The sequence below is a fragment of the Acidovorax sp. GW823-FHT01C06 genome (assembly GCF_058798375.1).
Genome location: NZ_JBXAKN010000011.1, coordinates 1 through 111,146 on the forward strand (window position 1 = coordinate 1; position 111,146 = coordinate 111,146).

General features: G+C 68.5%; 99 protein-coding genes, 1 tRNA gene and 1 riboswitch (1 of these 101 running past the window's edge). Of the genes, 38 read left to right on the forward strand and 62 right to left on the reverse strand.

All coding sequences use genetic code 11. The annotated features are described in order from the left end of the window. Window positions 1-161: 161 nt before the first annotated feature. The 5 genes from AC1RCS_RS20200 to AC1RCS_RS20220 all read left to right on the forward strand — a co-directional run bounded on the left by AC1RCS_RS20200 (window position 162) and on the right by AC1RCS_RS20220 (window position 9,074). Complete coding sequence (locus AC1RCS_RS20200) at window positions 162-2,678, forward strand: putative bifunctional diguanylate cyclase/phosphodiesterase (protein ID WP_218293652.1); 2,517 nt, start codon at window positions 162-164, stop codon at window positions 2,676-2,678. A 75-nt stretch (window positions 2,679-2,753) separates the two neighbouring features. Further along, window positions 2,754-3,968 carry an FAD-dependent monooxygenase gene (locus AC1RCS_RS20205; protein WP_218293653.1) on the forward strand — a complete coding sequence of 405 codons (1,215 nt, stop codon included), beginning with the start codon at window positions 2,754-2,756 and terminating at the stop codon, window positions 3,966-3,968. A gap of 236 nt (window positions 3,969-4,204) precedes the next feature. Further along, window positions 4,205-6,127, forward strand: a complete 1,923-nt coding sequence (locus AC1RCS_RS20210) for a PrkA family serine protein kinase (RefSeq protein WP_218293654.1) — start codon at window positions 4,205-4,207, stop codon at window positions 6,125-6,127. Window positions 6,128-6,183: 56 nt separating this feature from the next. After that, complete coding sequence (locus AC1RCS_RS20215) at window positions 6,184-7,449, forward strand: YeaH/YhbH family protein (protein WP_492245830.1); 1,266 nt, start codon at window positions 6,184-6,186, stop codon at window positions 7,447-7,449. Then, entirely contained in the window at window positions 7,446-9,074 is a 1,629-nt protein-coding gene (locus AC1RCS_RS20220; protein WP_218293656.1) for a SpoVR family protein, read from the forward strand. The genes AC1RCS_RS20215 and AC1RCS_RS20220 overlap by 4 nt, the downstream gene beginning before the upstream one ends. Window positions 9,075-9,232: 158 nt before the next feature. Here the strand turns inward: AC1RCS_RS20220 and AC1RCS_RS20225 are convergent, their stop codons facing one another. Further along, window positions 9,233-9,595: a MerR family transcriptional regulator gene (locus AC1RCS_RS20225; RefSeq protein WP_218341873.1), complete on the reverse strand. Its 363-nt coding sequence runs from the start codon at window positions 9,593-9,595 to the stop codon at window positions 9,233-9,235. Continuing rightward, a complete protein-coding gene (locus tag AC1RCS_RS20230; RefSeq protein WP_492245829.1) occupies window positions 9,582-10,442 on the reverse strand; it encodes an ornithine carbamoyltransferase in 861 nt (286 codons plus the stop codon). The genes AC1RCS_RS20225 and AC1RCS_RS20230 overlap by 14 nt, the downstream gene beginning before the upstream one ends. A gap of 86 nt (window positions 10,443-10,528) precedes the next feature. Between AC1RCS_RS20230 and AC1RCS_RS20235 the strand changes: the two genes are divergently transcribed. After that, a complete protein-coding gene (locus AC1RCS_RS20235) occupies window positions 10,529-11,020 on the forward strand; it encodes a hypothetical protein (RefSeq protein ID WP_492245828.1) in 492 nt (163 codons plus the stop codon). Here the strand turns inward: AC1RCS_RS20235 and AC1RCS_RS20240 are convergent. Continuing rightward, window positions 10,986-12,179 carry an MFS transporter gene (locus tag AC1RCS_RS20240; RefSeq protein WP_218294418.1) on the reverse strand — a complete coding sequence of 398 codons (1,194 nt, stop codon included), beginning with the start codon at window positions 12,177-12,179 and terminating at the stop codon, window positions 10,986-10,988. The two genes, AC1RCS_RS20235 and AC1RCS_RS20240, sit on opposite strands and share 35 nt — an antisense overlap. A gap of 647 nt (window positions 12,180-12,826) precedes the next feature. Here AC1RCS_RS20240 and AC1RCS_RS20245 point away from each other — a divergent pair. Then, on the forward strand, window positions 12,827-13,192 hold the full coding sequence (locus AC1RCS_RS20245; protein ID WP_218293660.1) for an MliC family protein: 366 nt from the start codon (window positions 12,827-12,829) through the stop codon (window positions 13,190-13,192). A 345-nt stretch (window positions 13,193-13,537) separates the two neighbouring features. Here AC1RCS_RS20245 and AC1RCS_RS20250 read toward each other — a convergent pair whose 3' ends face one another. Further along, window positions 13,538-14,041 carry a hypothetical protein gene (locus tag AC1RCS_RS20250; RefSeq protein WP_369641783.1) on the reverse strand — a complete coding sequence of 168 codons (504 nt, stop codon included), beginning with the start codon at window positions 14,039-14,041 and terminating at the stop codon, window positions 13,538-13,540. Continuing rightward, complete coding sequence (locus AC1RCS_RS20255; protein ID WP_492245827.1) at window positions 14,025-14,864, reverse strand: DUF6502 family protein; 840 nt, start codon at window positions 14,862-14,864, stop codon at window positions 14,025-14,027. Before AC1RCS_RS20255 ends, AC1RCS_RS20250 begins: the two co-directional genes overlap by 17 nt. A 152-nt stretch (window positions 14,865-15,016) precedes the next feature. On the opposite strand from AC1RCS_RS20255, the gene AC1RCS_RS20260 reads away from it, so the two are divergent. Beyond that, window positions 15,017-17,044 (forward strand): beta-propeller domain-containing protein, encoded by a 2,028-nt coding sequence (locus AC1RCS_RS20260; protein WP_492245826.1) that lies wholly within the window; start codon window positions 15,017-15,019, stop codon window positions 17,042-17,044. 192 nt (window positions 17,045-17,236) lie between these two features. On the opposite strand, the gene kynA is transcribed toward AC1RCS_RS20260, so the two are convergent. From kynA to AC1RCS_RS20285, 5 genes are all read right to left on the reverse strand, one after another. Next, complete coding sequence (gene kynA / locus AC1RCS_RS20265; RefSeq protein WP_492245825.1) at window positions 17,237-18,130, reverse strand: tryptophan 2,3-dioxygenase; 894 nt, start codon at window positions 18,128-18,130, stop codon at window positions 17,237-17,239. Between the two features lie 18 nt (window positions 18,131-18,148). Then, on the reverse strand, window positions 18,149-19,459 hold the full coding sequence (gene kynU, locus AC1RCS_RS20270; RefSeq protein ID WP_492245824.1) for a kynureninase: 1,311 nt from the start codon (window positions 19,457-19,459) through the stop codon (window positions 18,149-18,151). Between the two features lie 92 nt (window positions 19,460-19,551). Further along, entirely contained in the window at window positions 19,552-20,211 is a 660-nt protein-coding gene (kynB, locus tag AC1RCS_RS20275; RefSeq protein WP_492245823.1) for an arylformamidase, read from the reverse strand. Window positions 20,212-20,459: 248 nt separating this feature from the next. Further along, window positions 20,460-21,890, reverse strand: coding sequence for a sensor histidine kinase (locus AC1RCS_RS20280; RefSeq protein WP_492245822.1), 1,431 nt, complete (start codon window positions 21,888-21,890; stop codon window positions 20,460-20,462). Continuing rightward, a complete protein-coding gene (locus tag AC1RCS_RS20285) occupies window positions 21,887-22,543 on the reverse strand; it encodes a response regulator (RefSeq protein WP_492245821.1) in 657 nt (218 codons plus the stop codon). Before AC1RCS_RS20285 ends, AC1RCS_RS20280 begins: the two co-directional genes overlap by 4 nt. Before the next feature lie 134 nt (window positions 22,544-22,677). Between AC1RCS_RS20285 and AC1RCS_RS20290 the strand changes: the two genes are divergently transcribed. After that, on the forward strand, window positions 22,678-24,645 hold the full coding sequence (locus AC1RCS_RS20290) for a S9 family peptidase (protein WP_492245820.1): 1,968 nt from the start codon (window positions 22,678-22,680) through the stop codon (window positions 24,643-24,645). Continuing rightward, window positions 24,633-25,001: a copper-binding protein gene (locus AC1RCS_RS20295; protein ID WP_492255490.1), complete on the forward strand. Its 369-nt coding sequence runs from the start codon at window positions 24,633-24,635 to the stop codon at window positions 24,999-25,001. The genes AC1RCS_RS20290 and AC1RCS_RS20295 overlap by 13 nt, the downstream gene beginning before the upstream one ends. Window positions 25,002-25,008: 7 nt before the next feature. On the opposite strand, the gene AC1RCS_RS20300 is transcribed toward AC1RCS_RS20295, so the two are convergent. From AC1RCS_RS20300 to AC1RCS_RS20310, 3 genes are all read right to left on the reverse strand, one after another. Beyond that, complete coding sequence (locus AC1RCS_RS20300) at window positions 25,009-25,689, reverse strand: HD domain-containing protein (RefSeq protein ID WP_492245818.1); 681 nt, start codon at window positions 25,687-25,689, stop codon at window positions 25,009-25,011. A gap of 175 nt (window positions 25,690-25,864) precedes the next feature. After that, window positions 25,865-26,785 (reverse strand): ornithine carbamoyltransferase, encoded by a 921-nt coding sequence (gene argF, locus AC1RCS_RS20305; RefSeq protein WP_369641792.1) that lies wholly within the window; start codon window positions 26,783-26,785, stop codon window positions 25,865-25,867. Between the two features lie 23 nt (window positions 26,786-26,808). Next, on the reverse strand, window positions 26,809-28,005 hold the full coding sequence (locus tag AC1RCS_RS20310; RefSeq protein WP_492245817.1) for an aspartate aminotransferase family protein: 1,197 nt from the start codon (window positions 28,003-28,005) through the stop codon (window positions 26,809-26,811). Window positions 28,006-28,274: 269 nt separating this feature from the next. On the opposite strand from AC1RCS_RS20310, the gene AC1RCS_RS20315 reads away from it, so the two are divergent. Next, window positions 28,275-28,607 carry a DUF3579 domain-containing protein gene (locus AC1RCS_RS20315; RefSeq protein ID WP_218341861.1) on the forward strand — a complete coding sequence of 111 codons (333 nt, stop codon included), beginning with the start codon at window positions 28,275-28,277 and terminating at the stop codon, window positions 28,605-28,607. A 96-nt stretch (window positions 28,608-28,703) separates the two neighbouring features. Here AC1RCS_RS20315 and AC1RCS_RS20320 read toward each other — a convergent pair whose 3' ends face one another. Both AC1RCS_RS20320 and rpsT read right to left on the reverse strand, forming a co-directional pair. Beyond that, window positions 28,704-29,897, reverse strand: coding sequence for an AAA family ATPase (locus AC1RCS_RS20320; RefSeq protein WP_218341860.1), 1,194 nt, complete (start codon window positions 29,895-29,897; stop codon window positions 28,704-28,706). Between the two features lie 187 nt (window positions 29,898-30,084). After that, complete coding sequence (rpsT, locus tag AC1RCS_RS20325) at window positions 30,085-30,384, reverse strand: 30S ribosomal protein S20 (RefSeq protein ID WP_218293677.1); 300 nt, start codon at window positions 30,382-30,384, stop codon at window positions 30,085-30,087. Window positions 30,385-30,595: 211 nt separating this feature from the next. Here rpsT and murJ point away from each other — a divergent pair, with 211 nt between their 5' ends. After that, on the forward strand, window positions 30,596-32,161 hold the full coding sequence (gene murJ, locus AC1RCS_RS20330; protein ID WP_218293678.1) for a murein biosynthesis integral membrane protein MurJ: 1,566 nt from the start codon (window positions 30,596-30,598) through the stop codon (window positions 32,159-32,161). Window positions 32,162-32,245: 84 nt separating this feature from the next. Next, window positions 32,246-33,088, forward strand: coding sequence for a SirB1 family protein (locus tag AC1RCS_RS20335; RefSeq protein ID WP_218293679.1), 843 nt, complete (start codon window positions 32,246-32,248; stop codon window positions 33,086-33,088). Here the strand turns inward: AC1RCS_RS20335 and AC1RCS_RS20340 are convergent. Then, window positions 33,085-33,954 carry a plasmid replication/partition related protein gene (locus AC1RCS_RS20340; RefSeq protein ID WP_492245816.1) on the reverse strand — a complete coding sequence of 290 codons (870 nt, stop codon included), beginning with the start codon at window positions 33,952-33,954 and terminating at the stop codon, window positions 33,085-33,087. The two genes, AC1RCS_RS20335 and AC1RCS_RS20340, sit on opposite strands and share 4 nt — an antisense overlap. A 61-nt stretch (window positions 33,955-34,015) precedes the next feature. Further along, entirely contained in the window at window positions 34,016-35,065 is a 1,050-nt protein-coding gene (locus tag AC1RCS_RS20345) for a transporter (RefSeq protein ID WP_218293681.1), read from the reverse strand. A 169-nt stretch (window positions 35,066-35,234) separates the two neighbouring features. Between AC1RCS_RS20345 and ppk2 the strand changes: the two genes are divergently transcribed. After that, a complete protein-coding gene (gene ppk2 / locus AC1RCS_RS20350; protein WP_218341856.1) occupies window positions 35,235-36,149 on the forward strand; it encodes a polyphosphate kinase 2 in 915 nt (304 codons plus the stop codon). A gap of 253 nt (window positions 36,150-36,402) precedes the next feature. Here the strand turns inward: ppk2 and AC1RCS_RS20355 are convergent, their stop codons facing one another. From AC1RCS_RS20355 to AC1RCS_RS20365, 3 genes are all read right to left on the reverse strand, one after another. Next, on the reverse strand, window positions 36,403-37,401 hold the full coding sequence (locus AC1RCS_RS20355; RefSeq protein ID WP_218293683.1) for a GlxA family transcriptional regulator: 999 nt from the start codon (window positions 37,399-37,401) through the stop codon (window positions 36,403-36,405). 116 nt (window positions 37,402-37,517) lie between these two features. Beyond that, the gene (locus AC1RCS_RS20360; protein WP_218341854.1) at window positions 37,518-38,147 is read right to left on the reverse strand and encodes a DJ-1/PfpI family protein; all 630 of its coding nucleotides are present in this window, start codon (window positions 38,145-38,147) and stop codon (window positions 37,518-37,520) included. Continuing rightward, complete coding sequence (locus AC1RCS_RS20365) at window positions 38,144-38,944, reverse strand: carbon-nitrogen hydrolase family protein (protein WP_492245815.1); 801 nt, start codon at window positions 38,942-38,944, stop codon at window positions 38,144-38,146. The genes AC1RCS_RS20360 and AC1RCS_RS20365 overlap by 4 nt, the downstream gene beginning before the upstream one ends. 444 nt (window positions 38,945-39,388) lie before the next feature. On the opposite strand from AC1RCS_RS20365, the gene AC1RCS_RS20370 reads away from it, so the two are divergent. Further along, on the forward strand, window positions 39,389-40,510 hold the full coding sequence (locus tag AC1RCS_RS20370; protein WP_218293686.1) for an extracellular catalytic domain type 1 short-chain-length polyhydroxyalkanoate depolymerase: 1,122 nt from the start codon (window positions 39,389-39,391) through the stop codon (window positions 40,508-40,510). 129 nt (window positions 40,511-40,639) lie between these two features. Here the strand turns inward: AC1RCS_RS20370 and AC1RCS_RS20375 are convergent, their stop codons facing one another. The 4 genes from AC1RCS_RS20375 to AC1RCS_RS20390 all read right to left on the reverse strand — a co-directional run bounded on the left by AC1RCS_RS20375 (window position 40,640) and on the right by AC1RCS_RS20390 (window position 45,951). Continuing rightward, the gene (locus AC1RCS_RS20375) at window positions 40,640-42,244 is read right to left on the reverse strand and encodes a methyl-accepting chemotaxis protein (protein WP_218293687.1); all 1,605 of its coding nucleotides are present in this window, start codon (window positions 42,242-42,244) and stop codon (window positions 40,640-40,642) included. A gap of 217 nt (window positions 42,245-42,461) precedes the next feature. After that, complete coding sequence (locus AC1RCS_RS20380; protein WP_492245814.1) at window positions 42,462-43,568, reverse strand: AI-2E family transporter; 1,107 nt, start codon at window positions 43,566-43,568, stop codon at window positions 42,462-42,464. 41 nt (window positions 43,569-43,609) lie between these two features. Further along, window positions 43,610-44,653, reverse strand: coding sequence for a phosphoribosylformylglycinamidine cyclo-ligase (gene purM / locus AC1RCS_RS20385; protein ID WP_492245813.1), 1,044 nt, complete (start codon window positions 44,651-44,653; stop codon window positions 43,610-43,612). 77 nt (window positions 44,654-44,730) lie between these two features. Beyond that, window positions 44,731-45,951: an MFS transporter gene (locus tag AC1RCS_RS20390; RefSeq protein ID WP_369641802.1), complete on the reverse strand. Its 1,221-nt coding sequence runs from the start codon at window positions 45,949-45,951 to the stop codon at window positions 44,731-44,733. Between the two features lie 269 nt (window positions 45,952-46,220). On the opposite strand from AC1RCS_RS20390, the gene hda reads away from it, so the two are divergent. From hda to folK, 4 genes are all read left to right on the forward strand, one after another. Then, the gene (gene hda / locus AC1RCS_RS20395) at window positions 46,221-46,919 is read left to right on the forward strand and encodes a DnaA regulatory inactivator Hda (protein ID WP_218293690.1); all 699 of its coding nucleotides are present in this window, start codon (window positions 46,221-46,223) and stop codon (window positions 46,917-46,919) included. 37 nt (window positions 46,920-46,956) lie between these two features. Beyond that, window positions 46,957-47,667, forward strand: a complete 711-nt coding sequence (locus AC1RCS_RS20400) for a histidinol-phosphatase (RefSeq protein WP_492245812.1) — start codon at window positions 46,957-46,959, stop codon at window positions 47,665-47,667. Between the two features lie 42 nt (window positions 47,668-47,709). After that, window positions 47,710-49,317, forward strand: a complete 1,608-nt coding sequence (gene pcnB / locus AC1RCS_RS20405) for a polynucleotide adenylyltransferase PcnB (protein ID WP_218293692.1) — start codon at window positions 47,710-47,712, stop codon at window positions 49,315-49,317. A gap of 75 nt (window positions 49,318-49,392) precedes the next feature. Then, window positions 49,393-49,923 carry a 2-amino-4-hydroxy-6-hydroxymethyldihydropteridine diphosphokinase gene (folK, locus tag AC1RCS_RS20410; RefSeq protein WP_492245811.1) on the forward strand — a complete coding sequence of 177 codons (531 nt, stop codon included), beginning with the start codon at window positions 49,393-49,395 and terminating at the stop codon, window positions 49,921-49,923. A 111-nt stretch (window positions 49,924-50,034) separates the two neighbouring features. On the opposite strand, the gene AC1RCS_RS20415 is transcribed toward folK, so the two are convergent. After that, window positions 50,035-50,673, reverse strand: a complete 639-nt coding sequence (locus AC1RCS_RS20415; protein WP_492245810.1) for a cysteine hydrolase family protein — start codon at window positions 50,671-50,673, stop codon at window positions 50,035-50,037. A 122-nt stretch (window positions 50,674-50,795) separates the two neighbouring features. On the opposite strand from AC1RCS_RS20415, the gene AC1RCS_RS20420 reads away from it, so the two are divergent. Continuing rightward, a complete protein-coding gene (locus AC1RCS_RS20420; RefSeq protein ID WP_492245809.1) occupies window positions 50,796-51,797 on the forward strand; it encodes a GlxA family transcriptional regulator in 1,002 nt (333 codons plus the stop codon). 130 nt (window positions 51,798-51,927) lie between these two features. On the opposite strand, the gene AC1RCS_RS20425 is transcribed toward AC1RCS_RS20420, so the two are convergent. Further along, a complete protein-coding gene (locus AC1RCS_RS20425) occupies window positions 51,928-52,749 on the reverse strand; it encodes an ankyrin repeat domain-containing protein (RefSeq protein WP_492245808.1) in 822 nt (273 codons plus the stop codon). 314 nt (window positions 52,750-53,063) lie between these two features. Between AC1RCS_RS20425 and AC1RCS_RS20430 the strand changes: the two genes are divergently transcribed. Together AC1RCS_RS20430 and AC1RCS_RS20435 are read left to right on the forward strand one after the other, a co-directional pair. Continuing rightward, window positions 53,064-54,446: a hypothetical protein gene (locus AC1RCS_RS20430; protein WP_492245834.1), complete on the forward strand. Its 1,383-nt coding sequence runs from the start codon at window positions 53,064-53,066 to the stop codon at window positions 54,444-54,446. A gap of 40 nt (window positions 54,447-54,486) precedes the next feature. Continuing rightward, a complete protein-coding gene (locus AC1RCS_RS20435; protein WP_492245807.1) occupies window positions 54,487-55,632 on the forward strand; it encodes a hypothetical protein in 1,146 nt (381 codons plus the stop codon). A 155-nt stretch (window positions 55,633-55,787) separates the two neighbouring features. Here the strand turns inward: AC1RCS_RS20435 and AC1RCS_RS20440 are convergent, their stop codons facing one another. The 4 genes from AC1RCS_RS20440 to AC1RCS_RS20455 form a co-directional block, all read right to left on the reverse strand. Then, a complete protein-coding gene (locus AC1RCS_RS20440; protein WP_369641807.1) occupies window positions 55,788-56,765 on the reverse strand; it encodes a Bug family tripartite tricarboxylate transporter substrate binding protein in 978 nt (325 codons plus the stop codon). A 58-nt stretch (window positions 56,766-56,823) separates the two neighbouring features. Continuing rightward, window positions 56,824-57,501, reverse strand: coding sequence for a response regulator transcription factor (locus AC1RCS_RS20445; RefSeq protein WP_492245806.1), 678 nt, complete (start codon window positions 57,499-57,501; stop codon window positions 56,824-56,826). Continuing rightward, entirely contained in the window at window positions 57,498-59,618 is a 2,121-nt protein-coding gene (locus AC1RCS_RS20450; RefSeq protein ID WP_218294422.1) for an ATP-binding protein, read from the reverse strand. The genes AC1RCS_RS20445 and AC1RCS_RS20450 overlap by 4 nt, the downstream gene beginning before the upstream one ends. Before the next feature lie 121 nt (window positions 59,619-59,739). Continuing rightward, window positions 59,740-60,804, reverse strand: a complete 1,065-nt coding sequence (locus AC1RCS_RS20455) for a CDP-6-deoxy-delta-3,4-glucoseen reductase (RefSeq protein WP_218293698.1) — start codon at window positions 60,802-60,804, stop codon at window positions 59,740-59,742. A 101-nt stretch (window positions 60,805-60,905) separates the two neighbouring features. Between AC1RCS_RS20455 and AC1RCS_RS20460 the strand changes: the two genes are divergently transcribed. Continuing rightward, window positions 60,906-61,865, forward strand: a complete 960-nt coding sequence (locus tag AC1RCS_RS20460; protein ID WP_492245805.1) for an SDR family oxidoreductase — start codon at window positions 60,906-60,908, stop codon at window positions 61,863-61,865. Window positions 61,866-61,905: 40 nt separating this feature from the next. On the opposite strand, the gene AC1RCS_RS20465 is transcribed toward AC1RCS_RS20460, so the two are convergent. From AC1RCS_RS20465 to AC1RCS_RS20495, 7 genes are all read right to left on the reverse strand, one after another. Beyond that, the gene (locus tag AC1RCS_RS20465) at window positions 61,906-62,631 is read right to left on the reverse strand and encodes a DUF4124 domain-containing protein (RefSeq protein ID WP_492245833.1); all 726 of its coding nucleotides are present in this window, start codon (window positions 62,629-62,631) and stop codon (window positions 61,906-61,908) included. 53 nt (window positions 62,632-62,684) lie between these two features. After that, complete coding sequence (locus AC1RCS_RS20470) at window positions 62,685-63,221, reverse strand: hypothetical protein (RefSeq protein ID WP_255594515.1); 537 nt, start codon at window positions 63,219-63,221, stop codon at window positions 62,685-62,687. A 326-nt stretch (window positions 63,222-63,547) separates the two neighbouring features. Then, window positions 63,548-64,507: a chemotaxis protein gene (locus tag AC1RCS_RS20475; RefSeq protein WP_218293700.1), complete on the reverse strand. Its 960-nt coding sequence runs from the start codon at window positions 64,505-64,507 to the stop codon at window positions 63,548-63,550. 154 nt (window positions 64,508-64,661) lie between these two features. After that, window positions 64,662-64,967: an antibiotic biosynthesis monooxygenase family protein gene (locus AC1RCS_RS20480; RefSeq protein ID WP_369641812.1), complete on the reverse strand. Its 306-nt coding sequence runs from the start codon at window positions 64,965-64,967 to the stop codon at window positions 64,662-64,664. A gap of 73 nt (window positions 64,968-65,040) precedes the next feature. Continuing rightward, window positions 65,041-65,907 carry a LysR family transcriptional regulator gene (locus AC1RCS_RS20485; protein ID WP_218293703.1) on the reverse strand — a complete coding sequence of 289 codons (867 nt, stop codon included), beginning with the start codon at window positions 65,905-65,907 and terminating at the stop codon, window positions 65,041-65,043. 26 nt (window positions 65,908-65,933) lie between these two features. Further along, window positions 65,934-66,338: a nuclear transport factor 2-like protein gene (locus AC1RCS_RS20490; protein ID WP_218341706.1), complete on the reverse strand. Its 405-nt coding sequence runs from the start codon at window positions 66,336-66,338 to the stop codon at window positions 65,934-65,936. A gap of 303 nt (window positions 66,339-66,641) precedes the next feature. After that, window positions 66,642-67,544, reverse strand: a complete 903-nt coding sequence (locus AC1RCS_RS20495) for a LysR family transcriptional regulator (RefSeq protein ID WP_218293705.1) — start codon at window positions 67,542-67,544, stop codon at window positions 66,642-66,644. 120 nt (window positions 67,545-67,664) lie between these two features. Here AC1RCS_RS20495 and AC1RCS_RS20500 point away from each other — a divergent pair, with 120 nt between their 5' ends. Both AC1RCS_RS20500 and AC1RCS_RS20505 read left to right on the forward strand, forming a co-directional pair. After that, on the forward strand, window positions 67,665-68,306 hold the full coding sequence (locus tag AC1RCS_RS20500) for an NAD(P)-dependent oxidoreductase (RefSeq protein WP_492245804.1): 642 nt from the start codon (window positions 67,665-67,667) through the stop codon (window positions 68,304-68,306). A 392-nt stretch (window positions 68,307-68,698) separates the two neighbouring features. Further along, the gene (locus AC1RCS_RS20505) at window positions 68,699-69,235 is read left to right on the forward strand and encodes an acyloxyacyl hydrolase (protein WP_492255487.1); all 537 of its coding nucleotides are present in this window, start codon (window positions 68,699-68,701) and stop codon (window positions 69,233-69,235) included. A gap of 159 nt (window positions 69,236-69,394) precedes the next feature. On the opposite strand, the gene AC1RCS_RS20510 is transcribed toward AC1RCS_RS20505, so the two are convergent. The 7 genes from AC1RCS_RS20510 to AC1RCS_RS20540 all read right to left on the reverse strand — a co-directional run bounded on the left by AC1RCS_RS20510 (window position 69,395) and on the right by AC1RCS_RS20540 (window position 77,334). After that, window positions 69,395-70,258: a fumarylacetoacetate hydrolase family protein gene (locus tag AC1RCS_RS20510; RefSeq protein WP_492245802.1), complete on the reverse strand. Its 864-nt coding sequence runs from the start codon at window positions 70,256-70,258 to the stop codon at window positions 69,395-69,397. A gap of 59 nt (window positions 70,259-70,317) precedes the next feature. Continuing rightward, entirely contained in the window at window positions 70,318-71,073 is a 756-nt protein-coding gene (locus AC1RCS_RS20515; RefSeq protein WP_492245801.1) for an SDR family oxidoreductase, read from the reverse strand. Between the two features lie 55 nt (window positions 71,074-71,128). After that, complete coding sequence (locus AC1RCS_RS20520) at window positions 71,129-72,409, reverse strand: TRAP transporter large permease (RefSeq protein WP_218293712.1); 1,281 nt, start codon at window positions 72,407-72,409, stop codon at window positions 71,129-71,131. A 56-nt stretch (window positions 72,410-72,465) separates the two neighbouring features. Continuing rightward, window positions 72,466-73,065 carry a TRAP transporter small permease gene (locus AC1RCS_RS20525; RefSeq protein ID WP_492245800.1) on the reverse strand — a complete coding sequence of 200 codons (600 nt, stop codon included), beginning with the start codon at window positions 73,063-73,065 and terminating at the stop codon, window positions 72,466-72,468. Window positions 73,066-73,115: 50 nt separating this feature from the next. Further along, a complete protein-coding gene (locus AC1RCS_RS20530) occupies window positions 73,116-74,339 on the reverse strand; it encodes a fumarylacetoacetate hydrolase family protein (protein ID WP_492245799.1) in 1,224 nt (407 codons plus the stop codon). A gap of 57 nt (window positions 74,340-74,396) precedes the next feature. Next, entirely contained in the window at window positions 74,397-76,178 is a 1,782-nt protein-coding gene (locus tag AC1RCS_RS20535) for an IlvD/Edd family dehydratase (protein WP_492245798.1), read from the reverse strand. A 148-nt stretch (window positions 76,179-76,326) separates the two neighbouring features. Beyond that, window positions 76,327-77,334 (reverse strand): TRAP transporter substrate-binding protein, encoded by a 1,008-nt coding sequence (locus AC1RCS_RS20540; RefSeq protein ID WP_492245797.1) that lies wholly within the window; start codon window positions 77,332-77,334, stop codon window positions 76,327-76,329. A 215-nt stretch (window positions 77,335-77,549) separates the two neighbouring features. Between AC1RCS_RS20540 and AC1RCS_RS20545 the strand changes: the two genes are divergently transcribed. The 3 genes from AC1RCS_RS20545 (at window position 77,550) to AC1RCS_RS20555 (ending at window position 80,079) form a co-directional block, all read left to right on the forward strand. Then, window positions 77,550-78,482, forward strand: coding sequence for a LysR family transcriptional regulator (locus AC1RCS_RS20545; RefSeq protein WP_218294425.1), 933 nt, complete (start codon window positions 77,550-77,552; stop codon window positions 78,480-78,482). Between the two features lie 121 nt (window positions 78,483-78,603). Further along, window positions 78,604-79,077: a hypothetical protein gene (locus tag AC1RCS_RS20550; protein WP_218341697.1), complete on the forward strand. Its 474-nt coding sequence runs from the start codon at window positions 78,604-78,606 to the stop codon at window positions 79,075-79,077. Window positions 79,078-79,166: 89 nt separating this feature from the next. Then, window positions 79,167-79,347, forward strand: a riboswitch (FMN riboswitch). Between the two features lie 201 nt (window positions 79,348-79,548). Then, on the forward strand, window positions 79,549-80,079 hold the full coding sequence (locus AC1RCS_RS20555) for a 6,7-dimethyl-8-ribityllumazine synthase (RefSeq protein WP_218293719.1): 531 nt from the start codon (window positions 79,549-79,551) through the stop codon (window positions 80,077-80,079). 159 nt (window positions 80,080-80,238) lie between these two features. On the opposite strand, the gene AC1RCS_RS20560 is transcribed toward AC1RCS_RS20555, so the two are convergent. Next, window positions 80,239-81,816: a methyl-accepting chemotaxis protein gene (locus AC1RCS_RS20560; protein ID WP_492245796.1), complete on the reverse strand. Its 1,578-nt coding sequence runs from the start codon at window positions 81,814-81,816 to the stop codon at window positions 80,239-80,241. 352 nt (window positions 81,817-82,168) lie between these two features. On the opposite strand from AC1RCS_RS20560, the gene AC1RCS_RS20565 reads away from it, so the two are divergent. Then, window positions 82,169-83,836 (forward strand): ankyrin repeat domain-containing protein, encoded by a 1,668-nt coding sequence (locus AC1RCS_RS20565; protein WP_492245795.1) that lies wholly within the window; start codon window positions 82,169-82,171, stop codon window positions 83,834-83,836. A gap of 77 nt (window positions 83,837-83,913) precedes the next feature. Here AC1RCS_RS20565 and AC1RCS_RS20570 read toward each other — a convergent pair whose 3' ends face one another. Together AC1RCS_RS20570 and AC1RCS_RS20575 are read right to left on the reverse strand one after the other, a co-directional pair. Further along, entirely contained in the window at window positions 83,914-85,182 is a 1,269-nt protein-coding gene (locus AC1RCS_RS20570; RefSeq protein ID WP_218341694.1) for a CaiB/BaiF CoA transferase family protein, read from the reverse strand. A 177-nt stretch (window positions 85,183-85,359) separates the two neighbouring features. Further along, window positions 85,360-86,565: an acyl-CoA dehydrogenase gene (locus AC1RCS_RS20575; protein ID WP_218293724.1), complete on the reverse strand. Its 1,206-nt coding sequence runs from the start codon at window positions 86,563-86,565 to the stop codon at window positions 85,360-85,362. A gap of 180 nt (window positions 86,566-86,745) precedes the next feature. Here AC1RCS_RS20575 and AC1RCS_RS20580 point away from each other — a divergent pair, with 180 nt between their 5' ends. Beyond that, on the forward strand, window positions 86,746-87,678 hold the full coding sequence (locus AC1RCS_RS20580; protein WP_492245794.1) for a LysR family transcriptional regulator: 933 nt from the start codon (window positions 86,746-86,748) through the stop codon (window positions 87,676-87,678). A gap of 174 nt (window positions 87,679-87,852) precedes the next feature. Then, window positions 87,853-88,074, forward strand: a complete 222-nt coding sequence (locus tag AC1RCS_RS20585) for a hypothetical protein (RefSeq protein WP_492245793.1) — start codon at window positions 87,853-87,855, stop codon at window positions 88,072-88,074. 151 nt (window positions 88,075-88,225) lie between these two features. On the opposite strand, the gene AC1RCS_RS20590 is transcribed toward AC1RCS_RS20585, so the two are convergent. The 3 genes from AC1RCS_RS20590 to AC1RCS_RS20600 form a co-directional block, all read right to left on the reverse strand. After that, complete coding sequence (locus AC1RCS_RS20590) at window positions 88,226-89,194, reverse strand: tripartite tricarboxylate transporter substrate-binding protein (RefSeq protein ID WP_218341692.1); 969 nt, start codon at window positions 89,192-89,194, stop codon at window positions 88,226-88,228. A 115-nt stretch (window positions 89,195-89,309) separates the two neighbouring features. Then, window positions 89,310-90,173: an NAD(P)-dependent oxidoreductase gene (locus AC1RCS_RS20595; protein WP_492245792.1), complete on the reverse strand. Its 864-nt coding sequence runs from the start codon at window positions 90,171-90,173 to the stop codon at window positions 89,310-89,312. 14 nt (window positions 90,174-90,187) lie between these two features. After that, the gene (locus tag AC1RCS_RS20600; protein WP_218293731.1) at window positions 90,188-90,586 is read right to left on the reverse strand and encodes a carboxymuconolactone decarboxylase family protein; all 399 of its coding nucleotides are present in this window, start codon (window positions 90,584-90,586) and stop codon (window positions 90,188-90,190) included. Window positions 90,587-90,772: 186 nt separating this feature from the next. Here AC1RCS_RS20600 and AC1RCS_RS20605 point away from each other — a divergent pair, with 186 nt between their 5' ends. Then, entirely contained in the window at window positions 90,773-91,462 is a 690-nt protein-coding gene (locus AC1RCS_RS20605; protein WP_492245791.1) for a GntR family transcriptional regulator, read from the forward strand. A 24-nt stretch (window positions 91,463-91,486) separates the two neighbouring features. Here AC1RCS_RS20605 and AC1RCS_RS20610 read toward each other — a convergent pair whose 3' ends face one another. Continuing rightward, window positions 91,487-91,774 carry a GNAT family N-acetyltransferase gene (locus tag AC1RCS_RS20610; protein WP_492245790.1) on the reverse strand — a complete coding sequence of 96 codons (288 nt, stop codon included), beginning with the start codon at window positions 91,772-91,774 and terminating at the stop codon, window positions 91,487-91,489. A gap of 105 nt (window positions 91,775-91,879) precedes the next feature. Here AC1RCS_RS20610 and AC1RCS_RS20615 point away from each other — a divergent pair, with 105 nt between their 5' ends. Then, complete coding sequence (locus AC1RCS_RS20615; protein WP_492245789.1) at window positions 91,880-93,235, forward strand: MATE family efflux transporter; 1,356 nt, start codon at window positions 91,880-91,882, stop codon at window positions 93,233-93,235. Between the two features lie 464 nt (window positions 93,236-93,699). Here the strand turns inward: AC1RCS_RS20615 and AC1RCS_RS20620 are convergent, their stop codons facing one another. The 3 genes from AC1RCS_RS20620 to AC1RCS_RS20630 form a co-directional block, all read right to left on the reverse strand. Then, window positions 93,700-93,927 (reverse strand): hypothetical protein, encoded by a 228-nt coding sequence (locus tag AC1RCS_RS20620; RefSeq protein ID WP_492245788.1) that lies wholly within the window; start codon window positions 93,925-93,927, stop codon window positions 93,700-93,702. Window positions 93,928-94,227: 300 nt separating this feature from the next. Continuing rightward, window positions 94,228-94,923 (reverse strand): hypothetical protein, encoded by a 696-nt coding sequence (locus AC1RCS_RS20625; RefSeq protein WP_492255486.1) that lies wholly within the window; start codon window positions 94,921-94,923, stop codon window positions 94,228-94,230. Window positions 94,924-95,790: 867 nt separating this feature from the next. After that, window positions 95,791-95,875, reverse strand: a tRNA-Leu gene (locus tag AC1RCS_RS20630). Window positions 95,876-95,915: 40 nt separating this feature from the next. Here AC1RCS_RS20630 and cysM point away from each other — a divergent pair. The 3 genes from cysM to AC1RCS_RS20645 all read left to right on the forward strand — a co-directional run bounded on the left by cysM (window position 95,916) and on the right by AC1RCS_RS20645 (window position 97,722). Further along, window positions 95,916-96,818 carry a cysteine synthase CysM gene (gene cysM / locus AC1RCS_RS20635; protein WP_218293734.1) on the forward strand — a complete coding sequence of 301 codons (903 nt, stop codon included), beginning with the start codon at window positions 95,916-95,918 and terminating at the stop codon, window positions 96,816-96,818. A gap of 101 nt (window positions 96,819-96,919) precedes the next feature. Continuing rightward, window positions 96,920-97,486 carry an NUDIX domain-containing protein gene (locus tag AC1RCS_RS20640; protein ID WP_218293736.1) on the forward strand — a complete coding sequence of 189 codons (567 nt, stop codon included), beginning with the start codon at window positions 96,920-96,922 and terminating at the stop codon, window positions 97,484-97,486. Between the two features lie 8 nt (window positions 97,487-97,494). After that, the gene (locus AC1RCS_RS20645) at window positions 97,495-97,722 is read left to right on the forward strand and encodes a sulfurtransferase TusA family protein (protein ID WP_218293737.1); all 228 of its coding nucleotides are present in this window, start codon (window positions 97,495-97,497) and stop codon (window positions 97,720-97,722) included. Between the two features lie 258 nt (window positions 97,723-97,980). On the opposite strand, the gene galU is transcribed toward AC1RCS_RS20645, so the two are convergent. After that, entirely contained in the window at window positions 97,981-98,868 is an 888-nt protein-coding gene (gene galU / locus AC1RCS_RS20650; protein ID WP_218293738.1) for a UTP--glucose-1-phosphate uridylyltransferase GalU, read from the reverse strand. A 92-nt stretch (window positions 98,869-98,960) separates the two neighbouring features. Continuing rightward, window positions 98,961-101,858 carry a valine--tRNA ligase gene (locus tag AC1RCS_RS20655; protein WP_492245786.1) on the reverse strand — a complete coding sequence of 966 codons (2,898 nt, stop codon included), beginning with the start codon at window positions 101,856-101,858 and terminating at the stop codon, window positions 98,961-98,963. Window positions 101,859-102,133: 275 nt separating this feature from the next. Here AC1RCS_RS20655 and AC1RCS_RS20660 point away from each other — a divergent pair, with 275 nt between their 5' ends. After that, on the forward strand, window positions 102,134-103,990 hold the full coding sequence (locus AC1RCS_RS20660; protein ID WP_492245785.1) for a M48 family metallopeptidase: 1,857 nt from the start codon (window positions 102,134-102,136) through the stop codon (window positions 103,988-103,990). Between the two features lie 149 nt (window positions 103,991-104,139). Here AC1RCS_RS20660 and AC1RCS_RS20665 read toward each other — a convergent pair whose 3' ends face one another. Then, entirely contained in the window at window positions 104,140-104,760 is a 621-nt protein-coding gene (locus AC1RCS_RS20665; protein ID WP_492245784.1) for a VOC family protein, read from the reverse strand. 212 nt (window positions 104,761-104,972) lie between these two features. Here AC1RCS_RS20665 and AC1RCS_RS20670 point away from each other — a divergent pair, with 212 nt between their 5' ends. Next, complete coding sequence (locus AC1RCS_RS20670) at window positions 104,973-106,745, forward strand: ATP-binding cassette domain-containing protein (RefSeq protein ID WP_492245783.1); 1,773 nt, start codon at window positions 104,973-104,975, stop codon at window positions 106,743-106,745. 125 nt (window positions 106,746-106,870) lie between these two features. On the opposite strand, the gene AC1RCS_RS20675 is transcribed toward AC1RCS_RS20670, so the two are convergent. The 5 genes from AC1RCS_RS20675 to AC1RCS_RS20695 all read right to left on the reverse strand — a co-directional run. Further along, window positions 106,871-107,449 carry a YceI family protein gene (locus AC1RCS_RS20675; protein ID WP_218293746.1) on the reverse strand — a complete coding sequence of 193 codons (579 nt, stop codon included), beginning with the start codon at window positions 107,447-107,449 and terminating at the stop codon, window positions 106,871-106,873. Between the two features lie 211 nt (window positions 107,450-107,660). Continuing rightward, a complete protein-coding gene (locus tag AC1RCS_RS20680; protein WP_218294427.1) occupies window positions 107,661-108,236 on the reverse strand; it encodes a YceI family protein in 576 nt (191 codons plus the stop codon). A 178-nt stretch (window positions 108,237-108,414) separates the two neighbouring features. Further along, window positions 108,415-108,996 carry a cytochrome b gene (locus AC1RCS_RS20685; protein WP_218341682.1) on the reverse strand — a complete coding sequence of 194 codons (582 nt, stop codon included), beginning with the start codon at window positions 108,994-108,996 and terminating at the stop codon, window positions 108,415-108,417. Window positions 108,997-109,356: 360 nt separating this feature from the next. Further along, window positions 109,357-110,634, reverse strand: coding sequence for a heme biosynthesis HemY N-terminal domain-containing protein (locus AC1RCS_RS20690; protein ID WP_218293748.1), 1,278 nt, complete (start codon window positions 110,632-110,634; stop codon window positions 109,357-109,359). 163 nt (window positions 110,635-110,797) lie between these two features. After that, window positions 110,798-111,146, reverse strand: the end of a protein-coding gene (locus AC1RCS_RS20695; protein ID WP_218293749.1) for a uroporphyrinogen-III C-methyltransferase. It continues 785 nt past the right edge of the window; 349 of the gene's 1,134 nt are visible here — the last part of the coding sequence; its start codon lies off the right edge, out of view; it ends in the stop codon at window positions 110,798-110,800.

Below are 111,146 nucleotides of genomic sequence, written 5' to 3' on the forward strand. Positions count from 1 at the left end.
GTGGAGACGACGGGGCAGCTGTCGTTCCTGCGGCTGCATGGCTGCGAGGGGTTCCAGGGGTTTCTTTTCGGGCGGCCGGTGCCCATCGACGTATTTGTGCGCGAGCACCAGCTGGGCCTGTTCGCGCAGCCCGTGGTGGCCGTGGCCGAGGGGCGCAAGCCATGACCGCCGGGCCAGGCATCCTCTGGGTGGACAGCGACACGCAGCATGCCGCGGTGGCGCGGCGCCTGATCGCCGCGCACCACCCGGGCTGGCGCGTGGTCAACAGCCCCACGCCGGACACCGCGCGGGCGCCGCTGGCCTCGCAGGCCTGGGATGCCGTGGTGCTGTGCCTCAAGCCCTCGGTGCAGGATCTGCCCGGCGTGCTGGAGCTGTGCGCCGGGCGCCCCGTGCTCATGTGCATCGACGCCCACCAGGAGGCCCTGGCCGCGCGCGCGTTCCGCTGCGGACTGGGCGACTACATGGTGCGCGACGCCGATGGCGTGGCCCACCTGGGCGAGCTGCTGCACCGGCTGGCCGCGCTGCTGCACAGGACCCAGGGGCAGAGCCAGCCCGTGCGCATGGTGGACGCCCGCATCTGGCAGGATGCGCTGACCCTGCTGCAGGAGCAGCGCGCCACGCTGCAGGTCACGCTTGCCAGCATGAGCCAGGGCATCTTCAAGACCGCGCCGGATGGGAGCATCACCGTCTACAACCAGCGCGTGCTCGAGCTGCTGGACCTGCCCGAATCCCTGATGGCCACGCGGCCCACCCTGGCCGACCTGACCCGCATCCAGGCCGAGCGGGGCGACTTTGGCGAAGGCCATCGCCTCGTGGACCGGCGCGGGCATGCCTACGTGGCGGGGGGCGCGGTCGCCGCCGCCCCGTCGGTCTACTGGCGCACCACGCGCGATGGCCGTACCTTCGAGGTGCGCACCACCGAGCTGCCCGACGGCGGCCTGGTGCGCACCTTCGCCGATGTGAGCGACTACGTGCGCGTGGAGAACGAGCTGCGCGAGAGCGAGGCCCGCTTTCGCTCGCTGAGCGACCTGTCGTCCGACTGGTACTGGGAGCACGACGCCGAAGGCCGCTTCGTGCAGCTGGCGGGCGATCTGAGCGTCAATGGCATCCCCCTGTCCAACGTGATGGGCCGCACCCGCTGGGAGATCGGCGCGCTCAACATGACCGAGGCCGACTGGGCGGCGCACCGCGCGGTGCTGCAGGCCCGGCAGCCGTTTCGCGACCTGGAGCTGCAGCGCCACCGGCCCGATGGCAGCATGCACTGGATCTCGGTCAGCGGGGTGCCCGTGTTCGATGCCCAGGGCGCGCTGTGGGGCTACCGGGGCGTGGGCCGCGACATCACCGAGCGCAAGGAGGTCGAAAGCCAGATCGAGCGCCTGGCGTTCTACGACATGCTCACCGGCCTGCCCAACCGCCGCATGCTGGTGGACCGCCTGCAGCGCGCGATGGCGGTGGTCGCCCGGTCGGGTGCGCAGGGCGCGCTGCTGTTCATCGATCTGGACAACTTCAAGGACCTCAACGACACCCTGGGCCATGACACGGGCGACCAGCTGCTGCTGCAGGTGGCCCAGCGCCTGAAGGGCTGCGTGCGCGAGGCCGACACCGTGTCGCGCTTTGGCGGCGATGAGTTCGTGGTGCTGGTGGAAGGCCTGAGCGCCGACGGCCCCCATGCCAGCGCCGAGGCCGCCCTGGTGGCCAGCCACATCGCCACCACGCTGGGCAAGCCCTACGCGCTGGGCGAGACCAGCCACCACAGCACGCCCAGCATCGGCATCGCGCTGTTTGGTCAGCAGACCTGCAGCGTGGACGAACTGCTCAAGCACGCCGACCTGGCCATGTACCAGGCCAAGGCCGCGGGGCGCAACACCCAGCGCTTCTTCGACCCCGACATGCAGGCCGCCGTCAGCAACCGCTCGGCGCTGGAAGCCGACCTGCGCCGGGGCCTGCAGGAAAAAGAACTGGTGCTGTATTTCCAGCCCGTGGTGGACGGCAAGGGCCGCCTGCAGGGCGCGGAGGCCCTGGTGCGCTGGAAGCACCCGCGGCGCGGTCTCGTATCACCGGCCGAGTTCATTCCGCTGGCCGAACAGACGGGGCTGATCCTGCCGCTCGGGCACTGGGTGCTCGAAGCCGCCTGCGCGCAGCTCGTGGCCTGGTCGCGCAGCTCGCTCACGCGCCAGTTCTTTCTGTCGGTGAACGTGAGCGTGCGGCAGTTCCGCCAGCCCGATTTCGTCGAGCAGATGCTGGGGATCCTGCACAAGAGCGGCGCCAACCCCGAGCGCCTGAAGCTGGAACTGACCGAAAGCCTGCTGCTGGCGGATGTGGAGGACGTGATCTCGCGCATGGAATACCTGCGGCGCTACGGCGTGGGGTTCTCGCTCGATGACTTCGGCACGGGTTACTCGTCGCTGAGCTACCTCAAGCGCCTGCCGCTGGACCAGCTCAAGATCGACCAGGGCTTCGTGCGCGACCTGCAGACCGACCCCAACGACGCGGCCATCGTGCGCACCATCCTGGCCCTGGCGCACAGCCTGGACCTGGCCGTGGTGGCAGAGGGCGTGGAGACCACGGGGCAGCTGGAGTTCCTGCAGCGCCACGGCTGCCAGGCTTTCCAGGGCTATCTGTTTGGCCGCCCCATGCCGGCGGAGGTGCTGGAGCGCGCCCTGCGGCCCGCGCTGTGACGGCGCGCTGCCTTCCTCGCGCGGGCCCTGCGCCATGACAAGCCGCGGCGGGCGTCCGCACGGCACAATCGGTGCATGAAGAAGCAGGTACTGGTCGCCGGTGGCGGCATTGGGGGGCTGGCAGCGGCGCTGGGCGCATCGCGGGCGGGCTGGGACGTGCGGCTGTACGAGCGCGCCGCAGCCTTCAGCGAGGTGGGCGCGGGGGTGCAGATCGGGCCCAACGTGGTGCGCCGCCTGCAGGCCTGGGGACTGCAGCAGCCGCTGCAGGCCGTGGCGGCGTTTCCGAGCCGGCTGCAGGTGCGCAATGCCGTCAGCGGCCGCGAACTGGCCGTGCTGCCGCTGGGCCCGACAGCGGTGCAGCGCTACGGCGCCGCCTACGCCACCATCCACCGCGCCGACCTGCACGGCCTGCTGCTGGCGGCGCTGACCAAATACACCGACACGCAGCTGCACCTCGCGCACGCGATCGAGGGCTTTGCCGACGGCGATGGCGTCGTCACCGTGCGCACGAGCCGGGGCAAGGAGGTGGAAGGCGATGCGCTCATCGGCGCCGACGGCCTGTGGAGCCGCACCCGCACGCAGCTGCTGGGCGCGGTGGCGCCGCGCGTGACGGGGCACCTGGCCTACCGCGCCCTGGTGCCGCAGCACGCACTGCCCGGCGCGCTGCGCACCGCGCAGGTCACGGCCTGGCTGGGCCCGCGCCTGCATGCGGTGCAGTACCCCGTGCGCCGGGGCGAACTGCAGAACATCGTCGTCATCGTGCAGGGCCCCGCGCCGCAAGACCTGGAGAACTGGGACCATGCCGCCAACGCCACGGGGCTGGAACACGCCCTGCAGGGCACCTGCACCGCGCTGCAGGACGTGGTGCGCAGCGTGAGCGACCAGGGCGGCGCGGGCGGCTGGCGCCTGTGGCCGCTGTGCGACCGGCCGCCGGTGCGTGGCGCGGGCGACATGGCGCAGGGCCTGGTCGCCCTGCTGGGCGATGCCGCCCACCCCATGCGCCCTTACCTGGCCCAGGGCGCGGGCATGGCCATCGAGGACGCGGCGGAGCTGCAGCGCGCGCTGGCCATGCACGACCTGGAGGTGCCGCTGCGCCTGACCCGGTATGCCCTCAACCGCTGGCAGCGCAATGCGCGCGTGCAGGCCCGCTCCACGCGCAACGGGCGCATCTTCCACGCCATGGGCCCCGTGCGCTGGGGGCGGGATCTCTCATTGCGCCTGCTGGGCGAACGGCTGCTGGACGTGCCCTGGCTGTACCGGGGCGATGGCTCCATTGCCAGTTCGCTGTGATGCCCTTGCGCGATAGCTGGCCGCGCTGGACGGCGGGGCCCTCGCACCAATGAACTTTGCGCGGCATGCCTGCTCTATCCATGGGCGGGCATGGATGTAAAAAGCACCGCATGCGCACACAAACACCCTGTTCAAGGGCGGACCATGGTGCTACAAAGAGATGAGCCAGTAGCGATTCCCACTGCAACACCGTGGCACTTCCCGGGCCCGCCAGGGGTGCCGCCACAGGAGGTCGTATGGATGCCATCAGCAGTTTCGCCGCGCGCTACGCCCGCAGCCGCGAAGAGGAAATGTCGATCGACGAGTACCTCGCCGAGTGCAAGCGCGATCCCATGGCCTATGCCACGGCGGCCCAGCGCATGCTGGCCGCCATCGGCGAGCCCGAGATGGTGGACACGCGCAACGACCCGCGCCTGTCGCGCATCTTCGCCAACAAGGTGATCAAGCGCTACCCCACGTTCGCCGAGTTCTACGGCATGGAGGATGCCATCGAGCAGGTGGTGAGCTTCTTTCGCCATGCCGCGCAGGGGCTGGAGGAGCGCAAGCAGATCCTCTACCTGCTGGGGCCGGTGGGCGGGGGCAAGAGTTCCATCGCCGAGCGGCTCAAGTACCTGATGCAGAAGGTGCCGTTCTATGCGATCAAGGGCTCGCCGGTGAACGAGTCGCCGCTCGGGCTGTTCGACGCGATGGAGGACGGCCCGGTGCTGGAGGAGCAGTTCGGCATTCACCGGCGCTACCTGCAGCGCGTGCTGTCGCCCTGGGCGGTCAAGCGGCTCGACGAGTTCGGCGGCGACATCCGCCAGTTCCGCGTGGTCAAGCGCTACCCCAGCATCCTCAAGCAGGTGGGCATTGCCAAGACCGAGCCGGGCGACGAGAACAACCAGGACATCTCCAGCCTGGTGGGCAAGGTGGACATCCGCAAGCTCGAGACCTTTGCCCAGGACGACACCGACGCCTACAGCTACAGCGGCGGCCTGTGCCTGGCCAACCAGGGGCTGCTGGAATTCGTGGAGATGTTCAAGGCGCCCATCAAGGTGCTGCACCCGCTGCTCACCGCCACGCAGGAGGGCAACTACAAGGGCACGGAGGGCTTCGGCGCGATCCCGTTCGACGGCGTGGTGCTGGCCCACAGCAACGAGAGCGAGTGGAAGGCCTTTCGCAACAACAAGAACAACGAGGCCTTCCTGGACCGCATCTACATCGTCAAGGTGCCGTACTGCCTGCGCGTGAGCGAGGAGATACGGATCTACGAGAAGCTGATCCGCGAATCGTCACTGGGCAACGCCGTGTGCGCGCCGGGCACGCTCAAGATGATGTCGCAGTTCGCCATCTTGACGCGCCTGAAGGAGCCCGAGAACTCCAGCATCTTCAGCAAGATGCAGGTGTATGACGGCGAGAGCCTGAAGGACACCGACCCGCGCGCCAAGAGCTACCAGGAGTACCGCGACTACGCCGGCGTGGACGAGGGCATGACCGGCATCTCCACGCGCTTCGCGTTCAAGATCCTGTCCAAGGTGTTCAACTTCGACAGCGCCGAGCTGGCGGCCAACCCGGTGCACCTCATGTATGTGCTGGAGCAGCAGATCGAGCGCGAGCAGTTCCCCTCCGAGCTGGAAACCAAGTACACCAGCTACATCAAGGAGTTCCTGTCACCGCGCTATGCCGAGTTCATCGGCAAGGAGATACAGACGGCCTACCTGGAGAGCTACAGCGAGTACGGGCAGAACATCTTCGACCGCTACGTCACCTACGCCGACTACTGGATCCAGGACAACGAGTACCGCGACACCGACACCGGCGAGGTGTTCGACCGCAGTGCGCTCAACGCCGAACTCGAGAAGATCGAGAAGCCCGCGGGCATTGCCAACCCCAAGGATTTCCGCAACGAGATCGTCAACTTCGTGCTGCGCGCGCGCGCCAACAACCAGGGCAACAACCCGAGCTGGACCAGCTACGAGAAACTGCGCCTGGTGATCGAGAAGAAGATGTTCTCCAACACCGAGGAGCTGCTGCCCGTCATCAGCTTCAACGCGAAGGCCAGTGCCGAGGAGGCGCGCAAGCACGAGGATTTTGTCACCCGCATGGTGGACAAGGGCTACACCCCCAAGCAGGTGCGTTTGTTGTGCGAGTGGTACCTGCGCGTCCGAAAAAGCAGTTGATCGGGGTTGCCAGCGCGTCCCGCCGGGGCGCCTGTCCATGCATGGGAGCTAAGCAGATGGCATTGCAAATCATCGACCGCAGGCTCGCAGGCAAGAACAAATCGGTCGGGAACCGCGAGCGCTTTGTCCGCCGCTTCAAGGAGCAGATCGCGGACAGCGTGCGCCGCGCTGTGTCCAGGCGCAGCATCCGCGACATCGAGCAGGCCGAGAGCGTCACCATCCCGCGCAAGGACATTGGCGAGCCCGTGTTCCACCATGGCCAGGGTGGCATCCACGACGTGGTGCACCCCGGCAATGCGGAGCATGTGCGCGGCGACCGCATCGCGCGGCCCAAGGGGGGCACCGGCAGCGGCTCGCAGGCCAGCGACAGCGGGGAGGGAGAGGACGACTTCACCTTCACGCTGACCAAGGAAGAGTTCATGCAGCTCTTCTTCGAAGACCTCGCGCTGCCGCGCCTGCTGCGCACGCACATCGGCGAGAACCCGAAATGGAAGTCGCGCCGCGCCGGCTACAGCCAGGACGGCATTCCCAACAACCTGGCGGTGCTGCGCACCATGCGCGGGGCGCTGGGGCGGCGCATCGCGCTGGGCAAGGCGCCACACCGCGAGCTTGTGGCGCTGCAGGCGCAGCTCGACGCGCTGCTGGCGCAGGATGACGGCACCAGCGAGGCGGTGGCCGAGTTGCAGCGCCGCATCGACACGCTCCGGCAGCGCATCGACCGGATTCCGTACCTCGACCCCATCGACCTGCGTTTTCGGGCCAGGGTGCAGGTGCCGGTGCCCAACAGCCAGGCGGTGATGTTCTGCCTGATGGACGTCTCGGGCTCCATGGACGAGGCCCGCAAGGACCTGGCCAAGCGCTTCTTCATCCTGCTGTACCTGTTCCTCACGCGGCACTACGAGACGATCGACATCGTCTTCATCCGCCACCACACCCAGGCCACCGAGGTGAGCGAGGAGCAGTTCTTCCACTCCACCGAGAGTGGTGGCACGGTGGTCAGCAGCGCGCTGGTGCTGCTCGACCAGATCATCCGCGCGCGCTACCCCGCTGGGGACTGGAACATCTACGCCGCCCAGGTCAGCGATGGCGACAACTTCACCAACGACAGCGGCAATTGCCGCAGCCTGCTGGTGGAGCGGATCCTCCCGCTGGTGCGCTACTTTGCCTATGTGCAGGTGGCCCAGGAAGAGCAGAACCTGTGGGACGAATACAGCCAGCTGCTGGCGCTCCATCCCCATTTCGCCATGCGCAAGGTCTCCGAGCCGGGCGACATCTATCCCGTGTTCCGCGACCTCTTCAAGAGCGAGGGGGTGCAGGTATGAACATGACCCAATACCCGGTGCTGGAGCGCCGCATCCGCGACAACCCCTGGAAGACGGCCCTCGTTGGCGAGCGCCGCCACCGCACCGTGCCCGAGCAGCTCCTGCCCGCCGGGGCGCGGCCCGCCCAGCCGCTGCCCGACCCGGGCGACTGGACGTTCGAGCTGATCGAGCGCTACCACGGCGCGATCGCCGCCACCGCCGAGCGCTTCGGCCTGGACACCTATCCCAACCAGCTGGAGGTCATCACCGCCGAGCAGATGATGGACGCCTACTCCAGCGTGGGCATGCCGGTGAACTACCGCCACTGGAGCTACGGCAAGGAGTTCCTGGCCACCGAGCGGCGCTACCGGCGCGGCCACATGGGGCTGGCGTACGAGATCGTCATCAACGCCAACCCCTGCATCAGCTACCTGATGGAGGAGAACACCACCGCCATGCAGGCGCTGGTGATCGCGCATGCGGCCTACGGGCACAACAGCTTCTTCAAGGGCAACTACCTGTTTCGCATGTGGACGGACGCCTCCTCCATCATCGACTACCTGGTGTATGCCAAGGACTACGTGGCCCAGTGCGAGGAGCGCTACGGCTTCGACGAGGTGGAGCGGCTTCTGGATTCGTGCCACGCGCTGGCCAACTTTGGCGTGGACCGCTACCGCCGTCCCTCCAAGAAGAACCTGGCACGCGAGCGCCTGGAGCGCGAGCAGCGCGAGGCCTACGCGCAGCAGCAGGTCAACGAGCTGTGGCGCACCCTGCCCACGCGGCCCGGCAAGGACGGCGCGGCGCAGGAGCACAACCGCTTTCCGAAGGAGCCGCAGGAGAACATCCTGTACTTCATCGAGAAGAACGCGCCGCTGCTGGAGCCCTGGCAGCGCGAGATCGTGCGCATCGTGCGCAAGATCGCGCAGTATTTCTACCCCCAGCGGCAGAGCCAGGTCATGAACGAGGGCTGGGCCACTTTCTGGCACTACACCCTGCTCACCACCCTGTACGACGAGGGCTACCTGAGCGACGGGGTGATGATCGAATGGCTGGGCTCGCACACCAACGTGATCTTCCAGCCCCCCGTGGGGCACCGCGCCTACAGCGGCATCAACCCCTACGCGCTGGGTTTTTCCATGTACCGCGACATCCAGCGCATCTGCCAGAACCCCACGGCCGAAGACCGGCGCTGGTTCCCCGACATCGCGGGCTCCCCGTGGCTGCCCACGCTCGACCATGCCATGCGCAACTTCAAGGACGAGAGCTTCATCGGCCAGTACCTGAGCCCGCACCTGATGCGCGAGATGCGGTTGTTCGCCCTGCACGACGATGCCAACGAGCGCGAGCTGGTGGTCAGCGAGATCCATGACGAGAACGGCTACCGCGGCCTGCGCCAGATGCTCTCGCAGCAATACGACCTGGGCACGCGCGAGCCCAACATCCAGGTGTGGAACGTGAACCTGCGCGGTGACCGCAGCCTGACCCTGCGCCATACCCAGTACCAGGGCCGCCCGCTGGGCGACGACACGCAGGAGGTGCTCAGGCACGTGGCGCGCCTGTGGGGTTTTGGCGTGCAGATCGAGAGCGTGGACGCCTACGGCAACCACCCGGTGCTGCTGCACACGGTGCCTGGGTCCATTGCGTGAGCGCGTTCCAGCCGCCGCTGCGGTGGCTGGAACGGCCCTGCCGTGCCGGTGGCGCCACTGCAATCACTGCCTTGTTGCTATCAATTCAATAGCTTGTAACGCTTTATGGATAAGCGCAAGAGCCTCTTTTTGCTGAAAGTTCTGAAGCGGAGCGGGCCTCAGCCAGCCTGCGCCGCGCGCAGCGGGCAGTCGGTGGCCACGCGTTCGGCCAGCGTCTGGCGCAACGCCTGCAGCGCGGCGATGCGCGTGTCGATCTCCTGCAGTTTGGTGGCCAGCACCTGCGCCAGCGCGGGCGCGGGGTCGGGCGTGTCCCAGATGCCGGGCAGCCGGTCGCCAATCTCCGCCAGCGTGAAGCCCAGCTGCTGCGCCATGCGGATGTACTGCACCAGCATCACCGCTTCGGGTGGGTAGTCGCGGTAGCCGTTGGCCAGCCTGCGCGAGCGGATCAGCCCTTGCTGCTCATAAAAGCGCAGCGCCTCGCGGCTCAGTCCCGAGGCGGCGGCGAGCTCACCGATCCGCATGGGCGTCCCCGGTGCCGGCCCTTTTTTCCGATGCCAGCACCCAGCGCAGGATGGCAGCCTGTACCGGCAGCAGCAGTTCCTTTTGTGCGTAGCCCACGAAGCCGGGGTAGGCCAGCGGGTCCACCGCCAGCTCGCGGCCCAGGGTGAAAGGCGGCGTGGGCAGCAGGGCGGGGTGGCCCATCGCGGCCAGATGCTCTTCGGTCAACGGCGCCAGGTCGGCCTGCGTGGTGGCGCCGGCCTCGGCGCTGGCGGGCCAGCTGTCGGTGACCACCACATCCACCGCGTCCGGCAGCGCGGACGGTTCCACGAATTGCACGTTCGGCAGCGCCTCGTGAAAGCGCCGGTCGCACACCTGCACCAGCCCGAACCCCATCACCCGTGCCAGTTCGTGCCATGAGCGGAACACGTTGGTGCTGGGCCCCCACAGGCACACGCGTGCTTCCCGCAGCGGCTTGATCCGGCTGTCGACGTAGTACGCGTCGGTCAGCACCTCGCAGGGGTGGCCCTGGGCCGACATCGCATTGATCACGGGCCGGCGCGACGCCGCCGCGAAGGCCGAGAGCCGGGGGTGGTCGGACTCGCGCACCACGTACAGCGCGTAGAACGGGTCCAGGTAGCCGGCCAGGTCCTCGGGCCGCTCCCCGGTCTTGAGCAGATGGGGAAGCTCGGTGAACGCCAGGCCCAGCTGCCGGAACGCCTGGATGAACGTGGTGCGCGTGCGGATGCCGTTGCCCTCGAACGACCACGCCACGGTGCCCGCCAACGCGGGGCCCGGCGCGCCGCCCGCGAGCGCCCAGATCTGGCGTATGTTGGCAGGCTGCAGGTCGGCCAGCTGAAGAAGGTCCATGCGGATGCCCCAAAAAAGTGCTTGACCCTGAAGCGTACTTCAGGCCTGAAGCTAGGGGCCTCTTTCACTTCGATGACCGCACCGCCATGGCCACTTTCGCTGCCACGTTCCCAGCCTTTTCCGAATCCCGCTACCTGCGCGTCGTGCGTGCCAGCGGCTGGTACGACCTGCTCGTGACCTGGCCGTTCGCGCTGCCCTGGACCTTTGCCTGGCTCTACGCGCAGCTGGGGCTTGTCGCCCAGGCGCTGGCCCTGCCAGGCACGCTGCACCCGCTTGATACCACCCACATGCTGCTGGCCAACCTCCTGGGGTCGGTGGTGGTCGTGTGGTCGGCGGCGCGCATCGCGGCGCCTTCGCTGCTGCTGGGGCGGCTCGATGGCGTGGCCCGTTTCCTGTTCGCGGCATGGCAGATCTATGCCGTGGCCCATGGGGCCAGCGCCATCGTGCTGGGCTTCACTGCGTTCGAGCTGCTGTTCGGCGTGCTCCAGTGGTGGCGCGTGGAGGGCGCGGGCCTGGCGGCCTGCCCGCCCGGCCGCGGCCGCGTCAATGCGCGGGAGCCGGTGCGGGCAGCAACCTGAAGGCGAGCACGCCCGCGGCCAGCATGCCGGCGATGGTGAGCATCACGGCCACGTACGGGTCCGCGCCCCGCGCGGCCGCCTGCGAGGCGGCCAGGCCCGTCACCCACTGCATCAGCGCCACGCCCAGGAACAGCGCCATGGTGAACACCGCCATGGCACGCCCCGTCATGGCCGCCGGGTAGGACGAGCGCACGTCCGCGTACTGCAGCACCATGTAGCCCGACAGCAGGCCCACGGCGATGGAGCCGCCCACGTCCAGCCACTCGGCGTGCAGGAAGCCGATGGCGGCGAACAGCCCGGCGAGCAGCACGGTAAAGCCCGCCAGCCAGCGCCTGCGCCGCGCGGGGCCCGGGTCCAGCCGGCCGAAATAGGCCGGGGTGAACAGCGACACCAGCGACGACAGCATGGCCACGTTGCCGCTGGCCACAAGCGAATAGCCGTGCCGCTCGATCAACAGCGGCCCCAGCCACAGCCCGCGCAGCGTGAGGAACGACGCATACGTCATCAGCGCCAGCAGCATGATCCCGGCCGTGTGCGGCAGCAGGAACAGGGCGCCGAAGCCGCGCACCGCATCACCCACCGACTCGCGCGGCTGCGGGGCCTGCGCGGCGTGAACGGGGTGGGTGGGTTCATGCACTCTCCAGAAGATCAGCAGCCAGGCCAGCGCGGCCAGGCCCGCCAGCACGGCGAAGCCCATGCGCCAGGACGACTGCTGCACCAGCCAGGCCAGCGGCGTGCCCGTGAACAGCATGCCCAGCCCGCCCACGCCCATGGCCACGCCCGACACCATCGCGAAGCGGCTGGCGGGGAAGTAGCGCGCGATGAACACCGTGCAGACCAGAAACGCGGGCGCGCAGCCCACGCCGATGAGCACCTGGCCCAGCAACACGCCGCCGTAGCTCGGGGCCAGCGCCGAGAGCAGCGAGCCCGCGATGGCGAGCGGAAACGCCACCAGCAGCGTGCGCCGCACGCCGTACAGGTCGATGCCGATGCCCATGAAGAGCTGCATGGTGCCGAAGGCGAAGGCAAACGCCCCCGCGAAGACCCCCAATGCCTCGGCCGAGAGGCCGAACTCCGCGCGCAGCCCGGTGGCCATGATGGCGGTGATGGTGCGAAACGCCTGGCTCAGCGCGAAGCCGGAGACCAGCGCGAGCAGCATGGCCCAGGCGGCGCGGGGCGCCAGAAGCGGGGAGGGCGTGGGGGAAGGGGGCGCCTGCACGGTGATGGATCTCCTGTAGTGCGCGGCGCCCCGGACTGCGGTTCAACCAGGCAAAGGGCGCGCTGCCCACCGAGGGTAACTGCACGGCGGCGCCCTGGCTGTCGCTGGCGGACAAGCCGGGCGGCTGCGAGGGCGCCGCGCGAAGGGGCGCCTAGGGTATGTCCCGACCCCCTGCCGGCGGCCAGCGCGGCGTGTCGGCCACCCCGCATCTTTGGCGAAATGTGCTCTCAATCGGGTGCTGCGCAGCGCATTGCGCCGCTGCATGGCTTCAATGGCACCCCGCGAAGGGGCTTTGGGGTCCGTCACGAGGGCGCCACAGGGGCGGGACAGACTTTAGAGGAGGCTCTCGATGTGGGGATCACCCCAATGACGGGCCAGGGGGCCTGAGGCACTCTTGTGGGCATGCCTTGCGCCGGTGTGGGTCATGGTTCTGAAGTCGCTGGTTTCGGTCTCTCGCAAGCAGGATGGCGCAGGCAGTGGGTGGTAGTGGCAAGGTTCGTGCTTATGGGGCCAGGGGGCCTCGAGCCGTTGGACGTTGGAAGTTGTCGGGTGGGCTGCAAGGTGCACCGCGACGTCAGGAGTGACCGATGAAGAAGATGGTTTTGCTGAGTTCAGGTGCGCTGGCGACCCTGATGCTGACGGGCTGTGCCAGCCAGCCGCCCGCCCTGCAGGCTTTCAGTGAGCCGGTGGACCGCAGCAGCATGCAGTTCGCGTGCGGTAACGGCGAAAAGGTGGAGATGCAGTTCTATCCCGAACAGGGCATGGGTGTGCTGCTGCGCAGTGGCTGGACGGTCGATCTGCCCAAGCAGGTGGCCGAGACGGGGTACGCCTACAGCAATGGCCCGACGACCGTGCTGGGCAAGGGCAACGAGCTGACCATCCAGATCGGCCACCTGGCACCGATCTGGTGCCGCAGCAGCCGCCCCATGATGGTGGCCGGCAGCGCCCGGTAGCCTTCCTTTCCGCCCCGCTTTTTTCCTCGCCTTCTCCTTCAGGCGGGGCCGCGGGGCCGGTGGCATGGCGCACGCCGGCCATCCCTGCGGTGTGCTGCGTGGCGCCCGCTCCATGTTCGTGCCCAGGGCCTGTGCGACGCCGCGGGCAGGTGCCCCGCGCGCCAGGCTCCGTGCGGCCCGGGCAATCCCCTTCCCTTGAACCCCGTACTTCGCGTGGCTGCGGCCGAAGTCCAACTATCCGGCGCGCGTGCGTGCGGGCGGATGTGATGACGGAAGGCGGGCTGCGCCGGCCGTTCGCCCGGCCTGTGCCGCCATCCGCACCGCCCCCCGCCGCCCGCCCGGCCCCTAGCTGCCGGCGGTGCACGCCTCGGGCGAGGCGGCGGCCGGGCGCTGCTCCAGCGTCAGCGGCTCCACCAGGTGGTTGCCATGGGCGTCGCGCACCGTGGCGGCCACCTCCCGGCTGTTGTCAGCCCGCGTTTCGCTGAACTGCAGCCGCAGGACCGCGGGCACGGTGCCCGTCAGCGCCAGGCCATTGTCGAAACCCGTGGTCTCCAGGGTGCCTTCCAGCACGGCCAGGCCCTGGGCGTCGATCTCCCAGGGGCCGGTGTGGATGAAGCGCCGGCAGGTGACGGTCAGCTCGACCAGCTCATCCTCCAGCCGCAGATTGACCTGGCCGCAGGTGGGACAGGGCACGCCCGCCGAGAAACCCGAGCCCGAGAAGTTGAGCACCCCGCTGATGGGCCCCGTGCCGGTTCCGCCCGTGCCGGGGCCGCAGGCGGCCAGGGCCAGCAAGGTGGCCAGTGTGAGCAGTCTGGCCCCGCGGGCCAGGCGTTCAGGAAGGACGTTCATCTTTGTCTGCGGCATAGAAGTAGCTGCCAAAGCGGGCGCGCCGGTTGCGCTCGCCGGGCGGGGTGTTGTGCTGGTCGTGGTCGTAGCGGGCCTGGGCCTCGGTCATCACCGTCTTGAACGCCTGGCGCCATGCCCTGGCCGCCACCGCATGCAGGCGCTGGGCGGACTCCTCGCTGAGCTGGTCCACGAAGACGGCCTGCTCCAGGTAGTTGTGCCCGCCTTGCAGGTTCAGGCTGGCGGCGGCCAGGTGGTCGTGCAGGTTGTCCTGCATCAGCCGCGCCATTTCCGCGAAGCCCTGGCGCGGCACGAAGCCCGCCGCCAGCAGCCGGACCTGCCCGTCCCCGCTTTCCTCGGCCATGCCCAGCCGCACCAGCTCGTCGAGCACGGCACGGGGCCGTACGTCGCTGCTGATGCCGGCCACCAGCGCACCGAAGTGGGGCGCATCGCCATTGCTGCTGCTGCTGCGGGGCAGCGCGCGGGGCTGGCCTTCGTCGTCCAGGCAATCGGCCTGGCTCAGCCAGCGCGCCGCGACCTGGCTGGCCATGCTGAGGGGGGTCTCGGCGGGCCCGTCCTCGGCGGCGGGCTCGGCCAGGCGGCCCAGGTTGCGCACGTCGCGCCGGTGCACGCCGGACATCAGGCTCAGGGCGCTGTCGGTGGCCTTCTTGCCCGTGCCCTGCAGTTCGTCCTGGGCGGCCTCCAGGAACACCTTCTTCATGGCCGCCGCGAAGGCCGGGTAGGCCACGCCATTGCGCAGCAGCAACCGCGCCAGAGGGCGCAGCACATGCAGGGCGGAAGCCAGGACGATGGCGGAGCGGGAAGGCATGCGGGTGTGGGCGCGGGGCGTGTCAGGGGCGGGTGGCCATTGTCATACGGTTGACCGGTGGAAATTTTGTGGGATATTATCCCACTTATCCAAATCGAGGCCGGTGGCGAAGGCGCCCGGGGCCCAGATCCATCCACAGGGAGAAAAATCGAATGGCATACCGAGGGTTGATGAAGAAGGTCGCGGGCGTGCCGCCCGCCTGGCTGGCCGTGGCAACGGCCGCATTCGTGTCCGGGTGCGGCGGGGGCAGCGGGGATGGCGGCGGGCCGCTCACGCCCAACGAGGCGCGGCTGCAGGTCACGCGCTCTGGCGATCTGGTGGCGTACTTCAAGGCCAAGATCGCCCAGCGTGCCGCGCTGGGCTACAGCGGCACGGCCATCACCGTGCCCACCGTGGGGGCGCTGAGCGCCGCGGGCAGCGTGGTCGCCAACACGGGCGTGCCGCTGGCCGGGCCTGCGGTGGAGGAAGACGGCCTCATCAAGGCCGAGGGCGGCATGCTCTACGGCCTGCACCGGGCCTACGCCACGGACGCGGGCCGCGAACCTCCGCGTTTCTCGACCCTGGCCCGCGCGGCCGATGGCAGCCTGAGCAACGTGGGCCGCGTCACGCTGGACGCGAAGTTCATCCCCCATGGCCTGTACGTGGCGGGCGGCGGCACGCGTGCCGCCGTGTTGTCCCAGCAGGACCCGTATGCCGACCGGCAGCCCATCGTGGCGGCGGACGCGGGCATCACCGTGATGCCCGAATACAGCCGCATGCTGTCGCTGGACCTGTTCTCGGTCGGCAAGGACGCGGCCCCGATGCAGCTCAAGCAGATGCGCATCGACGGGCTGCTGGTGGGCAGCCGCCTGATTGGCAACACGCTGTACCTGGTCACCACCTGGTCGCCCGACCTTCTGCGCTTCAACGTGCCTGCCGGGGCTTCGGCATCGGCCGTGGAGGCCGCGCTGAAGGACCTGAACACCGCCGCGCTGATTCCGACCCTGCGCGTGGACGGCGGCCAGCCCCAGCCGCTGGTGAACGAAGCCGACTGCCTGGTGCAGACGGGCAATGCCTCGCTGTCGCTGCAGCTCACTTCCATCACGGCCATCGACCTGGCGTCATCGAACCTGGCGCGCACGAGCCGGTGCTTCGCGGGGGGCAGCGAGGCGGTGCACCTGGGCGCGCGCAGCGTGTACGTGGCCAGCTCGCGCCAGTACCGCTATGGCGGCGACGTGATCAACACCGTGTTCCCGGCGGGCAGCCGCACCGACATCCACAAGTTCACCTTCCGGGGCGCGCAGGTGGACTACGACGCATCGGGCAGCGTGGACGGCCACCTGGGCTGGGACCTGCGCCGCATGCCGTCGCGCCTGAACGAGCACCAGAACGACCTGCGCGTGCTGACCTTCACGGGCGCGGCGGGCCAAAGCGGCATGCCGCCGGTGACCATCCAGGCGCAGCAGGCCTCGCCCGCGCTGCTGACGGTGCTGCGCGACAGTGGCAGCGACAGCCGCCTGAGCGTGCAGGCCAAGCTGGCCCTCAAGCCGCGCACGGCACGCGGCGACCAGCAGGTGGACACCGTGTTCTTCGCGGGCCCACGGGCCTATGCCACCACCTTCGCCGCGGCCGAGCCCGTGTGGGTGCTCGACCTGGCCAGCCCGGCGAACCCCACGGTGGCGGGCGAGCTGGCGGCTGGCGGCCATGCGGACCACCTGGTCCCGCTGCCCGGCGGGCTGCTGCTGGGCGTGGGCAAGGACAGCACGCTCGGCGGCACGGCCGAGGGCATCCAGCTTGCGCTGTTTGACGTGCGCAACCCGGCGCAGGGCCGGCGGCTGGCGGCCGGGAAGCTGGGTGGCCGTGGCAGCATCACCACGCTCGACAGCACGCGCCCCGTGCTCGACGTGCAGGCCCTGGACACCCGGGTGCGCCTGGCGTTTCCCGCCCGGGTCTACCAGGCCCCGACGGCCGCCGGCACATCGCCTGCGCTACGGGGCTACCAGGGGGCCGCACGGCTGGAAGTGAACACCAGCGCCGGCACGCTGGCGCTGCGCTCCATGGCCGTCTCCACGCCCATCCTGAACGGCGACACGCCCGAGCTCCACCAGCGTTTCGACATCACCAGCGAGCGCAGCCTGCAGGTGGACAACGCCGCCTACCAGCTCTCGGGCGGGCAGGTGTTCACCAAGGTGGGGGACTGAAGGCGGCGCCAGATGAACGTCCCGGCGCGGCCAGTGGCGGGCTGGGCGGGGACGCGTGCTCAAGGGAGAAAAAACTACAAAAATAATAGCTGCCAGCGCTTGTGTGGAAAGCGCTGCCGGCATCTCGAAGGCCTGTCCGCCAGGGGGCGGCAGGCTTCTTTTTTGCGTGCTGGCAGGCCCGTGCCCCGCTGCTCAGAGGTCCGTGCGTAGCTTCCAGATCTCGGGGAACAGCACCACGTCCAGCATCTTGCGCAGGTAGCTCACGCCGCCGGTGCCGCCCGTGCCGCGCTTGAAGCCGATCACGCGCTCCACGGTGGTCACATGCCGGAAGCGCCACAGGCGGAATGCGTCTTCCAGGTCGGTGAGTTCCTCGCCCAGCTGGTACAGGTCCCAGTGCTCCTTGGGGTTGCGGTACACCACCAGCCAGGCCTGCTCCACTCCGTCGCTTTCCGCGTAGGGCTGGGTCCAGTCGCGCTCCAGGTGGCTGGCGGGCACGGGGATGCCGCGGCGCGCCAGCAGGCGCAGGGCTTCGTCGTACAGCGAGGGCGCCTCGTACGCGGCCTGCACCTGGGCCAGTAGGTCGGCGCGGTGCTCGTGGGGCTTGAGCATGGCGCGGTTCTTGTTGCCCAGGGCGAACTCGATGCTGCGGTACTGGTAGCTCTGAAAGCCGCTGGACTGGCCCAGGTACGGGCGCATGGCGGTGTATTCGGGCGGCGTCATGGTGGCCAGCACGTCCCAGGCGTGCACCAGCTGCTCCATGATCTTGGAGACGCGCGCCAGCATCTTGAAGGCCATCTGCAACTCGTCGTTGGCGATGTGCGCAATGGCCGCGCGCAGCTCGTGCAGCATGAGCTTCATCCACAGCTCGCTGGTCTGGTGCTGCACGATGAACAGCATCTCGTCGTGCGCGGGCGAGAGCGGCTTTTGCGCGGTGAGGATGGCGTCGAGCTGCAGGTAGTCGCCGTAGCTCATCGACTGGCTGAAGTCGAGCTGGGCGCGTTCCTCGTGCACGATGGACTCGGGCAGGGGCGTGGCGGACGCTGCGCTGGCAGCGCCTTGCGACGGGGTTTGCGAGAAGGGGCACATGGTCAATCTCCTTCCCGGTCAGGTCACGGCGTGCGTCTGGTTGAACTCGGGCTTTTGCCAGTCGCCGCTCTCCAGCACCTGGCGCAGGTGCTCCACGGCATTCCACACGTCTTCAAAGCCCAGGTACAGCGGCGTGAAGCCAAAGCGCAGGATGTCCTTGTGCGGGCCCTGGCCGCCGTCCCCCTTGCGGAAGTCGCCGATCACGCCGCGCGCGATCAGCGCCTGCACGATGGCATAGGCGCCGCTGCCCTGGCCGTTGACGCCCGCGCCCTCGTCGCGCGTCAGGCACACCTGCGAGCCGCGCCGGGCATGGTCGCGCGGCGTGGCCAGGCCCAGGCCGTTGCCCGCGCAGCGTTCTTCCACGAGCTGTATGAACAGGTCGGTGAGTGCCAGCGACTTGGTGCGCAGCGCGGCCATGCCGCCCAGCGCCTGCGCGGCCGTGAACACGTCCAGCCCACACTGCAGCGCCGACAGGCTGATGATGGGCTGCGTGCCGCACAGGTAGCGCGTGATGCCGGGTGCAGGCTGGTAGTCGGGCGTGAACTGAAACGGCGCCGCGTGGCCCCACCAGCCCGACAGCGGCTGCCAGAAGCGGTCGGCGTGGCGCGGGTGCACCCACACGAAGGCCGGTGCGCCGGGGCCGCCATTCAGGTACTTGTAGCCGCATCCGATGGAAAAATCTGCACCCGCGCCGTTCAGATCGACGGGCACCGCGCCTGCGCTGTGCGCCAGGTCCCACACGCACAGGATGCCCTGGGCATGCGCTGCGGCCGTGATGGCGGCCATGTCGTGCATGGCGCCGGTGCGGTAGTTCACGTGGGTGAGCATCAGCACGGCCACGTCGGGGGCCAGCGCGGCGGCGATCTCCTCGGGCTCCACCAGCACCAGCTCCAGACCGCGCTCCTTGCACAGGCCCTCGGCGATGTACAGGTCGGTGGGGAAGTTGCTGCGCTCGCTCACGACGCGCTTGCGCGCCGGGCCGTCCTCGCGGGCGATTTTCAGCGCCGCGCTCAGCACCTTGTACAGGTTGATCGAGGTGCTGTCGGTGCACACCACTTCGTTCGGGCCCGCGCCGATCAGCGGGGCCAGCTGGTTGCCCAGGCGCTGGGGCAGATCGAACCAGCTGGCGGTGTTCCAGGATTTGATGAGGTCCGTGCCCCACTCGCGCGTCACCACATCGGCCACGCGGGCTGCCGCGGCCTTGGGGGCCACGCCCAGCGAGTTGCCGTCCAGGTAGATCACGCCCGGGGGCAGGGTGAAGTGCCCGCGCAGCGGGGCGAGGGGGTCTTGCGCATCGAGGGCGCGGCAGTCTTGTGCGGTGAGGGTCATGGTGGCAGGTGGATGGTTTGCTTCTGTTTTGATAGCTATTGGCGCTTGTCCATCAAGCGGTAGTGGCCAAAAAGGCTTGAAAATGCGGTGGTTCAGGCCAGCCGCCGCAGCACGGCGCGCACCGGCGATGCGTCGGCGGTGGCGAGCCTGAGCGGCAGGGCGATGAGCTCGTAGTCGCCTTCGGGCACCTCGTCGAGCACCAGGTTTTCGAGCACGCGCAGGCCGCGGCGGCGAATGACCTGGTGGCTGTCGAGCGTCTTGCTGTCCGCCGGGTCGATGCTGGCGGTGTCGATGCCCACCAGCAGCACGCCCAGGTCGGCCAGCCGCTCGATGGTGCCGGGGGCATAGGCCGCCAGCGCGCCATCCCAGCGGTCCACCGGCATGTGTTCGTAGGTGCGCACCAGCACGCGCTGGGGCAGGGTGGCGTCCACCGCGTGCGCGATGTGGTCCCAGGTGATGAGCGGCCCGCGCGCGATGGCGTGGATCACGCGGCAGGGGCCCAGGAAGGCGTCGAGCGGCACGTCGCCGATGCTGGCGCCATGCTCGTCGTAGTGCAGGGGCGCATCGGCATGCGCGCCCACGTGGGGCGACAGCGTGATGGCGCTCACGTTCACCGGGCAGCCGGGCCCGATGGTGGCGCACCACTGCTGGCTGTAGGCCGTATCGCCCGGGAACACGGGGCTGCCAGCGTGCACGGGCGGCGAAATGTCCCAGAGCCTGCGGGCTGTGGAAGAAGAGGGGCTGGTTGGCATGGGACAAAGTTTGCATGTCCCGCAAAAACCATGGTGTCGGTTATTTCCAACACCTTTGGCATTTTGTTGAAGCCTAAACGATCTGCGTGGCAGGCTTGGAAGATCGGCCCTGCCGCCAGCGGCGGCAGCCCGTGCCGCGTGCGCGCCCGGTGGCTCTGGCCTGGAACCCCCCGGCAGGGCGACGGGCGCCCTGCGCAGATGCCGCAGGCGGCCGGATGCGCCTGGCGGGGCGGCCCAGGAAGGACCTGTCAGGCAGCGCGCGGGAGGGGAATGCCGACGAAAAAGCCCACGCCCCGGCCATTCAGGCCGTCCCCCAGCCGCACCTGCCCGCCCATGCGCAGCACGGCCTGCCGCACGATGGCCAGGCCCAGCCCCGAGCCGTTGGCGGCATGCCCCAGGCCCCGGTAGAAACGCTCGAACACCCGGCTGCGCTCGGCGGCGGGAATGCCCGGCCCGTCGTCCTGCACCGCCAGGTGGAGCTCGCCGGCTTCCTCGCGCAGGGTGAGCGACACGCTGCCGCCCGACTCGGCATAGCGCACGGCGTTGTCGATGAGGTTGTGCGCGATGGATTCGAAGGCGGGCAGGTCGAGCCGCGCGGGCAGGCTGTCGGGCGCGTCCAGCGACAGCTCGATCTGCCGCGCCATCGCCTGCGGCGCGGCCTGTGCGAGCGCGGCGCGCAGCCACTGCGCCACGTCCAGGTCGCGCGGTGCGGGGCGCTGCGCCTCGTCGAGCGCGGCCAGGTCCAGCAGCTGCTGCGCCAGGTGCGAGGTGCGGGCAATGGCCTGCTCCAGGTGCGCCTGGGCCTGCGTGCGTTCGTCCTCGCTCTGCGAGCGCGCCATCACATGGGCCTGCGCCGTGATCACGGCCAGCGGCGTGCGGATCTCGTGCGCGGCATCCTGCACGAAGGCCCGCTCGCGCTCGACCTTCTGGCGCAGCTGGGCGAAGAGGTGGTCCAGCGACTGTTCCAGCGGCTTGAGCTCGCGGTGCCGCGCGTTGAAGCCCACGGGCTTCAGGTCGTCGGTGTTGCGCTGTGCGATGCGCCGGGCGAGTTGCTGCAGGGGGCGCAGGCCATTGCGCACCGACAGCCAGACGGGCAGCAGCACGAAGGGCGAGGCCAGCAGCAGATAGGGCACCAGCGCACGGCCGTTGTACTGCAGGAAGTTGGAGTCCGTGCGTTTGGGCTCGATCACCCGCAAGGCCCAGCGCGCGTTGTGGCCCGTGTAGATGCGGTAGACGGTGCCGCCCAGACGGGCCTCCGTGATCACGCCCACCGCTTCTGGCGTGGCGGGCGGCGGCGTCAACGGTTGCAGTCCGGGCGATGCGAATACCGGCTGGCCGGTGGCGGCGTCTTTCAGTTCATGCAGCAATGTGCCGGGCAGCAGGCCGATCTGGCGGCGGCGGATGTTGGTCCAGTGGTCGGTCGAGGCCAGAGCGGCGGAGGCTTGCGAACGGTCCGTGAGGTGAGCCAGCGAGTCCAGCACCGCGTCGCCATACTTCTGCAGGCCCGGGTCATAGGTGATGGCCTGCTTGTAGTTGACGTAGTTGTAGCCGAGCAGGACAACCCACACCAGGACGAAGGCCACCATGACCGAGATCACGCTGCGGCGCACCAGCGTGGGCTCCGCCAGCCTGGTCCAGGCGGTGTGCAGCTTGCGGGGAAGGGAGATGGGGCGGGTCATGCCTGCAGCAGATAGCCCACCCCGCGCACGGTGCGGATCAGCTCCGGCCCGATCTTGCGGCGCAGGTTGGACACGTGCACTTCGATGGCGCCGAAATCCACCGGCTCGCCCAGCGGGTCCAGCCGCTGGGCGAGCACGCCCTTGGGCACCACGGCGCCGGGCTCGCGCGCCAGCTCCAGCAGCAGCTGGAACTCGCGCGGCGACAGATCCAGCGGCTCGCCGCCGCGCCGCGCCTGGTGGCGCCGGGGCTCGACCACCAGCTCGCCCAGCACCCAGCGCTCGCTGGCCTGCCGCGCGCTGCGGCGCAGCACCGCACGGATGCGCGACATCAGCTCGGCCGTGGCGAAGGGCTTGATCACGAAGTCGTCCGCGCCGCCGTCCAGCCCCGTCAGCCGGTCCTCGACCGCCGAGCGCGCGGTGATCACGATGATGGGCACCTGCTGGCCCTGCGCGCGCCAGCGGGCGAGCAGGTCGAACCCGCTGCCGTCGGGCAGGGTCAGGTCCAGCAGCACGCAGTCGATGGTGTTTGCGTCCACCGTGGCCGGCGCATCCACGGCGCGGCGCAGCCATTCGCTGGTCAGGCCCTCGACCTTGAGCGCGGACTGCAGCGCGCGGCCCAGGTCGAGGTCGTCTTCGATGAGCAGGATGTGCATGGGAGGCATTGTGGGGGCTGGCAATGCGCGGCGGCCTGTAGCGCGCGCGATCGGCGGGCCTTCTTTGGCGTGCCTTAAGCTGGGCTCTTTCACAATCCCAAGCACATCAACAAGCAATATCGGGAGCGGGTGGCATGCAAATGAAACGGTTCTGCACATGGGCAGGTCTGGCGGTGTGTGCACTGTGGCTGGCGGGTTGCGCCAGTGGCCCTGCGCACCCTGCGCTGGTGGGCGGTCAGTTGCCCGATCTGGTGCCGGTGCGCGACTTCGTGGCCAGCCGGCAGTCCACCGGTGGTTACCGGGTGTCGCCGGACGGCCAGCGCATCGCCTGGTTCGGCGTGGATGGCGTGGTGCCCGCGATCTGGGTGCAGCCTATCGACGGTGGCAGTGCCAAGGCCTTCCGCATCCGGGCCCGATCTATCCGCTTCAGCGCAGACAGCCGCTGGCTGGGCATCACGGCCGACCTCACGGGCGATGAGAACACGCGCATCTTTGCGGGCGAAGTGGAGGGCCCCGGCACGGACTTGCGCGAGCTGATGCCGGCGCCCCGTTCGGTGGCGCATTTTGTGGACGCCGTGGAGGGCACTGCCGACTTCACCGTCACCTCCAACCAGCGCGACAAGAAAGTCTTCGACCTGTACCGGGTCAGCGCTGCAGGCGGCGCGCCGGTGCTGCTGGCCACCAACCCTGGCAACGTCAACTGGTGGGGCGTGGACCCGGGTGGCCAGCTGCGGGCGCGCGCGCAGTTGCGCGGCGACGAGGCCCTGCTGGAGCGTCCAGGCACGGAGCCCGGCAGCTGGGTCACCGTGGCGCAGCGCAGCCGCTGGGACACCCTGAGCATCTTTGGCCTGCACGACGAGGGGCGCAAGGCGTGGGCTCTGTCCAACCGTGGCCGCGACAAGCTGGCGCTGGTGCGGCTCGACATGATCACCGGCGCCGAGGATGAGTTGTTCGCATCGCCCGATGTGGACCTGGACAGCGTAACGCTGAGCCGCCGAACGCGCGAGCCTTTGGTGGCCAACTTCATGCCAGGCTACCCGGCGCGCCAGGTGTTCGACCCCGCGTTGGCCGCGCGGCTGTCCGCACTGGCGGGCGAACAGTCGGCAGAGGTGTTCGTGACCAGCATGGACCGCACCGACACCGTGTTGACGGTAGCTGTCTCCACGGACCGCGGCACGCGCAGCTATCTGCTGCGCGAAGGGCACGAGCCACGGTTCCTCGGGGAAAACCGCCTGAGCCTGATTGCCAAGGACCTGGCACCGACCAGGCCCATCACCTACACCGCTCGCGACGGCCTGACGGTCCACGGATACCTCACGCTGCCGCAGGGCGTGGCGCAGCAAAGCTTGCCGATGGTGCTGCTGGTGCATGGCGGTCCCTGGGCGCGCGACCGCTGGGGCGATGGGGCCACAAGCCGTGCGATGCAGCAGTTCCTTGCCAACCGGGGCTATGCCGTGCTGCAGGTCAACTACCGTGGCTCCAGCGGCTATGGCCGCTCCCACATGGAAAAGGCCAGGGGCGAATTCGCGGGACGCATGCACGATGACCTAGTGGACGGCGTGCGCTGGGCCGTGGAGCAGGGCGTGGCCGACCCGACGCGCGTGGCGATCTACGGCGCGAGCTACGGCGGCTACTCGGCGCTGGTCGGCGCGACCTTTACCCCTGAGGTCTTTGCCTGCGCCGTGGACGTGGTGGGCGTGACGGACATCGCCCGGCTGCTGGAGGCCGCGCCGCCCTATTGGGAGCTGGGCCTGCCCTGGTGGCATCGCTATGTGGGCAATCCGGCCGTGCCGGAGGACCGCGCCCGCATGGATGCCAAGTCGCCCCTGTACCGCGCCGAGCATGCGCAAAAGCCCATCCTCGTCATGCATGGCGTGAACGACCCCCGGGTGAAGCTGGATCAGTCCGAACGGATGGTGGCCGCACTGCGCAAGGCGGGCAAGGAGGTGGACTACGTCACCTTCACCGGCGACGGCCATGGCAACCAGAAGTGGAGCAACAACCTCACCATGTACCGCAAGACCGAAGACTTCCTGGCCCAATGCCTGGGCGGGCGCACGGGTGGGTTCGACTACTACCAGCTGGGCGCGTGGGCGTTTTGACCATGCCGCGCGGTGCCTGGGTTCTGACGGTGTGGGCGATGATCGGTGCTGGCGCTGCCGCCGCGCAGGCGGCTGATCAAGGTTCCACGGAAGCGGTCTACACGCGGGCGCGTGTGGTGTCCGTGGACCGCGAAAGCGGGAGCGGCGGCAAGAAGCTGTATGTGCGCCTGAAGTTGCTGCCCCGCGCGAAGATTCCGTTCGCGACGCAGACCTTTCGGGTCGTCGACGCAAGCCTTCTGGCCGGCATCTCCGAGGGCGCATGGGTCAGGTTTCAGGCCCGGCGCGTGGACGGTGAAAACACGCTGACCGCCATCTACATTGCTGACGAGTGCAAGCGATTCGAACCCTGCGACTGATGGGGGCTCAGGCGTAGAGCGTTCCCGCTCGCAGGGCTGCCAAGGCGTTGCTTAGGTTGATGCGCGCCTGCGCTTCATGGCGTTCATGGAACCATTCCGTGCCATAGATTCGCGGCCGCTCCAGAAACCCCTGCAGCACCGCGCTGCGCCCCGCTACATAGCGTGGCCAGCGCACGAAGAAGTACTCACGCCGCACGTTGCGCTCGAACTGGCGGTACACCGCATCGCTCTGGCCGAGGATGGCCAGGTCGATGTCGACAACCCATTGCGCATCACCGGCCAGCGCGCCGGGGTTGTGGCGGGTGTCGAGGATGTGCTGGTGCACGCGCAGGACCATGGGCTCGGGCAGGTTCTGGCTGCGCAGGAAGCGCATGGCCCCGTCGGCACTGCGCTCCTCGTTGTGCTTGCTCCACGGCCAATAGATCGCGTCATGGAACCACAGGGCGAGGGCGGTGGCATGGGGGTCTTGCAGGGCACCGGGCTGCTGGTCCTGCACGGCCTGCAGGTGCCGCAGGCAGGCCCACAGGTGCGTGGTGTCGTGGTACGCGCGGGGCCAGTGGGCCCAGCCCAGGATGAGGCGCCGGCCCTCGGCGCGCCAGGCGGGGGTGTCGCGGCCCAGCGACTGGCCCAGCGCGTTCCAGTGCGCCTGCAGTTCGGCGCCATGGACGGGCTGGCGGCGCCAGGGCATGGTGGAGAAGTGGATCAGGCCACGCGGCCGAGCAAAAGGTACTCCATGAGTGCCTTTTGCACGTGCATCCTGTTGTGGCTTCGGCGCGCGGCCTGCGGCCGCTTCACGTCCGCTGTGCGGACATGAGCCTGCGCCGAAACAGGCTGCCGGCGCGGGCGCGCCACCGGATCGCATGTCATGCAATCCGGCCGAGCAAAAGGTACTCCATGAGTGCCTTTTGCACGTGCATCCTGTTTTCTGCCTCGTCCCACACCACGGACTGCGGCCCATCGATCACGTCGGCCTCGACTTCTTCGCCCCGGTGGGCGGGCAGGCAGTGCATGAACAGGGCGTCCGGCTTGGCGGCGGCCATCATTTCGGCGTCCACGCACCAGTCGGCGAAGGCTTTCTTGCGCTCTTCGTTCTCGGCCTCGTAGCCCATGCTGGTCCACACGTCGGTGGTCACCAGGTCGGCGCCTTGGCAGGCTTCCAGCGGGTTGCTAAAGAATTGATAGCTGCCAGCGCTGATCCCGCCTGCGCCAGCGGCCAGTTTCTCATCCACTTCGTAGCCGCGCGGCGTGCTCACGTGCACCTTGAAGCCCAGCAGCGATGCCGCCTGCAGCCAGGTGTTGGCCATGTTGTTGCCATCGCCCACCCAGGCCACGGTCTTGCCCTTGATGGCGCCGCGGTGCTCGATGAAGGTGAAGATGTCGGCCAGGATCTGGCAGGGGTGGTATTCGTTGGTCAGGCCATTGATGACCGGCACGCGCGAGTTGGCGGCAAAGCGCTCGATCTTGGCCTGCTCGTAGGTGCGGATCATCACCAGGTCGACCATGCGGCTGATGACCTTGGCACTGTCCTCGATGGGCTCGGCGCGGCCCAGCTGGCTGTCGCCCGTGGTCAGGTGCACCACGGAGCCGCCCAGCTGGTACATGCCGGCCTCGAAGCTCACGCGCGTGCGCGTGCTGGCCTTCTCGAAGATCATGGCCAGCGTGCGGTCCACCAGCGGGTGGTGCTTTTCGTAGGCCTTGAATTTCTTCTTGATGAGCGCGGCGCGCTCGAACAGGTAGGCGTATTCGTCGGCGGTGAGGTCGTTGAACTGCAGGTAATGTTTCATGGATGCAATGTATCGCGGCGGGCCTATTCGGCCAGGATGGCCTTGACCAGCGGGGTCAGCTTGGCGACGATCTCGTCGGCCTCGGCGGTGGTGAGGATCAGCGGCGGCACCAGGCGGATCACGCTGTCGGCCGTGACCGACAGCAGCAGGCCCGCCTCGGCCGCGCGGCCAATCAGCGCGCCGCAGGGCTTGGCAAGCTCGATGCCCAGCATCAGGCCCTGGCCGCGAATCTCCTTCACGCCGGGCAGGCTGCCCAGCTCGCGCTGCAGCGCCGCGCGCAGGTGGTCGCCCACGGTGACGGCGTTGTGCAGCAGGCCGTCCTCTTCCATGATGCGGATGGTCTCGACCCCGGCGCGCATCGCCAGCGGGTTGCCGCCGAAGGTGGTGCCGTGGTTGCCGGGCTGCAGCACGTTGGCGGCCTTGGGGCCGGCCACCACCGCGCCGATCGGCACGCCCGAGCCCAGGCCCTTGGCCAGGGGCATCACGTCGGGCACGATGCCCGCCCATTGGTGGGCGAACCACTTGCCGGTGCGGCCCATGCCGCACTGCACTTCGTCGATCATCATGAGCCAGCCACGCTCGTTGCACAGCTTGCGCAGCTGCTGCAGGTATTCGATGCGCATCGGGTTGATGCCGCCTTCGCCCTGGATGGTCTCGAAGAACACGGCCACCACGTTGGGGTTGCCTTCGGTGGCCTTCCTGATGGCTTCGATGTCGTTCGGCGGCACGCGGATGAAGCCTTCCACCAGCGGGCCGAAGCCGCTGTAGATCTTGGGGTTGCCCGTGGCCGACATGGTGGCGATAGAGCGGCCGTGGAAGGCCTTCTCGTACACCACGATCTCGGGCTTGGCGATGCCCTTGTCCACGCCGAACTTGCGGGCGATCTTCAGGGCCGCCTCATTGGCCTCCAGGCCCGAGTTGCAGAAGAACACGTTCTGCATGCCCGACAGCTCCACCAGCTTGGCCGCGAGCTGTTCCTGCAGCGGCACGTGGTAGTAGTTGGAGGTGTGGATCAGCTTGGTGATCTGGTCCTGCAGCGCGGGCACGAGCTTGGCGTGGTTGTGGCCCAGGGTGTTCACGGCGATGCCGCCCAGGCCGTCCAGGTATTCCTTGCCGTTCACGTCCCAGACTCGGCTGCCCTGGCCACGGGCCAGCGCGATGGGTACGCGGCCATAGGTGTTCATCACGTGGGGCGAAGCTGCCGGGGTGGTGGCGGTCATGCAGAAATCTCCTGACGGTACGGTGATGGGCTGCCCTTGAGGGATCGAAGCCCGAGAAAGCGAAGCACGATTCTAGGGGGAGCACGATGAACGGCTGTTGACGATTGCGCATTACTGCAATGCGGCGCGGCCCACGCTGTTTCGGGGCCTGATCCGGAGTCCAGCATGTGGATTAGGGTCCCAGCTCTTATATAAGAGTTAGAATGCGCGTTGCGGTGCAGCATGCAGTGATCCTGCCTTGGCCGCGCCCCACTACCACTCCAATCCCGATGGTTTCCCCCACCTCCAAAGAAGTCTTCATCCAGGGCATTACCCATGACGGGAAGACCTTTCGCCCCAGTGATTGGGCCGAGCGGCTGGCCGGGGTGATGAGCAGTTTTCGCCCGGGCGGAGCGCGGCCCGGCAGCCATTTGAGTTACTCGCCCTGGTGCATTCCGACCACGCTCAACGGGGTGAAGTGCGTGGTGGTGCACCGCGACCTGCGCGACCACGAACCCATGGCCTGGGACTTCGTCATCAACTTCGCACGGGACAACAATCTGCAGGTGGCCGAAGCCTGCCTGTTGCCAGACCCGCCCCCGGCGCCTTCCACCAGGCCTTGACCTTTCCCCCGGTGCGCCGGCGGGTGCGGAGCGTCTTTCGTGGCGTGGCCGGCCACTTCCGGGGCCCCGGTCCCACCGCCGTTCAGTGTTTTGCGATCACGCTGCACCGTGGTCAGGATCCGGTGCGGGGCTGGCGCGCAGGAGCTGGTCCGACCGCAGTCTGGCCATCCAGGCCTTCTCCACGAACGGGTCCGTCACCCCGTAGTGCCCGTGCCGGACGCGCATGAGCAGGTTGGCCGAGGTCATCATCCCGATCACGCCCTGTACCTCCTGGGCCGTGGCCTCGCGGCCAATCTGCGCTGCGTAGGCCTTGAGGGCGTCGGCGGTGAACACGCCCTTGACGTCGCCACCGATGCTGCAGATGCGCGAGAACACGGCCTCGGCCAGAGGGCCCATGGCTTCCACCTTCTGCAGTTCGACGTCGGCCGCGGCCGCGCCCAGCGATTGGGCGATGGTCGGCAGATGTTCGTCGGGCCGCGCGTCCGGCGGCAGGCTGCGCAGGATGTTCAGGGCCTTCATCAGCTCCTCGGGCCGGCTCCCCATGCTTTTGAAGGCCGCCTCCGCGACGTCCGGGGCCGGGAGCATGGGCCCGAGCTGGGGGCGGACCTGCTCCAGCACGTAGTCGATGAAGTCCCGGCCCAGCACCGGAAACTCGTTGGTCACCGCGCCGTTGAACGCCTGGTTGCCCTTGAGCGTGAGCTCCTGCACCCGCGCGCGGTGGGAGCCCGTGCCCAGGAACAGGAAATAGCCGGGCGTGCCGGGGCGGGTGTTGATGGCGTCGCGCGCGGCCTTGAGCGCGTGCAGCATGTTGTCGCCGTCGGCGCTGCCCAGGGCGTGCTGGACCTCGTCGATGATGAGCACCACGTCCGTGCGGGCCTGGTCGATCAGTTCCTTGAACGCCTGGGCCAGGCTCACACCTTTTTCCTTGCCCACATCGGAGAGCTTGAACCCGAACTTGAACCCCGCCGCGCCGGCATCGACGCTGGAGACATCCTTGAGCCGCCTGAGGATGGCCGAGCCCGGCGTCTGGAGCTCCTTCAAGGCCTTGCGGATCGCCTCGTGCACCAGGTCGGCCGGGTTGGCCTGGGGCTGGCTCCACAGGTCCACATAGACCACGATGGCGCCCAGGGCCTCCAGCGCGGGGATCAGGTCGGTGGCCAGGAAGGTGGTCTTGCCCACGCGCCGCTGCCCCGCCAGGAACAGGCCCGAGCGCAGCGACGTGTCGAGAAACGAGGGCCGCAGCAATTGCGTGGCCATCTCCTGCGCGAGGGCGGTTCGCCGGAAGGTCATGGTTTATTGGTTTTTATGAAATTCCAATAATTATGGTTCTTCAATAATTTATCGTAAAGAGACGGGGCGCGCCATTTGCATCCAGAAACGAAAAAACCGCCCGAAGGCGGTTTGTTCGTTTGCTGGCAGCGCACCCGTTACAAACGGCGAACGGCGGATGCCGTTCGGGCTGTTTGCCTGAAGTGGGTCAGGCGGCCAAGGCCAGGGCTTTCACCTTGGCGGACAGACGGCTCTTGTCGCGAGCAGCCTTGTTCTTGTGGAAGATGCCCTTGTCAGCCACGGTGTCGACCACGGCCTGCATCTTGGCGAACAGTTCGGTCGCCTTGGTCTTGTCGCCAGCCAGAACAGCCTTTTCGACGTTCTTGACAGCGGTACGGTATTTGGAGCGCAGCGAGGTGTTCGCAGCGTTGATCTTGACGTCCTGACGGACGCGCTTGCGGCCCGACGCCAGGCGCGGGTTCTTCTTCTTGGGTTTAGCGGATGCCATGGTTTTGATTCCTTGAGTCTGAGGATGATGCCAGCAAAGCCCGCGATTATAGCCCAGAGCCACTTACCGTGGTCACGGCGGCTGCTGCCGGCGCGTTGCCATCGCCTGCGCACCCGTGGAACCGGCTCTGCCAGGCCACCGGGTGCGGCCTCCCTGGGAGACGCTCCTGGGGGACGGCGCGCAGCGGCACAGGGGGGCTACACTTCTTGCGGTGTCACTGTTCAAAGCCGCCTCCACCGTCTCCCTCCTGACCCTCGTCTCCCGCATCACCGGGCTGGTGCGGGAGCTGCTCATGGCCTCGGTCTTCGGGGTCAGCGCCATGACGGACGCCTTCAATGTGGCGTTCCGCATTCCCAACCTGTTTCGCCGGGTCCTCGGCGAAGGGGCCTTCAGCCAGGCGTTCGTGCCGGTGCTGTCCGCCACCCGTGCCCAGGAGGGCGACGAAGGGGCCCGGGCGCTGATCAACCATGTGGGCACCTTGCTCGCATGGACGCTGGTGCTGCTGTGTATTGCCGGTGTGCTGGGCGCCCCCTGGATGGTGTGGGGCATGGCCAGCGGGCTCCAGCAGTCGCCCCAGGGTTTTGACGCCGCCGTCACCATGACGCGCTGGATGTTCCCCTACATCGGCTTCATGTCGCTGGTGGCCCTGGCGGGGGGCATTCTCAATACCTGGAAGAAGTTCGCGGTGCCCGCGGCGTCGCCGGTGCTGCTCAACATCGCGCTCATTCTCTCGATCGTCCTGGGGGCGCCCTGGTTCGCCCGCCATGGCATCGAGCCCATCTACGCGCAGGCCGCCGGGGTCATGGTGGGGGGGCTGCTGCAGCTGGCCATCCAGGTGCCCGCGCTGGCGCGCCTGGGGCTGCTGCCGCGCATCGGGGTGCGCTGGGCGGCGATCCGGGCCGCCTGGTCGGACCCCACCACGCGCAAGGTGATCCGCCTGATGCTGCCCGCGCTGTTGGGGGTGAGCGTGGCGCAGGTCTCGCTGCTCATCAACACGCAGATCGCTTCGCACCTGGCCACCGGCAGCGTGAGCTGGATCACCTACGCCGACCGGCTGATGGAGCTGCCGACCGCGCTGCTGGGCGTGGCGCTGGGGGTGGTGCTGATGCCGCAGCTGGCCAGCGCCCGCGCCAAGCAGGACGACGAAAGGTATTCGGCCATGCTTGACTGGGGGCTGCGCCTGGTGGTGTTGCTGTCGGTGCCCTGCATGGTGGCCTTGCTGGTCTTTTCAGAGCCGCTGGTGGCGGTGCTGTACCACTATGGGGCCTTTGGCGACCAGGACGTGCGCCAAACCACCCTGGCACTCACGGGTTATGGCGTGGGCCTGGTGGGCATTGTGGCCATCAAGGTGCTGGCGCCCGGTTTCTATGCCAAGCACGACATGCGCACCCCCATGCTCATTGCGGTGGCGGTGCTGGTGCTGACGCAGCTGATGAACCTGGTGCTGGTGCGCTACCTGCAGCACGCCGCCCTGACGCTGACCATCGGCATCGGGGCCCTCGTCAATGCCGCCTGGCTGCTGATCGGCCTGCTGCGGCGCGGCAGCTACCGGCCCTTGCCTGGCTGGGGCAAGTTCGCCCTGCAGGTGATCGCCGCGAGCGCCTTGCTGGCCCTGCTGCTGGCGTGGGGCGCGCAGCACTTCGACTGGGTGGCGATGAAGGGGCAGACCCTTCGGCGCATAGGGCTGCTGGCCGGGCTCATGGCTGCGGCGGCCGTGCTGTACTTCGGCGCGCTGTGGGCGGCCGGCCTCAAGCTGCGCCAGCTGCTGCGGCGCTGACGGCGGCAAAGGCCGCAAATGTGCTGCCAAGCGGTGCCTTCTGTCGCTTGACGCAGGCCGGCGCGGCACTTACAACCCTGCCATATGTCCCTGAGCTATTCCGTGCCCACCTCGCTGGAGTACTTTGCATCGCTGGTGCAGAGCGACGACCACTTTCCGCTGCTGGAGGCCGCGGCCAGCCTGGCCCACGACGAGTACCCGGAACTGGATGTGCAGCAGTTGCTGGGCGACATGGACCAGCTGCTCGCCCGCATCAAGCGCCGCCTGCCCGCCGATGCGCCCGCGCTGCAGCGCCTGCGCACCCTCAACCAGTTCTTCTTCGCCGACCTGGGTTTTGGCGGCAACGTCAACAACTACTACGACCCCGAGAACAGCTACCTCAACGCCGTGCTGCGCACGCGCCGGGGCATCCCGATTTCGCTGGCCGTGCTGTGGATGGAGCTGGCCCAGGGCCTGGGCCTGCATGCGCGGGGCATCGCGTTCCCCGGGCACTTCATGGTCAAGGTGCTGCTGCCCAAGGGGCAGGTGGTGCTCGACCCGATCTCGGGCCAGTCGCTCAGCCGCGAGGAACTGGCCGAGCGGCTGGAGCCCTACAAGCGACGCAATGGCCTGGTGGACGACTACGATGTGCCGCTGGGCCTGTACCTGCAGGCGGCCACGCCGCGCGACATCATCGCGCGCATGCTGCGCAACCTGAAAGAGGTGCACCGCACCCAGCAGGACTGGCAGCGCCTGATCACCGTGCTCGACCGGCTCATCGTGCTGCTGCCCGAGGCCTGGGGCGAGCGGCGCGACCGGGGGCTGGCCCATGCCGAGCGGGGCAATACCGCCGAGGCCGTGGCCGACCTGCAGGCCTATCTGGCCCATGCCGAAGACGGTCTGGACATCGACCTGATTGCCGACCGCCTCAACGCACTGCGCGGCTAGAACGGCGCGCTGTGCGCGGGCTGGTCGGCCCGTAGCTGTGCCAGCTGCCGGCGCAGCTCGGTGTTCTCGGCGGTGAGTTCCGCCACGCGGTGGCGCAGGGCCTGCAGCTCGTCGGCACTTCCCTCGGCGCCCGTGCCCGGCTGTGGCTCAGCCTTTTCTTCCTTTTCTTCTTCCTCTGAACGCGCTTCGTCGCGCGGCTTGCGCTTGTTGAGTGCGCGCACGCGCTTGGCGGCCTGCTTGAGCTCATCCTTGCCCGCGGCGACGGCCGCCACCTGCTCCTCGGCGGGCAGCGTGGACACGGCGGCGGCGGCGTTGATGGAAATGGTGCCGGACTTCACGGCGGCCACCAGCTCGGGGGCGGCCTGCTTCTGGATCTTCTCGATCATCACCACCTGGCTGCTGCTCAGCCGCGCGGCCCGGGCGATGGCCTCGCGGCTGGCCAGCGGATCGGGGGCAGGCAGGGCGGCAGCGGTCTCGGGCGCCGCCGGGGCGTCCGCGGCCAGGGTGTCGGGTGACTCCGAAGGCTCCGGGGCGCGCGCCTTGCGCTCGGCCATGATCTCGCGCTTGCGCAGGGCCAGCACACCGCGCTGGAAGTCCGACACGCTGCGGCGCCCCAGGTGCTGGTCGATCATCCACAGGTGCACGTCCTCCATCGACTGGAAACGCGGGTTCTGCACCGTCTGGAAGGGCAGGCCGTGCTTCTGGCAGATGCCGTAGCGGTTGTGGCCGTCCACCAGCACGTCGCCCCACAGCACCAGCGCGTCGCGGCAGCCCTCGGCCAGGATGCTGCGCTCCAGGGCCTCGTGCTCGTCGGGGGTCAGGGGTTCGATATAGGCTTTGAGTTCTTCGTTGACGACGATGTTCATGGTGGAAAGCGGTCCGGGAGCAGGGCAAGGGGCGCGATTGTAGACATGCCCGGGCCCGCACCTACCGATCGCGGGTGTCCCGCAGCGCCAGCCAGCCCGCCACCGCCGTGAAGGCGGCCACCACGGCCACGATGATCCAGAAACCGTGCCCGTTGTCCGCCAGCGGCACGCCGCCCACGTTCATGCCGAACAGCCCCGCCAGGATGTTGATGGGCAGGGCCAGCACGGTCACCACCGTCAGCACGAAGAGGCTGCGGCTGTTGGCTTCCTGCACGTTGGCGGCGATCTCTTCCTGCAGCAGCTTGATGCGCTCCTGCAGGCCCTGCATGTCGCGCAGCACCACCGAGAATTCCTCCGTGGAGTCGCGCAGCTCCTGGGCATCGTCCGCGCCCATCCATGCGGGCGGGTGCTGCAGCAGGCGAAACAGCGCGGCGGGCTCGGGGGCCAGCAGCCGCTGCAGGCGCACGAGCAGGCGCCGCAGCACCCCGAGCCGCGCGCGCTTGTGGTCCAGGCGGCCGGCCAGTAGCTCGTCCTCCACGTCGTCGATGCGCTGGGTCACCCCGCGCACGATGTCCACCAGGCCCGAGGCCTGGGTGCGCATCAGTTCGGCCAGCAGGGCCACGCTGGATCGCGGCGCCTGCCCGCTGCGCACCGCCGTGCGCAGCGCATCCACCGAGCGCAGCGGCCGCGTGCGCCCGGTCACCATCAGGCGCGGCGCCACGCTGGTCCAGAGCGTGGCGATGTCCGAGGGCTCGAACGCGAAGTCGAAGTGCGCGTCGTTGAGGACGGCGATCAGCGTGTCGTCGTCGCGCTCGATGCGCGTCGATACCGAGCGGTCCTTGAGCGCATCGAAGAAGGCCTCGGGCAGGCCGGCGTGCCGCTCCATCCAGCGCACGGCCTGCGCGTGGCTCAGGTTGAAATGCAGCCACAGGAAGGTGGTGGCGTGCTCCGCTTGCGGCGCTGCGGTGCCCGTGGCTGGCGGATGCCGCAGCGCGCTCAGCCACTGCGCGGCCTGCGCCGAATCGACTTCGCGCGGGGGTGCGTCGGCATCCAGCAGATAGCCGCAGATCAGCCCGGCGGCATCGCCGCCGTAGTTCAGGTGGGCATTCACGGCAAAGAGGGCGCGCGGCGGAAAGGAGGGAGACAGGCTGGCACCGCCGCATGTTGGCGCGCGGGCGTGACAGCGCCGTGACAGATCACGCCGATGTCACAACACTGTCACCTGCCGGCGCCACGATGGCGCATCTCTCTGTCTATTTGCCTGCACGGATCGGTTGCCCATGTTTCACCAGAACACCCTTGACACCCAGGACTTGATGCAGCGCATCGCCAACGACCTGATCGACAGCTACGACGAAGAGCTGGAGCTGGAGATCGAGGACCGCAACGTGGACGATCTCGGCGCGCCCCAGCCCACGGACAAGCTGGCGCGCCAGCTTTACTTCAAGGAGCTGTTCCGCCTGCAGGGCGAGCTCGTCAAGCTGCAGGACTGGGTGCAGCACAGCCGCCAGAAGGTGGTGATCCTGTTCGAGGGGCGCGACGCGGCGGGCAAGGGCGGCGTGATCAAGCGCATCACCCAGCGCCTGAACCCGCGCGTGGCCCGCGTGGCCGCGCTGCCCGCGCCCAACGACCGCGAGCGCACGCAGTGGTACTTCCAGCGCTATGTGGCGCACCTGCCCGCCGCCGGCGAAATGGTGCTGTTCGACCGCAGCTGGTACAACCGCGCGGGTGTCGAGCGGGTCATGGGCTTTTGCACCGACGACGAATACGAGGAATTCTTCCGCACGGTGCCCGAGTTCGAGAAGATGCTGGTGCGCTCGGGCATCACGCTCGTCAAGTACTGGTTCTCGATCACCGACGAGGAGCAGCACCTGCGCTTCCTCGGGCGCATCCACGACCCGCTCAAGCAGTGGAAGCTCAGCCCCATGGACCTGGAAAGCCGCGTGCGCTGGGAGGCCTATACCAAGGCCAAGGAAACCATGCTGGAACGCACCCACATCCCCGAGGCGCCCTGGTGGGTGGTGCAGGCGGTGGACAAGAAAAAGGCGCGCCTGAACTGCATCGCCCACCTGCTGTCGCAGCTGCCCTACCAGGAGGTGCCGCATCCGGCGGTGGTGCTGCCCGACCGCGTGCGCAACCCCGAGTACCTGCGCCAGCCGGTGCCCGCGTCGATGTACGTGCCCGAGGCGTACTGAAGCCCTCGGGGTAAGATGATTGCTATTATTTATATAGCTGTCAGCGCTTTCCCATCAAGCGCTGGAGGCCAGAAAAGCCTCAAGTACAGGACTGCGGCGCCGCACCCCTGAGCCTCTGGACCGTCGGGACCGCATCCCGCTCCTGCAGCGCCTTCGGGAGGGGACTCTGGCACGGCGGTGTCCGTGTGGCCGGGGCAGGGCCCTTGTTGATTGGCCACGCCACGCCGCACAGTGGTCTCCTGTGTGTTCCTTCTCAGTGGGGCCGCCGCGCCGTGCCCTGGGACGGCGTGCCGCCCCGGCCGAACTGGTGCCAGGCGCGGCGCAGCTGCGTGTCGGAGCTGAAGCCCGCCATCTGCGCGGCCTGGGTGACGTTGCGCCCGGACTGCAGGGCCGCTTCGGCCGTGGCCAGTCGGATGCGGCGCAGGTACGCCAGCGGCGCGATGCCCGCATGCTCCAGGAACAGCCTTGTGAGGTGCCGGGGCGAGGTGTGCGCCACCTCCGCCATGGCGGGCACGCTCCAGTCGGCCTGGGGTTGCTGGCCCACGGCGTCCTGCACGCGGTGCAGCGCGGCGTGCAGGTGGTTGCGGTGGTGCAGGAAGGGCGAGAACTGCGGGTCGTCCGGGCCCCGGCGAAGCCCGATCACCATGGCCTGCGCCACCTGCACGGCCACGGTGGGGCCGCACAGGTCCGAGATGCGGTGCAGCAGCAGGTCGATGCCGGTGGTGACGCCCGCGCTGGTGTAGATGGGCCCGTCGGTCACGAACACGCGGTTGGCGGCCACGTCGCAGCGCGGGTCCACCTCGGCCAGTTCGTCGAGGTGCAGGTGGTGCGTGGTGGCGCGCCGGCCGGTGAGCAGGCCGGCATGCGCGGCGAGCACCGCCCCGGCGCACACGGTGACCAGCTCGAGCTGCCCGGCCACCGGGCGCAGGCCGCGCAGCCAGTGCAGCAGCGCCTGGGCCTCGCCGTGGCCCACGTCGATGCGCCGGCCCGGCAGGCCCACCAGCACCACCCAGGCGGGGCTGGGCAGCACCTCGGGCAACGGCGCCAGGCCCGTGAGCGCGACGCCCACGGAGGTCATGGACTCGGGCGTGGGGCTCACGAAGTGCTGCACGAAGCGCTCGGGCAGGCCCCGTGCGCGCAGCGTCTGGTTGGCGATGCGCAGCGCCTCCGCGGGGCCTGCCCAGTCCAGCACCAGGCTGCCGGGCAGCAGCGCGAAATAGACGTGGATGGGGGCGGGTGGCATGTCCTGCATCAGTGTTTCCTTGCTTCGTCCGCGGCCTTGAGAATCGGCACGGCCGGGGCCCGTGCCCCCGGAGCCGGCCTTGCCAGGCCCCGGCGGGAGAGGGGGAGGGGCGGCACGGGCGGCCTTCAGGGCGCGGGATTCCAGGGCGTGTCCATCTGGCGGGCGGTGCGCTGGGAGAGCGCCGAGCCCGCCAGGCGCGTGACCAGATGCAGGCTCATGTCGATGCCCGCGCTGATGCCCGCAGACGTGACGAGCGCGCCCCGGTCCACCCAGCGCACATTCTCCTGCACGTTGAGCGCGGGAAACTGCGCGCGCAGGTCCGCGATGTCCTCCCAGTGCGTGGTGACGGGCCCTTCGGTGACCACGCCGGCCGCCGCCAGGATGAACGCGCCGGTGCATACCGAGGCCGTGACCCGCGCGCCGCGCGCGGCCCGGGCCACCCAGGCGCGCGTCTGGGCGCAGGCGGCGGCTGCATCGACCACGCCCCCGGGCACGATGAGCACGTCCGGCGCCACGGCGGTGGCGAAGTCGGCATCGGGCAGCACCCGCAGGCCGGCGCGCGCCTGCACCGGCTGCATGCCGCGCGCCACGCACTGGACGGCAAAGGGCACGGGTGCGCCGGGCCGCAGGCGCTGCTGCATGCGGGTGGCGGTGGTGAACACCTCGTAGGGGCCCGCGAGGTCGAGGGCCTCCACGTCGTCGAAGACGAGGATGGCGATCTTCAGCGGATGGGGGGCAAGGGTGGCTTCGGTCATGGTGCGGTGGCGGGCTGGGGTGGCGTGGGGGTGGAAAAGACGTAGCGCGGGTAGGTGTCCTGCGCGGCGGCGACCGCCTGCAAGTCCAGGTCCACGGTGCAAAAGGGCTGTGCGGGCGTGGTGCGCGCGAGCAGGGCGCCGTCGGGGCTGATGGCCCAGCCCGCGCCGCCATAGGTGCCGGCGGCGGCATCCACGCGGTTGGACGACAGGCTGTAGGCCCCCGTGCGCACGGCGGCCACGGTGCCCACCGCCAGCCATTTGGCGGTGGTGGCCGCCGCCGTGGCACGCGGCGACAGGATGGCCTGCACGCCGCCGAGCGCGGCATAGGCGCCGTAGGTGTCCAGTGCCCAGAGTTCGGAGCAGATATTGAGCCCGAAGCCGAGCGCACCGGCCTGCAGGCGGGGGAAGGCGGCGTCGCCGCGCTCGAACCAGTGCGCCTCCCAGCCGCCGGGTTCGTCGGGCAGGTGGAACTTGCGCCGCAGCGGCAGGTAGCCGCCCTGGCGCGACCAGGCAAAGCCCTCGTTGAAGCGCTGTCCGCCCACCGTGACCGGGCGGGCGCCCACCACCCAGTCGGTGTCCAGCGCGTGCAGGCGGGCTTGCCAGGCGTCGCTCAGCGCCACGGCGGCATCCCAGCGGGCGGGTTCGGGGGGCAGGGTCTCCCACAGGGGTTCGACAAACGCGAACTCGGGCAGCAGCACCAGCCCGGACCGCTCGGCGCGGGTGTGCGCGCACAGGGCGGCCCAGGCGGCCTCCAGCAGCACGGGTTGGCAGGGAAGTTCACAGACGGTGGCGCGCATGGCGGTGGATCCTCGTGGCATGGGCAGTGTGGAAGCGGGCGGGCAAGGGTGCGGTGCCGATCACTATCGGACAAATCTCAAGAGGCCTGCTTCTGCAGCGGGTATCTTGCAGCGCTCATAGTGCCTGCGGGTACTGGATGTGTCCGAACTCGATGGGACAGGTTTCGATCAATTTGCGCCATATATCGGGCGACACCTGCCGCGTGGATGCCGGCAAGGTGCCCAAGGGCTCTGGAAAGTCCGAGGAAATGGCCCACCACGCTGGATGGACAAGGGGTTCCAGCTATCAAATTGAGAGTTTCGTGCGCGGGAGGCCAGATGCTGTTATGGTGATTAGGGTTTTCCCTTGTTTCGTGGGGCGCCCCACCGCCTGCATTGGCCACGCCCCACCGCCGTTTGTTTGCCGCCCTTCATTTTTTTTCTATTCCCCCACACCAGCACACCATGGCCCCACGCTCCCGCCTGTTCTCCCTGTCAGCGCTGACGCGGGCGTACCAGCGCAACCTGAAGGCCCTGGTGCGCGCGACACGGCCCGCGCGCCCGGTGCGGCGCAAGGCGGCGGTGCCGCTGGCGGCGCCAGTCGCCGCGCGGGCTGGGGCGGCGGCACCCGGCGCGCGCGCGCCGCGCAGCGCCGCCGTGCGGGGCGAATGGCTGGCGGGGGTGGCGCCGGGGCCCGCGGGGGCGCGGCGTTACCACCTCTACATCCCGCCGGGGCTGGCGCCCAGGCCGGGTGAGCGTTTTCCGCTGCTGGTCATGCTGCACGGCTGCGGCCAGACGGGGCGCGATCTGGCCATCGCATCGCGCATGAACCGGCTGGCCGCGCGCGAGCGGTTTCTGGTGCTGTACCCCGAGCAGGAGCGCGTGGCCAACGCGCACGGCTGCTGGAACTGGTTCGAGCGCCGCAGCGGCAAGGCACAGGCCGAAGCCGCCACGCTGCTGGCCGCCGTGGACAAGGTCGCGCGCCGCCAGCCCGTGGACCTTGCCCGCGTGGCGGTGGCGGGCCTCTCGGCCGGCGCGAGCATGGCGGTGCTGATGGCCGCGCTGTATCCCCACCGGTTCTGCGCCGTGGCCATGCACTCGGGCGTGGCGCCGGGCACGGCCGAGTCCGCGGCCACCGCCATCGCGGCGATGCACGGGCGGCGCGAGGCGCAGCTGCCCGAGCCCCTGCAGCGGCGCGTGGCCAAGGCGCCGGCCATCGTGGCCGGTGGTGCGGCGCCCATCCCCGCGCTACAGCCCGTGCTGCCTCCGCTGCTGGTGCTGCATGGGGACGCGGACGGCGTGGTGTCGGTGCGCAACGCCGCGGCCACGGCGGTGCTGTGGGCCCAGGCGCTGGGCGCGCGCGCCGGAGCGGTGCGCACCCTGCAGCGTGGCCAGCGGCACGCCATGCAGGTCACGGAATACAAGGCCCGGGGCCGCACGGTGGTGGCGCTGCGCGAGGTGGTGGGCCTGGCCCATGCGTGGAGCGGCGGCGCGGCCCACCAGCCGTACAGCGATCCGGCGGGGCCTGATGCCTCGGCCCTGGTCTGGGCCTTCGTGGCGCGGCAGTTCGATCGCAGGCGGTTTTGAATCAAATGGCGTCCGGGCGCTTGCTGGATAAGCGCTGAATGCTATTGATTATGTAGCAAAAGAGTCGCGCGGCGTGCCATGGCCGGGCGGTGCGCGAGAAGGACGCGCGCGCGGTGCGAAGCCCCGCCGTCAGCGCAGCTGGCGCGGCGCCGCGGCCGCGGGCAGGGAGGGCGCCGCGTGGCCGGCGCCATGCGCGCCGTTCAGGTGAAAGGCCGCGACCACCTGCTTGAGCTCGTGCGCCTGCTGCTGCAGCGCGGCGGCGGCGGCGGTGGCCTGCTCGACCAGCGCCGCGTTCTGCTGTGTGCCCTGGTCCATCTGCGCGATGGCCTCGTTGATCTGCTCGATGCCGTCGGTCTGCTCGCGGCTGGCCTGGCTGATCTCCTCGATCACGGCCGACACGCGCAGCACGCTGTCCACCACGTCCTGCATGGTGGCACCGGCCTCCTGGGCGAGCTGGGCGCCGGCTTTCACCTGCTCGGCGGAGTTCCCGATCAGGGCCTTGATTTCCTTGGCGGCTTCGGACGAGCGCTGCGCCAGGCTGCGCACCTCGGTGGCCACCACCGCGAAGCCCCGGCCCTGTTCCCCGGCGCGCGCCGCTTCCACGGCGGCATTGAGGGCCAGGATGTTGGTCTGGAACGCGATGCCTTCGATCACACCGGTGATGTCGGACACCTTGCGCGACGAGGCGTCGATGGACCCCATGGTCTGCACCACCTTCTCCACCACCGCGCCGCCCTTGCGCGCCACGTCGGAGGCGGACTGCGCCAGCACGCTGGCCTGGTGGGCGTTGTCGGCGTTCTGCTTGACGTTGGAGGTCATCTCCTCCATCGACGCCGCCGTCTGCTCGAGCGCGCTGGCCTGCGATTCGGTGCGCGCGGAGAGGTCCTGGTTGCCGGACGCGATCTGCTGCGAGGCGCTCGCGATGTGCTCGGTGCCGTCGCGCACGCGCTGCACGATGCGGTGCAGGCTGCCCTGCATGCCCTGCATGTCCAGCAGCAGGCTGGAGCGATCGCCCTCCCGGGTCTCCACCGACACCGACAGGTTGCCCTCGGAAATGCTGCGGGCGATGGTGCGCGCGTAGCCGGGCTCGCCGCCCAGCTGGCGCAGCAGGTTGCGCGAGATCAGCGTGCCCACCACCAGCAGCGCCGCGCCCAGCAGCAGCGCCACGGCACCAAAGCCCAGCGCGCGCTGCCAGATGGCGGAATTGACCGTGTCGATGTACACCCCCGAGCCGATGACCCAGCCCCAGGGCGCGAATCCCTTCACGTACGAGGTCTTCTCCACCGGCGTGTCGCTGCCGGCCTTGGGCCACAGGTAGGGCACGAAGCCCGCGCCGCCGGCCTGCACGGTGCGCACGAACTCGACGAACAGCTGTTTGCCGTTGGGGTCTTTGTTGGCGGTGAGGTCCTGGCCGTTCAGCTCGGGGCGGATGGGGTGCATCACCATGCGCGGGTGCATGTCGTTGATCCAGACATACTCGTTGCCGCTGTAGCGCAGCGCCTGGATGGCCGCCGCCGCGCGCTTGCGGGCCTCGTCATCGGGCATACCGCCCTTGGTGCTCAGGTCGTGGAAATGCGTGGCGATGCCGTGCGCCGCCTCCACGACCTGGCGCACGCCGGTCTGGCGTTCTTCCAGGATCAGCTGGCGCTCCGACACCAGGAACCATGCTGTCATCACCACGATGCCGAGGATCGCGCTCAGCACCAGAAGGGCCAGTTTTCTTGCGATGGTCATGGGAAGCCTTTACAACGGGAAGGTCTGGACGCGGTGGTCCTGCGGGCTGCACGGCACTGTCAGGCAGAGTACTGCCGCAGCCTTTGCGCAAGCCTTGGCGAAAACCCGCATGAGCAGGGCACGGCCGGCGAAAGAAGGCGGCCCAGGCGGGGCCCGGGGCGGGATATGGCGCCGGCGTTGTCCGGCCCCGGCACCCCCGGCGCGGGGGGCGCGGCGTCTACACGAGCCGCGCCGCCACCAGTTCCTTCTTGAGGTAGGCGTAGAACAGCGGTGCCGCGACCAGCCCCGCGGGGCCGAAGACGGCCTCGGCCACGAACATCACACTGAGCAGCTCCCACACCCCCATCTGCGTGCGGCGGCCCACCACCTTGGCGTTGATGACGTATTCGGCCTTGTGGATGAGGATCAGAAAGCCCAGGCAGGCGGCAGCGGCCAGCGGCGATACCGACAGGCCCACGATGGTGATCACCACGTTGCACACCAGGTTGCCCACGATGGGCACGAGCCCGGCCACGAAGGTGAAGGTGATGAGCACGGTCGTGTAGGGCAGCGCCAGGCCCCACAGCGGCAGCACGAACAGCAGGAACAGCGCCGTGAGCAGCGTGTTGAATGCCGCGATCCAGAACTGCGCCGCCACGATCTGGCGGAACGCCTCGCCGAACAGCGTGATGCGCAGCTTCAGCTGCTGGGCCAGCGGCCCCCGCGCCAGGGCAGGCGGGCGCACGGCGGCCAGCGCGCCGATCAGCAGGCCCACATAGGCAAACAGCAGGCCGGCCAGCCAGGCACGCCCCGCCATGGCCAGCGCGCCCGCCTTGGCGCCCAGGTAGCCGGCGATGATGCGCTGGATTTCCGCCGCGCCTTCCGGCAGGTGGGCCGCGACGTCGGCGGGCAGCTTCAGGCGCAGTTCCAGCACGGTGCGCGCCATGTAGTCCAGCAGCTCGCGGTACTGCTGGGGCGCATCGACCAGGTAGCCCCGCGAATGGGTGAGTCCCGCCGCCAGCAGGGCCAGTGGCAGCAGCATGACCAGGCCGGCGGCCACGACCTGGGCCGCCCGCACGCTGCTGGCGGAGGGCGTGGCCTGGCGCTGCGCCCGGCCCAGGCCGTGGGCGAACCAGCGCGTGAGGGCGCGGGTGAGCAGGAAGCCCAGGCACACGCACAGCAGGCCCGGGAGCAGGCCGCGCCACATCACCAGCAGCAGCACGGCCGCCACCAGCAGGTAGCTGGCCACCACGATGCCCCGGGTCAGGGTGCGCGGTGGCAGCGTGGCGGGCGTGGGTTCTGGCGGCGCAGAGGAGAGGGGGGCCGAAGGGGGACGCTGCGCCATGCGCGGAAGCGGGCTGGGGTGGTGGGGCGAAAGTAGATCGGTCAGGCCACGACCACGGCGGCGCCATCGCCGCGCGGCGCGATCGCACCGATGGTGTACACCTTCTCGCCCGCGGCGGCCAGCGTGGCGGCCGTGGCGGCGGCGTTGGCGGCGTCCACCACCACGACCATGCCGATGCCGTTGTTGAAGGTGCGGTTCATCTCGATGTCGTCGATGCCGGCGGTCTTCTGCAGCCAGGCGAACAGCTCGGTCTGGGGCCAGCTGCCCTTGGTGAGATGGGCGGCCGTGCCGTCGGGCAGCACGCGCGGGATGTTCTCCAGCAGCCCGCCGCCGGTGATGTGGGCCAGGGCCTTGATGGGGTGGGCGGCCAGCGCGGCCAGCACGTTCTTCACGTACAGGCGCGTGGGTTCCATGACGGCCTGCTTGAAGGGCTTGCCGTCCAGCGTGGCGGGGGCGGTGGCCCCTGCGCGGTCGATGCACTTGCGCACCAGCGAGAAGCCGTTGGAATGCACGCCCGCCGAGGCCAGGCCCAGCACCACGTCGCCGGGGGCCACGTCCCTGCCGGTCAGGATCTTCGACTTTTCGACCGCACCGACCGCGAAACCGGCCAGGTCGTATTCGCCGGCGGGGTACATGCCCGGCATTTCGGCCGTTTCACCGCCGATCAGGGCGCAGCCCGAAAGCTCGCAGCCCCGGGCGATGCCGCCGACCACGGCCGCGGCCGTGTCCACGTCGAGCTTGCCGCAGGCGAAGTAGTCGAGGAAGAACAGGGGCTCGGCGCCCTGCACCAGCACGTCGTTCACGCTCATGGCCACCAGATCGATGCCCACGGTGTCGTGCATGTTCCACTCGAACGCCAGCTTGAGCTTGGTGCCCACGCCGTCCGTGCCGGAGACCAGCACGGGCTCCTTGTAGCGCTTGGGCACCTCGAACAGGGCGCCAAAGCCGCCGATGCCCGCCAGCACGCCTTCGCGCATGGTCTTCTTGGCCAGCGGCTTGATGCGCTCGACCAGGGCGTCGCCCGCGTCGATGTCAACGCCGGCGTCTTTGTACGAAATGGGGATGGAGGGGGCAGAAGAGCTCATGGGTGGTGTGGTGCAGATAGGCCCGCGCGGCGGGCTGGAATCCGGGGATTTTAAGGGGCATGCCTCGCCGTGCCTCCTCAGCCCTGTGCCGGCGGGGGCTTTGGGGTGGCGCGGCGGGCCGCCGCGGCCTGCAGCAAGACGCCCGCCAGCGCCAGGGCGGCAAAGCACATTCCGGCGCCGAAGGTGGCGCTGGCGCCCCATTGGTCCCACAGCAGGCCGGCCAGCGCGCTGGCCACCAGCAGGGCCACGCCGCTGACCAGGTTGAACATGCCGAAGGCCGTGCCGCGCAGGTCGGCGGGGGCGGTATCGGCCACCATCGTGGCCAGCAGGCCCTGCGTCATGGCCATGTGCAGCCCCCACAGGGCGATGCCCAGCCAGGCGGCGATGCCCTGGCCGGTGAAGGCCAGCAGCGCATCGGCGGCGATCAGCACCACCAGCCCCCCGGCGAGCAGCGTGGTGTGCCGGGCCGTGTCGGAGAGCTTGCCGAGCGGGTACGCGCCCAGCGCGAAGACCACGTTCATCAGCACCAGCACCAGGGGCGTCAAGGCGAGGGGCAGGCCGCCTTGCTGCATGCGCAGCACCAGGAAGGCTTCGCTGAAGCGGGCCAGGGTGAACACCGCGCCCAGGGCCACCACCCCCCAGTAGGCGGGGCCCAGCCGCCGCAGGCTCTCGCGGCGGATGGGGTTGGCGCGGGCGGCGCCGGCGGGGCGCTCCGGCTCGCGCACGCCCACGACGAGCAGCACCACGCACAGCGCGGCCGGGAGCACCGCCACCCAGAAGACCGCACGGAAATCGTTGGCCCAGAGCAGCATCAGCCCCATGGCGAGCAGCGGGCCCAGAAAGGCGCCCACGGTGTCGAGCGACTGCCGCAGTCCGAAGGCCGCGCCGCGCATGCCGGGCGGGGCCAGGTCGGCCACCAGCGCATCGCGGGGCGCGCCCCGGATGCCCTTGCCCACGCGGTCCAGCAGCCGCGCCGCCACCACCAGGCCGACGGTGGTGGCCAGCGCGAACAGCGGCTTGGACAGGGCGCCGAGCCCGTAGCCCAGGATGGCCAGCGGCTTGCGCCGGCCCCACCAGTCGCTCAGGACGCCCGAGAACACCTTCAGGATGAGGGCCGTGGCCTCAGCCGCGCCCTCGATGAGGCCTACGGTGAGCATGCTGACCCCCAGCGCCGCGACCATGAAGACGGGCAGCAGGCTGTGGATCATTTCGGACGAAATGTCCATGAGCAGGCTCACCAGGCCCAGGGCCCAGATGCTGGCCGGCAGGCGCTTGGAGGGGGAGGGTGGAAGGGCCATGGGTGCTGACGAGGCAGAGCGTGGGGAAGCCGGCGGCCGAAGGGGGCCGGCGGCAGACTAAAATCGGCTCCATTGTCGTTGCCGGGCCTCTTCGCAAGGAGTTCCTGCCCTGGCAACGGGCCGTCGGCCACCACTTTCGCCGCACCCGCCGCAGTCACCTACGGCCGGGCGCTTCCAACTTCATCCGTGATGCTGCTGCTGATCCCTTCCTTGTCTGCCGCTCCCGCACTGAATGCCACGGGCCTGGCCATGCTGCCCGGGTGCCGCGCATGAAGCAGCTGGCGCTGGACATCGGCCTGGCCACCGGCCCCACCCTGGCCCGTTTTTTCGCGGGCCCCAACGAGGCGGCCCTGCAGCACCTGCGCCTGGCGGTGGGCGAGGGCAGCAGCCAGGCCACCCGCTCGCCGGTGCCCACCTACCTCTGGGGCGAGCCCGGCAGCGGCAAGACGCACCTGCTCACGGCCGTGCGCCACGCCCTGCGCGAGCAGGGTGCCAGCGTGGGCTGGCTCGACCCGTCGGTGGCCGAGCCGCCGGATTTCGATGAGCGCTGGGCCGCCATCGTCATGGACGACGTGCACCTGTACAGCACCGCCCAGCAGGCCACGGCCTTCAACTGGTTCGTGAATGCCATCAGCCCGGCCAGCGGCAGCCAGCGCTGGGTGCTGGCCGCGGGCGACCTGCCGCCGGCCGACCTGCCCCTGCGCGACGACCTGCGCAGCCGCCTGGGCTGGGGCCATGTGTTCCAGCTGCAGCTGCTGGGCGAAGCCGAGCGCCGCTCCGTGCTGCGCCAGGAAGCCGACGCGCGCGGCGTGTTCCTGGGTGACGAGGTGATGGACTACATGCTCAACCGCTTCTCGCGCGACCTGGGCAGCCTCATGCAGCTGCTGGACCAGCTCGACGCGTTTGCCTTGCGCACCCAGCGCGCCATCACGATTCCCTTGCTCAAGACGATGCTGGAATCGGAATGACGCCGACCCATGCGCCCCTTTTTGTCTGTGAAACTGAATGACTTCTGAACCCCGCCGCCTGCGGCTTGCGCTGTTTGACCTGGACCACACGCTGCTGCCGCTCGACTCCGACTACGAGTGGGGCGAGTTCACGATCCGCATCGGCTGGAACGACCCCGTGGAGTTCGCGCGCCGCAACGACGAGTTCTACGCCCACTACCAGGCGGGCACGCTCGACGTGCACGACTACGTGCGCTTCGCGACCGAGGCCGTGCGCCTGCGCGGCCCCGAGGCGGCGGCGGCCGCGCACCTGCAGTTCATGCGGGACGTGATCGGCCCGGCCATCCAGCCCCAGGCGATCAGCCTCATCCGCCAGCACCAGGCGGCGGGCGACGAGGTGCTGATCGTCACCGCCACCAATGAGTTCGTGACCACCCCCATCGCCCAGGCGCTGGGGGTGCAGCAACTGCTGGCCGTGCAGCTGGCGCGCGACGCCAGCGGCTGGTACACCGGCGAGATCGACGGCATTCCCACCATGCGCGAAGGCAAGGTGCGGCGCATGGAACAATGGCTGGCCGAGCGGCAACTCGGCTGGGGCGATGTCGACAGCACGTTCTACAGCGATTCCATGAACGACGTGCCCCTGCTGGAGAAGGTGAACCACCCGGTGGCCACCAATCCCGACCCGCGCCTGCGAGCCCTGGCCCAGGAGCGCGGCTGGCGCATACTGGATCTGTTCACGGCCCCAGCCGGCCAGGATGCCGCCTGACACCTGCGCCCCGCGCCAGACCCCCCTGATTACTCCCTACCCATGATCAAGAAGTTCATCGACAAATTGCTGGGCAAATCGACGCCCGGCACCTCGGGCGGCAAGCCGCATTTCGGCAAGCGCGAAGAGGTGCCCGCCTCGGTGCACGGCATCAACCCCGAGCTGGTGGACCGCCGGGCCGCCGAGGTGGTGGCCACGCTCAAGCAGGCGGGCTTCGAGGCCTACATCGTGGGCGGCGCCGTGCGCGACCTGCTGCTGGGCCTGCGCCCCAAGGACTTCGACGTGGCCACCAACGCCACGCCCGAGCAGGTCAAGGGGCTGTTCCGCCGCGCCTTCATCATCGGCAAGCGCTTTCGCATCGTGCACGTGGTGCACGGACGGGGCCGCGAGCACGAGGTGATCGAGGTGTCCACCTTCCGCGCCTACCTCGACAACGCCGCCGCAGGCCAGGTGGCGGGCAACGAAAAGACCAGCAAGGCCCAGCTGTCGGGCATGCAGCATGCCGTGGACGCCAGCGGCCGCGTGCTGCGCGACAACGTCTGGGGCCCGCAGGACGAAGACGCCACGCGCCGCGACTTCACCGTGAACGCCATGTACTACGACCCGGTGAGCCAGATCGTGGTGGACTACCACAAGGGCCTGCAGGACGCCAAGAAGAAGACGCTGCGCATGATCGGCGATCCGGCCACGCGCTACCGCGAAGACCCGGTGCGCATCATCCGCGCCGTGCGCTTCGCGGCCAAGCTCAGCCCCCTGGGGTTCAGCATCGACGCCAAGTCGGCCGCGCCGCTGGTGCAGTCGCAGGCCCTGCTGGCCGAGGTGCCGCAAAGCCGCATGTTCGACGAAATGCTCAAGCTGCTGCAGACGGGGCACGCCATTGCCACCATCGAACAGCTGCGCAAGCTGGGCATGGCCAAGGGCATCTACCCGCTGCTGGACGTGGCCGTGGAGCGCGCCGACACGCCGTTTGTGAAGGCTGCCCTGGTGGACACCGACCGCCGCGTGAACGAAGGCAAGCCCGTGGCCCCGAGCTTCCTGCTGGCCTGCGTGCTGTGGGAAGACGTGCGCAATGGCTGGCAGGAGCGCCTGAACCAGCGCCAGCATCCGCTGCCCGCGCTGCAGGAGGCCATCGACGAGGTGTTCGACAAGCGCATCGGCGACGTGTCGGGCCGCGGCAAGCTGGCGGCCGACATGCGCGAGATCTGGGTCATGCAGCCGCGCTTTGAAAAGCGCGTGGGCAACACCCCGTTCGGCATGGTGATGCAGCCGCGCTTTCGCGCCGGGTTCGACTTCATGCGCCTGCGCGCCGATGTGGGCGAGGTGGAGGAGGCGCTGGCCGAATGGTGGCAGGACTTCCAGGCGGCCGACGACGAACGCCGTGACGACCTGATGGACCAGGCCAAGGAAGAGCAGAAAGCCCGCCAGAAAGCCCAGCCGGTGGTCAAGCGTGTGCCGCGCCAGGCCCCTGCCGCCGGGCCAAGGGCTGCGGGGGGAGCGGACGCGGAGGGGGATGGGGATGCCGCCCAGGGCGCGGCCGACTTTCCTTCCGAGGGCGGCGCTCCCAAGAAGCGCCGCCGCCGCCGCCGCAAGCCCGGCGGGGGCGACGGTGGGGCGGGCCCCGGCGGGTCCGGTTTCGCGGTGGATGCCTGACCCGCTGCGGTCCGATGCCGTGCGCCCCGGCACCGCGCAGGCCCTGGTGCCCATGAAGGGCCACCGGAAGAACCGATGACACCGATCCAGCCCACGGCCGCTCGCCAGTCACCCCCGGCAAGTACCGGCAGCACGGCCTACATCGGCCTGGGCGCGAACCTGGGCGACGCCCCCGCCGCGCTGCGCGCCGCCGTGCAGGCCATTGCCGCCTTGCCGGCCACCCGGGTCCTGCGGTGGTCGGCGCTGTACCGCAGCGCACCCGTGGATGCCGCGGGCCCGGACTATCACAACGCCGTGGTGGCCGTGCAGACCGCGCTGACACCCCACGGCTTGCTGGCCGCGCTTCAGGCCATCGAGGCCGCGGCCGGCCGCGAGCGCCCCTACCGCAACGCGCCCCGCACGCTGGACCTGGACATCCTGCTCTTTGGTGGGCAGGTGCTCGACACCCCCGCACTCACCGTGCCCCACCCGCGCCTGTGTGAGCGGGCCTTCGTGCTGCTGCCCCTGGCCGAGATCGCGCCAGAGCACGTCCACCCCGCATGGCTGGCGGCGGTACAGGACCAGCACATCGAGCGGCTGCCAGCCACATGGTGCGAGGCCGTGTAGCCTTTCCGCTCCGCTTTCCGCAAAGCGGTAGCTGGCGTGGCACGGGCCCCGCGCCGCCACGCCCCGGATGTGAAGCGCACGCGTGGGCAGGCGCAGGGGCGCCTCAGGGGCTCACCCTTGCCTGGCGCGCTGGTTCGAGGCAAACACGTTGTCCTTGGGCAAGGCCTGGCCTGCCTGCACGGCCGCCACCCAGTCGCGGGTCGAAGCGGCGGCGGCAAAGTTGCTGTGGAACACCACGCTGAACACACGGTGGATTTCCTCGGCGCTGGCGCTGCCTGCCGCATTGGCATACGGCAGGGCGCCGCTCGCGTCGCTCAGGAACTCCACGGCCAGCCCCCGGTGCGCGGCCTCGTAGATGGTGCTGGCATCGCAGTTGTGCGTCATGTAGCCCACCACGGTCAGGGTGTCGATGCCACGCCCGGCCAGCCACTCGGCCAGGCCGGTGTTCGTGAAGGCGCTCGCCATGCCTTTTTCGATGTGGTGGTCGGCAGGGCGGCGCGCCACTTCGGGGTGCAGCTGCCAGCGCTCGGTGGCCTTGTCGAACACGGGGGCACCGGGCGGGGCGGTGTGCTGTACCACGACCACCGGCACACCGGCCGCGTGGGCGGCATCCATCGCGCGGGCGATGTTGGGCAGCGTGTCGGCCACGGGCGGGTATTCGATGGGCAGGTTGCCGCCCGCGAAATACTCGTTCTGCACGTCGATGACGATCAGGGCGCGGCGCGGAGCGGTGGTGGAAGAGGAGGTCATGGTCACAGTCCTTTGATGGGGTGAAAGAAGTGGGTTGCGGGGAAGGAATGGAGTGATTGTTCGCGTGGCCGCCCGTCCTTGAAAGTGGCTTGATTGACACTCATCGATAGAATCGGGCCATCGTGCCCCATCCTGCCCAACCCTCCATCCGCCTGGTTTCCTCCTCTGCCCCGGACACCGTGGCGGTGGTGGCCTTCGACGGCATCAGCCCCTTCCACCTCTCGGTGCCCTGCCTCGTGTTTGGCGAGGACCGCACGGCCGAGGGCGTCAACCGCTACAAATTGGTGGTGTGTGGCATGGCGCCGGGCCCGCTGCGCACCTCCGCCGGGTTCGGCATCGAGGTGGGCCATGGCCTCAAGGTGCTGCGGCGTGCACAGACCATCGTCGTGCCTTCCTGGCGCGACGATCTGGCGCCCGTGCCCCCGGCATTGCTGGCCGCGCTGCGGGCCGCGCACCGCCGGGGTGCGCGCATCGTGGGCCTGTGCCTGGGCGCTTTTGTGCTGGCCGAGGCGGGGCTGCTGGATGGCCGCACCGCCACCACGCACTGGGCGCTGGCGGCCCAGTTCGCCCAGCGCTATCCGCGCGTGCAGCTCAAGCCCGAGGTGCTGTACGTGGAGGACGGGCTGGTGCTGACCTCGGCCGGCACGGCGGCGGGCATCGACTGCTGCCTGCACCTGCTGCGCCAGCAGCACGGCGCCGAGGCCGCCAACCGTGCCGCGCGCCGCATGGTGGTGGCGCCCCACCGCCAGGGCGGCCAGTCGCAGTACATCCAGCAGCCCGTGGCGCCGTCGGTGCGGGGCGACCGGCTGGCGCCGCTGCTGCAGTGGCTGGGCGAGCACCTGCACGAAACCCACACCCTGGAGGCCCTGGCCGAGCGCGCGGTGATGAGCCCGCGTACCTTCACGCGCCGCTTTCGCCAGGTCACCGGCACGACGGTGGGCCAGTGGCTGCAGAACCAGCGCGTCGCGCTCGCGCAGCAGCTGCTGGAGGGTGGAGACCTGTCCGTCGAGGCCGTGGCCATCGAGGCCGGCTTCGGCTCGGCCGTATCGCTGCGGCAGCACTTCGCCGCCACGCTGGGCATTGCGCCGTCGGCGTACAGGCAGCAGTTCCGCAGCACTGGCTAGCGGCGGATGCTATCGACGGGATGGAGTCGGGCCGGGTTCAAAAGATCGCTCAGTTGCAGGTTCTTGCTGAGAAGGCGCGGCCCTCGGCGCCCCGCATTCGTTGCAAGGGGGTGGGCGACCCCGCCACCGCTCATGCGGAACACGCGGCCTGCGGCCAGGCACGCCCCGTCTCCAGCATGGTGACGATGCGGTCGACCTGGCCGCGCAGGTTCTTGTGCTTCTTCATCTTCTGTGCGTTCCGTGCCAGGTCCAGGAGGGACTGGCCGTGCGAGGCCGGTGTGGACGGGTCGGCGCCGCAGGCCAGCAGTGCACCCACGGCAAGGTCGCTGCAGGAGACGACGGCCATCCACAGCGGCGTACGGAGCGGGTCGCCGGCTTCGGGGGCATGCACGTCGCGCGACAGGCGGATCAGCTCGGGCACATAGCGGTTGTTGCCCTGGCAGATGCGGTGCAGCACCCGGGAGCTGTCGTCCCAAGGTGCGTCCACGTCGAGCACGCCCGCGTCCAGGATGCGCTGGAACAGGGCGTCGGAGCGCGCATCCAGTTCGCGGTCATGCAGATCGGTGAGGCGCAGCACCGGCATGTGGTCCCGCGTGGCGGAGTGGCAGGCTGCACCCAGGTCCAGCGCGGCCATCACCGCCGCATGGCACCCGGGCCGCCACAGGGCGGCCAATGTCAGTGGTTCGACCGCTCCGTAGGTCTTCTGCGCCACGAGGGCGTTGTGGTACAGCGGCATGCCGCCCTTGGCCAGCAGGTGCACCATGTCCACGTCATTGCCTTCGATGGCCAGGACCATGGGGTAGGTGTCGTCGAAGTTTTCGCCCTGCCACAGGGCCCTGGCGTCGCCACCGTCTACCAGCCAGGTGCGTGCGGCGCCGTGGTCCTGGGCCAGCACTGCGGCCTGCAGCGCGCGTTGGGAGGTGAGCAGGGCCAGTCGTTCGTTTCTATTCATGGTGATGTGTGTGGCCCCTTCCAACAGGTTCATGGAAGGGCCAGGGTCGCGGCGTTGCAAGAGCCGCCATTTTGCAAGCGCAAGGCAGTTTGGCGGCTGACAACTTGTCCACCGCGAAAAGCCTGGAACGGGCGCATTTCTCCGTATATTTCCTGGGGCATGAGCCGACTGCAAAAGTGTCCCTTGCAGCCAGGACGGCACGAGGAGGAGTTTTTCTTGACGCGAATCTTGACGCGAACCCTGACGCGAAAGCCCCTGCGGAGCTGCTTGGAGGGAGAAGATTGCTTTGGTGGGCGTGCCCGGCACGGAAAACCATGTTGATCAACATCGTCGGCAACTTCACTTTCGAGCAGCGCGGCGATGCGATGCTCATCGGCACCGAAGAATCGGCGGCGCTGATCTGCAACGGCCACGCACGGCTGGTGCCCCCGGAGCCAACCTTCCTGCGCTTCAGCGCGCCGGGCGTCACGGCCCGCGTGCACTACGCCGACGGCCCGCCGACCATCGTGCGGCACGGCGACAAGGAATGGCACCTCCACGACGTGCTGCTGGGCGGCTCGGACGCGTATGGCGTGGCATCCCCGGGCAACGAGCGCATCTTCATCGTCCACGATTGGAGCGGCGATCGCCTGGCTTCGCTACCCAAACGGTTGGGCCCCAAGCATTTCGGCCGTGCCGCCATCGTGCTGACCGACACCTATACCTATCCCCAAAGCGAATACACGGAGATCTATCGCCCGGATGGCGAGTTCCTCACCCGCTACACCTTGCAAAGCCGCGGGGCGGGGCGCCAGGAGCTGGCGCACTTCACGGACGCACGGGCTTTTCTGCGCACGGGCAACGCCCCCTCCACGTACCAGCTCTTCGACCTGCACAGCTTGCAAGCCTGCAGCGTCCTGCCCGTGGCAGGCGCGATCCTGGGGGTCTGCGCATTGCCGGATGGCAGCAACCTGTGGGTGGATGCCGAGGGCATGCACCGGCTGGCGCCGCAAGGCCAGGACCAGCCGCCGCAGACGCTGCACCGCTTTGCCGATCCCCTGGACGTGGAGCAGGCCAAGCTGCTGCTGTGGCACGACACGCAACGCGTCTATGCGGCGATCGACCATGACCGGGAGCGCCAGAGCCTGATCGCCCTGCCGCTCGAAGGTGTCAACGCCGCAGCGCAGGAGCTGCATTGGTCCGACACCTGGATCATCGCTTTTCAAGGCGGTTTCCTGGCCGGGCAGAACTATCTGCAGCTCAAGCGCAAGACGCTGCTGGCGGACAACGCGGTGGTGCTGTGGCAGCCCGGCGATGTGCTGAGCCCCGCTTTGCTCCAGACGGATGCGAGCCCGGTCGTCGAAGTCAGCCAGACGCGCTCCACCGTCAAGGGCAAACACGGTTACCGCCTGCGCATCCAGGATGCTTGCCCCAACCGTGCGATCCGCTGTGCCGCGCTGGAGCTTGGCCGGTTGTTGGGCGACACCTGCAAAGGCGCGTACCAACAGGGCGATGACGTGCCGGACCGCAAGTTCGACGGGTGCTTCACCATCGACATCGCCACTGCCAGCGCGCCCACTGCGTTCGAGCAGGCCTTCCTGCCGGCCTATCTGGCCTATTACCGCGACATCGGCGACCTCTCGCCGGAAGGCAGCAGGGCACGGCTGGCGCCGCTGGCAATCACCTGGGCCATTGACGAAACGCTATACAAAACGTAGCCCAAAGCGCTTTCCAGAGTAAGCAGAGAGACTGATTTTGATGACCAAAACGTCCCAAATCATTGCCGCCATCCTCAAAAAAGCAGGCATCGCCTTCCAGCCCCTGCCCAAGGACTGGGACGGCTCCCACCTGGGCCAGATCTTCCACCACATGGTTCCCGAGCGGATCTGCGAGCTGGACCCGAAGTGCATCGCCGAGGCGGCCGACTACGTGGGGGTGCTCCAGGAATTCGCACAGGCCACCCAGGGAGAGTTCGCCCCCGAAAGCGCGCGAGCCGAAGGGAGCGTCGGCGGCAAGGTGGTGCTGGAGTTCCTGCATGCAGGGCAGGCCATCCGCTTCAAGTTCACGCAGGAAGGCCGCTGGGTGGCCGACGACTTTTACGAGCAACTGCGCAAGTTCTGCAAGAAGCACCTCAGCGGCAGTTACCTCAGCGTGGGCAGCGATCTGGCCACCGAGGTCTATTTACCGCACAAGGTGGTTGCGCAGATTCAGAAGAAGACGCGCACCTTTGATAGCGTCGAGGCGCTGGTGCAGTTCGTGGTGGAGGGCGCATCCCAGAGCGACCTGATCAAAGCAGGGGAGGGCCTGCCTTGGCAGTTGAAGGCGGGCTATACCCGCGACGGCGACAGCCTGCTGACCGCGCTGCTCAAGTCCGAGGCGGACACGGACAGATGCCTGAGTGCCTATGAGCTGCTCGAAGCTCCCGCACTGCCCAGTCGCCATGGCGAATCGCCCCTGGAACTGGCGCAGCGCCTGCGGGGGGTGGACCTCCGAGGCGAGTACGGCGGCGAGGCCAAAGCCACCCTGGGCTATGCCGAGATCCGCGAGAAGTGGAGTCAGCGGCTCTGGCACAGCTATCTCCCCGAATACATGCGCATCGTCGATGCGCTGGAGGCGGACCTGGCATCCATGCGCTTTTCCGAAGCAGGCAACTTGTACGGCATCGCCATGTGCCATGCGCCGCTGCTGGACTGCGGGTCGGAAGTCGCGCAAGTGCACTACTACGAATACAACGGCGCGTACACCCTGAATTTGCTCACCCAGGGACCTGGAGGCGGCGCCTTGCACTTGCAACTGCCCCTCGATCAGGTCGACACGGTGATCGACCTGCTGCGCAGGTATTGCCGCCGTACGTTGTGGACAACGCCCGGCCAAGACGGCGCTTGGCTGGTTGCCCCAGAATAGCCTGCTGCCACGGGCGCAAAGCCAGCGCGCGCCGAACGCACATGGATACCGGGCAGCCGGTGCAGGCGGTTCGTGCCCGCCTGACGATTGCTATATAAAAGGTAGCAAAAAGCGCTTTCTGGAAAAGCGCCAGAGGCCGATGGAGCTCGAAGTTCTCAATCCACCTTCGCGCCCGAGGCCTTCACCACCTGCTGGTACTTGGCGCGCTCGGCGGCCATGAAGCTGTCGAACTGCGCGGGCGTGGTGGCCACGGGTTCGGCGAGCAGGGCGCCGAAGCGGGTCTTGGTCTCCGGCGCGTTCAGGGCCGCCACGAAAGCCTTGTTCAGCTTGTCGATGATGGGCTTGGGCGTGGCCGCGGGCGCTACGAGGCCCCACCAGGTGTCGATGGAAAAGCCCTTGAAAGTAGCAGACAGGGGCGGCACGCCCGGCAGCGAGGCCGATGCGTCCAGCGAGGTCACGGCCAGCGCCTTGAGCTTGCCCGCGCGGATGTTGGGCGCGGCGGCCGCCAGGTTGTCGATGTTGAAGTCCACCTCGCCCGCCAGCAGCGCCAGCTGCGCAGGGTTGGCGCCCCGGTAGGGAATGTGCAGCGCGAAGATGCCGGCGCGCTGCTTGAACATTTCGCCCGCCAGGTGGCCCGCGCTGCCGTTGCCGCCGCTGCCGTAGTTCAGCTTGGCGGGGTTGGCCTTGGCGTAGGCGATCAAATCGGCCACGGTGTGGATCTTGAGCTGCTCGGCCTTGGCCGCGTTGATGACCAGTACGTTGGGCACGCGCACCATCTGCGTGATGCCCGCGAAGTCCTTGGCGGCGTCGTAGGGCATCTTGGAATAGAGCCACGGGTTGACCGCGTGCGTGGCGGTGGCGGAGATGCCGATGGTCAGGCCGTCGGGCGCCGCCTTGGCGATGGCGTCGGCACCGATGTTGCCGCCCGCGCCGCCCTTGTTGTCGATGATCACCGTGCCCAGCGAGTCGCGCACGCGCTCGGCCAGGGCCCGGGCGGTCACGTCGATGGGGCCGCCGGCCGCATACGGCACGATCAGCCGGATAGGCTGGCCCGAGTCCTGCGCGAGCGCGGTGTGGGAGGAGAAAGCCGCTGCGATAGCGGCGCTGGCGAGGAGGATGTTTCTGCGGTTCATGGGTGCCATTGTGCAAAAAAATCGTAAGAAGGCTTACGAAAACCTTGAAGCGGGGTGTTCAGGGCGTGCGGGAGGGGTTTTCCGAGAGGCCCAGGTCCTCCACCAGCATGCCCAGCTCGTGCGACGAGCGGATGTCCAGTTTCAGGAAGATGGCCGAGCGGTGCGTGTCCACGGTGCGCGGGTCGATGGGGCGCCCGGGGTCGCGCTGGGCCAGCGCACGGGCCGCTTCCTTGCTGCTGATGCCGGTGGCCAGCAGGCGCGCCACCTCCTGCTGGCGCGGGCTCAGCGCGTTCCAGCGCTCCCGCAGCAGGGCGTGCCGCTGCGCGCGCGCGGCCACGCCGTGCGACAGGGTGGCCGCGCGGTGCACGGCGGCCAGCAGGGTGGCCTCGTCGCAGGGTTTTTCCAGCCAGTCCACCGCGCCTTGCTTGACGGCCGCCACGGCCGAGGCCAGCTCGCCGTGGGCGGAGAGGAACACGGTCTTGAGCACCGTGCCCCGCTGGCGCATGGCCTCGAAGACCTGCAGGCCGCTCATGCCGTCCATGCGCAGGTCGAGCAGCACGCAGCCGGGCCGGGCCAGGTCGGCGCCGGCCAGGAAATCCGGCCCGCTTGCGAACGACTGGGCCGCGTGGCCGCCGGCCAGCAGCAGCGCGGCGAGGGAATGGCGCACGCCTTCGTCGTCGTCCACGATGTAGACGCGCAGCGGGGCTGGGGTGGGGGCGGTGGGGTGATCGGTCATGGGGAGGCCACGGGCGGCGTTGCGTGCAGGGGAAGCCGGATTTCGAAGACCGCGCCGCCGCCCTCGCGGTTGCGCGCCAGCAGTTCGCCGCCCATGCTCTCGACGATGGAGCGGCAGATGTTCAGGCCCAGCCCCAGGCCGTCGGAGCGCGTGGTGAAGAACGGCTCGAACAGGCGCTCGGCGATCTCGGGGGGCAGACCCGGGCCCCGGTCCTGCACTTCGAGGCAGGCGTGCCCGGCATCGGCCCGGGTGCGCAGCAGCAGTTCGTGGTCCATCGGGGGCGTGGCGTGCACCTGCATGGCCTGCAGCGCGTTGAGGCCAAGGTTCAGGACCACCTGCTCCAGGAGCACGCGGTCGGCGCGCACCCGCAGCGGTTCGGGCGCGAGGTCCAGGCGCACCGCCACCCCATGCCGCCGTGCCTCGGCGCGCAGCAGCAGGCCCAGGGACTGGTCCACGGCGGCATTGAGGTCGCAGGGTTCGCGGGCCTCGGGATGCTGGCGCACCCAGCGGCGGATGCGCCCCACGATGTCGGCCGCGCGCAGCGCCTGGGTGGACAGCGCGGCGAGGCTTTCGTTGAGCAGTTCGGTCCGGCCCTGCGCGGCGAGCGCGCGCGCCGCGGCCGCGTAGTTGACCAGGGCCGCCAGCGGCTGGTTGAGCTCGTGCGCGAGGGTGGAGGCCATCTCTCCCACGGTGATCACGCGCTGCACGCGCTGCAGTTGCGCCTCGCGCTGCTGCTGCTGTTCCTCGGCGCGCTTCTGGGCAGTGATGTCCACCACCGAGCTCATCCAGCCGATGTGCCGGCCATCACCGTCGATGAGCCGCGCCGTGTAGAACATGGTGTAGACGTCCGAGCCGTTGCGGTGCCGCAGCCGGTTCTCGTTGCCCTGGGGCGTGGCCTTGCCCGCCAGCGAGGTGTCGCTGTCGTTCCAGTGGCGGTCGAGGTCGTCGGGATGCCAGTAGGGGTAGGGGGGCAAGCAGCCGATGAGTTCGGAGGCGGCGTAGCCCACCATGTCGCACATGGCGGCGTTCACGTACACGATGCGGCCCTGCAGGTCGCGCGCACGCATGCCGACGAGCAGGGAGTCTTCCATGGACTGGCGAAAGGCCTGCGCCTGCTGCAGCGCGTGGGTGCGCTCGTGCACGCGCTGTTCGAGTTCGATGCGGGCCTGGCGGTTCTCCTGCAGGCGCCGCTCGCGCAGCTGCCAGTAGAGCGCGCCCAGCACCAGCAGGCCCGACGCGAGGCTGGCCAGCGCCCAGGCCTGCTGGCGCGCCAGGGCCACCACCTTGCTGTCGGCCGTGAGGGTGAGGGTCCAGCCCAGGTCGGGCAGGTGTTCCGCGAAGGCGAGATAGTGCTTGCCGCTGCCGGGCAGCCGAAGCTCGGCACCCGGCTGGTCCGGGCGCTGCAGGAGCTTCCAGGGCACCGGCGCGGGCTGCCATTGCGCGCCGTACTGCTCATCGTGTTGCACCTGCCGCACGGCCTCGGCGGGCAGGGGCTTGCTGGTCTTGTAGAGCCAGGACGACACGGAGCCCAGAAACAGAATGCCGCGCTCATCCGTGACGAACACCGGGTCGAGCAGTTGCGCCCAGGTGTCCACGATGGGCTGCATGCGCACCTTCACGGCCACCACGCCGATCACCTTGCCATCGCGCTGCACGGGGGCCGAGGCGAACAGCCCGGGCTCGCCCGTGGTCTTGCCCACGCCGTAGAAGCGCCCCGCCTGCCCGTGCAGTGCGTCGCGGAAGTAGGGACGGTTGCTGTAGTTCTGGTCGACGAAGCTGCTGGGCGTGTCCCAGTTGCTGGAGGCCAGCGTGAGGCCCTTGTCGTCCATGAGGTACAGCGTGTCGGAGCCGGCGTGCGCATTGACGGCCTGGAGGTACGCGTTGGCCGCCTCCCGCACGCTCTGCGATGCGGGATGGCGCAGCAGGTCCGCGACCAGGGGCTGCTGCGCCGCCGTGAAGGGCAGGTAGCTGTAGCGCGTGGCCACGCCGCGCAGGGCCAGGGCCTGGACCTCGCTGGAGCGGCGCAGGTTGTCCCATTGGGTTTCCAGCTCGTTGCGGGTGGCCCATTCGCCGGCGCCCAGGATCAGCAGCACGGCCAGGCCGAACACGGCGGCCATGGGGCCGGCTCCGCGCAGCCCATCGCGCAGGCGTCCCAGGGGCCTAGGGGGAGGCAACGGTGCTGTCACGGGTGTGGCTGTGGCCGGTGGTGGCGCGGGCGGCAAACCCACACCCTCCCGCTCATCCGCCGTGCTTGTCCGCCTCGGAGGTGAAGGAGTCCGCATAGAACTCTTCCGCTGGCAGGCCCCGCTGCGCGCTGTAGGCCACGCGGGCGGAATCGACCACGATGGGGGCGCCGCAGGCGTACACCTGGTGGCCCGACAGATCGGCGTGGTCGTCCATCACGGCCTGGTGCACAAACCCGGTGCGACCGGTCCAGCCGTCCTCCGGCAAGGCGTCGGAGACGACGGGCACGTAGGTCAGGTGGGGCATGTCGGCCGCCCGGGCCAGCACCCAGTCGTGCATGTACAGGTCGCCGGGGCGGCGGCCGCCCCAGTAGAGCACCGTGGGGCGCGTGATGGCCTTGAACTGCATGTGCTCGATGAGCGCCTTGATGGGGGCAAAGCCCGTGCCCGAGGCCAGCAGCACGATGGGCTTGTCCGAGTCCTCGCGCAGGAAGAAACTGCCGAACGGGCCTTCCACGCGCAGGATCTCCTTTTCCTTCATCGCGCCGAACACGTGGTCGGTGAACTTGCCGCCCGCCATGTGGCGGATGTGCAGCTCCACGCCGGGTGCGTCGGCCTGCGTGTGGGGTGCATTGGCCATCGAATACGCCCGGCGTGCTCCGTCGCGCAGGATGAATTCGATGTACTGGCCCGCGTGGTAGCGGAAGGTGTCCGCCGCCGGCAGCTGCAGGCGCACCCGCATCACGTCGTGCGATTTCTTTTCGAGGGTGGCCACCCGCACGGGCATCTTCTTGACGGGGTAGGCGCTTTCGTCGGTGACCTGGCGCGATTCGAGCACCACGTCCGTCAGGGGCTGGGCGCAGCAGGTCAGCACGAGGCCGGCGGCCTCTTCGTCGGCCGTGAGCGCCTTGGACTGGTGCTCGCCATGGTGCACGGTGCCGCTGAGCTTCCTGCACTTGCACGAACCGCAGGCGCCGTCCTTGCAGCCATAGGGCAGGCCGACGCCGCTGCGGATGGCGGCGGCCAGGATGGCCTCGCCAGCGTTGGCCTGGAAAGCGCGGCCGCTGGGCTGCACGGTGATCTGGAATGCTGCGGTGCTCACAGCCTCGGCGCTGGTCATCTTGTGGGTATCCTCGGGACGTAGATCTTCAAGAACCGGTTGGTGCCGCCGTGGGCCCCTGCCAGGAGATGCCGGCTGGTTCTTTACAAACGGACCCGATTTTGCCTTCAAACCAAAACCCCCTTGGCGCCCTGCCGGCGCGCTTTCGCCGCGAACGCCTGCTGATCGTGGGGTGTGGTGACGTGGGCCAGCGCGTGGCGCGCCTGCTCCAGGGTGGCCCGGGCGCCGGGCGCGTCCAGGTGCTGGCGCTCACCTCCAGCCCCGAGCGCAAGCCGGCGCTGCGCGCCCTGGGCATCCGCCCCCTGTGCGGAAACCTGGACGATGTGGCCACGCTGCGCCGCCTGTCGGGCCTGGCCACGCGCGTGCTGCACCTGGCCCCGCCACCCGGCGAAGGCGCCGGAGGGGATGGCTGGTGGCGCGATCCGCGCACGGTGGCCCTGGCGCGCGCGCTGCGCCTGCGCAGCCTGCCCGCCTCCCTCGTCTACGCCTCCACGAGCGGCGTGTATGGCGACTGCCAGGGGGCGATGGTGTCCGAGACACGGCCCGTGGCTCCCGCCACGCCGCGCGCGCAGCGGCGCGTGAATGCCGAGCGGGCGGTGCGGCACCTGGGCCGCGGGGGGGTGCGGGCCAGCGTGCTTCGCATTCCGGGCATCTACGCCCCTGACCGGGACGGTGGCACGCCCGAAGCGCGCCTGCGCCGAGGCACGCCGGTGCTGGAGCGCGAGGACGATGTGTTCACCAACCACATCCACGCCGACGACCTGGCGCGCATCTGCCTGGCCGCGCTGTGGCGTGCGCGGCCGCAACGCGTCTACAACGTGAGCGATGCCACGGAACTGAGGATGGGCGACTACTTCGACCTGGCGGCCGACCTGTACGGCCTGCCGCGTCCCCCGCGCGTGCGCCGCAGTGCCGCGCAGGAGCAGCTGTCGCTGATGCTGCTGAGCTTCATGAGCGAATCGCGGCGGCTGGACAACCAGCGCATGCTGCGGGAGCTGGGTGTGAAGCTGCGCTACCCGACCGTGGCCGAGGGGTTGCGGGCGGCGCGCCCGTCGCCTTAGGGCGAGCGCGTTCGCCGGGGCCTTTGCCCGTCCGCCGGGTTCAGCAGGGCGCCTGGCCTCCGTTGGAGCGGCACACACCGCCGGGACCGGGGAACCGCCCGGGACCGGCGCGGGGATAGGTATTGCCCTGGTTGTCGGTGCAGCGAAAGTCACCGCATTGCGTCAGGCGAGTTGGAGGTTGCGGTGTGCCTGTCTGCGGGAAGGGGTCAGGAAAAAGGGGGCGATGCCGCGATGGCGGCACGACCACCACCCGGGGCTGGTGGGCACGCGCTTTTTCGACTTCCGCATACCCTTGTGGACCCAGGCAATCCAGGTCCACTTGCCGCTGCGCGGCCTCCAGGCGCAACTCCTGTTCATAGGTCGAGCGGGCCAGGCCCGCAGCCACCATATCCAGGTTGCGCCGCGAGCGCGCGCATTCGGGGGATCGGGCGTAGTCCTGGGGCTGGGGCGTGGCCGCCGCGGCCTGTGCGGCGCGGGCACGGTCGCGTTCGGCGTTGCGGCGGGCATCGGTTTCCGCCGCGGTGGCCTCCGCCTGCAGCCGCTGTTGCTTGCGCTCCAGTGCTTGCGCTGCCAGCTCCCGTTCCTGCTGGATCTCCTCGGGGGTTTTCCGCGCTTCGACCTCGCGCGCGGTGGCGCCACCGGTGCATGCGCCGTCGGTATAGGTCACCTGTCCCGTGCGGGCATCGGTGCAGCGAACCACCTGGGCGCTGGCGCCCGTGGCAAGCACGGCGGCACCCAGGCAGAGAATGAAGAGGCAGGGGCGGATCGTCACGGTCGGCTGCCAGGCAGGGGGAACGACGGCGCGGGACGGCGCCGCATTCAGGGTTTTTCGGGGCTGTTCGACTGCTGGCGTGAACGCCAGTCGAGCGGATGCGGCGTGTAGCTGTCTGGCGCCATGCGGCCAGGGCGGGCTTCACGGTTGCGGCGGTCTTCCGCGGCGCGGCGGTCGCGTTCCGCCTGGTCTCGCAAGGCCTGCTCCCGGTCCCGGTTGCGGCGATCGGCCTCGCGCGCCTGCTGGTCGCGGCGGTCGCGTTCACGCTCCCGGGCTACGCGGTCACGCTCGGCCCGTTCTCTGTCACGCTCGCGCTCGCGCCAGTCGTTGCGGTTGCGGTCGCGTTCCCAGCGGTCGTCGCGATCACGTCCGCCGTAGTAGATGACGGAGGGCGGGGCCGAATACGCAGGGTAGACGGGGGGCGGGCTGGAGTACACCGACGGGGTGTTGTAGATGTACCCCGGCTGCTCGTAGACCCTGTACGGCGTCGGTTCGTAATAGGGGTCGCCCGGCACGGTGGCGCAACCCGTCACCACGGCGCCCAGGACCGTGGCAGAAATGATGCGGGCGAGTGTGTATGTCATGCTGTTCAGACCCCCTACAGGGCGTGAGTGTTCCGCGCTGTACGTAAAGCCCCCGAAAAGCACCCCGGCGGGGTGTTACAAGTTTCGGAGTGGCGTTTTCAATGCCTCCCACTGTAGCGCCCGGGGGGCCCATTTGGTTGACCTGCATGCCGATGCAACGGGTAGGACGAAATCCCATGCCGTACCGGGCTGGTGCCTTGGCGCACCGGCTTTTGAAATCAAAATTGATAGCGAAAGCGCGTGGCTGGCAATGCGCGAGCCGCCCTTTTTATGCGCGGCGTGTACGCCGTGGCGAAGGGCGCGCGGGAAGCTGGCCTGCTTCCCGTTTATTTGGGCAGCACCCGGCGGATGGTTTCCGCCAGATCTTCCGCCACGAACTTGGCGACATAGCCGTCGGCGCCGACGCTGCGCACGTGGTCTTCGTTGGCCGAGCCGGACAGCGAGGAGTGGATGACCACCGGCAGCCCGTGGAAGCGCGCATCCTGCTTGATGTTGCGCGTGAGGGTGAAACCGTCCATTTCCGGCATTTCGAGGTCGGTCAGCACCATGGCCACGCGGTCCAGCACGCTCTTGCCCTCGGCTTCGGCGCTCCTGGCGATGGCGTTGAGCCGGTCCCAGGCTTCCTTGCCGGATTTCACCATTTCATAGGGCGCATGCAGCACCTTGAGTTCCTGCTCGATGAGCGAGCGCGCCACGAACGAATCGTCGGCCGCCAGGATGATGGTGCCGGGCTTGAGCTTGAGCTTGGCGCCGACCTTCTCTTCGGTGACCTCGTGGCCGTCCGAAGGCGACACCATCTGGAGGATGGCTTCCACGTCCAGCACCTGGGCCAGGCGGGATTCGTCGGTGTTGCCATCCAGGCGGGCAATGCTGGTCACCAGCTTGCCGGCGGCGCCGCTGGTTTCGGCGGAAAGCACCTGCTTCCAGTCCAGCCGCACGATGTCTTCCACCGACTCCACCGCAAAAGCCTGCGTGGTGCGCGCGTATTCGGTCACCAGCATGATGTTCAGTCCCGTCTGGGGCTTGCAGCCCACGATGGAAGGCAGGTCCAGCACCGGAATCACCTGGCCGCGCAGGTTCACGACCCCCAGCGAATGCGGCGTGGTGCCCGCGATCGGCGTGATGCTGGGCATGGCCACGATCTCGCGGATCTTGAACACGTTGATGCCGAACAGTTCGGATTTGCCCAGGGCACTGTCGGTGCCCAGACGAAACAGCAGCAGTTCGAACTTGTTGGTGCTGGTGAGGTTGGTCCGCTCGTCGATGTCCTGCTGCACTGCTTTCATGATGGGTCCTTCGCGCAGAAAAGAAGAAGAAACGCGCGTTTACAAATTCTAGGATCAGAACGGCATGTGCAGTGCGCTAAATGTTCAGGCAATACCCGAATAGTGCGCTGCAGCATCCAGGCGTCGCGGCGCCGTCACACGCTGGCGGCGCGGGTCATGCCGAGGGCGGCAGCGCCACCGGGGTGAAATGCACCACCGTGGGGAACGGGTCGTAGAAATGGTGCAGCAGCCGTTTCCATTCCTGGTAGGGCGCCGACTGGCGAAAGCCGATTTCGTGGTCCTCGAGCGTGGCCCAGCGCACCAGCAATGCGTAGTCCTGCGGGCGTTCCACGCAATGGGCCAGTTCGTGCGACAGGTAGCCGGGCATCGAGGCGATGATCCGCTGCGCCTGGGCAAAGGCTTGCTCGAACGCGGCATTCTGGCCGGCGCGGACGGTGAGGTGGGCGATTTCAAGGACCATGGTGGCAGGTGTGGGCTGGGGACAACCCCCTTTGTACCGCACCTTGCCTGCCGTGCCAGCGGCGGGCTCCACCTCAGGCCGCGCTGCTGCGGGAAAGGTCCGGTGGCGTCTTGAGGCTGGAGGCGAGGCGGCCCAGCAGCGCGAGCAGGGGCGCGTCCGATGCGTCGCAGGCCAGGCCCAGATGGCGCGAGAAAGCCAGCGGACCGTCCAGGGGCCGCACGACCGAATGGCGTGCGTGGGCCGCGTAGGACTGCGGCACGACGGCCACGCCCAGGCCGCTGTCCACCATGTGCAGCAACAGCTCTTCGCGCGCGGCGCTGGCCTGCACCTCCAGCGCGATCCCGCGCTCGGCCAGCAGGCGGATGAACGACTGGTGCAAGGGGCAGTACGGCCATTCGATGAGCGGAACGCCCTGCAGGTCGGCCAGGCCGAATTTCTTCTTGAAACGCAGCGGGTGCTGTTCGGGCAGGAGCATCACATAGGGCTCGCGCCACAAGGACATGAAGGTGTCGCCAGACGGCTTGCAATGCTCGGCCACCAGACGCAGGCGCGCCTCCTGCGCGCTGGCCGTGAGCCGCACCAGGGCGTTGGGCATGAGCTCGCCAATCTGCGCGAACAGCGGCGCGGCCGGGCCCACCATCAGGTCGTCCTGCAGGAACACGCCCAGCGTTTCGCGCGGCGCATCGCGGAAGTCGCGCACCATGGCGCTCGACTGCGCCAGCAGGCTGCAGGCGCGCGGGTACAGGCGGTGGGCGGCGGGCGTGGGCGCCAGGCCCTGGCGGCTGCGCTCGAACAGCACGGTGTCGAGCGCATCCTCCAGCCCCTTGATGGCCATGCTGATCGAGGGCTGCGCCACGAAGCAGCGGCGCGCGGCCGTGGTCACGGAGCGTTCTTCGTAGGCCGCCACGAAGTAGCCCAGGGCGCGCAGGTCAAACAGCATGGTGCAGGGGCCACGGAGGGCCGCGGTCAGGTCGGGGTGATGGTGGTGACGGTTTCGCGGAAGTAGTCGAGCTGGCCGTTGCGCGAGTGGCTCACGATCCAGGTCAGCGATTCCACTTCGCGCTGTTGTACCGCATAAAAGAAGCGCTGGTGGAATTTCGTGATCACCCAGTCGTCGCCCAGGGGCTGGCTGTGGGTGTGCACGATCTTCGTGCCCTGCGGAAAGACCTCGGTGCCCAGGCGCTGCACCACGGCCAGCACGTCGGCCTTGTGGCGGGCGACCTGCCAGCTGGTGTCCGCCTCGTCGCGGTAGTGGTCGATGCGGAAATCCACGTCGTCCGCGATGCTGTCCAGCAATGTGGGCACGTCACCCTTTTCAAACGCGGCCAGTACGCGGTCGATGGGGAAGTGGGTGGTGGGGTTGGTCGTCATGTGCGTTCTCCGGTCGGGTTGAAGAAAGGTCGTGGAAGCAGGTACCGGAAGGCGACTGTAGGCAGCCCGCGCGGCACGCACAACGATGGAATTTGTGGAGCGATGCGATAAAAAAATGATGGATGGAAGGATGCCGGGCGCTGCGTTCACGCCACTGCCATCCGCCATCGTGCTGCGCGCGGTCCAGGGCCGGTGAAACCAGCGCGGCCAGGCCGCCGCGTCTTCTTTTTCTTTTTTTCTTTTTTCCTTCTCCCACGCCACAGGACAGGGAACGGGTCCAAAGGCGGCCCCGAGGGCCGCCCCTCAATCCGTGACGCCCGGCACCTGGCTCAGATAGCCGTGCAGCGCCGCGATGGCCTGGCGCACCTTGGCGGGCTGTGCGTCGCGCTGGGGCGTGACGGCCCAGATGTCGAGCGTGCCGAAGGACCAGTCGGGCAGCAGCCGCACCAGCTGCCCGGTCTGCAAGGCCTCGTGTGCGTCCATGCTGCCCACGAGCGCAAGGCCCAGGCCGGCCTCGCACATCTGCTGGATCGACAACTGGTTGTTGCTGGCGATGCGCGGCTCCACCCGCAGCGCGCGCGGTTCGCCCGTGGGGCTGCGCAGATCGATCAGCAGGCCGCCGCTCTCGCGCGCAAAGCCCAGCCAGCTGTGCGACAGCAGGGCGTCGGGGTCCTGCGGCACGCCATGGTTGGCCACCCACCCGGGCGAGGCGCACAGGTACCACCGCATCCCGCCCAGGCGCCGGGCAGCCCAGCTGGAGTCGGCCAGCCGCCCGTAGCGCACCGCCAGGTCGATGCGGGCGTTGATCAGGTCGATGGGCGAATCGTCCACCAGCAGCCTCAGGCGCAAGGCAGGGTGGGCGGCCAGCAGCTCACCCAGCGCGGGCGCGATGTGCCGTGCAAAGCCCACGGTGGCCGAAAGGCGCAGCTCGCCGCTGGGCGCATCGCGCGACGCCGCCAGCTCGGCACGTGCCTGCTCGGCCGCGGCCCACATGGCGGCGCAGCGCGCGTGGTAGCGCTGGCCCGCCTCGGTGAGGGCCAGCTTGCGGGTGGAGCGGTGCAGCAGCGTCACGCCGCCGTCGCTCTCCAGCCTGCGCACCTGCTGGCTCACGGCCGAGGTGCTCATGCCCAGGGCGCGGGCCGCGCCGCTCATCGAACCGTGTTGCACCACGGCGGCGAACACGGCCATGCGTTTGAGGTCTTCCATCGGTGAATTTGCTTGATCGTGAAGCTGGTCTTCAAAGTGAAGGCATTTTTAGCCCTCTAGTGCGGTCTTTGACAAGCCCATATTCTCACCCTATCGCAACTTTGAACCGAGGAACTCCCCATGAACATCGCCCTGATTGGTGCCACCGGCTTCGTCGGCTCGGCCGTGCTCGATGAACTGCTGCAGCGCGGCCACCGCGTGACCGTGCTGGCCCGCAACCCCGGCAAGCTGCCCGCGCGTGAAGGCTTGACCGTCGTCGCCGCCGACGCGCAGGATGCCGCCCAGGTCGCCAAGGCCTCCGCCGGCCACGATGCGGTGGTGAGCGCCTACAACCCCGGCTGGACCGTGCCAGACATCCATGACCAGTTCCTCAAGGGCACCCGCGCCATCATCGACGGCACCAAGCAGGCGGGTGTGCGGCGCCTGCTCGTGGTGGGCGGCGCCGGCAGCCTGTTCGTGGCGCCCGGCGTGCAACTGGTGGACACGCCCCAGTTCCCGGCGGAATGGAAGCAGGGGGCCCTGGCCGCGCGCGAGGCACTCCACTGGATCCGCACCGAAAGCACTCTGGACTGGACCTTCCTCTCGCCCCCCATCCTGCTGGCTCCCGGCGAACGCACGGGCCAGTACCGCCTGGGCACCGAAGCCCCGCTGATGAACGGCGACCAGCCCGGCGGCATCAGCGTGGCCGATCTGGCCGTGGCCATTGCCGATGAGCTGGAAACGCCGCGGCACCTGCAGCAGCGGTTCACGGTGGCGCACTGAGCCTGGGCATCCCGGCCGGCCACCGGGGGTGCGGGCGGGGGCTGCATCCCGGCCGACGGCATCTCAGCCGGTTCGCCTACAGGCGCATGGGGCCGCAGCACCTGCAGGCGGCGGGATTGATGTGTAGATTGGTGGTGCCGGCGACGCCTGCAAGCGCAGGCAGGCCGGCCGGCCACGCTGCTGCCCTTGCCACCCACCCGGGTGCGGCGCCAGAGCAGGGCGTGTTATCCCGCCCCACTGCTGCCTGTCGGAGTACCTTCGTGCATTCGATCTCTACCGCCTTGCCACCCGTCCCCGCCCCCGTCCCCGCCCCCGCCCCCGCAGCATGCCGCAGGGCGCAACGTCCTCCCTCTCCCGTTCCCTGGCCGCGTAGCCTGGCACTGCTGGGAGTGTTGGGGGCACTCGCCACGGCGGCGGGTGCCCAGGATGCGGCGCTGCACACCGCCCCCGAACCCCGGCGCATGTTCCTCGACGGCGCACGCGCGGCGAGCGATGTGGGCCTGGTGTCGGTGGGGGTGCAGCTGCCATGGGAATGGCGCCGTTCCTTCCTGGGCGGCGAATTGACGGGGCACTGGGACGCCCACATCGCCCACTGGCGCGTCCCCGCGGGCTCGGCGGCGTCCGATCGCAGGCACTGGACGCAGCTGGCCCTGGTGCCCACGCTGCGGCTGCGCTTCGATGGCGGGCGTTCGGCGTGGTTCATGGAAGGCGGCATCGGCGTTTCGGTGCTGGACGGGCACTACGCGATGCGGCACAAAGGCTTCAGCACACGCTTCAATTTCACCGACCACCAGGGGATCGGCTTCAACTTTGGCGCGCGCCGCCAGCATGAGCTGATGCTGATGGTGCGCCATGTCTCCAACGGTGGCATCCGCAAGCCCAATCCCGGAGAAGATTTTGTCCAGGTGCGCTATGGACTGGCATTTTGAGCCGGTGCCCTGGTGCAGGCGGTGTCGATGCTCCTCAATTCATAGCTGCCAGGGCTTGGGTGGCGGGCGCAGGAGGCTGTTTTCGTCTCAAGGCCCCGGGGCGGTGGCGCGTGGGCCCCTGTCGGCAGCCGTGCGTGCTCCGCGCCGGGGCGCGTCCCGTCAGCCGTCGATCAGCTTCGGGTCCCACGCAAACACGGTCTGCTCCTGCTCGCCCAGCTTCTCGATGCCCAGGCGCATCACGTCGCCGGGCTTGAGGAACTGCGCCTGGGGCTTCTTGCCCATGCCCACGCCGGGCGGGGTGCCGGTGGTGATCAGGTCGCCGGGCTCCAGCGTCATGAAGCGGCTCAGGTAGCTCACCAGCTGCGCCACGGTGAAGATCATCGTGCGGGTGCTGCCAGTCTGCTGGCGCTCGCCGTTCACGTCCAGCCACATCGACAGATTCTGCGGGTCGCCGACCTCGTCGGCGCTCACCAGCCAGGGGCCGATGGGGCCGAAGGTGTCGCAGCCCTTGCCCTTGTCCCAGGTGCCGCCGCGCTCGAGCTGGTATTCGCGCTCGGAGATGTCGTTGATGGTGCAGTAGCCGGCCACGTGCTGCAGCGCGTCCGCCTCGCTCACATAGCGCGCGCGGGTGCCGATCACCACGCCCAGCTCCACCTCCCAGTCGGATTTGACCGAACCCTGCGGCAGCACCACGGGGTGGTTGCAGCCCACGGCGCAGTCCACCGTCTTGGTGAAGACGATGGGCTCCTGGGGGATGGCCATGCCGGCTTCGGCCGCGTGGTCGGCGTAGTTCAGGCCGATGGCGATGAACTTGCGCATGCCCGTCCACGGCACCGCCAGGCGGCCCTGGGGCACGACGGGCAGGGTGGCGGCATCGATGGCGGCCAGCGCGGCCAGGCCAGAGGGTGACAGGGTGGCGGGGCTGATGTCGGGCCGCACGCCGCTCAGGTCGCGCACCGTGCCGTCGGTGTGCAGGAGTGCAGGTTTTTCCTGGCCCTTGGGGCCGTGGCGAAGCAGCTTCATGGTTCGTGGTGGTGAGGGGTTGGATGGTGGGTGGCGCGAAACGCAGAGCGTAGATGAAATCAGTTGGACCAGCCGCCGTCGATGACCTGGGCGGTGCCCGTGGTGAACGATGACTCGTCGCTCGCCAGGTACACCGCCAGCGCGGCGATCTCCTCGGCCCGGCCCAGGCGGCCCATGGGTTGGCGTTCGACAAAGCCCGCCTCCACGGCGGCCAGGCTCTGGCCCGTGGCCGCGGCCTGCGCGGTGATGCGGTCCTGCAGCGACGGCGACATCACGGTGCCGGGGCAGATGGCATTGCAGCGGATGCCCTGGGCCACGAAGTCGGCGGCCACCGACTTGGTCAGGCCCACGACCGCCGCCTTGGTGGTGCCGTAGACGAACCGCCGGGGCGCCCCTTTGATACTGCCCGCCACCGAGGCGACGTTGATGATGGACCCGGCGCCGCGCGCCAGCATGCCGGGCAGGAACGCCCGGATGGTGCGAAATTGCGCGCGCACGTTCAGATCGAACGCGAAGTCCCACTCGTCGTCCGTGCAGTCGAGCACACTGCCCGCGTGCACAAAGCCCGCGCCGTTGAACAGCACATCCACCGGCCCCACGGCGGCGGCTGCGTCGCGCACGGCCTGGGCCTGGGTCACGTCCAGCACGCGGGTCTCGCAGCCAGTGTCGCGCTGCAGGGTGGCCAGCGCGGCGGCATTGATGTCGGTGGCGATCACCCGCGCGCCCTGGGCCGCGAAGGCGGTGGCGGTGGCGCGGCCGATGCCCTGGCCGGCGGCGGTGAGAAAGGCGGTCTTGCCTGCAAGTCGGAGTGTCATGGAATGCGGGGCGTGAAGAGTGGGTGGGAGTGCTGTGGGGCAGGGGTGGGCGCCGTCAGCCCGTGAACCAGCGCAGCGGCGCCAGCACCGTCTGCGGAAAGATCACCATGATGAACATCACCGCGAACTCGGCCGCCATGAAAGGCAGCACGCCGCGCGTCACCTCGTCCATCTTCATGCGCCCCACACCGGCCACCACGTTCAGGATGGTGCCCACCGGCGGCGTGACCAGGCCGATGGAGTTGTTGATGATGAACAGCACGCCGAAGTACACCGGGTCGATGCCCGCGGCCTTGATCACGGGCATCAGCACGGGGGTCAGGATCAGGATGGTGGGCGTCATGTCCATCGCCGTGCCCACCAGCATCACCAGCACCATGATCGCGATGAGCAGCAGCGTCTGGTTGCCCATGAAGGGCTTGAGCAGCTCCACCATCTGCGCGGGCAGGTTGGCCACGGTGATGAGCCACGACGACACCATGGCCGCCGCCACGAGGAACATCACCACCGCCGTGGTCTTGGCCGCGGTGGTGAAGATGGGCAGCAGCGCGCGCAGTGGCAGCTCGCGGTAGATCACGCTGGCCACGAACAGCGAATACACCGCCGCGACCACCGCGGCCTCGGTCGGTGTGAACACGCCCATGCGCAGGCCCACCAGGATGAACACCGGCAAGGTCAGCGCCCACACCGACTCCCGCGCGGTGCGCCAGACTTCGGCTGCAGTCTTCTTCTCCGGCATGGCCAGCACCTCCTTGCGGCCCACCCACCACCAGGTCACGGCCAGGCCCACGCCGATCATGATGCCCGGCACGATGCCCGCGATGAACAGCTTGCTGATCGACACGTTGGCCGCCACGCCGAAGATCACGAAACCGATGCTCGGCGGAATGATGGGCCCGATGACGCCCGAGGCCGCGATCAGCCCGCCCGACACCTCCTTCTTGTGCCCGGCCTTGACCATCATCGGCAGCAGCAGCGCCGTGAGCGCCGCCGCATCGGCCACGGCCGAGCCCGACAGCGACGACAGCAGGCAGGCGGCCAGGATCACCACATAGCCCAGGCCTCCCTTCACATGCCCCACCAGCGCCAGCGCGAAGTTCACGATGCGCTGCGACAGCCCGCCCACGTTCATGATCTCGCCGGCCAGCATGAAGAAGGGCACGGCCAGCAGCGGAAAGCTGTCGGCGCCATTGATGAAGTTCTGCGCCAGGATCTGCGCGTCGAACAGATCGAGCTGCCACATCAGCGCGACGCCGGCGGCCAGCAGTGCATACGCGATGGGAATGCCCAGCGCCATGGTGCCGATGAGGGCCCCCAGAAAAATCAGCACGGTCATGTGTTGTCTCCGTTATTTTTGATGTGCCATCTGTGCGTGCGTGCATGCTTACTTGCTCACTCGCCGCGCTGCTTCGGGGGCAGGCCCAGCGCCCGTGCGGCCGCGTCTTCGCGCGCCAGCTCGGCCTGCAGGGCTTCGAGCTCCGCCTGTTCTTCGGATTCCTTGACCATCACCAGTTCGTCCTCGCTCGCCTTGCCGGTCAGCACGCGCAGCAGTTGCAGCGTCAACAGAAAGCCGGCGCACACCGAGAACACCACGCCCGAGGCATAGAAGATGGCCATCGATGCGCCGGTGACCGGGGCCTCCACATCCCAGTTGATCTTCATCTGCTGCCAGCTGCCGTCGAAGAACAGCCAGGTGATGTAGAGCATCAGCACGTGGCCCAGCGCCATGCAGGCTTTCTTGCCCCGCACCGACAGGCGCGACACCAGCATGTCGGTGCCCAGGTGCGCGTTCTCCTTGATGGCCGCCACCGCGCCCAGGAAGGTGATCCACACGAAGAGCCAGCGCGACAGCTCCTCGCTGACGGCGATGCCGGAGTTGAAGACGTAGCGCAGCACCACGTTGCCGAACACCAGCACCACCATGGCGGCCAGCGCCAGCGCGATGAGAAGGTTGATGGCCCGGACGTAGCGGTCGATGAAGGTATTGAGCATGCTGGGGTCTCCGTGGATGGCGGGGCCGGTCTGGTGTTTTTTTGAGGCGGTCAGAGCGCCGTGCCCTGCAGCAGCCCGCGCGCGGCCAGGTTGGCGATGAAGGCGCGCAGGCCAAAGCGCCAGGGCGGCGCCGTCTCGCTGTGCGTCACGGTGTTGTGCAGGGCGCCCAGCCAGGCGCTCTGGATCGTGACCTCGTCGCCCAGCTTGTGGGTGAAGCCGCCGCCGGGCTGGTCGCGGTCTTCGATGGGCGCGAACAGCGTGCCCAAAAAAAGCATGAAGCCGTCCGGGTACTGGTGCGCGGCCAGCGTCTGGGCCACCAGGTCGGCCGGGTCGCGGCTGATGCTGGCCATGGTGTTGATACCCCGCAGCGTGAAGCCGTCGGTGCCCGCCACGCGCAGGTGCACGGTCTCGGTGCGCACCTGGTCCAGCCCGAAGCCTGCGTCGAACAGCCGGATGAAGGGGCCGATGGCGCACGAGGCGTTGTTGTCCTTGGCCTTGCCCAGCAGCAGCGCGCTGCGGCCCTCGATGTCGCGCAGGTTCACGTCGTTGCCCAGCGTGGCGCCCACGATGGCGCCACGGCTGTTGACGGCCAGCACCACCTCGGGCTCGGGGTTGTTCCAGGCCGAATCGGCGCGGATGCCGATCTCCTCGCCCGTGCCCACCGATGCGAGCACCGGCGCCTTGGTGAAGACCTCGGCGTCGGGGCCAATGCCGACTTCGAGGTACTGCGACCACAGGCCTTTGTCTTGCAGCAGTGCCTTCAAGGCCATGGCCTGCTCCGAGCCCGGGCGAATGTCGGCCAGGCTCTCTCCGATGAGTCCCACCACCTGGCTGCGCAGGCCCTGGGCCCGGGCCGCGTCCCCGCGCGCCTGCTCTTCGATCACGCGCTCGATCAGGCTGGCCGCGAAGGTCACGCCAGCCGCCTTGACCACCTGCAGGTCGCAGGGGGCCAGCAGCCAGGGGCGGGACGTGTCGCGCACGCCATGCTGGCCGGTTTGGCTGTTGGCCAGCAGTTCGTCCACGCTGCACAGGTACTGGCCCTCGGCGGCTCCCACTGCCTCGGCGGGCGCGGGCGTGTCCAGCAGCGTGCTCATGGTGGGGTAGTGCCGGCTCAGGTCGAACACGCCACCGGTGCGCAGGGCCACCACCGCCGGGCCGGGCACGGCGCCGTGCACCCAGGCGCGGCCGACCAGGGTGCCGGCCAGGCCGTCGTCGGGAAGAATGTGGGCGCGCGCCGCCCCACCGGCCGCTGTGGCCGCTGTCGTTTCACTCATGGGAGTTCCTTGGAAAAGGGTTCTGAATCGGTGCCGCGCCCGCCCAGGCGCAGCGTCTCAATGGTTGTGGCGCGGCGTGTGTTCGGAAATGCGCCGGTAGTCCAGCGCAAAGTCGAGCGTCGCGCCATCCACCAGCTGGCCGGTCTTCTCGCGGTACAGCGCCTCCCAGGGCGACTGGCTCCTGGGGATGGGCGGCGCCGGCAGTTCGCGGCGGCGGCGCTCGATCTCCTCGGGGGCCACCAGCGCGTCGCACCGGCCGGCGTTCAGGTCGATGCGGACCATGTCGCCGCTGTGCAGCCAGGACAGGCCCCCGCCCACCGCGCTTTCGGGCGAGACGTTCAAAATCGACGGGCTGTCGGCCGTGCCCGACTGGCGCCCGTCGCCCAGCGTGGGCAGCGTGTTGATGCCGCGGCGGATCAGCGCGTCGGGCGGCTGCATGTTGACCACCTCGGCCGATCCCGGCCAGCCGATGGGGCCCGCGCCGCGCATCACCAGAATGCAGCCTTCGTCGATGCCGAGCGACGGGTCGTTGATGCGCGCGTGGTAGTCGTCCGCGCCTTCGAACACCACGGCGCGTGCTTCGAAGATGCCCTCTGCGCCCGGCTGGCTCAGGTAGCGCTGGCGGAAGGACTCGGAGATCACCGATGTCTTCAGGATGCCGAAGTCGAAGAGGTTGCCGTGCAGCACCAGGAAGCCGGCTTTTTCCATCAGCGGTGCGTCGAAGGGGAAGATCACCTCGCGGTCGCGCGTCTCGCGGCCCTGCAGGTTGTCGGCCAGGGCCTTGCCGGTCACGCTCAAGGCATCGGCATGCAGGCGGCCCGCCTGCTGTAGCTCCCACATCAGCGCGGGCACGCCCCCGGCGCGGAAGAACCTCTCGCCCAGGTATTTGCCGGCGGGCTGCATGTTCAGCAGCAGGGGCAGGTCGTAGGCATGCTGCGTCCAGTCCTCGGGGCGCAGGTCCACGCCCGCGTGGCGCGCCATGGCCATGATGTGCACCTGCGCGTTGCTGCTGCCCCCGGCCACGCTGACCACGGCCAGCGCGTTGAGAAAACTCTCGCGGGTGAGGATGCGCGAGGGGCGCAGGTCCTCGTAGGCCATGTCCACGATGCGCCGCCCGGTCTCGTACGCCATCTGCCCGCGTTCGCGGTAGGGCGCCGGAATGGCGGCGCAGCCCGGCAGCGAGAGGCCCAGCGCCTCGGCCACCGCGTTCATGGTGGACGCCGTGCCCATGGTGTTGCAGTGGCCGGCCGACGGCGCGCTGCTGCAGGCGCGCTGCAGGAATTCTTCCTCGTCGATGTCGCCCGCGGCCAGCTGGCGGCGGCTGCGCCAGATCACGGTGCCCGAGCCCACCAGTTCTCCATCGTGCCAGCCGTCCAGCATGGGGCCGCCCGAGAGCACGATGGCCGGGATGTCCACCGTGGACGCCGCCATGATGCCCGCCGGGGTCGTCTTGTCGCAGCCGGTGGTCAGCACCACCGCGTCGATGGGGTAGCCGTACAGGATCTCCACCAGCCCCAGGTAGGCCAGGTTGCGGTCCAGCGCGGCGGTGGGGCGGCGGCAGTTCTCGAAGATGGGGTGCACCGGAAACTCCATCGGGGTGCCCCCGGCGTCGCGGATGCCCTCGCGCACGCGCCGCGCCAGGTCCACATGGATGCGGTTGCAGGGCGACAGGTCGCTGCCGGTCTGCGCGATGCCGATGATGGGGCGGCCCGAGCGCAGCTCCTCGGGCGTGAGCCCGTAGTTCATGAAGCGTTCGAGGTAGAGCGCGGTCATGTCCGAGCGTGCGGGGTCGGCAAACCACTCGCGGGAGCGGAAGGGGCGGCGGGGTGTTTTGGTCATGGATCGCGATGTGTCAGCAGGCGGGAAGGGCGCTGCAACAGGGGTTGGCATGTTTGACTCGAACCACAAACCGTTCGGGCTGAGCCCGTCGAAGCCTCGCGCGGCGCTTCGGCCGCGCTCGGTGAACGGTTTTGGCGGAGCAGAAAAGTTACTTGCCGCCCCGCACCTTGGCAAGTTCGGCGTTCATCTCGCCGGTGGTTTCCTCGCCGAATTCCTTGGCGTACTTGGTCAGCACCGGCTGCAGCTTGGCGCGCATCTTGGCCTGCTCGGCGGGTGCGAGTTCGGTCACCTGCATGCCTGCCTTCTTCAACTCGCCCAGTGCGGTCTCGCTGAACGCGCGGATGGTCTTGCGCTCGAACAGCGTGGCTTCGCGCGCGGCGTCCTGCACGATCTTCTGCTCCTGCGCCGACAGGCCGTCCCAGGTCTTCTTGGACATGAGCAGCACCCAGGCGCTGTACATGTGGCGCGACAGCACCAGGTGCTTTTGCACTTCATAGAACTTGCTCGACAGGATGGTGGCGGGCGGGTTCTCCTGCCCGTCCACCGCCGCCTGCTCCATGGCCGAGTACAGCTCGGTGAAGGGCATGGGCGTGGCGTTGGCACCCAGGGCGTTGAAGGTGTCCAGGAACAGCGGGCTCTGGATCACGCGCAGCTTCAGGCCCGCCAGGTCTTCCGCCTTGGTGATGGCGCGGCGCGAGTTGGTCACGTGGCGAAAGCCGTTTTCCCAGAAGCCCAGGCCCACCAGGCCCTTTTCGGGCAGCTTGGCCAGCAGCTTCTGGCCGAAGGGGCCGTCGAGCACCGCGTCGGCTTCTTGTTCGTTGTTGAAGGTGAGCGGCAGGTTCAGCACGCCGAAGGGCTTGATCAGCGCCATCAGCGTGGAGCTGTCGGGCACCGTCATCTCCAGCGTGCCGCCACGCAAGGCCGAGGTCATGCTCACGTCGTTGCCCAGGGAGCCGCTGGCGTACAGCTTGGCCACCAGCTTGCCGCCGCTTTTGGCCGAGAGCTGCTCGGCAAAGTGCTTGACGGCCTGCGCCTGGGGGTGGTCGCCGTTCAGGCCGATGCCGACCTTGAACACGTGGTCCTTGATCTGCGCCGACACGGGTGCGGCCACGGCGGCCAGCAATGCGGCTGCCAGGGCGAATGATTTGAATTGCATGGTGTTTGTCTCCGGATATGGAATGGCTGGGGCACGGCGGGACACGGCCAAAAAGCGGTCCACCGGCGCCATCGGGTCTCTGCGGGACCCTCCCGACGCAGGCGAGAGATTAGGTTTCGCTGGGCGCCGGGTCCACTCACTTTTTTGCTAGCATCCATTCCAAATGCTGATGACTTGCCGTGGCCCCCACCCCTGTGTCGGGTAAACCCCTGTCGATGGCGCAGGCCTGCGCGCGGCTGCGCTTTCGGCACCTGCAGTTCCTGGACATCCTGGGCCAGACGCGCAACCTGCGCCTGACGGCCGAGCAGATGCACATCACGCAGCCGGCGGCCACCAAGATCCTGATGGACATCGAGGACATCCTGGAGGCGCGGCTCTTCGAGCGCCTGTCGCGCGGCATGCGGCCCAACGAACTGGGCCTGTTCACGCTGCGCTACGCCGCCAGCGCGCTCGCCGGCCACCGCAAGTTCGTCGATGAGTTCAATGCGCTCAAGGAGGGCGGCCACGGCCACCTGGCGATCGGCGCCATCACGGGATCGGCCGCGCACGTGCTGACGGCGTCGGTGGCCGAGATCCAGCGCCTGCGCCCGCTGCTCGTGCTCAAGGTGCTGGAGCAAAGCAGCGACCAGCTGATCGTGTGGCTGGCAGAGCGCAAGATCGACCTGATGATCGGGCGCTTCACCGACGACGCGCACCGCACGCAGTTCCACTACGAACGCCTGTCCAGCGAGCCGCTGCTGGTGGTGGGCGGCCTGCACCACCCCCTGCGCGGCGCGCGCGACCTGGACATGGCCGAGCTGTCGCACTGGCCGTGGATCCTGTACCCCGCGTCCACCGCGGTGCGCAAGGTGTCGGACGACATCTTCGGGCGGAGCGGCCTGGCACTCGGCTCGGGCGTGGTGGAGACCCCGTCGTTCCTGTTCGCGCTGGAGATGATGCAGGCCACCGACATGCTGTCGCTGCAGCCCCAGGCGCTGGTGGAGCGCTACATCGCCAAGGGCCTGCTGGCCCGCATCCCCGTGGACTTGCCGGACCGCATGCCCGACTACGGCCTCATCACCCGGCTGGGGGAGCCGCCCACGCCCGCCATGCAGGCCTTCACCGACGTGCTGCGCGAGGTGGCGAACCCGGTGACCGATGCGCCGTGACGGGGGCTGGCGCCGGCCGCCATCAATAACCAGCGGTTATTGAAAATGCATGCTCCCGCCTCCGTGCCGGGGCCGTTATGCTCTGCGCCCTTTCCCTGAATCTTCTGCGACCCTTTTCCCCATGCAAGACACCCCCGACACCATCCAGGAGCCTCGCCGTTGGAGCGACGGCCAATGGACCGCGCAGGTCATCAAGAACGAAGACGACGACGGCTGGGCCGTGTCCATGACGCTGCGGGGCGAGGCCGAGCCCGCGCTGGTGGGGCCCTGGACCATGGGACGCGACAAGAAGAACCCCAAGCCGCTCGATGTCTCGGCCTTCCACACCCTGGTCAAGACCGCCAGCGAGGTGCTGCGCCGCCACGAGCAGCAGTTGCATGCACAGCTCCACAAGAACGTCGCGGTCACGGTCAATGGCCAGCGCCTGCGCGTGCAACTGGCCATCGTGCCCGACGAAGAGGGCGCCACGGCCACCCTGAGCGCCCAGGATGAACTGGGCGAGGAACTGGCGCGCGTGCCCGTGCCGCCCACGTTCAAGCTCACGCCCGCCAGTGCCACCGCCTGGGCCGAAGCCGGGTTCGAACGGCCCCGCTGACGGTGCAGGCAATCGCCTGGGCGACGGCCCGCCCCGCGGGTAACCCCTAGAATCGCGCCGCTGGCCTCCAACAGCTTGTGGGGGGCCGGCAGCGTTCTCAGGGCGGGGCGGAATTCCCCACCGGCGGTATCTGCGGGTGGCTGTTGCTACAGCCGCACCGCAGCAGCCCGCGAGCGCCCGGGCCGCGCCAGGCATGGCGGCGGCCCGGGGTCAGCAGATCTGGTGCGATGCCAGAGCCGACGGTCACAGTCCGGATGAAAGAGATCGCGAAGCCATGGCCGCCCATCGGGATGGGTGCCCGTGTGCAGTGGTGCGGGTGTTCGCTGGTGCGGGCGGGCGGGCGCGGTTTGCCGTGCGCGCCGCCGTGCGGCTGCCCGGGCCCGGCGCGCGGGTGCCTGCTTGCCGTTGTGGTGTGCCCTGTTCGCGCGCGCCCTGATTCTGGTAATCCTTTTCTTTGCTACGAGAAAATCCATGAATCAGTCCTTCCATTCCCACCATGCCGCCGCTGCCAATGCCGAACAAGGCCGTGCAGACTCCGCGCGCCGCAGCGAACGCGTTGCGGTCATCTGCGCCGGCTGGCACCGGGACATCGTCCACCAGGCCCGCGACGCCGCCGTGGCGGAGTTCGCCCGCAACGGCCTGGCTGCGAGCCAGATCGAGCAGTTCGAGGTGCCTGGCGCCTTCGAGATCCCGCTGCTGGCCAAGCGCCTGGCGCAAAGCGGCCGCTACGACGCCATCGTGGCCTGCGCGCTGGTGGTCAACGGCGGTATCTACCGCCACGAGTTCGTGACCACCGCCGTCATCGACGGCCTGATGCGCGTGCAGCTGGACACTGAGGTGCCCGTGATGTCCGCCGTGCTCACGCCGCGTGACTTCCACGAGCATGAAGACCATCTGAAGTTCTTCCGCGAGCATTTCGTGAAGAAGGGCACGGAGGTGGCCGACGCGTGCCTGCGCACCATGGCGCAGTTCAAGGCGCTGGAAGCGGCGCACGGCGACTGACCGGCCGCAGAGGGTGGCCTGGCGCGCTGGCGGGGCCGCGCGCCATGGCACCGGAACAGGCTCAGGTCGCTATTAAAAACATAGCTGTTTGCGCTGGATGGTTGGGCGTTAGAGGTCGTTTTGATTCAATTTTCTTCGCCCCCCGGCCCGCCCGTCCTGTCAGGCCGCCGCCAGCCGGGGCACGCGCGCCCCCGCCGCCGGGTGTTCGCCGGGCGACAGGCGGAACACCGAGACCGCGTCCACCAGCTGCTGCGCCTGTACCTTCAGGCTGTCGGCCGCCGCCGCGCTTTGCTCCACCAGCGCCGCGTTCTGCTGCGTGGCCTGGTCCATCTGCATCACGGCCTCGCCCACCTGGGCCACGCCCGCGCTCTGCTCGCTGCTGGCGGCGCTGATCTCGCCCACGATGTCGGTCACGCGGCGGATCGAGGCCACCACTTCCGTCATCGTGGCGCCGGCCTTGTCGACCAGGGCCGTGCCCTGTTCGACCCGCTCCACGCTCGCGTGGATCAGGCTCCTGATCTCCTTGGCCGCCTCGGCGCTGCGCCCGGCCAGGCTGCGCACTTCGCTGGCCACCACCGCGAAGCCCCGGCCCTGCTCGCCCGCGCGGGCCGCCTCCACCGCAGCGTTCAGCGCCAGGATGTTGGTCTGGAAGGCAATGCCGTCGATCACGCTGATGATGTCGGCGATCTTCTTGCTGCTGTCGTTGATGCCCTTCATGGTGGTCACCACCTCGGCCACCACGTCGCCGCCCTGCACGGCCACGGTGGACGCATTGACGGCCAGCTGGTTGGCCTGGCGCGCGTTGTCGGCATTGGCCTGCACGGTGGAGCTGAGCTCTTCCATCGACGCCGAGGTTTCCTCCAGCGCGCTGGCCTGCTGCTCGGTGCGCGCCGAGAGGTCGTTGTTGCCCAGCGCGATCTCGGTGCTCGCGGCGGCCACGTTGTCGGCGTTGTGGCGCACGTGGCTCACCACGCTCGACAGGCTCAGCTGCATGCCGTGCAGCGCATTGAGCAGCAGCGCGATCTCGTCCTTGCCGCGCACGGGCTGCGCCACGGTCAGGTCGCCGCTGGCCACGGCCTGCGACACCCGCACCGCGTTGTCCAGCGGGTTCACCACGGTGCGGCTGAAGGCGATGGCGCCGGCGATGCCGAGCGCGCACACCACCAGCATCACGGCCAGGCTGATGGTGGTCGCGCGCTGCGCGGTGGCGGCGGCGTGTTCGGCCACTTCGCTGCTGGCCCGGGCGATCAGTTCGCCCGCCTGGTCGATCAGCTGCGAGGGCTCGCGGTCCATGCCCTGCACCGCCTTGTCGCCCGCCTCGGCATCGTGCCCGGACGCCTTGAAGGCCTCGAAGCCCTTGCGGTAGGCGGCGCCCATGCGTTCGTGCGCCTGGGCGAACTGCGCCACGCGGTCGCGGCCCTCGCCCGGCGGCAGGCCGGCCAGCAGTTTCTTCGCCTGCACGCCGATGGCCTGCTCCTGCTTTTCAAACGCTGCCCAGTAGCGCGTGAGCTGGGCCGGGTCCTTGCCGCGCAGCAGTACGTTCTTCCACTCCTGCACCTGCACCTTGAAGTCATTGAGCATGGAGGAGGCCAATCGCTCGTGCTCGAAGCTTTGCGCCACGGTGGTCTGGTAGGTGCCCAGGGCCTGGTTCAGGCGGCTGATGCCGAACAGCGCCGCCGCGAACAGCAGCAGCAACGCCACGGTAAAGGCCAGGGGGAGTTTGAGGCTGAGCTTCATGGCGGACTCCTGAGGTTCCACGGAACGGCGCCACGGCATGTACCCATGGCGCGAAAATGAAAGCTGCAAAGTCTCTGCGGGCCTGCCATCGGGCGTGGCGGCGGGGAGACTCCCGCTGCCATTATGGCGACGGATGTAATTTTTTGTACACGGAATTCGCGCCATGCCGCAAGGGGTGCGCCGCACGGCGGTAAGATGCCTCCCCGCGGTGCAAGCCGCGCCCGGGCCCGCGGGAAGGGTTGAACCCACTTGCCGACTCCAGGAGCACGTTCGTGCTCCTTGCAGAGCTGACTTTCCATCCTTTGTGCTGCCGGATTTGCGGGCCGTCGGCGATCCATGCACGGAGGTTCTCGTGAAACGCATTCCCCCACGGCCCGACCTGGGCCATCTCAAGAAACAAGCCAAGGACCTGCTCGCTGGCTACCGCAGCGGCGAGCCCGAGGCGCTGGCGCGCTTTCGCGCCGCGCTGCCGGCGGCTGCGGGCCAGGGCGATGCCGCCATCGCCGCCCTGGGCCTTCGGCTGCACGACGCGCAGTCCTGCCTGGCGCGCGAGCATGGCTTTGCGTCCTGGGCCGACTTCCAGGGCTTTGTGCTGGCGCGGCGCGCGCTGGTGGACGACCCGGTGCGCGCCACCCTGCAATGGCTGCGCCTGGTCTATGCGGGCGACATCGCGGGCGGCAACCACAGCGCCCGGCCGGGGCTGGCCGAGCGCCTGTGGGCCGATGGCGCCATCCCCCGGGACGAAGACCCGTGGCTGGCCTGCGCCGTGGGCGATGGGGCCCGGCTGCGCGAGGCCATCGCGCAAGACCCGGGCTGGGTGCACCGCCCTGGCGGGCCCTTGCAACTGCCGCCGCTGGTGGCCGTGGCGCATTCGAGCCTGGCGCGGCTGCCGGCCTTTGCCGGCCGCCTGCAGGCCTGCGTGGCGCTGCTGCTGGAGGCCGGGGCCGATGCGAACCAGTGCGTGGCCAACCGCTGGCCGCCCGCCTCGCTGGCCGAGCCTGATGCATCGCACCCGCTGTCTGCGCTGTATGGCGCGGCCGGGCAGAACCAGCACGCGGGCATGGCGCGCCTGCTGCTGGACGCGGGCGCGGACCCCAACGATGGCGAATCGCTGTACCACGCGCTCGGAAGCCTGGACTGCACGCGGCTGCTGCTGGAGGCGGGCGCGCGGGTGCCGGGCACGAACGCGCTGTGCCGCGTGCTCGACATGGACGACCTGCCCGCGCTGCAACTGCTGCTGGCGCATGGTGCGGACGCGAACGAGCAGCCTGCCGATGGCGCGGCGCCGGGCGGTGCGGCGCCGCTGCTCTGGGCCATCCGGCGGCGGCGGTCGCTGGCCCATGTGCAGGCCCTGGTGGCGGCGGGCGCCGACCCGGCTGCCTGTGCCGCCGATGGCACGCCCGCGCACATCCAGGCGCTGCGCTACGGACTGCCCGGGGTGGCGGCCTTTCTGCGCGCGGCGGTGGGCGAGGGCGACGTGCCTGTCGACGAGCGCTTCGTGGCCGCGTGTGCCCAGGCCGACGAGGCGCAAGCACGCACGCTGCTGGCCGCGCGGCCCGGGTTGTTGGACGCGCTGTCGCTGCCCCAGCAGCGCCTGCTGCCCGAGCTGGCCGCCCAGGCGGACTGCGGCCATGCCGTGCGGCTCATGGTGCGCCTGGGCTGGCCCATCGACACCACAGGGGGCGACTGGGACGGTACGGCGCTGCACCTGGCCATCTTTCGGGGCGACGCGGCGCTCACCCGCTTCCTGCTGGAGCACGGCGCGCGCTGGCAGGCCCGGCATGGCTTTGAGGACAACGCCTGCGGCGCGTTGTCGTGGGGCTCCATCAACACGCCCGAGCCCGATGGCGACTGGGCGGGCTGCGCGCAGGCGCTGCTGGACCATGGATTGCCACCCGCCGCGCCGGACCCCCAGGGCTCCGAGGCCGTGTGGCTGGACGGCCGCCCCATGCGGTTTTCTGACGAGGTGGCGGACTGCCTGCTGGGCGCCGCCGCGCCGCTGCCGCAAGCCCCGAAGTAGCGTGGCCGCGAAAAGACCAACGCCCCGCGGCGGGATGTCGCGGGGCGTTGCGTAAGAGCGGGTAAATCAGTGAGCGGCTACACCACGCCCGAGGCCCGCAGCGCCGCGATGCGCGCCGCGTCCAGCCCCATTTCGGCGAGCACCTCGTCCGTGTGCTGGCCCAGTGCCGGCGGCGCGTTGCGCAGCACGGGCGGCGTGGCCGACAGGCGCAGCGGGCTGGCCACGCCGGTGATCTGCCGCACGTTGTCGGTGGCGGCCTCGCCGTCCTTCCAGCGCGGCAGCGTCACGGCCAAGCCGCGCGCCTGCACCTGCGCGTCGTCGAAGGCCTGGGCGATGGTGTTGATGGGGCCGCAGGGCACGGCCTTGTCTTCCAGCAGCGTGATCCAGTCGGCCGTGGTGCGCGTGCGCGTCACGGCCTCCATCGCAGGGATCAGGTCGGTGCGGTGCTGCACGCGCAGGGTGTTGGTGGCGTAGCGCGGGTCGGTCGCCCACTGGGGCTGGTTGGCGGCGGCGCAAAAGCGCTGGAACTGCCCGTCGTTGCCGATGGCCAGCAGCATGTTGCCGTCCTGCGTGGGGAAGTCCTGGTAGGGCGCGAGGCTGGGGTGGCTGTTGCCCATGCGGCCGGGCGCCTTGCCGGTGGCGAGGAAGCCCGAGGCCTGGTTGGCCAGCACGGCCATGCCCACGTCGAGCAATGCCATGTCGATGTGCTGGCCCTGGCCCGTGCCAGTGGCCGCGTTGTCGCGCACATGCAGCGCGGCCAGGATGGCGTTGCTGGCATACAGGCCGGTGAACAGGTCGATCACCGCCACGCCCACGCGCATCGGGCCGCCGCCGGGCTGGCTGTCAGCCTGGCCGGTGATGCTCATCAGGCCCGTCATGGCCTGCACCATCAGGTCGTAGCCCGCGCGCTCGGCGTAGGGCCCGTCTTGCCCGAAGCCGGTGACGGAGCAGTAGATGAGGCGCGGGTTCAGCGCGCGCAGGCTCTCGTGGTCCAGGCCGTATTGCTTCAGGCCGCCGACCTTGAAGTTCTCCACCACGATGTCCGCCTCTTGTGCCATTTGCTTGATGAGCGCCTGGCCCTCGGGCGAGGCCATGTCGATGGTCACCGAGCGCTTGTTGCGGTTGCAGGCGGTGTAGTAGCTGGCCTGGTTCGTGTCGTTGCCCTCGGCGTCCTTCAGGAAGGGTGGGCCCCACTGGCGCGTGTCGTCGCCCACGCCGGGGCGCTCCACCTTCACCACGTCCGCCCCCAGGTCGGCCAGCACCTGCGTGCACCAGGGGCCCGCGAGCACGCGGGAGAGGTCGAGCACCTTGATGCCTGCGAGGGCGCCTGCGTTGGATGTGGTCATGGTAGTGATTGCTATAACTTGAATAGCTGCTTGCGCTTGTTCAGTAAGCGCTAGAGGCCAAAATCGTGTTGAATGGGCGTGGGAGGCGCGGCGGGCGCGTCTCCAGGCCACCGGCGTCGTCCCCCTTCCCGGCGAGGCCGAGAAAAGGGGGAAGGCGCGCAGCGCCTCAGGGGGATGTCAGCTGAACGCCGCGATGCCGGTCTGCGCACGGCCCAGGATGAGCGCATGCACATCGTGCGTACCTTCGTAGGTGTTCACCACTTCCAGGTTCACTAGGTGGCGGGCTACGCCAAACTCGTCGCTGATGCCGTTGCCGCCCATCATGTCGCGCGCCAGGCGGGCGATGTCCAGCGCCTTGCCGCAGCTGTTGCGCTTGATGATGGAGGTGCCTTCCACGCTGGCGGTGCCCGCGTCCTTCATGCGGCCAAACTGCAGGCAGGCCTGCAGGCCGATGGCGATCTCGGTCTGCATGTCGGCCAGCTTCTTCTGGATGAGCTGGTTGGCGGCCAGGGGGCGGCCGAACTGCTTGCGGTCCAGCGTGTACTGGCGGGCGGTGTGCCAGCAGAACTCGGCCGCGCCCAGCGCGCCCCAGGCGATGCCGTAGCGCGCGCTGTTCAGGCAGGTGAAGGGGCCCTTCAGGCCCTGCACTTCCGGAAACGCGTTCTCTTCCGGCACGAACACGTCGTCCATCACGATCTCGCCGGTGATGGAGGCGCGCAGGCCCACCTTGCCGTGGATGGCGGGGGCCGTCAGGCCCTTCATGCCCTTTTCCAGCACGAAGCCGCGGATGGGGCCCACAACATCCTTGCCATCGCCGCCTTTGATGACTTCCTTGGCCCAGACCACGAACACGTCGGCCACGGGGCTGTTGGTGATCCACATCTTGCTGCCCTTGAGCTTGTAGCCGCCATCGACCTTGTAGGCGCGCGTGGCCATGCTGCCGGGGTCGGAGCCGTGGTCGGGCTCGGTCAGGCCGAAGCAACCGATCCACTCGCCGGTGGCGAGCTTGGGCAGGTACTTCTGCTTTTGCGCTTCGGTGCCGAATTCATGGATGGGCACCATCACCAGCGACGACTGCACGCTGGCCATCGAGCGGTAGCCCGAATCCACGCGTTCCACCTCGCGGGCGATCAGGCCATAGGCCACGTACGACAGGCCGGGGCCACCGTATTGTTCGGGGATGGTGGGGCCCAGGAGGCCCACTTCGCCCATCTCGCGAAAGATGCTCACGTCCATCTTCTCGTGGCGGAAGGCATCCAGCACGCGCGGGGCCAGCTTGTCCTGGCAGTAGGCGGCGGCCGCGTCGCGGATGGCGCGCTCGTCGTCGGTCAGTTGCTGGCTCAGGAGGAAAGGGTCATCCCATTGAAAGGCGGCGTGGGCCATGTGCGTGTCTCCAGGTGAAAAAAAGAGTGGCAACAAAGGTGTTCTGGGGCAGATCGTAGGCCTCGTGCCAGCGCGCCGCAAGCGAGTTCTTTTCATCCAGATATGCATAACTGGAATGTATGAAATACTTTGAGCTAGAGATCATCTACTTAGCCGGACCCTTAAAAGTTCATTTTCATCATGCGCCGCAATATCCCATCGACCCAGGCACTGGCCTGTTTTGAAGTCGCCGCCCGGCACGAGAGCTACACCCGCGCCGCGCAGGAACTCTCGCTCACGCAAAGCGCCGTCTCGCGCCAGATCCAGGCGCTGGAGGAGTTTCTGGGCGTGCAGCTGTTTCGCCGCACGCGCCACGGCGTGGTGCTCACGCCCGCCGGCGCGCACTACGGCCGCCAGGTGGCGCGCTGGCTGCAGGGCCTGGAGCGCGACACGCTCGACGTGATGGCCCACCAGGGCGAGGGCGGCACGCTGTCGCTGGCGGCGGTGCCCACGTTCGCCACGCGCTGGCTCATTCCGCGCCTGCCGCAGCTGGCCCAGCTGCACCCCGACATCGTGGTGCACATCGAGACGCAGACGCGCCCTTTTCTGTTCGCCGACACCACCTTTGACGCGGCCCTGTACGCCGGCACCCCGGAGCAGGTGGCCAACTGGCCCGGCGTGCAGGCGCAATTGCTGATGCACGAGGATGTGCTGCCCGTGTGTTGCCCGCGCCTGCTCGAATCCGCCGCGCCGCGCGCGCGCGGGCGCGCCCACCAGCCCGTGGCCGCCGATGCGCTGGCCGGGCTGCCCCTGCTGCAGCAGAGCACGCGCCCCTACGGCTGGCGCCAGTGGTTCGACGCCATGGGGGTGGACGCACCCCATGCGCTGGACGGGCCGCGCTACGAGCTGTTCTCCATGCTCGCCGTGGCGGCCACGCATGGGCTGGGCGTGGCGCTGATTCCGCCCTTGCTGATCGAGGCCGAGCTGGCCAGCGGCGAACTGGTGGTGGCCTGCGCGCGGCCCCTGCGGGGGGAGCGGGGCTACTACCTCGTCAGCCCCGCGCAGGCGCAGCCGCCCGTGCTGGCGGTGTTCTCGAAATGGCTTCAAGACACTGCGCGGGCTGCGGCAGCGTAGGGCGCTTGCCGGCTTGCGCCCCGCGGCGGACAGGGCTACGCTGGTGGCACTCGCTGCAGGCGGCGGGAAGAAGATGGACGGAACGTATGTGGTGTGCAAGGGTCACACCCAGCGGGCGGCCCGGCGGGCCGTACCAGGCACCTCATACCTTTACTATTTCATCAAGGAGCCGTTATGTCATTGAACGCAACCTACCATGCCCCCCAATTCGAGCCCACGGTGGACGAACTCGCCACGCTGAAGCACCTGGAGATGGAGAACATCAGCGTGGTTTCAGCGCTGAAGGAGCATATGTCCGGACGGTTGTACGAACACGGCTTCATCACCAAGAATGCGTCGGGCCAGCTGACCATCACCGACACCGGCCGCCACCTGGTGCGCAGGCAGAACAACTGAGCCGATTTTCCCGGGTAGCGTTCCCGGCGGCCTGGGCCTGCCGGTGGTGGCCGGGCCCGTCCAAGGCGTGGCGCGGGGCCGCGTTCGCCAGCGCAACCGCCCTCATCGGCCCGTGCAGCCGCCCTGCGCGGGTGCTTTGGCGGCTGCGCGCTTACTCCGCCTTGGCGCCGGCCGCCTTGATGACGGGATCCCAGCGCCTGATCTCGGCAGCGGTCTGCTGGCGCAGCGCCTCGGGCTTGAGCCGGTCGCCCTGCGGGATGATGACCCCCATGTCGGTGAAGCGCTTGACCAGGCCGGCATCGGCCAGGGCCCCGCGCACCGCCTTGTTCAGGCGTTCGACGACGGCGGGCGGTGTGCCCTTGGGCGCGTACACGCCGTGCCATACGGCCAGCTCGAAGCCCGGCAGCCCGGACTCGGCAAAGGTCGGCACCTCCGGCATCGTCGGGATGCGCTCCCTGGTCGCCATGGCGTAGGCCTTGAGGGCGCCGGACTGCAGGTGCGGCCCGGTGGCCACGGGCTGGTCGCAGATCAGGTCCACGTTGCCCGCCACCAGGTCCTGCAGCGCCGGGCCGGTGCCGCGGTAGGGCACCATCGTCACGGTGGTGCCGGCCGTCTGGTTGAACAGCATCGCGCACAGGTGCGATGTGGCGCCGACGCCCGCGTGCGAGAACTTCACCTCGCCCGGCCTGGCCTTCATGTGCTGGATCAACTCGGCCACGGTCGCGGGCGCGAAATTCTTGTAGCGCACCAGGATCATGGGCACCTCGCCGGCCAGGGCGATGGGCTCCAGATCCTTGTTCACGTCGAAGGCCAGCTTGCTGTACAGCGCCGGGGCCGTGGCGATGCCCATGTTGTGCAGCAGGACGGTGTGCCCGTCATTGGGCGCGCGCACCACCTTGGCGGTGCCGATGGTGCCGCCGGCTCCGCCCGCGCTGTCCACGATCACCGGCTGGCCCAGGTCGCGCGCCATGGCCTCGGCCAGCACGCGGGCCAGCACGTCGGTGGAGCCCCCGGCCGCATAGGGCACCACGATGGTCACGGGCTTGGTGGGAAAGGCGGCCACCGCCGTCGAGGCCAGGGCCAGCGCGGCCGCGAGCAGGGTCTTTGTCTGGTTGCGCATTGTCTTGTCTCCGGAAAGGGTGAGAGCAGCCAAGGCCCGGCCTGCCAGGCGGTGGCACTTGCTTGTTTGTTTGCTGGCTTGCGGCGGGCGCCCTGCCGGGCGCCCGGGGGGACTGTCAGGGCTTGCCGACGAACCGGTACAGCTCGGTGTGGTCGGCCCTGGGGCCCAGCGCGGCGCTGGCATCGGCCGTCATGGCGTACACCTTCTGGGCCAGGTCCATCGGCACCTGCAGGGAGCGGCCCAGTCCGGCCGCGATGCCCACGTCCTTGGCCTGCAGCGCCAGCGAGAAGCCCGAGTTGAAAGCCTGGTTCAGCATGAACTGGTGGGCCTTGTTTTCGGTCGTGTTGTTCTTGCCGGTCGATGCGTTGATCACATCCACGATGGTGGCCGCATCGATGCCGAAGGCCGCGCCCACGTGGATGGCCTCGGCCGTGGCGATCAGCGCGGCGGCGGACACGTAGTTGTTCAGCGCCTTGAGCGCGTGGCCCGCGCCCACGGGGCCCACGTAGCTGATGGCCTTGCCCATCACTTCGAGCACCGGCCGTTGCCGGGCGAAATCTTCGGGGTCGCCGCCCACCATGATGGCCAGCGTGCCATTGACGGCCTTCTTCACGCCGCCGGAGACGGGTGCGTCGATCAGCGCGATCCCCCTGCCGCGCAGCGAGGCTGCGAGGGTCCGCGTGCGGATCGGGTCGGCGGAGCTCATCTCGACGACGCAGGCCCCGGCCCGCAGGTGGGGTGCCAGGTCGGCCACCACCGCGTCCACGATGTCGGAATTGGGCAGCATGGTGATGACCACGTCGCACCCTGCGTACGCGGCATTGTCGGTGGCCACCACGGCACCGGCATGCGACGCGGCGAACTGCGCCTCGGCTTCAGGATGGGCGTCCTTCACCACGAGCGGGTGGCCTGCGGCGTGCAGCAGGTGGGCCATGGGCTGGCCCATCATGCCCAGGCCGATGAATGCGATGCGGCTCATCGTCGCGCCCCTGCTCAGAGGTCCATCTCTTTGAACACTTCCGACGCCACGCGGAACGAGTCGATCGCCGCCGGCACGCCGCAGTAGATGGCCGTCTGCAGGAAGACTTCCTTCACCTCGTCCTTGGTCAGGCCGTTGTGGATGGCGCCGCGCACGTGCAGCTTGAGCTCGTGCGGGCGGTTGAGCGCCGTGATCATCGCCAGGTTGAGGAAAGAGCGGGTCTTGCGGTCGAGGCCCGGGCGGTTCCACACATCGCCCCAGCAGTACTGGGTGACGAGTTCCTGCATGTCGATGTTGAAGTCGGTCGCGTTCTTGATCGAGGCATCGACGTATTCTGCGCCGAGCACCTCGCGGCGGGTGGACAGGCCCTGGTCGAAGAGGGCGGGGTTCTTGGGGGCGTAGGGGCGGGTCATGGAAGGCTCCTGGGGTGGAAAGGGATCAATAGAGAGAGAGAGGGGAGAAGGCCGGCAACGCGGCGTTGCAGTGGATGAACTTTATTAGGATTGTCAGACAATCATACATATGGAAAATGTGGATTGACGAAGGATTCATATGTTTGTATGACAATCAGCGTGTATGAACCCCATTAGGATGGCGCCATGAACCAGATGCTGCTGCGAGTCCCCCGCGAAGAGACCTCCCTGCGCCAGCGTGCTACCCAGACGCTGCGCCAGGCCATCCTCGACGGCCACTTCACGCCGGGACAAAAGTTGTCGGAGCGCGAGCTCTGCGAAAGCCTGGACGTGAGCCGATCCTGCGTGCGCGAGTCGCTGCAGCACCTGCAGGCCGAGGGGCTGATCACCATCATTCCGCACCGGGGCCCCGAGGTCACCACCATTTCACCCAAGGAGGTGCGCGACATCTACGAAGTGCGCGCGCACCTCGAAAGCCTGGCGGGCCGGGGCTTTGCGCTCAATGCCTCCAAGGACCAGGTGCGGGCGCTGCGCGCCAAGCTCACCGAGCTGTCACAGCCCGAGATCACGCAGGACCGCGCCTTGATGCTCAACGTCAAGAATCAGTTCTACGAGATCCTCATCGCGGGCTGCGGCAACCTGGTGGCCGGGCAACTGCTGCTGCAGCTCAACAACCGCGTGACGGTGCTGCGCCGCATCTCCATGGCCCAGCCTGGGCGGTTTCCGCACACGCTGGTGGAGCTCGACGCCATCGTGGCTGCCATTGAGCAGGGCGACGGGGAGACGGCGGCGCGCCTGTGCGAGGAGCACGTGCGCAAGGCGGCCGCCAACGTGCTGCAGAGCATGCAGCCGGCGGCGGCGAAACTGCAGGCCTGACTGCGTGCGGGCCTTGCAGGGTGATCAGCGTTCAGGCGGCGACACAGGCCAGGCTGGAGGCTTTGCCGCCAGTGCTTGCTTGCCCTGGCGATCAAACCCCACGTGCTCGTAAAACCGCAAAGTTGCTTCGTCTTTTCGACCTGTCAGCAACATCACCTTGTAGCAGTTCCGACGCCAAGCTTCGCTCAGAGCATGTGAAAGGACAGCCCGACCCCAGCCTTGACCACGGTGCGCAAGGTCGGTGACGACGTTCTCAATGACGCCATATGGACGGCAGGCGCGCGTGAGGTTGGGTATGACAGCGCGGCGCATTCACCAGGCCGCCGCCCGCCGTCGTGCGGGGGCTCCATTGCGGGTGTCGCTTCCCCGCGCCAGGCCATGTCCCGGCGCACGCGGGTCGCATACGATGTGTTCACCATGGACACGAACGACCCGACCACGCCGCTGCCCCGAAGGTTTCTGCGGTTTCTCGGTCCGCTCGTGGCCACGAACCTGCTTCAGGCGCTGAGCGGCACGGTCGTCACCATCTGCCTGGGCCAACTGCTGGGCGCGCAGGCGCTGGCCGCAGCGGTCAGCTTCTTCCCGTTGTTCATGTGTTGCATTGCCTTCGTGATCGGGCTCGGTGCCGGGGCCTCGGTGCTGGTGGGCCAGGCCTGGGGTGCACGCGACGCGGACAAGGTGAGCCGCGTGGCTGGGGCCGTGCTGCTCGGTGGGTTCCTGCTCGGCTGCGTGGTAGCGGCCGTGGGCGCCACAGCCATCGGCAGCCTGCTGCGTGTGCTGGGTGTCAGTGGCGAGGTGCTGCCGCAGGCCATCGCCTACGCGCGCGTGCTGTTCCTGGCCATGCCCGTGCTGTTCCTGCACCAGCTCAGTGCCGCCCTCCTGCGCGGCCTGGGCGACACGGCAACGCCGCTGCGCGCGCTCATCCTGGCCTCGGGCCTGTGGATGCTGCTCACTCCTGCCTTCATGCTCGGATGGCTGGGCCTTCCCCCGCTGGGCACAGCCAGTGCGGGCTGGGCCAGCCTCATCGGCAATGCCGTGGCCCTGGCATGGCTCGCGTGGCACCTGCATGCCAGGGGCCATGTGCTGGCCTTCTCGCACCTCAGGCCCCACCTGCGCTGGAACACCCCCTTGCTTGCCACCGTGGCGAGGCTGGGCGTGCCCACCGGCCTGTTCTTCGTCACCAGCTCACTCGCCGACGTGCTGCTGCTGCGCTTGGTCAATGGCTACGGCTGGCAGGCCACGGCGGCGTGGGGCACCGTCAATCAGGCCATGGCCTTTGTGCAGCTGCCCGCCATGTCCATCGCCGTCGCGGCCTCCGTGTTCGCCGCGCAAGCCATTGGTGCCGGCAAGCCGGAGGATGTTGCGCATGTCACGCGGGTCGGCCTGTGGATGAATCTGGCGCTGACCGGCAGCCTGGCCCTGCTGGTGGCTGTGGTGTCACCGCAGGTCGCCAGCCTGTTTACCCGCGATCCCGCCGTGGTGGACCTGGCCGCCACCGTTCTGCGCGTCACGGTGTGGGGCAGCCTCGCGTTTGGGCTGGCCAGCGTGTTCACCGGCGTCATGCGCTCGGCAGGAACCGTGCGCGTGCCCACGGTGATTTCCCTGTCCTGCCTCACCTTGCTGCTTGTGCCGCTGGCCTACGCGCTGCAGCACCTGCTGGGCCTGCAAGGCATCTGGGCCAGCTACCCGCTCACGTACCTGTGTGCGCTGGCACTGCAGGCCATCTATTTCCACGCCATCTGGAAGAAGCGGCCGATCAGGCGGCTGGTGTAGCTGGGGGCATGGGTGGCGCAGGGCCTGCGCTGGGGCCCTCTGTGGTCTATCACGCATCCTCTACCTGCTTTTCTTGATGGAACGCCCGGGCCTGGGGGACGCGCGGGTTTTTAATCGCGCTCCTGGGGCGGAGCTGACGCTGGAATACGCCGCATGCTGTACACGCTGTCGTGCTTTGCGCGATTTGGTGCCTGTTCTGGCCTCAGCAACATACACCTCCAACGACACAGCTCAATGGGCATGGCGCTGGCGGAATGTGGGGGAGTGGATTTCATTTGAGAGAAGCCGGCCTGCCCGGAGGGACTCGAACCGTCCTGATGCAAGAAATAAAAAGGCCCCGACGCTTGGAGCGGCAGGGCCTGATTTCTGTGTTTGTGCCAATGACAGCGCCGAGGATGCGCCTATTGACTAAAAAAACATAGCAAGAAAGCCATGGTGCCGGGGCCACACTCACAATCCGGGCGCTAAGCCGATGCGGCTTCGGATGCGTTCCATGCAGCGTTCTCCAGCGCAAGGTTTGATAGCAACGATGCAGCCACGCGCACAGCGCTCAACCGCAAGAACGATGCGCAGGCCATGGCGCTGGCGGCGCACGCACCCTGCGCCCACAGCGTGCATGAGGATTCTCTAGGACGTTCGGCACCGACGCAGGCGATCCACGATGCCACGGTGGTGGCGCGATGGGCGTTCATTCTCAATGGGCTCAACGCGATGGCCCAAGGGCTGCCGGAGTTCGACGCGCGGCCGCAGGTGGAGGCGCTGGGGGTGTTCGATCTGAGGGCGTTGACCCCGCAGGAGATGGTGACGCCTGCGCAGATTCAGATGAGGAGGCACCGCGCGGGGCGGTGCTGTAGAGCGGCTGGGCAAACAGATCGAAGGGCGCGAAGTGGCGGTGGCTGCTTCGCGTTTTTTTACGTTGGGGGCCGGTTAGGACTCTTGCTGATTTTCTCCACGCTGCGTGCGTTCAGACGGGGACCACAAGGCGCGTGTATTTAGTGGGTGCGACGCTCGGCTGAGCGCATGAAAACAAACGCCGCCACCCCCAACGCTGCCATGAGGACCAGCAGTGCTGCGGGTGATGTGGTGGGAACGGACGCGACTGCTGCGGGCAAAACGACTGGGTCTGGGGCGAAGGACCAGACAGGGACTCCCACTCCGCTTGCACTGCTTGTGTAAATGTCTTGAATGGTGCCGGTTAGGCATGTATCAGCTTGTCCCGACGGGCTAGTGCCTACGCTGCTGCAGCGGAAATACTGCGTTCCAGAAAAGACATTGTCGAAGAACTGCATTCTGCCTGTGTAGTCGCCCACGGTATGAGGGGGCGCACCGGTCACCCATGGCTCCAACAGGATTCGTGCCCCGTTCACCTGGCCGACACCATCCGTTGAAACGATAAAGCTATACACCCTTGCCAATGGCCCTCCCGAGGCGTACGTCACAACACCATCATTAAAGGTGTACGCGGTGACAGATGACGAAATTTCTGTCAACGGCATGTTTGCTGGCAAGGCTGCCGCCACCGTGAAACTTCCCGAGATGGACATCGCTGTCGTGTAGCTCACGCAACCGCCAACCGGGCATGCGACGTAAGGCGTGGCGTTGTTGTAGTTGCTCGTTTGGACAGCGTATGTAAATGCATGGCCACATAGTGGTGCCAGCAAGGCGAAAAACATTGCGATTAATCTCACGGGCCACTCCTTGTTGTAACAAATAATAACCGACGCGGAAACAGTCCGATACTTGCAAAAACCGTCACCAATACAGCTGAGAACAGATAGCCACGGGTGCAAATCCACCTAAGCCATGGCATACACGAAGCTATTTTGACGGCGCGCCGGGAGTTCGTTCTGAAATGCTTGCGGCGATAGCGCAAGGCTTCTTTATTGGAGCGCGCGACCGTGGAATGCGTACAGGCACCTGCCTGGGCGGCTTTGGTGCTTTGTGTGATTCTTCTATGTCACCAGTCCCACCCGGTTTCGTCGTCTTCGGCCATCACCGGCTGCATTTTTTTGTAGAACTCGACCACTTCCGGGGTTGCCCATTCCTCGATCCGGTGGCCGCCGGGCGCCAAAACGGCCCGCGAAAGCTCGCCGTCGAAGCGGGCCGTACAGTTATTGAAACCAGTCCGAGCGGGTGGTGGGGTTTGTAGGCTTTGAAGGGTTTACCGACCATCGAAGCGCGAGCAAGTGAAAAAGGCAAAGGCAGGGGGGCGGCGACCTGATCCCACGCCGAATGGTGGGGTTTGTAGGCTTTGAGGGGTTTGCCGACCGTCCAAGCGCGGGCAAGTTTTTTTCCTCCGGCTTTGGCGGGTGGGTGCCCTGGCATACCGGAGCCTCACTTTATAGGCGCCACAACCCCCGTGGCTGGGGGCATCTTCCGGGGGGCACCAGCACCCTATAAAGTGCCCCCAATTCGGAGAATCATGCCCCCAAATGTGCCCTCAAATTGCGTAGACGGGTGTGGACTGGCCTGGACCGCTGTGGACAGCTAAGATGCTGATTCCAAAGGAAAAATAAAAAAGTCCGGAAGAGTATGGACTCTTCCGGACTAGTCGATGGTGCCCGGGGCCGGAATCGAACCGGCACGCCTTGCGGCGGGGGATTTTGAGTCCCCTGCGTCTACCAATTTCACCACCCGGGCTGGAATTCGTGAAGCCGCAAATTATGGCACAGTAGGGCGCATGAAATATCCGACGATTGAAGACGCGGTGGGCAACACGCCGCTGGTGGCGCTGCAGCGCATTGGGGCCCAGGACAACGCGGCGCGGGGCAATGTGGTGCTGGGCAAGCTGGAGGGCAACAACCCCGCGGGGTCGGTGAAGGACAGGCCCGCCCTGTCGATGATCCGGCGCGCGGAGGAGCGGGGCGACATCCGGCCTGGGGACACGCTGATCGAGGCCACATCGGGCAACACCGGCATCGCCCTGGCCATGGCCGCCGCCATCAAGGGCTACCGCATGGTGCTGGTGATGCCGGAGGACCTCTCCATCGAGCGCGCGCAGACCATGAAGGCCTTTGGCGCGGAGCTTGTGCTCACGCCCAAGAGCGGTGGCATGGAACATGCGCGCGACCTCGCCGAGGCCATGCAAAAGCGCGGCGAGGGCAAGGTGCTGGACCAGTTCGCCAACCAGGACAACCCGCGCATCCACTACGAAACCACGGGCCCCGAGATCTGGGAGCAGACCGGCGGGCGCATCACGCACTTCGTGAGCGCCATGGGCACCACGGGCACCATCACCGGGGTGTCGCGCTTCCTCAAGGAGAAGAATCCGGCCATCCAGATCATCGGCGCGCAGCCCGAGGAAGGCTCGCGCATTCCCGGCATCCGCAAGTGGCCGCAGGAGTACCTGCCCAAGATCTATGACGCGAGCACGGTGGATGAGCTGGTGTATGTGAGCCAGGACAATGCCGAGGACATGTGCCGCCGTCTGGCGCGAGAAGAGGGCATCTTCGCGGGCATCTCGGCGGCGGGGGCCTGCTGGGTGGCGCAGCAGATCGCGGCGCGCGACAGCCATGCCACCATCGTCTTCGTGGTGTGCGACCGGGGCGACCGCTACCTGTCGACGGGGGTGTTCCCCGCCTGAGGACGAAAGGCAGCGAAGGCGACCCCTTCACCTTCCTTGCAATGAAAATGGGCCGTCTGCGCTGGATAGGAAAGCGCCGATAGCTATCAAAATAAGAGCATATGCACTACGAAACCCGCTACTGCACCCACTGCGGCACCGCGCTGCAGCCGATCACGCTGGCCGAGGACGGTGGCGACAAGGAGCGCCTGCGCTGCCCCGCCTGCGGCTGGACGCACTGGAACAATCCCACGCCCGTGCTGGCCGCGATCGTGGAGGTGAATGGCAAGGTGCTGCTGGCCCGCAACGCGGCCTGGCCCGCGAAGATGTTTGCGCTGATCACGGGCTTCATGGAGGCCGGGGAGTCGCCGCAGGAAGGCATCGCGCGCGAGGTCAAGGAGGAAACCAACCTCGACGTGCGCTCCACCACGCTGGTGGGGGCCTACGAGTTTCTGCGCATGAACCAGATCATCATTGCCTACCATGTGGTGGCCGAGGGTGAGGTGCGGCTGTCGCCCGAGCTGGTGGACCACCGGTTCTACGACCTGCACGAACTCAGGTGCTGGCCCGCCGGCACGGGCTATGCGCTGGCGGACTGGCTGCGCACGCGAGGGCATGAACCGGTGTTTTTCACGGCAGAGGAAAACGAAGAGCGCCGCCGGGGGCTCAACCTGCCGCCAAAGGATTGATGAAGACCATGGACATCCACAAAGAAATCGATACCCGGGGCTTGAACTGCCCCCTGCCCATCCTCAAGGCCAAGAAGGCACTGGCGGACATGGCCAGTGGCCAGCTGCTCAAGGTGGTGTCCACCGATGGCGGCTCGCTGCGCGACTTTCAGGCCTTTGCCAAACAGACGGGCAACGAGCTGGTGGAGCAGCAGACGATGGGCGAGGAGTACATCCACGTCCTGCGCAGAAGGTAGTTAAATAGAAGCGAAACCCTGACGAGGTGGTGCGCCTTGCCCTCTGCCGCCACTGTGCGAGGGGCGCGTGCGCAGCCTGGGCAAACCGGGCCCCGGGCTCGGCAGGCGATGCGGCGCCGGAATTCGCCTGGTTTCTGCTGGTGCCTGGCGCAGGCCGCAGCAGTGCCTCAAGGCAAAAAATCCTCCGCAGCCCTGGTGGGCTGCCGGAGGATTTTTTTTCTGGTCATGCAGCCGCGCAGATCGCGGTGCAGGCGCTGCCTACAGGCTCAGGCCCTTCAGGTATTCCCGGAACGACGCGCCCACTTGAGGGTGCTGCAGCGCCAGTTCCACTGTGGCTTCCAGAAAGCCTTCCTTGCTGCCGCAGTCATACCGCTTGCCCTGGTACTGGAAGGCGTACACGGCCTCGCTCTGCATCAGGCGCGCGATGCCGTCGGTGAGCTGGATCTCGCCACCCACGCCGCGCGGCTGGTTGCGGATCTCGTCGAACACGCCGGGGGTGAGGATGTAGCGGCCGGCCACGCCCATGCGGGAAGGTGCGACGTCGGCCTTAGGCTTCTCGACGATGCGGTCGATGCGGATCAGCGGACCGCCTGCGGGCTCGCCGGCCACGATGCCGTATTTGTGCACCTGGTCTTCCGGTACTTCCTGCACGGCGATGACCGAGCGGCCCTGCTGGCGGAAGGCGGTGGCCATCTGGGCCAGCACGGGTGGGCCGCCCTGGGGGCCCACCATCAGGTCGTCGGCCAGCAGCACGGCAAACGGCTCCTTGCCCACCAATGGCTCGGCGCACAGCACGGCATGGCCCAGGCCCAGCGAGCGGGGCTGGCGCACAAACGCGCAGTCCATGTCGTCGGGCTGGATGGAACGCACCAGCGCCAGCAGTTCCTTCTTGCCGGCGGCTTCCAGCTCGGCCTCCAGCTCGTAGGCGGTGTCGAAGTGGTCTTCGATGGCGCGCTTGCTGCGGCCGGTCACGAAGATCATGTGGCGGATGCCGGCGGCGTAGGCCTCTTCGACGGCGTACTGGATCAGCGGCTTGTCCACCACGGGCAGCATTTCCTTGGGGCTGGCCTTGGTGGCGGGCAGGAACCGGGTGCCCAGGCCCGCGACGGGGAATACGGCTTTGCGGACGGTGGTGGCAACAGTCATGGAATTCCTTTTGGGGATAGGTAATCGTCGGGTCGGATGGAGCCCCGCCGCCAGGGCGGGGCCCGTTGCGCCACGCAGTATGGCGGCTGTTTTCAGCCCAGGCGTGTCAGTTGATCGCGCAATCTGCCCAGCGTGGTGCCGAAGTCCGCCACCCGTTTTTTCTCCTGGTCGATCACGGCGGGTGGCGCCTTGGCCACGAAGGCTTCGTTGGACAGCTTGCCGTTGGCCTTGGTGATCTCACCCTCGATACGGCTGATTTCCTTGGACAGGCGGGTCTTCTCGGCGGCCACGTCGATTTCCATGTGCAGGCACATGCGCGCCTCGCCCACCATGGCCACGGGCGCGGCCTGCGCGGCGGCGGCCCAGGCGGCCTCGTCGTCGAACACCTTGACCTCGCTGAGCTTGGCCAGGGCCTGCAGCACCGGCGCCACGCCGCGCATGAAGTCCGTGTCGCCCACGGTGTACAGCGGCAGGCGGGTCGAGGGTGAGACGTTCATCTCGCCGCGCAGCGTGCGGCAGGCATCCACCAGGCCCTTGACACGCTCCATGTGCGCAATGGCGGCCTCGTCGATCTTGCTCGGCTGCGCCTCGGGGTAGCGGGCGATGCTGACCGATTCGCCTTGGAGCCCCGCCACGGGCGCCACGGTTTGCCACAGGGCTTCGGTGATGAACGGGATGATGGGGTGGGCCAGGCGCAGGATGGCTTCCAGCGTGCGGATCAGGGTGCGGCGCGTGGCGCGCTGCTCGGCCTCGGTGCCGGTCTGGATCTGCACCTTGGCGATCTCCAGGTACCAGTCGCAGAACTCGTTCCAGACGAAGTCATAGATCGTGTTGGCCACGTTGTCCAGCCGGTACTCGGCAAATCCCTTGGCGACTTCCGCCTCGGTCTTTTGCAGCAGCGACGCTATCCAGCGGTCGGCCTGGCTGAAGGCCATGTAGCCGTGGGCGGGGCCGCCGGGCTGGCACTCTTCCTTGGTGTGCTCTTTCAGGCCGCAGTCCTGGCCCTCGCAGTTCATCAGCACGAAGCGGCTGGCGTTCCAGAGCTTGTTGCAGAAGTTGCGGTAGCCCTCGCAGCGCTTGCTGTCGAAGTTGATGCTGCGCCCCAGGCTGGCCAGCGCCGCGAAAGTGAAGCGCAGCGCGTCGGCACCGTAGGCGGGGATGCCTTCGGGGAATTCCTTTTGCGTGTTCTTGCGCACCGTGGGCGCGGTCTCGGGCTTGCGCAGGCCGGTGGTGCGCTTGTCGAGCAGCGGCTCCAGCGCGATGCCGTCGATCAGGTCCACCGGATCGAGCACGTTGCCTTCGGACTTGGACATCTTCTTGCCCTGCGCGTCGCGCACCAGGCCGTGGATGTACACGTGCCTGAACGGCACGCGGCCCGTGAAGTGCGTGGTCATCATGATCATCCGGGCGACCCAGAAGAAGATGATGTCGTAGCCCGTCACCAGCACGGTGCTGGGCAGGTACAGGTTGAAGTCGTCGGTGGGGCTGTCGCCCTGTTCAGGCCAGCCCATGGTGCTGAAGGGCACGAGCGCGGACGAGTACCAGGTGTCCAGCACGTCCTCGTCGCGGCGCAGCAGCTTGCCCGGGGCCTTGGCCTGCGCCTCGGCTTCGCTGCGGGCCACGATCACGTTGCCGTCTTCGTCGTACCAGGCCGGGATCTGGTGGCCCCACCACAGCTGGCGGCTGATGCACCAGTCCTGGATGTTGTTCATCCACTGGTTGTAGGTGTTCACCCAGTTCTCGGGCACGAACGTCACCTCGCCTGTGGCCACGGCGTCGATGGCCTTTTGCGCGATGCTCTTGCCCGTCGGGTCCTGGTCGCTCACCTTGCTCATGGCCACGAACCACTGGTCGGTCAGCATGGGCTCGATCACCTGGCCGGTGCGGGTGCAGATGGGCACCATGAGCTTGTGTTTCTTCACCTCGACCAGCGCGCCGGTGGCTTCCAGGTCGGCCACCACGGCCTTGCGGGCCACGAAGCGGTCCATGCCCCGGTACTTGGCGGGTGCGTTGTCGTTGATGGTGGCCTGCAGCGTCAGCACCACGATCATGGGCAGCTTGTGGCGCTGGCCCACGGCGTAGTCGTTCTGGTCGTGCGCGGGGGTGACCTTCACCACGCCCGTGCCGAACTCCTTGTCCACGTAGTCGTCGGCAATCACCGGGATCTGGCGGTCGCACAGCGGCAGGTTGACCATCTTGCCGATCAGGTGCGTGTAGCGTGCGTCTTCAGGGTGCACCATCAGGGCCACGTCGCCCAGCATGGTTTCGGGCCGGGTGGTGGCCACCGTGAGGCTGCCCGAGCCATCGGCCAGCGGGTAGGCGATGTGCCACAGCGAGCCGTCTTTTTCCTCGCTCTCCACTTCCAGGTCGGACACGGCGGACTGCAGCTTCGGGTCCCAATTCACCAGGCGCTTGCCGCGGTAGATCAGGCCCTGCTCGTACAGCTTCACGAAGGTGTCGGTGACCACGGTGGAGAGCTTGTCGTCCATGGTGAAGTATTCACGGCTCCAATCCACACTGTCGCCCATGCGGCGCATCTGCGTGGTGATGGTGTTGCCGCTCTTTTCCTTCCACTCCCACACCTTGCTCACGAAGTTCTTGCGCGCCTCGGGCGGGGTGGGGCCCATGTCGTAGCGGCTGATGCCCTGCTCCTGCAGTTGGCGCTCGACCACGATCTGCGTGGCGATGCCCGCGTGGTCGGTGCCGGGGACCCACACGGTGTTGAAGCCTTTCATGCGGTGGTAGCGCGTGAGGCTGTCCATGATGGTCTGGTTGAACGCATGGCCCATGTGCAGCGTGCCCGTCACGTTGGGGGGAGGCAGCTGGATGGAGAAGGCCGGCTCGCCGGCTTGCGCCGCGCCCGTGCCTCTGAATCCCGCGACGCCATAGCCGCGGCGTTCCCATTCGGGCCCCCAGTGGGCTTCCAGGGCGGCGGGTTCAAAAGACTTGGACAGGCTGTCGAGGCCGGGTTGTGGTTGGGGCGAGCTCATGGGATTTTGCAGAAGGAAGAGGCGGGCACGGGGCGCGCCTCCACGGACAAGAAGTGGACCGGGCATTTTACGGGAGTGCTGGCGGGCTCCCGCCGGGCGGGCCCCACCACCGGGATCCCGTCCATCGGGCTTTTCTCGCCAATTGTTACCTTGTGGGTGGGCCTGCTGGCGGTTGCGTCCTGATAATCCCGCCGGTGGAGCGAGAGGGCCCCTGCGGGGGGAGCGGCTCCCTGTGTTCGCCTGGGTCAAAAACATACAACCAATCGGTCCCCTCCATGAATCTTCAATCCGCACTCCGCGTGGGCCTTGCCAAGGTCTTCGCCTATGCGCTGCTGGCGCTTTTTCTCATCCCGGCGGTGACCTATGTCTTCGCCGGTCATGTACAGCGCGACCAGGACGCCCGCTTCGTGGCCGGTATCGGCCAGCGCATCGACGCTGAAAAGGGCATGGCGCCCGCCGAAAAGCAGGCCCGCAAGGACTACTACCGCAGCAACCCGCCATCCACCATCTGCGGCAGCGCCGACCCCGAGGCGCAGGACTACCGCGAAGCCCTGTGCGAACGCTTCGCGGATGTCTGGCAGTTCGACATGGCCCGCAAGGTGGCGTTCTGGACCCTGGTGGCCGGCGCGGTGCTGATGGTGGCGGTGCTGGGGCTGGGGGCCCTGGCCTTCGCCGACCGCACGCTGCAGTACACGAGTTTCGTCACGGGCTGGCGCCTGACCACCGTTGCCAGCGCCGCGGCACTGCTGGTGCAGGGCGCGATGGCGGTGTGGCTGTCATTCTGGGTCACTGCGTTCTTCTTCCACAAGTATTCGCCCAAGCTGGTGCTGTTCGTGGGTTTTGTGGTGCTGGCGGGCGTGCTGGTGGCGGTGAGGGGCATCTTCAAGCGCGTGCAGTCCAGCAACCATGCGGTGGGCGAGCTGGTGTCCGAAGACGATGCGCCCCTGCTGTGGAAGCGCATCCGCCACATGGCGCAGCGCCTCAAGACCGATCCGCCCCGGCACATCGTGGCGGGCATCGACGCCAATTTTTTCGTGACCGAGGCCCCGCTCACGGTGGGCCGACAGACGCTCACGGGCCGCACGCTGTTCGTGAGCCTGCCGCTGCTGCGCATCCTGGACCAGGCCGAGGCCGATGCCGTGTTCGGCCACGAACTGGCCCACCTGCGCGGCGGCGACACCCACAGCAGCGCCCGGCTGGGCCCCAAGCTCGTGCAGTACGACCACTACCGGCACGCCATGCGCACCGGAGGGCTCACGGCGATGGCTTCGCCCCTGCTGGACCTGTACCGCACCATCTTCGAGATCGCTCTGGCGCGCGACAGCCGCGAGCGCGAGTTCAAGGCCGACCGCGTGGCCGCCAAGCTCACGTCGCCAGCGGCGATCGCGCAGTCGCTGGTCAAGATCGCGGCCTATGCCCAGTACCGCTACAAGATCGAGGCCGAACTCTTTGGCCGCAATGAGCGGCACGACGACACCACGCTGGGCATTGCCCGCTTCGTGGCCCAGGGGCTGGCACCCTATGCAGCCTCCGGCGATTTTCTGGACGCCATGAAGACGGCCAACGTGCCGCACCCCTTCGACTCGCACCCGGCCATGCCCGAGCGCCTGCGCAACGTGGGCATGGCGCTCAAGGAGCGGGACTACGCCGCCATCGCCGTGCGTACGCCCTCGGCGACCTGGGTGCAGGAGATCGTGACGGCCGATGCGATCGAGCAGCGCCTGTGGAGCGACTACGAGCAGCAGTTCGCACAAGACCACGAACGCAGCCTGGCCTACCGCTACGAACCCGCCACCGATGAAGAGCGCGCACTGGTGCTGCGGTACTTCCCCCCCGTGGTGTTTGCGCTCAAGGGGGGCCACACGGTGGAGGTCAGCATCGAGGGCATCCGCACGAGTGCGGACGGGACCACCGTGTTCTGGGATGCGGTGAAGGCGCTCGAATACAAGGAGAGCAGCTTTGGGAACGCGTTGATCGTGACCCACCCCGAGAAGAACGCCCTGGGCCTGGGTGCCAAGACCAGCAAGATCAAATTGGCCGGCCTGAAGAAGGAGAAAGACCCGTTCAACGCCACGGTGGGCCACTACTGGCAACGCCACCAGGTGATGCGGGCGCAGCAGCAGGGCGGCTGACGGCGGCGCGCCGTGGCGCTCCGCGCTTAGCGAAGGCAAAGTGCTTGCTATAGTTTGTATAGCTATCAGCGCTTGAATATCAAGCGCTGCGGCCGTTTTTTATTGATATGGGCGCCGCACGGCGCCACGCTGCGGCCTGGGCCTGCGCTTCAGCCGCGCACGTACTCGGGCCGGTCGTTCTGCTGGGGCTTGAGCGGAGCGGCCACCTTGCCCTCGGCGCGCTCCTTGCGCCACTGCTCCTTGCGGGCCGTCCACTCGTTGAGCCGCGCATGGGCCGCGGTGCTGTCCTTGGCCATCTGCTCCTCGTTGGCCAGCTGGGCCGACAGCTCCAGGCGGATGCCGTTGGGATCGAAGAAGTAGATGCTGTGGAAGATGTGGTGGTCGGTCACGCCCAGCACCTCGATGCCATGGGCTTCCAGGCGCTTCTTGGTGTTCTCCAGTTCCTCGACCGTGTTCACGCGGAAGGCGATGTGGTTGACCCACAGCGGCGTGTTGGGCGAGGGCTCGGCCTTCACGTCGTCGCCCAGGTCGAAGAAGGCGATGAACGAGCCGTCCCGCAGGCGGAAGAAGAAGTGCGTGTAGGGGCAGTACTCGCCCGTGCTGGGCACGTAGTCGCTCTGGATGATGTGGTAGAGCGGCAGGCCCAGGATGTCTTCGTAGAAGTGGCGCGTCTCTTCCGCGTCGCGGGCCTTGTAGGCGTAGTGGTGCAGCTGCTGGATGGCGGCAGGCGCGGGCAGGGTGGCCAGATCGGGCGTCGGGGCGGCATTCATGCGGTGTCTCCTCAAATGGATGGCTGCAATTCTACTATTCGTAATTGATTTACGTTAAGTTAATTTTTATGTGGGTGATTTGCGGTACATTCCGCAGTCACACCCATTCGTGCCGAGGTATTACTCCCATGCGCCTTTGAGCCTCTTCAAGCCGTTCCCCTGCCGCCCTTTGCGGGCCAGGTGGTTGCATGTCTTGTTTGGAGTGCTTTTGCATGGCGACACCTTCAGGGGGCGAATCCGCCCATGGCAGCCGCAGCGCTGCCGCAGCCTCGGCTGCTGATTTCCCATCATCATCATCTTCTTCTTCTGCTCCTTCATCGCAGGCCCCTGCCAGGCAGGGCAATGCGGCGCCCGGCGCGGGCCAGGCCGTGCTGCAGTTCGCCGGGGTTGGCTGGAGCCCGCCTGGCGGCCAGGCCCTGTGGGGCCGTCCGCTGACGGTGTCCCTGGGCCCGGGCGTGACGGGCATCGTGGGTGCCAACGGCTGCGGCAAGAGCGTCTTCCTGCGGCTCGCGGCGCGCGCGCTGCAGCCCGCCAGCGGCGCCGTGCTGGGCGATCCTTCGCTGCATGTGGTGGCGCAGGAGGTGGCTGCTGCGCCCGGTGCCACGGTGGCTGACGTCGCAGGGCTGGGGCCGGCGCTGGGCGCCCTGGCGCGGCTGGAGGCGGGCGAAGGCACGCCCGATGACCTGCTCGTGGCCGATGGGCGGTGGGACCTGCCCGCGCGCTGGCGGCAGGCGCTGCACGCCCTGGGGCTGGGCCACCTGCCGCCGGCACACGCCGCGCAGCGGCTCAGCGGGGGCGAGCGCATGCGCGTGGCGCTGGCGGGGGCTTTCCTGTCCGATGCCGAGCTGCTGGTGCTCGACGAGCCCACCAACCACCTTGACCGCGCGGGCCGGCGATGGCTGATGGAATCGCTGGCGCAGTGGCGGGGCGGCGTGCTGGTGGCCAGCCACGACCGCGAATTGCTGGGCGCGGTGGGCAGCATCGTGGAGCTGTCGCCCGCCGGGCTGCAGCGCTATGGCGGCCACTGGGGGCTGTACCAGGCCCAGCGCCAGGCCGAGGCCGCCGCCCAGGCCGCGCTGGACCATGCGCGCACCGAGCGCGAGCAGGGCCTGCGGGCGCTGCAGCGCGAGCATGACGCCCAGCAGCGCCGCGCGGCACGCGGTCGCGCGGCGGGGCGCACCACCAACCAGGCGTCCATCCTGCTCGACCGCCGGAAGAACAGCGCACAGGCCCACGCCGGCCGCGAGCACGAGCGGCAGCAGCAAGAGCGCCAGCGGCTGAACGAGGCCGTGCGCGAGGCTGCCCTGCGCGTGCCCGCGCAGGCAGCCGCGGCGCTGGTGCTGCCGCAAAGCGCCGTGCCGGCGGGCAGGCAGGTGCTGGCGTTCGAGCAGGTGCAGGTGCCGCATGCCCCACCGGGCTTGCCTGCGCTGAACGGCGTGTGGAGTGGCCCCGTGCGCATAGCGATCACCGGGCCCAATGGGTGTGGCAAGAGCAGCCTGCTGCGGCTGGTCGCGGCGCCGGATGGCGTGCCTGGAGGCGGTGTGCGGCGCGGCGTGCGGGCCGCCTGGCTGGACCAGCACAACACCGCCGCGCTGCCCCCGCAATGCAGCGTGCTGGATCGGCTGCGGGCACTGGGCTCGCCGCTGCCCGAAGCCGCGCTGCGCACGCACCTGGCACAACTCGGGCTGGATGCGGACAAGGTGCATCGCCCGGCCGGTGTGCTCAGTGGCGGCGAGCGCATCAAGGCCGCGCTGGCCTGCGCCCTGTGGTCGTGCGAGCCTGCGCAGATGCTGCTGCTCGACGAGCCCACGAACCACCTGGATGTGGATGCCGTGGACGCCTTGCAGGCCGCGCTGGCGGCCTTCACGGGCGCGCTGGCCGTGGTGTCGCACGACACCGCCTTCCTGCGCGCGCTGCGGCCGGACGTGGTGTGGGCCTGGCGGCCGCAGGGCTGGGACCTGGACGCCTCGCTGGACGCTGCCTGACGCGGAAGGGGGCCTGGTGGGGCCGCGCCAAGGAAAAAGCCACCCGCTGCGCGGGCGCGGCGGGTGGCCTGTGGGCACGGCGTGGACGCCGCCCTGCGCGCTGGCGCGTGGCCAGCGTGGCTGGATTACTGCTTCACGGCTTCGATCTGCACCACCAGGCGCACGTTCTTGGGGAAGCCCCACTCCACGCCGTAGTTCATGCCCCACTGGGTGCGGTCGATCGTGGCCTCGAAGTCGCCACCGCACACTTCGCGCTTGAGCATGGGGCTGTCATAGCAGTTGAACTGCGTGGCCTTGAGCGTGACGGGCGCGGTCTTGCCCAGCAGCGTGAGCTGGCCGGCCACTTCGCTGACCTTGTCGCCGTTGAAGCTGAACTTGTCGGACACGAACTTGATGGTGGGGTGCTTGGCGGCATCGAACAGGTCGGCGCTTTGCAGGTGCTTGTCGAACGGGGGCGTGCCCGAGTTCACCGAGGTGGTGTCGATGGTGATGTCCACCTTGCCGGACTTGGCCGCGCGGTCGAACTCCACGGTGCCTTGCTTCTTGTCGAAGCGGGCGCGGTTCGTGGTCGTGCCGAAGTGGCCGATCTCGAATGTCACGAAGGTGTGCGTGGGGTCGATGGCGTAGTTGGCGGCCTGCGCGGCGCCGGCGGTCATTGCGGTGGCAGCGGCCACGGCGAGCAGGGAGAACAGGGACTTGCGCATGGGTAAATACTCCTGGAGCAGTGGTGGAAAGAAAAGGAAGGAAAAAAGGAAAGAAATCAGCGATTCAATGCCGTGCGACGCGGGGATCGGGCACGTTCAAGCCAGCGCTCCCGCACAAGGGCCGCCTCGCTGCGCCGGGAGCGTCCCTCTCCCGCGTTGCGTAGCAATGCGAGAGAGGGGAAGGCGCGAAGCGACTCCGGGGGAGCTTCATTCAAATCTTGCCCACGCCGGTGAGCGCGAGCTTGAATTTCACGGTCACGTCGTCGGCCACCATCGAGGTGTCGGCCCACTCGTTCTCACCGATCTTGAACGCCAGGCGCTTGATGGGCAGCGTGCCTGTGGCGGTGGTGCTGGCCCCGCTTTGGGTCAGCGTGACGGGCACCACCACGTTCTGCGCAGTGCCCTTGATGGTGAGCTTGCCCGCCACCTCGAACTTGCCGCCACCCAGCGCCTTGATGGCGGTGGATTCGAACTGCGCCTGCGGGAACTTCCCCACGTTGAACCACGTGGGCTTGGGCAGTTCGGCATCGGTCTCGCGCGATCCGAGCGTGGCGCTGCCGGTATCGACCGTGAACGCGATCTTGCTGGTGGCCGGCTTGGCCGGGTCGAACGCCACCTGGGCGCTGAACTTCTTGAAGTGGCCGTCCAGCGGCACGCCCATCTGGCGGGCGGTGAACTGCACTTCGCTTTGGGCGGGCACCAGTTGTTGCTGGGCCAGGGCGGCCTGGGCGCCCACGGCCAGGGCGGCGCCCAGCACGATGTGGGACAGGGTGGAAGAAGAAGACAGATTCATTCGAAAACTCCGTTCAAAAGACAGAAAAGAGAAGAGAAGGTGGGGCGGTCGGCTGGTGTAAGACAGGGGCGCGCATCCGCCAGTGCGCCCGTGGAGCCGGCTCTGCCGGGCCTGCGGGTGCGGTCCCCTCCCGCCGAACAGGGAGACGGCGCGAAGCGGCTCGGGGCCTGCCTCATCCACCAGGCAGCATGCGGGCGAGCAGGCCGTCGCGGTCCACGATCTGGTGCTTGAGCGCGCCCGCGATGTGCAGCACCACGAGGCCCGCCATTGCAAATGCGGTGTACTGGTGCCAGGGCTTGATGGCCTCGGCCAGCTCCTTGCTCACGGGCACGAAGTCGGGCAGCTGCCACAGGCCCAGGAACACGATGGGGAAACCGGCGGCCGAGCTGTAGGCCCAGCCGATCAGCGGCACGGCGAAGAACAGCGCATAGAGCAGCCCGTGCGTGGCGTGGTGCGCCAGCTTCTGCCAGCCCGGCATGGCCTGCTCGATCGCCGGCGGCAGTGCGGGGGGGCGGTGCGTGGCGCGCCACAGCAGGCGCAGCACCGACAGCACGAGGAGGGTGACACCCGCCCACTTGTGCCAGTTGTAGAGCTTGAGCCGCTGCGGCGAGAACGGCAGGCCCGTCATGTAGATGCCCACGCCAAACAGGCCGATCAGCGCCAGGCCCAGCACCCAGTGCAAAAGCATGGCGGTGCGCGTGTAGCGGCGGGGCGTTGCGGCGGCCGGGGGGGCGGTGGTGGCAGGGGCAGTCATCTGGGAGCAAAAAGCAAAGCGGGTGGTCAGGTGGAGGCGCCGGGCCAGCGCCTCTCGGCCAAGGCTGACATTCGTCAAGCAATGGGGCAGTGTAGAAAGCCGTCACCGCATTCGGTTTCAGGCAGATTGATGCTTCAATTCAAAAAAAATGAATTGAGAGGGCCTGAGCGCTCAAAGTTCCCCAATGCTGTGCGGCTTGTGCATGGCCCGAGGCGGGGGAGGGCCCTGGGCATGGGGAATGCCCCATCAGGGTGCATGCCGAGGGACTGAAACCGCCGCGGGGCGCGTGGTGGCGGTTACCGCAAGCGCGCATGGCGCGGTGCGGCGGCCTGCCTTGAGAAAAGGGAGAGGCCGGGGCGCTTACTGGCCGAGCGCGGCCTTCTTCCAGGCCTCGGCGGCAGCGGCCTCGTCCCCGCGCTTTTCGGCCAGTTCCGCCAGATGGCGCCAGGCGCTCGCCCGCAGGCTGGTGTCGGCGAGCTGCTGCGCCGCCTGGGTGAGCAGCTGCTGGGACTTGCCCCACAGCTGGCGCTTGAGGCAGGCCATGCCCGCCAGGTACTGCAGGCGCGCATCGCGCGGGTTGGCCTGGTGCGCGGATTCGATGCGGGCCAGCCAGGGCGCGTCCAGTGCGTCCAGCCCGGCTTCGAGCGCGCGTACCAGCTTCAGCGCATGGTGCTCGGCCAGTGCGTCGGGCAGGTCCACCATGCGTTCCCACACCGGCAGCAGCCAGGCGCGCACCTGGGTGGCATCGCCGCCCAGGGCGGCCAGCCGCTGGGCGGCATGGATGGCGAGTTCGGGCATGTTGCGCTCGGAGGACTCCAGCGACATCCAGATCTGCTGCAGCTGCGCGGTGTCGTGCGCGCTGTTGATGAGCTCGGTGGCCAGGCCGCGCACGATGCTCTGGGCCGCGGCGGGCGAGAACGCGCGGTGCTTGCCCAGCAGGCGCGCGGTATCGAGCGCCTCCTGCGTCTGCCGTGCCAGCCGGGTCGCCTTGAGCTTGATGCGCAGCGACAGCGTGCGCCGCGCCGCGCCCTGGGGCAGGGCGGCCAGGCGGTCGAGCGCCGCGCCCGCATCGCGGTCGTCCAGCGACCAGCGGGCCGCGCGCATCTGCGTGCCTTCGCGCATTTCCTGCTCGCTCACGGTGCCGCGCGCGGGGGCTTCCTGAAGCGCGTCCTGCAGGTGGCTCTCGCGCGTGGCGCTGTCCTGCAGTGCGTGCGAGGCCTCGGCCGCGATCATGTGGGCCAGGGCGCGCAGCTGGCGGCCGTGGGGTACGGCCTCGCCGGCGGCGCCCAGCGCATGTTCCTGCGACAGCGCGGCCACCGCCGCCTTGCGCGAGCGGATGAAGCGCCCGCCGAGCATGTGGGTCAGCGCATCGAGCAAGGCCGCGTGCATGGCGCGCTCCTTTTGCTGCACGCGCCAGCGGCGGGCCTGGTGGGGCAGTTCCAGCAGGGCGGCCAGCGCGCGCAGCGCCGCGTACACGGTGACGAAACCGCCCACCAGCAACAGCACCACCATGTTCAGCGACAGGTCGATGCGGTAGGGCGGCCAGTACAGGGTGACGGTGCCCTGGTTGTTGCCCGCGAACAGCGCGGCGGCCACGGCCACGCCAAACAATGCCAAAAGCCAAAGTGCTGCGCGCATGTCGTCAGTCCGTTATTCCACCGCGCAAGGCGGCGCCCGCAGCCCGTGGCACGGGCGCGGTCCAGGCGAGCGCCACCGTGGAACTGGCTGTGCCAGGCCACCGGTGGCGTCCCCCTCCCGCAGGAGAGGGGGAAGGCGCGAAGCGACTCAGGGGGTGATTCATTTACCTTCCCGCTGCGGCAGTGGCCAGCGCGGACAGGGTTTCGTCCAGGCGCGGCTGCTCGGCCGCTTTCATGCTGGCCTGGGCCGTCTGCAGCGTGCTGGCCGCGTTCTGCGTGCGCCGCGAGGCCGGGTCGAAGTACTTGTTCAGCGCCACGGTGGCGGCGGCCAGGTCGGCCCGGGCCGAGTCGAACTGGCGCGCGAGCACGCCCAGGCGGGCGTTGAGCAGCTTGAGCTTGAGGTTCTCGCGCAGGAAGAAGGTCTGTTCGGGCGCCAGAAGGATCGCCTCGGGCTGGTCGATGCGGCTCACCCGCACCAGCCCCCGGGCCTCGTCGCGCACCACTTCCCAGCTG

What these genes read in the sequence shown, in the direction of transcription:
- AC1RCS_RS20200 (WP_218293652.1), top strand. Translation starts at nt 162, where the DNA reads ATGACCGCCGGGCCAGGCATCCTCTGGGTGGACAGCGACACGCAGCAT.
- AC1RCS_RS20205 (WP_218293653.1), top strand. Translation starts at nt 2,754, where the DNA reads ATGAAGAAGCAGGTACTGGTCGCCGGTGGCGGCATTGGGGGGCTGGCA.
- AC1RCS_RS20210 (WP_218293654.1), top strand. Translation starts at nt 4,205, where the DNA reads ATGGATGCCATCAGCAGTTTCGCCGCGCGCTACGCCCGCAGCCGCGAA.
- AC1RCS_RS20215 (WP_492245830.1), top strand. Translation starts at nt 6,184, where the DNA reads ATGGCATTGCAAATCATCGACCGCAGGCTCGCAGGCAAGAACAAATCG.
- AC1RCS_RS20220 (WP_218293656.1), top strand. Translation starts at nt 7,446, where the DNA reads ATGAACATGACCCAATACCCGGTGCTGGAGCGCCGCATCCGCGACAAC.
- AC1RCS_RS20225 (WP_218341873.1), bottom strand. Translation starts at nt 9,595, where the DNA reads ATGCGGATCGGTGAGCTCGCCGCCGCCTCGGGACTGAGCCGCGAGGCG.
- AC1RCS_RS20230 (WP_492245829.1), bottom strand. Translation starts at nt 10,442, where the DNA reads ATGGACCTTCTTCAGCTGGCCGACCTGCAGCCTGCCAACATACGCCAG.
- AC1RCS_RS20235 (WP_492245828.1), top strand. Translation starts at nt 10,529, where the DNA reads ATGGCCACTTTCGCTGCCACGTTCCCAGCCTTTTCCGAATCCCGCTAC.
- AC1RCS_RS20240 (WP_218294418.1), bottom strand. Translation starts at nt 12,179, where the DNA reads ATGCTGCTCGCGCTGGTCTCCGGCTTCGCGCTGAGCCAGGCGTTTCGC.
- AC1RCS_RS20245 (WP_218293660.1), top strand. Translation starts at nt 12,827, where the DNA reads ATGAAGAAGATGGTTTTGCTGAGTTCAGGTGCGCTGGCGACCCTGATG.
- AC1RCS_RS20250 (WP_369641783.1), bottom strand. Translation starts at nt 14,041, where the DNA reads ATGAACGTCCTTCCTGAACGCCTGGCCCGCGGGGCCAGACTGCTCACA.
- AC1RCS_RS20255 (WP_492245827.1), bottom strand. Translation starts at nt 14,864, where the DNA reads ATGCCTTCCCGCTCCGCCATCGTCCTGGCTTCCGCCCTGCATGTGCTG.
- AC1RCS_RS20260 (WP_492245826.1), top strand. Translation starts at nt 15,017, where the DNA reads ATGGCATACCGAGGGTTGATGAAGAAGGTCGCGGGCGTGCCGCCCGCC.
- kynA (WP_492245825.1), bottom strand. Translation starts at nt 18,130, where the DNA reads ATGTGCCCCTTCTCGCAAACCCCGTCGCAAGGCGCTGCCAGCGCAGCG.
- kynU (WP_492245824.1), bottom strand. Translation starts at nt 19,459, where the DNA reads ATGACCCTCACCGCACAAGACTGCCGCGCCCTCGATGCGCAAGACCCC.
- kynB (WP_492245823.1), bottom strand. Translation starts at nt 20,211, where the DNA reads ATGCCAACCAGCCCCTCTTCTTCCACAGCCCGCAGGCTCTGGGACATT.
- AC1RCS_RS20280 (WP_492245822.1), bottom strand. Translation starts at nt 21,890, where the DNA reads ATGACCCGCCCCATCTCCCTTCCCCGCAAGCTGCACACCGCCTGGACC.
- AC1RCS_RS20285 (WP_492245821.1), bottom strand. Translation starts at nt 22,543, where the DNA reads ATGCACATCCTGCTCATCGAAGACGACCTCGACCTGGGCCGCGCGCTG.
- AC1RCS_RS20290 (WP_492245820.1), top strand. Translation starts at nt 22,678, where the DNA reads ATGCAAATGAAACGGTTCTGCACATGGGCAGGTCTGGCGGTGTGTGCA.
- AC1RCS_RS20300 (WP_492245818.1), bottom strand. Translation starts at nt 25,689, where the DNA reads ATGCCCTGGCGCCGCCAGCCCGTCCATGGCGCCGAACTGCAGGCGCAC.
- argF (WP_369641792.1), bottom strand. Translation starts at nt 26,785, where the DNA reads ATGAAACATTACCTGCAGTTCAACGACCTCACCGCCGACGAATACGCC.
- AC1RCS_RS20310 (WP_492245817.1), bottom strand. Translation starts at nt 28,005, where the DNA reads ATGACCGCCACCACCCCGGCAGCTTCGCCCCACGTGATGAACACCTAT.
- AC1RCS_RS20315 (WP_218341861.1), top strand. Translation starts at nt 28,275, where the DNA reads ATGGTTTCCCCCACCTCCAAAGAAGTCTTCATCCAGGGCATTACCCAT.
- AC1RCS_RS20320 (WP_218341860.1), bottom strand. Translation starts at nt 29,897, where the DNA reads ATGACCTTCCGGCGAACCGCCCTCGCGCAGGAGATGGCCACGCAATTG.
- rpsT (WP_218293677.1), bottom strand. Translation starts at nt 30,384, where the DNA reads ATGGCATCCGCTAAACCCAAGAAGAAGAACCCGCGCCTGGCGTCGGGC.
- AC1RCS_RS20335 (WP_218293679.1), top strand. Translation starts at nt 32,246, where the DNA reads ATGTCCCTGAGCTATTCCGTGCCCACCTCGCTGGAGTACTTTGCATCG.
- AC1RCS_RS20340 (WP_492245816.1), bottom strand. Translation starts at nt 33,954, where the DNA reads ATGAACATCGTCGTCAACGAAGAACTCAAAGCCTATATCGAACCCCTG.
- ppk2 (WP_218341856.1), top strand. Translation starts at nt 35,235, where the DNA reads ATGTTTCACCAGAACACCCTTGACACCCAGGACTTGATGCAGCGCATC.
- AC1RCS_RS20355 (WP_218293683.1), bottom strand. Translation starts at nt 37,401, where the DNA reads ATGCAGGACATGCCACCCGCCCCCATCCACGTCTATTTCGCGCTGCTG.
- AC1RCS_RS20360 (WP_218341854.1), bottom strand. Translation starts at nt 38,147, where the DNA reads ATGACCGAAGCCACCCTTGCCCCCCATCCGCTGAAGATCGCCATCCTC.
- AC1RCS_RS20365 (WP_492245815.1), bottom strand. Translation starts at nt 38,944, where the DNA reads ATGCGCGCCACCGTCTGTGAACTTCCCTGCCAACCCGTGCTGCTGGAG.
- AC1RCS_RS20370 (WP_218293686.1), top strand. Translation starts at nt 39,389, where the DNA reads ATGGCCCCACGCTCCCGCCTGTTCTCCCTGTCAGCGCTGACGCGGGCG.
- AC1RCS_RS20375 (WP_218293687.1), bottom strand. Translation starts at nt 42,244, where the DNA reads ATGACCATCGCAAGAAAACTGGCCCTTCTGGTGCTGAGCGCGATCCTC.
- AC1RCS_RS20380 (WP_492245814.1), bottom strand. Translation starts at nt 43,568, where the DNA reads ATGGCGCAGCGTCCCCCTTCGGCCCCCCTCTCCTCTGCGCCGCCAGAA.
- purM (WP_492245813.1), bottom strand. Translation starts at nt 44,653, where the DNA reads ATGAGCTCTTCTGCCCCCTCCATCCCCATTTCGTACAAAGACGCCGGC.
- AC1RCS_RS20390 (WP_369641802.1), bottom strand. Translation starts at nt 45,951, where the DNA reads ATGGCCCTTCCACCCTCCCCCTCCAAGCGCCTGCCGGCCAGCATCTGG.
- hda (WP_218293690.1), top strand. Translation starts at nt 46,221, where the DNA reads ATGAAGCAGCTGGCGCTGGACATCGGCCTGGCCACCGGCCCCACCCTG.
- AC1RCS_RS20400 (WP_492245812.1), top strand. Translation starts at nt 46,957, where the DNA reads ATGACTTCTGAACCCCGCCGCCTGCGGCTTGCGCTGTTTGACCTGGAC.
- pcnB (WP_218293692.1), top strand. Translation starts at nt 47,710, where the DNA reads ATGATCAAGAAGTTCATCGACAAATTGCTGGGCAAATCGACGCCCGGC.
- folK (WP_492245811.1), top strand. Translation starts at nt 49,393, where the DNA reads ATGACACCGATCCAGCCCACGGCCGCTCGCCAGTCACCCCCGGCAAGT.
- AC1RCS_RS20415 (WP_492245810.1), bottom strand. Translation starts at nt 50,673, where the DNA reads ATGACCTCCTCTTCCACCACCGCTCCGCGCCGCGCCCTGATCGTCATC.
- AC1RCS_RS20425 (WP_492245808.1), bottom strand. Translation starts at nt 52,749, where the DNA reads ATGAATAGAAACGAACGACTGGCCCTGCTCACCTCCCAACGCGCGCTG.
- AC1RCS_RS20430 (WP_492245834.1), top strand. Translation starts at nt 53,064, where the DNA reads ATGTTGATCAACATCGTCGGCAACTTCACTTTCGAGCAGCGCGGCGAT.
- AC1RCS_RS20435 (WP_492245807.1), top strand. Translation starts at nt 54,487, where the DNA reads ATGACCAAAACGTCCCAAATCATTGCCGCCATCCTCAAAAAAGCAGGC.
- AC1RCS_RS20440 (WP_369641807.1), bottom strand. Translation starts at nt 56,765, where the DNA reads ATGAACCGCAGAAACATCCTCCTCGCCAGCGCCGCTATCGCAGCGGCT.
- AC1RCS_RS20445 (WP_492245806.1), bottom strand. Translation starts at nt 57,501, where the DNA reads ATGACCGATCACCCCACCGCCCCCACCCCAGCCCCGCTGCGCGTCTAC.
- AC1RCS_RS20450 (WP_218294422.1), bottom strand. Translation starts at nt 59,618, where the DNA reads ATGGCCGCCGTGTTCGGCCTGGCCGTGCTGCTGATCCTGGGCGCCGGC.
- AC1RCS_RS20455 (WP_218293698.1), bottom strand. Translation starts at nt 60,804, where the DNA reads ATGACCAGCGCCGAGGCTGTGAGCACCGCAGCATTCCAGATCACCGTG.
- AC1RCS_RS20470 (WP_255594515.1), bottom strand. Translation starts at nt 63,221, where the DNA reads ATGACATACACACTCGCCCGCATCATTTCTGCCACGGTCCTGGGCGCC.
- AC1RCS_RS20475 (WP_218293700.1), bottom strand. Translation starts at nt 64,507, where the DNA reads ATGAAAGCAGTGCAGCAGGACATCGACGAGCGGACCAACCTCACCAGC.
- AC1RCS_RS20480 (WP_369641812.1), bottom strand. Translation starts at nt 64,967, where the DNA reads ATGGTCCTTGAAATCGCCCACCTCACCGTCCGCGCCGGCCAGAATGCC.
- AC1RCS_RS20485 (WP_218293703.1), bottom strand. Translation starts at nt 65,907, where the DNA reads ATGCTGTTTGACCTGCGCGCCCTGGGCTACTTCGTGGCGGCCTACGAA.
- AC1RCS_RS20490 (WP_218341706.1), bottom strand. Translation starts at nt 66,338, where the DNA reads ATGACGACCAACCCCACCACCCACTTCCCCATCGACCGCGTACTGGCC.
- AC1RCS_RS20495 (WP_218293705.1), bottom strand. Translation starts at nt 67,544, where the DNA reads ATGGAAGACCTCAAACGCATGGCCGTGTTCGCCGCCGTGGTGCAACAC.
- AC1RCS_RS20500 (WP_492245804.1), top strand. Translation starts at nt 67,665, where the DNA reads ATGAACATCGCCCTGATTGGTGCCACCGGCTTCGTCGGCTCGGCCGTG.
- AC1RCS_RS20510 (WP_492245802.1), bottom strand. Translation starts at nt 70,258, where the DNA reads ATGAAGCTGCTTCGCCACGGCCCCAAGGGCCAGGAAAAACCTGCACTC.
- AC1RCS_RS20515 (WP_492245801.1), bottom strand. Translation starts at nt 71,073, where the DNA reads ATGACACTCCGACTTGCAGGCAAGACCGCCTTTCTCACCGCCGCCGGC.
- AC1RCS_RS20520 (WP_218293712.1), bottom strand. Translation starts at nt 72,409, where the DNA reads ATGACCGTGCTGATTTTTCTGGGGGCCCTCATCGGCACCATGGCGCTG.
- AC1RCS_RS20525 (WP_492245800.1), bottom strand. Translation starts at nt 73,065, where the DNA reads ATGCTCAATACCTTCATCGACCGCTACGTCCGGGCCATCAACCTTCTC.
- AC1RCS_RS20530 (WP_492245799.1), bottom strand. Translation starts at nt 74,339, where the DNA reads ATGAGTGAAACGACAGCGGCCACAGCGGCCGGTGGGGCGGCGCGCGCC.
- AC1RCS_RS20535 (WP_492245798.1), bottom strand. Translation starts at nt 76,178, where the DNA reads ATGACCAAAACACCCCGCCGCCCCTTCCGCTCCCGCGAGTGGTTTGCC.
- AC1RCS_RS20540 (WP_492245797.1), bottom strand. Translation starts at nt 77,334, where the DNA reads ATGCAATTCAAATCATTCGCCCTGGCAGCCGCATTGCTGGCCGCCGTG.
- AC1RCS_RS20545 (WP_218294425.1), top strand. Translation starts at nt 77,550, where the DNA reads ATGGCGCAGGCCTGCGCGCGGCTGCGCTTTCGGCACCTGCAGTTCCTG.
- AC1RCS_RS20550 (WP_218341697.1), top strand. Translation starts at nt 78,604, where the DNA reads ATGCAAGACACCCCCGACACCATCCAGGAGCCTCGCCGTTGGAGCGAC.
- AC1RCS_RS20555 (WP_218293719.1), top strand. Translation starts at nt 79,549, where the DNA reads ATGAATCAGTCCTTCCATTCCCACCATGCCGCCGCTGCCAATGCCGAA.
- AC1RCS_RS20560 (WP_492245796.1), bottom strand. Translation starts at nt 81,816, where the DNA reads ATGAAGCTCAGCCTCAAACTCCCCCTGGCCTTTACCGTGGCGTTGCTG.
- AC1RCS_RS20570 (WP_218341694.1), bottom strand. Translation starts at nt 85,182, where the DNA reads ATGACCACATCCAACGCAGGCGCCCTCGCAGGCATCAAGGTGCTCGAC.
- AC1RCS_RS20575 (WP_218293724.1), bottom strand. Translation starts at nt 86,565, where the DNA reads ATGGCCCACGCCGCCTTTCAATGGGATGACCCTTTCCTCCTGAGCCAG.
- AC1RCS_RS20580 (WP_492245794.1), top strand. Translation starts at nt 86,746, where the DNA reads ATGCGCCGCAATATCCCATCGACCCAGGCACTGGCCTGTTTTGAAGTC.
- AC1RCS_RS20585 (WP_492245793.1), top strand. Translation starts at nt 87,853, where the DNA reads ATGTCATTGAACGCAACCTACCATGCCCCCCAATTCGAGCCCACGGTG.
- AC1RCS_RS20590 (WP_218341692.1), bottom strand. Translation starts at nt 89,194, where the DNA reads ATGCGCAACCAGACAAAGACCCTGCTCGCGGCCGCGCTGGCCCTGGCC.
- AC1RCS_RS20595 (WP_492245792.1), bottom strand. Translation starts at nt 90,173, where the DNA reads ATGAGCCGCATCGCATTCATCGGCCTGGGCATGATGGGCCAGCCCATG.
- AC1RCS_RS20600 (WP_218293731.1), bottom strand. Translation starts at nt 90,586, where the DNA reads ATGACCCGCCCCTACGCCCCCAAGAACCCCGCCCTCTTCGACCAGGGC.
- AC1RCS_RS20605 (WP_492245791.1), top strand. Translation starts at nt 90,773, where the DNA reads ATGAACCAGATGCTGCTGCGAGTCCCCCGCGAAGAGACCTCCCTGCGC.
- AC1RCS_RS20610 (WP_492245790.1), bottom strand. Translation starts at nt 91,774, where the DNA reads ATGCGCCGCGCTGTCATACCCAACCTCACGCGCGCCTGCCGTCCATAT.
- AC1RCS_RS20615 (WP_492245789.1), top strand. Translation starts at nt 91,880, where the DNA reads ATGGACACGAACGACCCGACCACGCCGCTGCCCCGAAGGTTTCTGCGG.
- AC1RCS_RS20620 (WP_492245788.1), bottom strand. Translation starts at nt 93,927, where the DNA reads ATGAACGCCCATCGCGCCACCACCGTGGCATCGTGGATCGCCTGCGTC.
- cysM (WP_218293734.1), top strand. Translation starts at nt 95,916, where the DNA reads ATGAAATATCCGACGATTGAAGACGCGGTGGGCAACACGCCGCTGGTG.
- AC1RCS_RS20640 (WP_218293736.1), top strand. Translation starts at nt 96,920, where the DNA reads ATGCACTACGAAACCCGCTACTGCACCCACTGCGGCACCGCGCTGCAG.
- AC1RCS_RS20645 (WP_218293737.1), top strand. Translation starts at nt 97,495, where the DNA reads ATGGACATCCACAAAGAAATCGATACCCGGGGCTTGAACTGCCCCCTG.
- galU (WP_218293738.1), bottom strand. Translation starts at nt 98,868, where the DNA reads ATGACTGTTGCCACCACCGTCCGCAAAGCCGTATTCCCCGTCGCGGGC.
- AC1RCS_RS20655 (WP_492245786.1), bottom strand. Translation starts at nt 101,858, where the DNA reads ATGAGCTCGCCCCAACCACAACCCGGCCTCGACAGCCTGTCCAAGTCT.
- AC1RCS_RS20660 (WP_492245785.1), top strand. Translation starts at nt 102,134, where the DNA reads ATGAATCTTCAATCCGCACTCCGCGTGGGCCTTGCCAAGGTCTTCGCC.
- AC1RCS_RS20665 (WP_492245784.1), bottom strand. Translation starts at nt 104,760, where the DNA reads ATGAATGCCGCCCCGACGCCCGATCTGGCCACCCTGCCCGCGCCTGCC.
- AC1RCS_RS20670 (WP_492245783.1), top strand. Translation starts at nt 104,973, where the DNA reads ATGGCGACACCTTCAGGGGGCGAATCCGCCCATGGCAGCCGCAGCGCT.
- AC1RCS_RS20675 (WP_218293746.1), bottom strand. Translation starts at nt 107,449, where the DNA reads ATGCGCAAGTCCCTGTTCTCCCTGCTCGCCGTGGCCGCTGCCACCGCA.
- AC1RCS_RS20685 (WP_218341682.1), bottom strand. Translation starts at nt 108,996, where the DNA reads ATGACTGCCCCTGCCACCACCGCCCCCCCGGCCGCCGCAACGCCCCGC.
- AC1RCS_RS20690 (WP_218293748.1), bottom strand. Translation starts at nt 110,634, where the DNA reads ATGCGCGCAGCACTTTGGCTTTTGGCATTGTTTGGCGTGGCCGTGGCC.